Raw genomic sequence first — 115,343 nt, 5'->3', positions numbered from 1 at the left:
AACCCAATAATAAATTTTAATCAACTGACCAACATGACAACGACCATTGCCCCTCGTCTTCAGTTTACTAAAAGGCAGGTGGCTACCCTCAATGTTCGTCAGTATACAAGTGGTCGTTCGTCGACTTGGCCTACAGTTGCCACTGTCATTGGTTAAGTTACCACTTAAAAGCTTTATCCATTGATTGGTTAACAGTTAATTCATATACCAGACAAGTTGGTATGATTACTGTGACACCCAAGGCATTCCCCTCAAGTAACCCATAAAAGTTAAAACAACTGAATAGAATGACAACGTCGACAGCCTCTGCCCGTTTATCTTTCAGCAAACGTTAATTGGCTACTCTCAACGTCCGTCAACGCATTAACAGTGGTCAGCCGTCAACTTGGCTCACCATTGCTACTGTTATTGGTTAAACTTTTTGTTGTTTTGCACTTATGGTTCCAACTGTTGGTTCCCCCAAGTACCCCATTTCCACGATGCCATTGCTCGAAGCAGCATTGATGCAGGCATGGCAGGGAAGCTATGCGGCCTGGTATCAGGTACGTAAGCAAGCTATAACGGATGATTTGGGGCAAGATCCAACCAACCGGCTTTTGCTGTTGTTGGGTGAGGAAATAACCAGCACCTCCCGAATTACGCCTGAACAGCAGGCACTTGATGCTTATCTGTTCGATACGGTCCAGAGCCCTATCAGCAACAACCAATGGGCTGTTGCCGATGGTACGGCACCTTTGATTGGCCACTTCGCCAGCCGACGTACCCGGGGTCACCTCCAATATAACACCTACGAAAAGCCGCTTATCGAAGGCGCGCTTGCCTACCTCGGCACTGCCCTGGATGCCGCCACCATCGACTTGTCGCTGGCTACGGGACTGACGGGGAAGCTGCTCAGCGTTGGTAGTGTCTACGACAACGAACTATTCGACAATTTTTCGCACCCGGTCATGCCCGAAATCGACCGGCTACTGCGTCAATATATACGACTGCTTCAACAAAGCCGACTCCCGATCGATGCCAGCCTGGAGCAATTTGTTCAATTCCCTAACTTGATTTCGAAGACGGATAACCTTTGGGAAGAGCCCGAACATGGGGGCTGGGCCGAAGGCGATCTGGGTCAGGCCATGTTGTTGGCTCAATGCGGGCGCTGGCTCAACCAGCCTGATTTGATCAAGTGGGCCATTCGGGTAGCGGCCTACACAATCCACCGCCGGAAAATCGGGCAGATGCAGATCGACACGCCGGGGATTCGGTATGGTATGGCCGGCATGATGCGGCTTTATCAACGGGTATATGAACTTACCGGCGAACCCACTATCGAATTGGAAGCACAACTCTGGCGCCAACAGTTACATACGTTGTTACCGACCCTGGAAGCCGCTACCGCACCCGATTATTCATTGTTTGATGGCCTGCTAGGTCTGTACGGGTCTATGCAAACCAGATACGATGGCAGCGATTTGCCGCTTCGCAGTCTGTTGCTTTAACTGCCATACACTCCTTTTAATACACCGATCCCGAACCAGAAAATTTTCTATTATAAATCTCATCACTCACCACAAACGGCCCCGGCTACCTAGTCGGGGCCGTTTGTGGTATTACGGGCTATCAACGTAATACATCGTTAGCGTAGTTACCTTCTTCTTCGACGCCCCCTTCTGCATCGTACAACGTACCTGGACCGCTTCGCTTCCCGTTTCGGAACGTACCTACGAAGCGATCACCGTCGGAAAAGTAATACGTGCCTTTTCCATGAGGTTGATCATAGGCAAACTGGCCTGCATAGCGGTCGCCGTTTGGATAGTAATAGACGCCGTATCCCGTGCGCAGACCCATCAGCACGCCGCCTTTGTATTTCAGTTTACCGCCTGGGTACGTTTGGGTAGCCAGTGTGGGGGTTACGCCGGTCGATGCTGTCACGGGCTCGGCGGTTGGTTTCGGAGCACTAGCTACTACCGGAGCAGCCGGACGACTGGGCACTACCGATTTGGTGCGGGGATAAATCGCATCGGCTTCGGTCCAGCCTTTGGTTATCGCATCCAGCCGGGAGGTCCGACCAGGGTGTGAACTCGATGCACTGTAGCTGCCAATCGTACGAATAGCCACGGTTGCTTCATTCAACGTGGCCCCGAGCTGATGCAATACGAAACCCGAAAACCGATCAGCTTCCAATTCTTTCTGGTGCGAACTACCACCCGAATTCAACGTGTGGCCCTGTAAATGATGGCCAATCTCATGCGCCATGATACTGACCGCCGACCAGTCGGTTTCGGTTTCGTCTTCCAGTTGCTGCATAAAAACACCATCATACAATATGAACCGTTGCCCATTCATGACCGCGGCAAAACAGTTGCGCGTTTCGGGGCATTCCATAATCTTGAAATTCCGCATCAGCCCAATGGGACGCAGAATCCGATCGACAACTTTTTCAGCGTGACGGTTCGATCCGCTGGCCCGGTCGGTACAGCGAACAGTAGGGGCGGCGTTGCCTGAATAATTGCAGACAAACGCCTCAGCAGTTTGCGATTGAGCCAATGCCGGGCTAACACATAACGTAGCCACAATGAGCAGCGGCGCGATGATTTTCATGGGTAAGTGGGTTAACACACCCACTAAAACGATAAAGTAGGCCCATTCATTTTATCGCCGTTTTTCATACGCAAAAAGCCGCCGGAATTGCTCCCGGCGGCTTTTTCGTTGAGTAAATCAGCTTGTTACTTGGCCAGTTCCTGGGCGTCTTTAAGGCGAGCTCGTTGGATAGAACGCGACACCAGAATACTCACTTCATACAGCATTGCCAAAGGCAACGCCACCAATACCTGACTATAAATATCCGGTGAGGGGGTAATTACACCAGCAACAATCAGAATAACAATCCAGGCATGTTTGCGGTATTCGCGCATAAAGCCGGGCGTCAACACACCTACTTTGGATAGCACAAACGCCACGATTGGCATCTGAAACATCAAGGCACAGCCCAGAGACAGCATAGCCAGAACACCTATGTAAGAGGTTATGTCATACTGGTTCTTGATGTCCGGCGACAGCTGATAGTTGGCCAGGAAGTTGATGGCTAGTGGCGACACAATGAAGTAGCCAAAGAAGAGCCCCATAAAAAACAGTAGCGACACATAGAAGACAGCACCACGAGCAGCACGTCGCTCACTGGCACGCAGACCGGGAGCAATAAAACGCCAGACTTCCCAAAACGTATAAGGAAACGCGAAACTCAGCCCCACTATAAACGAGATGGTCAGCGACATAGTGAAGTTGTCCGCCATACCTAAAGCCTGTAGCTCAAAGTTGAGTTTATCAACACACAAATCGCGATATCCCGTTATGTCGGCCAGCTTACAAAGCTGCCGGTATGTCCAGAAACTGGGGTCTTTGGGCGCAATAATGACGTACTGAAAAATGTCCTTGATAAAAACGAAGGCAATAAGGGCGAATACAAAGATCGACGCAAAAGCCCGCAACAAGTGCCACCGAAGCTCTTCCAGGTGTTCGAGGAAGCTCATTTCGGTGCCATCACTGTCAGGATCAGGCAGTGCGCTCTCGCTGTCTTCGTCGTAATTGTAAAATTTGTCGTCAAACGACTGATCTAAGGCCATACATATCCGTTTACTCTTTACTGTTCACTGTTCTCAGTTTGGCTATTCAGGCACCTTAGTTTCCTCAGCGAAGCAACAGAAGACAGTGGACAGTAGACAGTAAACTATTAAGAGTTATGCGTATAACGGAAACGCCTTCATCCAGGCGTTAATTTTCTCCCGAACGGCACTGATTTTAGCATCATTGTCGTGGTTCATCAATACTTCGTCGATGTAATCCACGATCAATTCCATATCCGCTTCTTTCAGACCGCGCGTTGTCATGGCCGCTGTTCCAACACGCATCCCCGACGTTACCATCGGCGACTTGTCATCAAACGGAACCATGTTCTTGTTAATCGTAATGTCAGCCTTAATCAGGGTGTTTTCGGCCAGTTTGCCCGTCAGGCTTGTAGCCGCCCCCCCTTTCGTGCGCAAATCGATCAGCATCAGGTGGTTGTCTGTACCACCCGAAATGATACGATAGCCTTTCTCAGTAAAGGCCTTTGCCATAGCCAGCGCGTTGGCACGTACCTGAACCGCGTAATCATAAAAATCGTCGGTGAGGGCTTCACCAAAAGCAACGGCTTTCGCCGCAATAATATGCTCCAGCGGCCCGCCCTGCGTACCCGGAAACACACCCGAATCGAGCAACGACGACATCATGCGCAACTCACCTTTCGGCGTCTTCAATCCAAACGGATTCTCGAAGTCGTTCCGCATCATGATCATGCCCCCCCGGGTGCCGCGCAGCGTCTTGTGCGTGGTAGTTGTTACGATGTGCGCATGTTCGAGTGGGTCGTTCAGCAGCCCCTTGGCAATCAGCCCGGCCGGGTGCGATACGTCGGCCAGCATCAGCGCGCCTACCGAATCGGCAATGGCCCGCAGGCGAGCGTAGTCCCAGTCGCGGCTATAGGCCGAGGCACCGCAGATAAGCATTTTGGGCTTCTCGCGCTGAGCGGTTTCTTCGACTACATCGTAGTTAATCACCCCCGTTTCCTGCTCAACGCCATAGAACGTCGGGCGGAAGTATTTACCAGAAATATTGACCGGTGAGCCGTGGGTGAGGTGGCCGCCGTGGCTAAGGTCGAAACCCAGAATGGTATCGCCGGGTTTCAGCGTAGCCAGAAACACAGCCGTATTGGCCTGTGCACCAGAATGCGGCTGTACGTTAGCCCAGGTGGCACCAAATAATTCTTTCGCCCGGTCGATGGCAATCTGCTCAACCTGATCAACCACTTCGCAACCACCATAATACCGTTTGCCGGGCAGGCCTTCAGCATATTTGTTGGTCAAAACGCTACCGGCGGCTTCCATCACCTGTGGCGATACGAAATTCTCAGAAGCAATCAGTTCAATGCCTGACTCCTGACGGTGTTGTTCTTTGGCAATCAGATCGAAAATCTGCGCGTCACGTGTGCGGGTGGTTGTCGTTGCAGTCATAAAAAGGGAAGTTCTCTGTCTTCTGGTTACGGTTTTCCGCTATGCCGGTTCGGCAACTGATCGCTTAGGCCACAACGTACCTGAAAACCGTAGACAGAAGACTGTAAACCGATTGTCAAAGGTACGGCGTTTCAGGCAGATGCGATTGACAGCGCATTAAAAAAGCCCCCTGCTTTGGGCGGGGGGCTTTTCCTTGTCAAACCTATAAGGTTTTCAAAACCTTGTAGATTTATAAGCGGTCTGTGTTAGAACCGGAAGTGTGAGAACGCCTTGTTGGCTTCAGCCATGCGGTGCGTATCATCTTTCTTTTTAACGGCAGCACCTTCACCTTTTGAGGCAGCGATGATTTCGGCCGCTAACCGGTCTACCATGGTTTTCTCGCCGCGTGAACGAGCATACCGGATCAGCCATTTCATGCCTACCGAGACCTTCCGGTCTGCGCGTACTTCGGTCGGCACCTGGAAGGTGGCCCCACCGACGCGGCGGCTTTTCACTTCAACTGAAGGCATTACGTTGTTCAACGCTTTCCGCCATACATCCAGGCCGCTTTCGCTCGTGCGCTTAGCCACGATATCGAGGGCATCATAGAAGATGGAGTACGACAACGACTTCTTGCCTTCGTACATCAAATTGTTTACAAACTTGGTTACCAGCACCTCCTTGTATTTGGGGTCGGGCAACACATACCGCTTGGGGGGTTTCGACTTTCTCATTATGTCTTCAGATTTCTCTTACTCTGCCGTAGTCTTTCAACGGGCAGTGTTGGAAATGAATAATGTAGAATGATTGATGTATAATGACTTCCAGAAGGGCTCATTATACAGTAGGCACTCTTCATTATTCATTAATTATTTTTTCTTGCCTTTTTGCGGAGCACCTTTACCAGCAGCTGGAGCCTGACCTGGTTTCGGACGTTTAGCACCGTATTTAGACCGGCTTTGCAGACGGCCGCTTACACCAGCCGTATCGAGCGCACCGCGCACGATGTGGTAACGTACACCCGGCAGGTCTTTCACCCGGCCACCGCGAATCAGCACGATTGAGTGCTCTTGCAGGTTGTGGCCTTCGCCCGGAATGTAGGCGTTGACTTCTTTCCCGTTCGACAAACGAACACGGGCAACTTTACGAAGCGCCGAGTTTGGCTTCTTCGGAGTGGTCGTATATACACGAGTACATACACCACGACGCTGCGGGCAAGCGTCCAAAGCCGGAGACTTCGACTTAAACTCCAGCTTTTCGCGGCCCTTGCGGACTAATTGTTGTATGGTAGGCATTAATTAATTGGTTGTTTGCTATGCAATCTGAGCCGTCTAAGCACGTCTCCCCGAAATTCGGAGTGCAAAGGTATGAAAATGAGTTTAAAGTTCAAGGTTTAAGGGGCAAAGTTGCTTCGCCAATCCACAGTTGAGGCCATCGACCGGACAACCTTGAAATCTGGCCTTTGGTCGTTAAGCTCCCTTAGGCTTCCCCTACCGGTCCACCGAAGCCGCCGGTTGGAAAACGGAAGGTATCGTCGGGTTGGTTAATGGCCCCGAAGTTGTCTTCGAACTTGCGGATATTCTCTTTCAGCGCCACCAACAACCGCTTGGCGTGTTCGGGCGTCAGGATAATCCGCGACTTTACTTTGGCTTTCGGAATGCCGGGCATCAGCCGGATGAAATCGACAATAAACTCGCTGTTCGAGTGGGCAATCATCGCCAAATTGGCGTAAACCCCCTCTGCTACCTCCTCACTCAGTTCGACATCGATCGACCCGTCGTTATTGAAATTCTGCTGTTCCATGTAGTCAAAAATACGGGTTTGGCGTCGACAATAAAAAACCCCGGCACCGAAGGTACCGAGGTCTTCCTCTACAAGTGGAAAGGTTGAAGCTATAAACAAGCCCAGCTTGAGCCGGGGCCTCGTTTGCTTAACTTATACACACCCGGTTGATTGGCGTGTTTACAAAAATAAAAAATCGTTAAAGAATGACCAAACCCCTCTTCGGCCCTTTGAGTGAACGGCTACGCCTGTCTGACCTTCTAATGTATGCCGCTCTACTGCCATTCAGGTACGTTCCTTACTGCTCAACGGGCAGTAAAATGTAAACGCCGCGCCCTTATTCAGCTGACTTTCAGCAGCAATGCATCCCTGATGATTCTCAACGACGCACCGACAGATGGCCAGGCCAATCCCTGTTCCAGAGAATTCGCCTTTGCTGTTTAGCCGCTGAAACGTACCCAAAATTTTGTCGGTACATTTCATATCGAAGCCAATTCCATTGTCTGGTACCCTGATTATGATATAAGCTCTCGAGTCGAGCAGGTTGAACAGTGCCCGCACTCTGCTGGTGACCGGGCAGTTCTGAACCGTCCTCGGTGAGGGGACCAATCAGGACTAAATTTTAAGGCATTACTAATCAGATTCTGGGACAACTGACGCATCTGACCCCGTACAGCCTGAATAACCGGCAAGGTATCGAGTTCTACCTGAGCATTCCGTTCCTTAATGCGACCAACGAGACCGTCCAGAATCAAGCTTCGTACGGGGCAAATTTATTACCCAGTTCATACTATCGTAAATACATCCGGACACTCAGGTACGTCCTGACCGACTTCTATCTTCTTCTAGGTTGCGTTATTTTTGAGAGGCGATACCAAAAGCCTGGCAACTAAAAAAGCCGTCCGGGCTAATGCTCCGGACGGCTTTTTTCTGTCAACAGACGGTTTAGGCTTCAACCACGACCACCTTCTCCGACGGGTTGTTAGGCGTCGGGTTAGTAGCCAGTTCAATCTCCTCGCCGTGTTTGTTGAGGAATCGGAAATCAGTGATACCCAGCGAACTGTCTTTGGTCAGCTTCACCCAGGTTTTATACTTCAAAAACCACTTGTGTTGTGGCGAAGGAAAACCCTTCGTGAAATAAGCGTACAGGAATGGGTGTAAGACGATCTGAATACCACGCTCGTTCTGCTTTGTCAGGATATAATCGACGTTGCCCTCGATAATGTCCGTGATCAGCACGCTCGCCTGAATGGTACCCGTACCGCCGCAGGTGGGACATACCTCCCGCGTTACGATGTTCAATTCAGGACGTACCCGCTGCCGGGTAATCTGCATCAGGCCGAATTTGGTGAGGGGCAGGATCGTGAACTTCGACCGGTCGCCCTTCATTTCGTCGCGCATGATGTCGAAGATCAGCTTCTTGTTGTCGGCCTTCTTCATGTCGATAAAATCGACAACGATGATGCCGCCCATATCCCGAAGCCGCAGTTGCCGGGCAATCTCGCGGGCCGCTTCGCGGTTGACGCTGATCGCTGTAGCTTCCTGATCTTCTTCTGAATTCGACTTATTCCCGCTGTTTACGTCAATGACGTGCAGGGCTTCGGTATGCTCGATGATGAGATACCCACCACCCGGCAAGCTCACCGACCGCCCAAACAGCGACTTGATTTGCTTTTCTAATCCCAGCGACTCAAACAACTTGGCCTTGCCGCTGTACAGTTTTACAATCTTCTCTTTCTCCGGGGCAATCGTATGGATGAACTCCCGTATTTGATCGAAGCCTTCTTTGGTATCGACCGTAATGCTGTCAAACGACTCGTTGAGCATGTCGCGCAGAATAGACGAGGCGCGGTTCATTTCGCTCAGGACACGGTCGCGGGGTTTGGCATCGCGTAGATTTTGCAGGGCGCGGTCCCATTTATCAATGGAATTTTGCAGATCGCGGTCGAGTTCTTCGACCTCTTTACCCTGCGCCACCGTACGAACGATGACCCCAAAGTTTTTGGGTTTAATAGCCGACATCAACTTAATCAGCCGATTGCGTTCGGTCCGATCGGTGATTTTCTTCGACAGATTAACCCCGTTGGAGAAAGGTACGAGCACGAGATAGCGGCCCGCAATGGAAATGTCACAGGAAAGGCGCGGCCCTTTGGTTGAGATGGGTTCTTTCACCACCTGTACCAGAATGGACTGCCCTTTGGTCAGCACCTTGTCGATTTTACCAATTTTCTCGATGGCCGGCTCCATCTCGAAATCAGATAATCGGCCCGTGTTGACACGCTTGGCGATTACTTCTTTAGTTAACTTGTTTAGGGAGTTGATGTGCTGGCCGAGGTCCTGATAATGCAGGAATCCGTCTTTTTCGTGGCCCACGTCGACAAACGCCGCGTTGAGGCCCGACGACAACTTCTTAACGGTACCTAAATACAAATCGCCAACCGTAAAGCTGCTTTCCGACTCATCGAGGTGGTACTCAAGCAGGCGTTTATCCTGCAGGAGTGCAATCCGATCCCCTTTCTGAGTGGAACTGATTACAATTTCGTTGCTCACAAGCGATTAGCACGGTTAAAATGGCGTGTAGGATATAAACAAAGAAGCCACGCACGCGGAAAACGGCGAGGCCTCTCAAAATAAGTTTGACGTTTAGAGTTTGGAGTTGCTTCGCTAAAAGTTAATCAGGTACGTTAGCAGAGCGACTCCAAGCTCCAAACTCTAAACTATTTTTTCTTGTGCCGATTCTTTCTGAGCCGTTTTTTCCGCTTGTGAGTGGCGATTTTGTGCCGCTTCCGTTTTTTACCGCAAGGCATAGTGCGTAAGGTTTTATGTGTGTTACAAATGTCGGCCACCACCTGGTAAGCCCTATTTTTTGCAGAAACGCAATAGCTCGCGTCTCTACTTTACTCGCTCTTCCAACTCCCGAATTGCCGCCTGAATCTGCGGGTCTTTTTCGTTGGCTTTCAAGTCTGTCAGCAATTTGCCAGCCTCCGCTTTCTGATTTGTCTCAACCAGACAAACCGCCAGGTAAAACTTCGCCTTGCGGTTGGCCGGGTCGTTGGTCAGAATCTGTTGGAAACGACCAACGGCTTTGTTGTACTGACCCGACCGCATCGATAGCATCCCGAGGTTAAACAGGGCTAGCTCGTTGGTAGGGTCTTGCTCCAACACCTCCCGCAAAAGCATAATTCCCTGCATCGGTGTTTGCGTACTCACGTACGTCATAGCCATATTGGCTTTGGCGGCCAGCAGATTTGGGTTCTGCACAAGCGCTTTCTGGTAGAAAACCCGCGACTGCTCACCCAAATAAGCTGCTTTTTGTTCAGCTACAGCAAAACCATACGCCTCAAAATACTGATCACCGGCGCGAAGGTTAGCCTGTACCGTGGGATCAATCTTAGCGATTTCACCTGCGTAGTGGGCAGCACTATCGAACCGATTGGCTGATCGAAAAAACGCAATCAGCTTCTCGGCAGCCGGTTTGCGGGCGGCGGGCGTAGCAGCGGCATACGCCTTTTGCAACCCTTCGACCTGTTTCTGCTGATCGGGCGTGAGCGGCTGATTATGCTGAACGTCGGCCTCCGACTTGGCACCGGTGTTGGCAACAACATTCAGCGAATCGGCTACCGGCGTGTTGGTCGAACGCCCACCGGGTGCATTACCCAACTGCTTTGTTTGGTTCTGCACCACCACCTTAGGCAGGCTGTACAGTCCCGCACTCAAGGCAGCTGTGGCAACAACAACAAGTATGGTCGATACTTTCATACAGAACCGGAACATAGCAAACAGCCTTGCGTTTGGCCCAAGAGGCGAGACGCAAGGCTGATTACTGAGGCTTACTCGGCCGAAACTTTGGCTTTGTCGCTGGTTTTAACTTGCTCAACGAAGACCTTAGCCGGCTTAAAGCTGGGGATGAAATGCTCATCGATCACCATAGCCGTGTTCTTCGAGATATTACGAGCCACTTTCTTGGCGCGTTTCTTATTAATGAAGCTACCGAACCCTCTTACATAGATGTTTTCTCCTTCGGCCAATGAATCTTTAACGACCGAAAAGAACTTCTCTAAGGTAACGGTCACATCTGCTTTATCGATTCCGGTCTTATCCGAGATCTCAGCGATTACGTCTGCTTTCGTCACGACTTACTAAACTTTAGCGATTACTTGGTTGTTGATTTTAAGGTACTGAAAAAGGAGTACAAAGGTAGGTCTTTTCGGTTGATAATGAAACCCCTTGCTCCTTTATTACCAGTCAACGGCGAAAATCTTACGATTATTTTGAACTGGCAATCAGCGGGTAACGCAGCTGAGGAAGCGCCCGAAGTTACCCACTTTGGCCCTACCCTCGAACGGTGGTATGAACGCCACCGGCGCGACTTACCCTGGCGACATACAACCGACCCTTACCGCATCTGGCTGTCGGAGGTAATCCTTCAGCAAACGCGTGTGGCACAGGGGCTTCCCTATTATCTCCGTTTTATCGAGACGTACCCGACACTGGTTGATCTGGCTCGGGCCGATGAGCGCGAATTGCTCCGGCTTTGGCAGGGGCTGGGCTATTATTCACGGGCTCGAAATCTGCACCAAACGGCCAAGCTTATTGCCGATACCCGGCAGGGACAATTTCCGGATACGTATCATGAATTATTGACGCTCAAGGGCATCGGCACCTACACGGCAGCCGCCGTAGCCTCCTTTGCCTTCGGCGAACGGGTGCCGGTTGTGGATGGCAACGTGTATCGCGTATTGGCCCGCGTGTTTGGTATTGAAGAAGATATCACGACTACGCAGGCCAAGAAAACCTTTGCCGCGCTGGCCACCCGCCTGATGGCGCATGCCGTCGACCCGGCTACGTATAATCAGGCCATTATGGAGTTTGGGGCCATTCAGTGCACACCCGTTGCGCCTGACTGCCTCCTGTGCCCCGTTCAGCAGCAATGCCGGGCCTACCTGACCGGGCGGCAGCACAAACTACCCGTTAAGAAAAAGAAGGCCCCCGTGCGCGAGCGTTTCTTCACCTACTTCGTGTTTCGGGGGGGCGAAGGCGAGACAGCCCAGTTTGCCCTGCGGGAACGTACCCAGCGCGACATCTGGCAGAATCTGTACGAATTCTATGGCACTGAAACCGACGAACCCGCCCCCGACTGGCGCTCGGTCGACGTACCTGATGAGGCGAACAAGTTGGTAGAAGCGGGCGTTTTGGTGGGCCCGGCCGTGGCCGAACAGCAACTTCTGTCGCACCAGCGGGTGAAGGCCTTTTTCTACGAAATTGCGCTGCCCGAGGCCGACAAAACGCTGCTGCCGGAAGGCCTCCGCTGGTTCTCCAGCGCCGAGGTAGAGCAGCTGCCGAAGCCCGTTTTGATCACCGCTTATTTTGAGAAACAGTTTGGATAAGTCGGTAGATTTCAGTAACTTTAATTATTCTGCGCCGGGTGCCTAAACCGCCGTAAAGACCGATTTTTAAACACAGTTAACACATGGCAAGCTTAAACAAAGTAACGTTGATTGGGAATCTGGGGGCCGACCCCGAAGTTCGTTATTTAGACGGTGGTGGCGTAGTGGCCCAGTTCAATGTGGCCACGACGGAGAAGTTCACCAACCGCAATGGCGAGCGCGTCGAGCAAACCGAATGGTTCCGCGTTGAGCTTTGGAATGAACAGGCCAAGGTAGCCGAGCAATACCTGCGCAAAGGCAATCCCGTATACATCGAAGGGCGCCTCCGCACCGAAACCTGGGTCGATAAAGAAGGCAAAGAACGCTTCTCGTTGCGCGTGCGGGCCACGACTATGCAATTGCTGGGTAGCCGTAACGACGATGGCGGTGGGCAGTATGAATCAGCGCCCGCGCCGCGTCAGCAGCAGCAGGCCGCCCCCCAGCCTGCACCGGCTCCAGCCCCGCGTCAGCAGGCGGCTCCCCAGCCGGCGCCGGCCCCGGCTCGTCAGCCCAAACCAGCCCCGGCTCCGGCCGCTTTCGATAACAGCGGCGACGACGATTTACCTTTTTAAGATAAGTTCAATGTGTGAAGTCCAACGTTCAAGGCAAGATATGTTAGTTTGGACGTTGAACTTTACACATTGAACACTTCCCCTATGGATCCAGGAGACCCTTCTTCCACACAGGTGCTTCCCGTCGGTAGCGATTGGAGCACCTATCTTCGTTTTTACGGCCCTTACTTCGCCGTTGTGTTGCTTTTGCTTTTGGGTGCCGCTATGGCCTCTGCCGCAGAAGCGTCTTTTTTTGCGCTTACCCCGCAGGACCGCGCGCGCTATCGGGAGAGCAACGAGCCCGCCCAACGCCGCATCGCCACCCTGCTCGACCGGCCTAAACGGCTACTGGCCTCGCTGGTCATCCTTAATAATCTCCTCAACATTGCCATTGTCCTCATCATCACCTACGTGACCTGGGTGGCTACGGCGTTGTCGCACACCTCGGGTTGGGTGCTGGCCGCCGTTACCTTCACAACTACCGTTGGTATCGTGGTCTTCGGCGAAATGGTGCCTAAAATTTACGCCGCCCAGTACGCCCCAGCCGTGGCCGGACGTACCTACTGGCTTGCGCGCACAGCCCTGTTTGTCTTTGCGCCGATAGCTAAACTGCTTGTGAATCTTAGCAATCAGATCGACAAGCGTATTCAGCGCAAAGGCTATAAGCTCTCGGCCGAAGAACTCAGCGAAGCCGTTGAACTAACCGGCTCCGACGCCAGCGAAGAAGAACGGGAACTGCTGAAGGGTATCGTCAATTTCAGTAACCTCACGGCCAGGCAGGTGATGCGGGCTCGCATGGATATCACAGCTTTCCCCGACGATCTGCCCTTTCCGCAGTTGCTGGCCCAACTCAACGATGCAGGTTATTCGCGAGTGCCGATTTACAACGAGACCATCGATCAGATCGACGGCATTCTGTACCTCAAAGACCTGTTACCACACCTTCAGGCCGATGCTTCCTTCGACTGGAAATCGCTGTTACGGCCCGCGTTTTACATTCCTGAGACGAAAATGGTCGACGACCTGATGCAGGATTTTCAACGTAAACGCGTCCATATGGCCATTGTGATCGACGAATACGGCGGAACGCGGGGGCTGGTAACGCTGGAAGATATTATCGAGGAAATCTTTGGCGACATCAACGACGAATTTGACGACGAAACGCCCACAGGCTACCGCCGGGTCGATGAGCAGACGGTCATTTTTGAAGGACGTACCCCGCTCACCGACGTTTGTCGCGTGCTCGACGTAGACCCCACGGCCTTTGATGCTGTCCGGGGCGATAGCGAGTCGTTGGGTGGGTTGCTGCTCGAATTGTTTAGTCGGCTACCGCAGGCAGGTGATGAGATTACGTTCGACGATTTCACCTTCCATGTTTTGCTGGCCGACGACAAACGCATTCGGGAAGTGCGCGTTACGCAGCAAAATTTGACGGAGAAGTAGCGTCACGACGTAGCTTTACGTCGGATTTGGAAACAACAGCTTTACAGCGCATGAATATTGCCATTTGGCATAATCTACCCAGTGGCGGAGCCAGCCGGGCACTACACCAACACATTAAAGGCCTGGCCGAGCGGGGGCACCAACTGACGGTGTACACAACCTCGCTAGCCGACAGCGATTACCTCGACGTGAATCAGTATGCGGGTGCGCCAAAGGTGGTCCCGCTGGATATGACCATCCGCATCCGGCATAAATACCGCGATCGGCTGCGGTCCATTGCCTACCTGCCCGATACCCAGGTTGAGCGTATGCTGGAAGCCTGTCGGCAATCGGCGGCGCAGATTGAAGCGGGCGGTCATGATGTGTTGTTTGCCAATTCCTGCCAGACGTTCATGATGCCTTACATCGGACGTTTTGTGAAGCTTCCGAAGGTACTTTATCTGGGCGAACCGAACCGGTCGTTGTTCGAAGCATTCCCCACGCAACGTTGGTCGGCGCTACCGCCCGCCGAAGGTCGCTGGCTGGATGCCGCCTACCGACAGGCATTCTGGCGCGATCTGTTCGAGCAACGGCAGGCACGGGTGCGCGTACGTGAAGAATTACTGAATTACGAGTCGTTCGATAAGGTACTGGTCAATTCCTATTTCTCGAACGAAAGCGTCATAAGGGCCTATGGCGCCGATCACCAGGGCGGTACTCAGCGCAGCGAGGTTTGTTATCTGGGCATCGATACGCACCTATTTCCGTATCATGATCTGCCCCGTCAACCCTTCGTGCTGGGCCTCGGTGCCTTTTTCCCCCATAAACGACCCGACACCGCCATCCGCGCGTTGGCTCAACTGCCCGCCGAACGCCGCCCGCCGCTAGTCTGGGTTGGCAACATGGGGAACAGCCTGTACGTAAACGAGGTCGTTCAGCTCAGCCAGCAATTGGGTGTCGATTTCCAGCCCCGCGAACGCGTAACGCAGGACGAGCTGACTCACTTGCTCAACACGGCGACCTGCCTGCTTTATACCTCCGAACTAGAGCCTTTTGGGTTTGCGCCGCTGGAAGCCAACGCCTGCGGCCTACCGGTCGTTGCTGTAGCCGAAGGGGGTATCCGCGAAACAGTCATCGATGGGCAAAACGGTCTGCTTTTCCCGCGAGATCCAGCCCAATTGGCAATGGGTGTAGATCGACTGCTGCACGATTCGGTGCTGCACCGGCGATTATCGGAGCAGGGGCGCGCGATGGTTGCCGACAAATGGGACACGGCCTCAGCGATCGACCGACTCGAAAACGCCCTGCTGAGCGTTGGCGTTGGGCAGTCGATGGCCCACGCCTAGCCACTAGGTAGCCCGAACCAAGGCAATCCCAATCTGGCAATTCAGGCAACGTTTTGGCAGGCAAAAACCGTTGTACAACTCCAGCGCCGCCTGCGAATCGAAGGCCGACCGGATATGCAGGCCAAGGTCATCCCACAGGCGTGTGATGCGGTTATCTTCGGCGGGCAGTTGCTCGAGCAGCGATACGGCCCGGTCGAGTAGATCAGGCAACTCTTTGTGCTGCGCATAGGCGGCCAACAGGGGGGCTACCGTGTTGATGAGCAAGCCCTGCGCCGTCGACGTACCCAGCATAGCCGACGCTTTTTTGCCCACCTTACCAAACTGAAAATGCGTTTGCCAATAGGCCGACGGACGTACCTGAAGTGCATTTAGCAGCGCAGGTACGTCGTTTGCGCCATCGATCAGCAACGAAAACAGGCTTCCATGCTGCTGAACCAGTGCAGCCAGTTGAGCCAGTCGCATCGTGGGAAAACCAGCCGGTCGTAGCTTTCCCCACTTCCAGATATGAGCAGGCAACTGCCGGTCGGCCAGGTTGTATTTGGCTACCAGGAACTGATACTCACGCCGTAGCACGACCGTAAAATCGTCGTTTTCGTCATCCGGAGCCGGGATGAGCCCCGACGTACCCAACAACAGGGCTTCGATCTGCAACAGGCTGTTGCGGTGCTTTTGCAACACGCGCAACGGCACGGCCCGGACCAGTTGCTCCATCGGTTCCGCGTTGACTTTGCTACCCAGGTACGTTGCCAGTAACCGGTAGGCCGTTTCCTCCCAGTCGTGGCCTGTTGCATCATACAGTTCGCGAACCGCCTCGGCTTTGTGCTCAAGGCGCTGGAGCAAGGCCTTGTCGAGCATGGCGGTCTGGCGCAGCGGTTTTACCATCCGAAACTGACCGGCGCAGGGAATTGGGTCACGAGTATCGATCAGCCGTTGGTAGTTGGTCAGCAACAGATTGGGCGGCGAGCCATCCAGCACCAATGGAGCCAGTTCGAGCGTGGGCAGCGCCGTGCCATCGGGGCGCGGAACGGGACTATCAGCGGTGCGGTCGTGTTGCCAGACGATGTGCAGAATCACGTTGTCATAAGCCCGATCGTTCTGATGCCGGTGGGCCAGCCAATCCGAGGTTTTCACATGGGCTTCGACGGTGCCAACCCATTCAACACCGTCGATGCGCAGGCGGGCATTCAGGAAATCGGGGCCGGCATTGCCGTTGCGGTGTCCCGGATGGATGACTTCCACCGATTCGCCATCGGTGGTTCTCAGCGGTTGGGTAGCGAAGTACTGAAACTGCCAAAGAAAATACAGCATCTCTTCGGATACTGTCTGGTTAGGCTGACGTGCGGGAGACGCGGGGAATTGCTGACGCAGGGGAGACGCAAGGGGTTGCTGACGCACGGGAGACGCAAGGGATTGCGTCTCTACGGGTATGTACAATTTATCAGTTAACCAGTTGGTTGGATTGGCGGCGATGTAGGTACGTATGCGTTGTAGTTCGTCGTCGTTTCGTATTACCCGGTCGTGATAACGGGCTTGCCAGCCAAACTCCATTTTATTTCGGGTCGCAAAATCCGTGACGCCGGCTTTGAAACCACGGATAACGGAAGCTAAATTCTGCCGTTGTGGCCCAAAACGATTCGGTTGTTCAACGCCTTGTTCTATTTTTTTGAACCGCAGAATGCCGTGCAAATGATTGGGCATTAACTGGAACGCATCCAGCTCTACGAACGGAGAAAACTGCGGAATGGCAAGCCAGCCGTCAATCACTCGCTGACCGATTGGTGTTGGTACAAGTTGCGGGCTTCCATCTCGGTCAACAACTTCACCAAAGTAACAGGCGCGCTGCTGTGTACATATCGTTACGAAATAGGCGCCATTCAATCCGTAATCATAACCGATCAGCCGAGCCGAATCGATCCGGTACTTTCCTGAAAATTTATCATCTGACATGGTGGGGCACCGTAGAGACGCAGCGGCGGACCGTGCAATCCCTTGCGTCTCCTGTGCGTCAGCAATATACAAACCACAAATAAACCAATATAAAAAAATGGCTATTTATCGCTGACGCACGGCAGACGCAAGGGGTTAGTGTCGCGGGGAGACGCAAAGGGTTGCACGGTCCGCCGCTGCGGTCTCTACGCTACGGCTTTCGCCGTTTCAGGGCCAGGTCGTGGGCCGTGTCATAGTAGGAACGGAGGTTGGTCCAGTCGAATACGTCGGAGATGCTTTCAACGCGGTTTCGTTGCTGAATCCGGTCGCGCATACTCATTCTGACAAACCGGTACAGAATGTCGGCCAGTTGGTTGGCGGCTTCGTCGAAATTCTGCGTCTTGCGATTCACCACGTAGATGCCCCGGTTTTCGTAGTCGCGCATAATCTGCATGATGAAATCGCCGAAGCCCGACTGATCGCTCGTAACGGTCGGGATACCGCGCACTACGCATTCGAGTGGCGTATAGCCCCAGGGCTCGTAATAGCTCGGGAAAATGCCCAAGTGGCACCCGCGCACAAACTGGCTGTAATCCAGCCCAAAGAGCGGATTGGTCGATGCAATGAAATCGGGGTGATACACGATTTTCACCCGGTCGTATTCATTATTGACGAGGTTGGCCTGCCGGATAAAACGAGTCATGTCGTCTTCCTGCAAGAGATCGTGCGTAACAAAGCGGGGGAGCTGCTTCGTTTTCCAGCTCTGCACCGTCCGACGTAGCCGCAGCCGCCAGTATTCGTCCACAAACTTGTTAAGATCGGGCAGGCTGGTTTCGCTGCCCGAGGCCGAGGCCAGGAAAAGGCGCTCGCCCACCTGCTTTTCAATCGCCTGACTCGTCTCCCGGATTTCGTCAAGCAGGGCGCGGGTGTGCAGCACTTCGGGGTTGATCGATCGGTAGGGCTGTTTCGTCACCATGAACATCACCACTGTGGTATCCATGTTGGCTTCGCGCATCCGCCAGTTGAGCCGGGCCAGCGCTTCGAGCGTCAGGTCGTAGCCTTTGTTGCTGAACTCAAACCGCCCAGACGTGAAGAAGTACAGCGTCTTGTCGAGGTCGAACGAGTAGTTCTGGAAGAAGTGGCCCATCACAAACTCGTGGATGCGCTCTTTGTACCGAACGTGTAGATTCTGAAATTCGTGTGCGGCGGCAAAGCGCGTCACGTTCAGACCGTTGGGCAAAATCAGGTCGGGGTTGCGCCCCAGAAAAACCTCACATTCGCGGGCAGTCACGTCGCTGACAGTGGTGAACACGTGGCTCTGCAAAGCGGCCAGCCGCTCAATGGTGGCCTGCGCTTCGATGCCGTAATGACGAGCCTCCTTCTGCCAGTCGAACGAATCCAGCCGACCGTAAAAATTGGTTTCGTTCTGCGCCAGGTAACGGCCCAGCATCGTCGCGTGCGTGGTGAACACGGTGGCAACTTTCACGTTTTCGCGGCGCAGTTCGGGCAGGCCCGATGCCGCCATCCACTCGTGAAAATGCGCGGCCATGTCTACGCGGCGGGCGTGGTCGTCGGCCAGCAGTTTGATGAACACCCGCACCATTTCGCCGAAAGCCAGCGTCTGATTGACGAGATCTTCCACCCCCAGCGTTGGCAGCTTATGCCGTTCCCAGAGGCCGGCCTTGAGCGCGTCGAGCTGGTTGGCCATGCTTTGCAGGTTGAACAACACCACCCGCGGGCGGCCCGTCACGAGCCAATAGCCGTACTCGACTTCGTAGCCGAGTTGGCGCATTTTCCTTACGGTCTGCCCAATTTCGGTTTCGTCGGGTTCCGTAATGGGTTCGTACTCGGCGGCGGCTTTCTGCGGAAAGTAAGGTCCCAGCAACACATAGTTGTCGTCCCACTTCTCAACCATAGCGGGTACTTTCGAGCGAATAACGGTGTAAATGCCGCCAACCTGATTACAAACCTCCCAGGCTACTTCGAGCAGGAGTTTTCGCTTCGATGTCGAGAAGAGTGCTTCCACGATGGATATAATGAATTAGTCAAGGGTCAATTGCCATCGGTCGGTTGGTGTGGAGCAAGCAATAGCGTCGGCAAAGCCGCTCAGGAAGCTAGACCAGTAACGAATGGCAGTTATGACCGCTAAGTAAGTAGATTCGTTCGTATCAAAATGGTCTTTAGCATAAGATTTACTGCAATCCGCCTATCTTGCCCGCCATCTTGTTGCCGCTAGTGATGACCAAACATATTCTGCTGATGGACGGCCCCGACATGCCGGGCCTGATTTACCACGTAACGGGCGTGTTATTTCGCCACAACCTCAACATCATCCGAAACGACGAATACGTGAGCCCCGACGGGCAGTTTTTTATGCGGACGGAGTTTGAAGTCGGGTCAGGTCCAGCCGGTGCCGGCACCGACGAGCTGAACCCGCAGCAGATTCTGAACGAGTTGCGTGAAACGCTGCCCGAGGGCGTCAACCTGCGGCTCAATCCGAAAGCCAAGAAGAACATCGTCGTGTTCGTGACCAAAGAGCACCATTGCTTGGGCGAACTGCTTATCCGCTACAGTTTCGACGAACTGGATGCCGATATTCTGGCGGTGGTGAGTAACTACAATACCCTGCAACCGCTGGTGAGCCGGTTTGGCATTCCGTTTCATTATGTCTCGCACGAAAACCGCAGCCGTGAAGAACACGAGGCGGCCATTCTGCGTACACTGGCCATTTACCAGCCCGATTACCTGGTGCTCGCCAAATACATGCGCGTGCTCACGCCCGACTTTGTGGGTCACTACAATAACCGCATTGTCAATATTCACCATTCGTTTCTACCCGCCTTTATCGGCGCTAGTCCCTACCGGCAGGCCTACGAGCGGGGCGTCAAGATCATCGGCGCGACGGCCCATTTCGTGAATAACAACCTGGACGAAGGCCCAATTATCGCGCAGAATGTACAAGAAGTCGACCACCGCCACACCGCCACCGATATGGCCACGATGGGCCGCGATGTGGAGAAAATCGTGCTCTCGCAAGCCCTAAAGCTGGTCTTCAACGACCGCGTCTTCATCCATCAGAACCGGACGATTATCTTATAATCCGTTTAAAGTTTGGTGTTTAGCGTTTAAAGTTGGCTGACGCATCTTACTCAGGCGTCAGCCAACTTTAAACGCTAAACACCAAACTTTAAACTTCTTTTCATGGCACAGCACAACGACACGGGCAAGCAGGGCGAAGAAGCCGCTATGCAATATTTGCAGGATAAAGGCTATCAGCTGCTGGAAACAAACTATCGGCATCAGCACGCCGAAATCGACCTGGTTGTGCAGCGGGGGAAACTGCTGATTTTCGTGGAGGTAAAAACGCGCTCCAACCTGAGCTTTGGCGAGCCCGAAACCTTCGTCTCCTATGCCAAGGCCCAGCTCGTGATGCGCGCCGCCGAACACTACATCTACGCCCGCGACTGGCAACACGACATCCGTTTCGACGTGGTCGCCGTCACAATCACACCCCGCGGCGAGGTCAAGATCAAGCACATCGAAGACGCCTTCTGTTAATTCTTTGGTAGAGACGCAATCCCTTGCGTCTCCTGTCCGTCAGCAATACATCGTACCGATTCGACCAACATGAACTTTGCTGACGCGTAATTAGACGCAAGGGATTGCGTCTCTACGGTTCGTGGGTTAATCTTGAGGTATGAAACGAATTGCCTCCGTTATGCTCGGTCTGGGACTAGTCTCAACGGCCTTTGCACAACAGAACCTCGTCCCCTACGTCCATCCGCTGATTGGCACTGAGAAAATGGGGCATACGTACCCAGGTGCCACCGTTCCGTTCGGATCGGTACAACTCAGCCCCGACACCGACACGCTTTCTTATGAGTTCAACGGCAAGTACAACGGCGACGTATATCGCTATTGCGCGGGGTACAAATACGAAGACAAAACGATCGTCGGGTTCAGCCATACGCACTTCAGCGGCACCGGCCACTCCGACCTCGGCGACTTCCTCGTCATGCCCACGCAGGGGCCATTGCAACTCAACCCCGGTACGGCGGCTAATCCTCAAAGTGGCTACCGATCGGCGTTTTCACATGCGAACGAGGTAGCCGAGGCGGGGTATTACAAGGTTAAACTCGACGACCATAACATCACCGCCGAACTGACCGCCACCGAGCGCGTAGGCCTGCACCGATACACCTTCCCCAAATCCGATCAGTCGCATATTCTGCTCGACCTGATGGCCGGGATTTATAATTACGACGACAAAGTAGTCTGGACCTACGTGCGGGTCGTGAACGACACACTCGTGACGGGTTATCGCCAAACCAACGGCTGGGCACGTACCCGGACGGTCTATTTCGCGCTTTCGTTCTCCAAACCGTTCAAATCATACGGGCAGAAGAATTTAGATAAGCCGCAGGTGTACCGGGGCTTCTGGCGAAAATTCGATCAGGCACACAATTTCCCCGAAATCGCGGGCAAGAAGATTCGGATGTATTTCGATTTCGACACCAACGAGGGCGAAGCCATACAGGTCAAGATGGCGCTCTCGCCGGTGAGCCAGGAAAATGCGCTGGCCAACATGCGGGCCGAACTGCCCCACTGGAATTTTGAGCAAGCCAAAACCAATGCACAAACTGCCTGGAACAAGGAACTGAACAAAATTCAGATCGACGCCGCCGAGCCCGACAAGATCAATTTCTACACGGCGATGTACCACGCCTTTGTGAACCCGACGCTGTACATGGACGTAAACGGGCAGTATAAGGGGTTGGATCAGGGCGTACATCAGGCCAAAGGTGCCAACTACACCACGTTTTCGCTCTGGGATACGTACCGGGCCCTGCACCCCTTTTTCAACCTCATGCAGCCGGGCCGTAACAACGATATGGTAGCCTCCATGCTCGCCCATTACGACCAAAGCCCGCTGAAGATGCTGCCCGTCTGGTCGCACTATGCCAACGATAACTGGTGCATGAGCGGTTACCACAGCGTATCGGTACTGGCCGACGCCGTCATCAAAGGCACCTACACCGGCGACCCGCAGGCCGTACTCGACGCCTGCATTGCCACCTCGAACCACCGCTCCTATGAAGGTATCGGCGAGTACATCGACCGTGGGTACGTACCATCAACGGCCAATGGCACGTCGGTGTCCAACACGCTGGAATATGCCTACGACGACTGGTGCATTGCCCAACTAGCCAAAAAGCTGAACCGCGCCGACGTGTATGCCACGTACCTGAAACGCTCCGAAAACTGGCGTAATGTGTGGGACGCTTCCATTGGCTTCATGCGCCCGCGCCTCGCCGACGGTACGTTTAAAAAAAACTTCGACGTGTATGCCACAGACGGGCAGGGTTTTATCGAAGGCAATTCCTGGAACTTCAGCTTTTTTGTACCGCAAAATCCGACAGCGCTGGTTGAGACGATGGGCGGCGCGACGAAGTTTGCGGCCCGCCTCGATACGCTGTTTAGCATGCACTTGCCCGACAAGTTTTTTGCCGAAACAGAAGACATCACCCGCGAAGGCATCATCGGCGGCTACATCCACGGCAACGAACCGGCCCACCACATTGCCTACCTCTACAACTGGGCCGGGCAACCCTGGCGCACACAAGAACGCATCCGGCAGATTCTGCGGATGCAGTACAAACCCACGCCCGACGGCCTCGGCGGCAACGATGATTGTGGTCAGATGAGCGCGTGGTACCTGTTTTCAGCGATGGGTTTCTACCCCGTCGCGCCTGGCTCGGCCGAGTATTCGCTGGGTAGCCCGCTGGTCAAAAACGCCCGACTGACGCTGGAAAACGGCAAAACCTTCACCGTCGAAACCGTAAATCAAAGCGACAAAAACGTGTATGTCTCAAAGGCGCTGCTCAACGGCACGCCCCTTTCCCAACGCACGCTGAACCACGCCGACATCGTAAAAGGCGGGACACTCACATTCTACATGAGCGCCAAACCCACCAAAAAATAAACGCATGACTCAGCCCGACCAACACAAAGCCAACGCCATCGCTTTCTACGACCTGATGTTCAACCAGTGTCGGCCCGCCGAGGCGATCGACAGGTACGTTGGCGACGTCTACATTCAGCATAATCCGCAAGTAGGCGATGGCAAAGCGGCCTTCATCGCCTACTTTGAGCAGATGGCGCGGGAATACCCCGGTAAGCGAGTAGCGGTACAACGGGCCGTGGCCGAAGAGAATCTGGTCGTGCTACATTGCCGCCAATTTTGGCCCACCGCCGACGGCACCGGCACCGAGGAATGGGCCGGCATGGATATTTTTCGCTTCGACGACAACGGCAAAATCGTAGAGCATTGGGATGTGCTCCAACTCGTTCCCGCCTCGTCGGCGAATAGCAATACGATGTTTTAAGGCTAGTTAGTTACTGACGCCTGGCCCTTCGCTCAAGCGTCAGTAACTAACTAGCGAAGCCGCCTGCGTTACGCCTGCCCCAGATAGGCAACCAGTTTGGCTAGTGCCCGGGCGCGGTGACTGATTTTGTTTTTCTCGGCCAACGGCATCTCAGCAAAGGTCTGCTCGTAGCCATCGGGAACGAACAGCGGGTCGTAGCCAAAGCCGCCGTCGCCGCGCTCCACGTCGATGATCACGCCCGTCACGATGCCTTCGAACTGATGCTCGATGGGCTCACCATTTGGCCCCGGTTCTACCAGCGTAAACACCGATCGAAACTGCGCCCGGCGGTTGGATTGCCCTTGTAAATTCTTGAGCAGCAACGCCCGGTTGCGTGCATTGTCGCGAGGTTCACCGGCATAGTAGGCCGAGTCGACGCCCGGCTCTCCATCCAGCGCCTCTACTTCCAGTCCCGTATCGTCGGCAAAGCAGGCGACGTTGAAATGATCGAACACATACCTGGCTTTCTGGCGGGAATTGCCGGGAATGGTGCCGGTCGTTTCGGGCAGTTCATCGGTGCAGCCAATCTCGCGGAGCGTGCGCAGCACGAACAGCTTGCCCTGCTGTGGCGGGGTACCTGAACCCGACAGAGCAGCCTGTACTTCTTCCAGTTTGTGCGCGTTGTTCGTCGCGAAGCAAAGCATTCGTTCCATAGCTATTGGGCGAAAAAAAGCCGTTCAGGTATGTACCCAAACGGCTTTGCAAACTTACATGATTACTGGGGAGCTTACTTCACCCGCAGAATTTCCATCTCAAACGCCAGCGGCTTAAAGGGGCCAATTACCGTTGAGTTAGGCGCCCCCGTAGAGCCATATCCCTGCGACGACGGGAAGATCAGTAAGAACTTCTCACCCCGGCGGACCTGCTGCAATCCTGTTGTCCAGCCAGCCACAACAGCCGTCTGTCCAACCGTTACGTCATAGCCAGCCGTAACACTTGACGGATCACTGGCGATGGCCGCGGCCGTGGGTACGTTCGTATCAAACTGAGTACCATTGAGTAACCGGCCGGTATACCGTATGGTTGCGGTTTCGCCTGCTTTGATCAGCGCCGAGTCAGGGCGGGCCAGCGTCTTGGCTATCCGAATACCACCGGCAGCCGTGTCTGTTACCATAATCTTGTTGGCAGCAATATAATCCCGAATCTGCTCGTCTTCCGTCCGAACGGATACGATCCGCATGTCGTACAAAATGGGCGAATACTGCGGCAACAGTAGCGATCCATACCGGCCCGTGTCGTAATACGACGGGACAAGCAGCGTGAGCCGCTCGCCTTCCCGACCAACAATAATCCCCGCAAGCATGCCCTGAGTAATGCTGGTGTAGAGATACGAACCATTGACAACCGACCGACTACGGTTAATGTTGGTGCCGAAGGTATACGCAATCGGATTGATGCCGTCAGTGCTGTCAATGACGGTGCCGTCCAGCCGTTTCGAGGTCACAAAGAAGCGTACTTCATCGCCCGTCACGGCCGACTGGTTACCCGGCGCCGTTACGGTTTTGATGTAGTACAGCCCCGTCGATTCCAATTGCTGGACCTGCAGGTTATTGGCCGTGATGTACTGCTGAATTTCTTCCGCGTTTTCGCGCTGTTTCCGGTCGGCCAAGGCCTCACTAGTTGGGGTACAGCTCGTTAGCCAGACGCCAATTATCGCCAGCAGGCCAATTCCAAAAAGACTAAGTTGTAAGCGCATCGTATGTGTTAAGTCCAAAATGTAAAGCGATACACCGCGTGACCCGACCGGGCCACGCGGCGCGCTGCAATTCAATGTATTAGGGTGATCGGCCATCGCTACTACAGTAACGGAGTCTCTTTACACCTTAAACGTTGAACGTTGAACTTAATTTTTTAACGCCCGCCCGCTGGGCCACCCTGCGGCATACCCGGCATGGCAGGAGCCTGTCCTTTGCTGATGTCAACCAGTTCAACGTCAAATACCAGTGGTGAGTTGGCCGGAATAGTCGGCGGTGCACCCTGCGCGCCATAAGCCATACCCGACGGGATGTAGAGCGTAGCTTTGCTGCCTTTAGTCAGTTGCAGGATACCTTCATCCCAACCCGGAATGACCATACCCGTGCCAACCTGGAACTGAAGCGGCTGACCGCCCGTCTGCTGGTTGCCGATCGAGCTATCAAACACTTTCCCGTTCATCAGCTTGCCCGTGTAGTGCACTTTCACGTTATCGCCCCGGTTAGGTTTCGCGCCGGCACCCGGTTGTGTAACAACATAGTACACACCGTTGGCGGTCTTCTGGGCGTTGGCGGCCTGTCCGTTTTTCGCCAGGAAGTCGCCAATGGCTTTATCGTCGATGCCTTTTTGCTTATCGCGCGACAGGGTTTGTGCCTTCTGGAACTCCTGTTCGTTCTGTACGTCGAGCAGTTTTACGTTAAAGACGATGTCAGAGCCCTTCGTGATGCCCGGAGGAAACGGCTGGTTGGCCCGCGCAAACAGGGAGTCGGCTTTCACGTAGAACGTGGCGCTATCCCCTTTGGCCAGCATCGCCAGCCCTTCTTCAAATGCCCCTTTGAACGGCGGCACCTGCAGCATCAGTTGGAGGGGCGCCCCTTCTTTGTGCGTATCGCGCAGCACCGAATCTTTGCTGTTTTTCAGCGCGAGGTGAAGCGTCAGGATATCCCCAATTTTGGCTTTGCGAGCGTCTTCGTTCTGCTCGTGAAGCTGGTATTTCAGGCCGCTTTCAGAGGTCTGAAGGCGATCTTTGCCACAGGCCATCAGAACGGCTGCGAGCAGGGCGGCATTGCCAAGCGTTTTAATCTGCATTGTCTTGTAATCGGTTTATCGGTTTTGGCGCGGCTTGATCCGTCAGGTACGTACCTACACGCCAGCTAATTCAGTTTGGTACTCGGGTAAAATGGTCAGCAGTTTGGCCTCAGTATCGGCCAGCGAGAGGCGGGAACGCCCACCAGCAGCGTTTTTATGGCCACCTCCGTTAAAGTGCGCGTGCACCAGATCGCGCACCGAGAAATCACCTACCGATCGGAACGACAGCCGAATTTCTTCGCCCCGATCGATCAGGATGGCCGCGGCCACCACGCCTTCCACCGACAGTGCGTAATTGACGATGCCTTCGGTATCGCCCGTTTTTGACCGAAACCGGCGCAATTCGTCGACCGAGAGCGTGATGTAGGCAAACTTGTATTGGGGCAACACGCGCAGTTTCTCGTTCAGGATGTAGCCGAGCAGCCGGAGTTTATCGAGCGAGACGCCGTCGAAGATCAGCCGGTGAATCTGGCTCACATCGATACCCCGTTCGAGCAAGGCGGCGGCAATCCGGTGCACCTCGGGGGTGGTATTGGAGTGCCGGAACGAGCCGGTATCCGTCATCAGACCGGCATACAGGCAGGCAGCAATGTCGGCGTCGATGAGCGATCCGTCGCCCAGTTGCTCAATCAGGGTAAAGATCAGTTGGGCAGTGGCGGCGGCTTTGGTATCCCAATAAGCCAGATCGGCAAAATTTTCGGGTTCCAGGTGGTGGTCGATCATCACCTTGCGGGCGCGGGCCTGCCGCACCATCGGGCCCAGGTCGCGGATGCGGTCGAGGGCCGAAAAATCGAGGCAGAAAATCGTGTCGGCTTCAGCCATCAGCGCTTCAACCTGGGTACGTTGCTTTTCGTCGAACGCCAGCACCTCGTCGTTACCAGGCATCCAGGCCAGATTCTGCGGGTAATCGGTCGGGGTGACCACCGTTACCGAGTGCCCCTTCTGCCGCAGATAGCCCGCCAACCCCAGCGACGACCCCATGGCATCGGCATCCGGGTTTTGGTGGGTGGTGATCAGGATGCGGTGAGGATGCCGCAGCAATTCGCCAATGGCTTGGATATCAAACATAGACACTAAAAACACCAGCTAGGCAAACTGCTTGGGTCTGCCTGGCTGGCGCAATCGAACGGCGAATTTACAAATTTAGTTTGAGGTTTAACGTGTCGTGTTTGACGTTTTACCTTAGGTTGGTGTTACGTCTTTGTCTGTAACACAACGTCAAACCGCAACCAACAAACGCTAAACGCTTCATGAAAGGCTTTAACTTCTCTCAGTTTGTGCCACCCGAGCAAAAGGGCGGCAGCAAATTTGATCAGTTGCTCAACATTTTTCAGCAGTTGCTGCTCATTACGTCGGGCGATGTGGAGCAGGCGATGGCCTGGATGAATCAGCTCGACCGGCAGTATAACCTCACCGACGATCAGTATGGGATGGGGAATTTTTTCGATGAGTTGAAAGAAAAAGGCTACCTGACGGAAGAAAATCAGGAAGGTAAAATTTCGATTACGCCCAAAACCGAACAAACGATTCGGCGCTCGGCCCTCGACGAAATCTTTGGCAAGCTGAAACGCTCAAAATCAGGCGGTAACCACAACACCCCCTACACCGGTTCCGGCGACGAACTGAGCAGCGACCTACGTACTTATCAGTTTGGCGACACGCTCGAACAGATTTCGATGACTGAGTCGATCAAGAATGCGCAGATCAACAGCGGCGTGGAGGAATTCACACTGATGGAACGCGATCTGGAGGTAACCGAAAAAGAGCAGAAAACCCAGACGAGCACGGTGCTGATGATCGACATCAGCCACTCGATGATTCTGTACGGCGAAGACCGCATCACGCCCGCCAAGAAAGTGGCGCTGGCACTGGTGGAGCTGATCAAACAGAAATACCCCAAAGACACGCTCGATATTGTGGTGTTTGGCAACGACGCCTGGCAGATTCAGGCCAAAGACCTGCCGTATCTGGAAGTGGGTCCGTACCACACCAACACCGTAGCGGGACTCGAACTGGCGATGGATTTGCTGCGCCGCCGGAAGAACAAAAACAAGCAGATTTTCATGATTACCGATGGCAAACCGACCTGCCTGAAGGAAGGCATCCGGTACTATAAAAACTCGTTTGGTCTCGACCGGAAAGTAGTGAGCAAAACCCTCACGCTGGCCGCCCAGTGCCGACGCCTCGACATTCCCGTGACGACGTTCATGATTGCGACGGACCCGTATCTGAAGCAGTTTGTGCAGGAGTTTACGAAGGTCAACAACGGCCGCGCTTATTACAGCGGCCTCCAGGGACTCGGCAACATGATGTTCGAAGATTTCCAGCGCAACCGCCGGAAGAACATTAAATGAATGAATAATGTACAATGCACGATGTACAATGGGCTGGCGCTAGAGTAAACGTCCTACAGCCCATTGTACATTGTGTATTATACATTATACATTATTCATTCCACCAACCCCCGACAGATCTTGCTGGCCAGAGCGGGGCCTTCGTAGATGAAGCCGGTGTAGACCTGCACGAGCGAAGCCCCGGCATCAAGTTTCTCTTTGGCATCGGCGGCAGTTTGGATACCCCCCACCCCAATGATTGGGAACGCTCCGCCCGACTTTGTGTGCAGGTAGCGGATCACCTCCGTGGAACGTACCTGAACGGGTTTGCCACTGACGCCACCCGCTCCCATCTTCGCTACAGCCTCGGCTGGGGTACGTAGCCCGTCGCGGCTGATCGTCGTGTTCGTAGCGATAACGCCCGCGATACCCGTTTCCTGTACAATCTCAATGATGTCGTCGAGCTGACTGTCGGTTAAGTCAGGGGCGATTTTCAGCAGAATCGGCTTCGGCTTATTTTTCAGGCTGTTTTCACCCTGTAACCGGCCCAGAATCGCTTTCAATGGCTCTTTCTCCTGCAACGCCCGCAAACCCGGCGTATTTGGCGACGACACGTTGACCACGAAATAATCGACCGTATCAAACAGGTCGCGGAAACAGAGCAGGTAATCGGTGAGCGCGTCTTCGTTGGGCGTGTCTTTGTTCTTGCCGATGTTACCACCCAGCAACACGCGCGGGTTCTGGGTACGTTGCCGGTGAAACTGCAACCGACCCGCCGCCGGGCCTGCCCCTTTGTTATTGAAGCCCATCCGGTTGATGAGCCCGCTGTCGGCCTTAAGGCGGAACAGCCGGGGCTTGTCGTTGCCGGGTTGCGGGCGGGGAGTTACGGTCCCGATTTCGATGAATCCGAAGCCCAGATTGCTCAGTTCTTCGACCCACTCGCCATTCTTGTCGAAGCCCGCCGCCAGCCCTACCGGGTTCGGAAAGGTCAGGCCGAATACTGTGCGTTCGAGGCTGGGGTGTTGATAAGTAAACAGCCAGCGGAGCAACGCCGCCATGCCAGGAATCTTATGCGCAATCTGAAGCGTCGACGTCGCGAAATAGTGGACCTTCTCGGCATCAAACCGAAACAGGAGCGGCAACAACAAGCGTTTGTACATGGGCACAAAGGTACAACCCGTAGAGACGCAATCCCTTGCGTCTCCTCACGCGTCAGCAATAATCAACACCGAGACGAAAGGGATTTATTACGCAAAAATGGCTGACGCGTGAGGAGACGCAAGGGATTGCGTCTCTACGGTTACGCAAACAGCCCCGACGACAGGTAGCGGTCGCCGCGATCACAGAGGATGCAGACGATGGTGGCTTGTTCGATGCCTTGCTCCTGCAATTGCTCGATGAGGCGCAGGGCCGCGTGAACACCGCCCCCACTGCTCATACCGGCAAAAACGCCTTCCACCCGCGCCAGTTGGCGGGTCATCTGCGTGGCGTTGTCCTGCGATACTTCGATAATCTGATCGACGCGGCTGGGATCAAAAATCTTGGGTAAATACTCCACCGGCCATTTGCGAATACCGGGGATCGACGAGCCATCGGTGGGCTGGCAACCCACAATCTGCACGTCGGGGTTCTGCTCTTTCAGGTAGCGCGACGTACCCATGATCGTGCCCGTTGTGCCCATCGACGATACGAAATGCGTGATTTGCCCCGCCGTGTCGCGCCAGATTTCAGGGCCGGTCGTGCGGTAATGCGCCAGGTAATTGTCGGGGTTGGCAAACTGATTCACCAGCAGGTACTCGCCTGTCGCGGCTTTGGCCTCAACATAATCGCGTCCCGCTTCGATAGTCTCCGTCAGCGTGACTTTGGCCCCAAACGCCTCCATCGTCTGCACCCGTTCTTTGGTTGAATTGGCGGGCAAGGCCAGTTCAATCTCGATGTTGAAGAGGCGGGCAATCATCGCCAGGGCAATACCCGTGTTACCGCTGGTTGCCTCGATCAGTTTCATACCGGGCTGCCACTCACCCCGGTCGATGTAGCCACGGATCATGCTGTAGGCGGCGCGGTCTTTCACGCTCCCACCGGGGTTGTTGCCTTCAAGTTTGCCATAAAGCTTATAAGCTGGGTTTGTATTGAGCCGGTTCAATTCGACCAGCGGCGTGTTGCCAACGAGATCAAGCAGAGTTGCCATAGGAATGTACAATGGATAATGAACGATGTACGATGTACAATGCACGATGTACAATGCACGATGTACAATGCACGATGTACGATGCACAATGGGTGCGGGCGGCGTATCACTTGCCCAGGCCTGCTAACGCTCTGCGCCCCATTGTACATCGTACATTATCCATTGTGCATTAATTCCCTTTAACACACCTTAACAAGCCTTAACCACTTTTAACAACGCGTGTACGCAACGGCCTGTCACCTTTGTGCATCTGCTCCGTAACCGGACACAGCCTGTCCAGAAACGGACGTCGTGTCCTGGCAAAACCTGGACACAGAAGCTAAAAAGGGGCTTTTTCAGAACTGGCACACAATTACCTATATACTCGTTATGAATCTTCTTTACGGCGCTTTCCTCTTCTTCCTCACCACGACAGTTGCCTTCGGGCAGACGGGCCGCATCACCGGCACCCTGACCGATTCCACCACGCATAAACCCGTTCCGTACGCTACCGTTGCGCTGATGGGACCCACCGATCAAGTGATTACCGGCGTGGCCACCTCCGACTCAGGTACGTTCACGCTCGACAAAGTCGGCTTTGGTACTTACAAACTCGTTGTCTCGTTTGTGGGCTACCGAACGAAACGCATCGACGCCGTCACGCTCTCGGCCGACAAACCAACGGTAAACCTGGGCACGGTGTCGATCAGCACAAGCACCAACGCCCTGGCCGAAGTAACGGTAACGGCGGTGAAACCGATGGTCGAAGACAAGGGCGACCGGCTCGTCTATAATGCTGAGCAGGACATCGCTAACGTGGGCGGCACGGCTGTCGACGTGATGCGTAAAGTGCCAATGCTGACCGTCGACCTGGATGGGAACCTGAAAATGCGGGGTAGCAGCAACATCAAGGTGCTCGTTAACGGGAAACCATCGAGCATCATGGCGCGCAACCTTGCCGAGGCTTTGAAGCAGATGCCCGCCAACACGATCAAGTCCATAGAAGTGATCACCAGCCCCGGCGCCAAATACGACGCCGAAGGATCGGCGGGGGTGATTAACATCATCACGAAAAAGGCGCTGAAAGGGTCCAACGGCTCGGTAAACGCGACGGCGGGTAATTTCAACTCGTCGGTTGGCATAAAATGGGGCGTGAAAGGCGAAAAGCTGGGGCTATCGGTGTCGGCCAATACGTATACGTACCGCAACATCGGCTGGAGCGAAGCCACCCGCACGGCCCTCGACCCGGAGAGCAAGCAGCCGCTGAGCGTGCTGTTTACCCGCAGCGACCGCGACAATAGCGGCGTAGGTGGCTACGGCGAAATGAGCCTCGACTACGACCCCGACACCCTCAACCGGATCAATTTCGCCGCTAATGTGTGGGGTGGTAATTACCCCATGAACAGCACCTTACAGAACCGGCTGACGGTTGGCAGCGCGGTTACGCAGGACTTTGTGCGCGATGTGCGCTTCCGGAACCCATATGGCAATGGTGAGTTCAACCTGGGCTGGACGAAAACCATCAAAAGGCCGGGCTCAAACGCCACACCAGCGGAGTTTTCGATCCTGACCCAATACAGCCGGATGCCCGACAATTATTACTACGACATCACGCAGCGCAACCGGGGCAGCGAGGCACCAACGTACCTGGAGCGGAGCAACAACCTGAGCCGCAATAACGAATACACCGTTCAGACAGACTACTCGCTTCCCCTTGAGCACAAAGGCCGCCGCGATACCCTGACCTACAAACTGGAGATGGGCGCGAAAGGCATCGTGCGCCGCATCGGCAGCGAATTCTCGGTCGATCAGTCCCTAACCGGTGTTCCTGCGGACTTCCAGCTCGACCCCAGCCGCACCAACGATTTTGCCTACACGCAGCGAGTTGCCGCCGGGTACGTGTCGATGCGGCTGGAGTCGAAGAAAAAATGGAACCTCACAGGCGGTCTGCGCTACGAATACACCGGCATCGACGGCGATTTCATCACGACCAAAACCCAGTTTACCAGCCAGTATGGCAATGTTGTGCCCAGCCTGACCGTGTCGAAGTCGTGGGGTAAACACACCTACAAAGCCAGCTACACCCAGCGCATTTCGCGCCCGCTGGTGTGGTACCTGAACCCCTTCGTGAATGCCAGCGACTCGAAAAACCTGCAAACTGGCAACCCGTATCTGGCCCCCGAGCTGACGCACGCGACCGAACTGGCCTACAGCACCTACAATGACAAAGGCATGTCGTTCAACGCAACGGCCTACTGGCGGCAAACCAACAACAGCATCGAGTGGCTACAGACCGTGGGTGCCGATGGCGTCGCGCTGACCCGTCCCGAAAATATTGGTCGCAACGCCAGCTATGGCCTGAACACCAACCTGACCCTTCAGCCCACTAAGGAATTGAATTTTAGCGTGGGTGCCGACCTAACGTACCTGGACCTGGTGAGTGTGGCGCTGCGCCAAAGCAACGCCGGTTGGGTCTGGTCTACGAATGCCAACGCCTCCTACAAACTGCCCAAAGACGTCACGCTTCAGGTCAACGGCAATTTTGGCTCAGGCTGGGTGTCGTTGCAGGGAAATTATGGCGGTTACTATTGGTATTCGCTGGCTGCCAAGAAGGAACTGATGAAGAAAAAAGCTGACCTGACGCTCGCGTTGAACAACCCCTTCAACCAGGGCGTGTACCAGACGGGCTTTCAGAACGCCAGCACTTTTACGACCGACATGCGGTCGTTCTGGGTGAGCCGGAGCGTACGCCTGACATTTGCTTACCGCTTCGGGCAGATGAGCAACGGCGGCAAGCAAAGCAAGAAAATCCAGAACGACGACAGCAAGGGCGGCGGGCGCTAGGTACGTTGCCGCTCGGCAATTCTCAACGTGTGGGTTCAACCGGCCCTTTATCAAGCAGTGTTAGCCGGTCGCCCCGGGCCGAGATGCGGTCGATCTCCCACAGATGCCCACCCACTACGAAGGCATAGCCCGGTTGGTAACTACCCTGGATCGGCAATTTTGTGACTGGCTGATCGGCCTCACGCACTTCTACCTGGGCTGCTCCTGTATTATACGGCAGACCCGGAATCGTTGTAATCACCAGTTCCACAGGTTGCCCAAGTAGCCTTGTAGTAGCCTGCCGGTATTCGTGCGTCAGCAGCGACAGATGAAAGCGGGCGGCATCCGGGTCGGGGTACGTCCATCCGTTATTGTAGGGAATGGGCTTCACCGATACCGTCCGCTGGATGATTCGCCGCCCATCGAATGACTCGACCATTACCGATACCGCAGGTAGTGTATCCACCACGGCACGAATGCCATTGCTATAAAAGCCCGCTTCGGTCTTAGGGATCTGCGGTAGGGTCATGGCATAGGTCAACACCTTGTCGTCGCTGAAATCGCGGTTGTTATTGGCATCGACCACGACTACGCGCTGCCCCGCTACATTGGTACCAACCAGCGCATTGATCCGATGACGCAGTGGTTTAGGGCTCAAGTAGGCGGTATCGCGGCCCAGCATCCGCTTTGTTTCTTCCCAACTAGCCGGCGTGATTTCGCCACGCTGGAAAGCCTCGTAACTCGTCTGTCCCCTGATTGTGTTGTGTGTACGTAGCACTTTCTCAGTCAGCCCCGCCGGTACCCCGCTAAATCCAGTCAGATCCGTGGTTTGGCCGGTACCCACCTGGTTATTATGACGAGGTGGCTTTGTGTTTAATATGTCAAGCGTTACGTTGACAGACTTCTGAGCCAGCACAGGCCCAGCTAACAGCAGGAGTAATAACAGCATTCCTTTCATGGTCCAACGTCTTTTAACTGAGCAGATGCGTTTGTAACCCCAATTACAAAAACATCACCCTGAAAAACAAGTCGATTAGCACCTATCGCCAGTTACTTATTAGCCGATTGGCCTATTTAATTGCGATTACTCTCTACGCTGAATAGCGCCAAAGCAGCCGATTACGCATTCCTGCTTTTCTCACTCAACCAGGAAGTATACGATTAGTTACCGTTCGCACAATCCCCTAATTTGGGTATTGACAACCAGCGCGTTTTAGGTCAACTTGCACGACTCTACTATCTATCCACAATTAACATCCATGTACCATGAAACCCTACGCGTTTGCGTCTGCCTGCTCCGGCCTTGCTCCGGAGGACCTTACCCGTCTCTTTAACCTGTCCGACCTGACTCTCCCCTTCTGGGGCTACCGCAAAGCGATGCCCATGCACAAGATTGTGCGCCTCGAAGGCGAAGGCAATTACACCCTGTTCCATTTTGCCGACGGTACGCGCCTGATGGTGTCGCTGACGCTGAAGAAAATGGAAAGCCGCCTGTCGCCGGGTCTGTTTGCCCGCCCGCACAAGAAGAACATTGTGAACCTGCTGTATCTGGAAGAGAATAGTGTCAACCGCCATCAGCACACGGTGCAACTAGCCAACGGCGACCGCATCGAGGTGTCGCGCCGCAAAGCCAGTAACTTTTTCCGGCAGGTCGAAGGCTTCCAGCAGAAAGTGCAGGAACTGGTGAATTAAAGCGTCTCAAAAGCAAAAGCGCTGCTTGTTCACAAGCAGCGCTTTTGCTTTTGAGACGTACCCTACTGTCGGTTACGCCAGCAGGCTCTCGCCCGTCATTTCGGCGGGTTGGGGAATACCCATCAGCGCCAGAACGGTCGGGGCGATATCACCCAGTTTGCCGTTTTTGAGGGCAGGCTGGAACTCGTTATCCACCAGAATACACGGCACGAGGCTCGTCGTGTGGGCCGTGTTGGGCGTACCGTCGTCGTTAATCATGTAATCGGCATTGCCGTGGTCGGCGATGATGATCGACGTGTAGCCATGTTCGAGACCGGTCGTTACGACATCGCGCGTGGTTGCGTCGACGGTTTCGGCGGCTTTCACAACCGCGTCAAACACGCCCGTGTGGCCCACCATGTCGGTATTGGCGAAGTTGAGGCACACAAAATCGACTTCGCCTTTCGTCAGTTCAGCCACGATGGCGTCGCGGATACCCTGGGCCGACATCTCCGGTTTCTGATCGTACGTTTTCACCGGAATCGTAACGGGCTGCCCTTCTTCGTTGATGATAGTCGTTTCTTTCGGCGATGGAATCAGGATGCGGGCTTCGCCGATGAACGGCTCTTCGCGCCCACCCGAGAAGAAGAACGTCACGTGCGGGTATTTCTCGGTTTCGGCAATACGTATCTGCTTTCGACCCGCCGCTGCCACCACTTCACCCAGCGTTTTTTCCAGGTTGTCTTTTTCGTAAATGACCTTCACACCCTTGAAATCGGAGTCGTAATTGGTCATCGTGATGTAGTCGAGGTCGAGCTTGTGCATCTGCTGCTCGGGGAAATCTTTTTGCGTGAGCGCAATCGTGATTTCGCGGCCCCGGTCGGTGCGGAAGTTGAAACAGATCACAATATCGCCGTCTTTGATCTGGGCAACGGGCGTCTGATCGGCGTTTTCGAGCACAAGTGGGGTGATGAACTCATCCGTGGTACCGGTGTCGTAGGAGTCGCGAATGGCCTGAAACACACCATCGCCCTGTACCCGGTCGCCCACGGCGTTGACCATGGCGTCGTAAGCCACCTTCACGCGCTCCCAGCGGTTATCGCGATCCATGGCATAGAACCGGCCGATAACTGTGGCCAGTTGGCCCGTCGTGGCGTCCATGTGCGCTTTCAGGTCGGTCAGGAAACCGAGACCGCTTTTCGGGTCGGTGTCGCGGCCATCGGTGAAGGCGTGGACAAACACGTTGGTCAGGCCCTGTTCATGCGCAATACTCAGCAACCCTTTGAGGTGGTCGATGTGGGCGTGTACGCCACCATCCGACACCAGCCCGATCAGGTGCACGTTTTTGCCGGTCGCTTTAGCGGTGGCAAGCGCGTCGGCCAGAACGGGCTCGTGGGCCAGGGTTCGTTCTTCAACGGCAAGGTTGATTTTCACCAGATCCTGGTAGACGATCCGGCCCGCGCCGAGGTTCATGTGCCCCACTTCCGAGTTGCCCATCTGCCCCACCGGCAGCCCTACTTTCAGGCCTGATGCCTCCAGCGTACTGTGCGTATAGCGGTTCCAGGCGTCGGTTACAAACGGCGTTTTCGCCGCCGCCAGCGCCGACCGGTCGTTCTGGGTGGTCATGCCCCACCCGTCCATAATGACGAGGATGACTTTCTTGTTCATAAAGAGTGGCAGTAATGGATAATGTATGATGGGCTTGATCGTCTGACCATTGTACATTGTTCATCGTACATTATCCATTGTACATTGCCTTTCTACAGGTTGTGTCGCTTCCGCAGGTACGTTAGCAGTTCGCCGCAGCAGCGATGCGTGATTTGGTAAACTTCCTCGAAGACCTCGGGGCCTTCGTAATACGGATCAGGTACGTTGGGTTGGTCACTAACGGCGGGGTCAAATTCCCGCAGCAAAAAGATGGTATCGTCGTGGGTCAGGCCAATACTTCGCTGCGTCAGTTTCATGACGGCTTCGTAGTTGGCCTCGTCCATTGTGATGATGTAGGTAAAGCGGGCGAGGTCTTCGCCGATCATGCGGCGAGCGCGGTGCGTGAGCGTCAGGTCGTGGGTCAGGGCGTTTTGCCGGGTACGTATGTCGGGCAGCTGCCCGATGTGGTACGACGACGTACCTGCCGAATCGCACTCGATCTGGCCCGTCAAACCCGCCTCGGCAACCTGTTGGCGAAACACGCCTTCCGCCACCGGCGACCGACAGATATTTCCCAGACAGACAAAGAGGATGGAGATCATGCTGAATGTAAAATGGGCAATGCACAATGTACAATGGAGCGACACGACTCAATAGACCAACACGGCCATTGTGCATTGTTCATTATACATTATTCATTTCTCAATCGGTTTGCCTGCCTCGTCGACCAGGACGTAGACGTCTTCGGTGCGTTTCTTCATCAGGTACTTCTCGCGAGCATACTTGACGCGCAGGCGCTGACTGCCCAGCACTTCGCGGCGCTCGGCTTTGACGGCCTCGATCTGTTCCTGGTAAAACGTCTTTTCGCCTTCCAACTCGCGCAGCTTCCACCAGTTACGCAGTTGCGAGCGCAGGTCGTTGGCGTCGAAAAACAGCATCCAGCCCACAAAGCCGAGGCCCGTGAACCAGTAAAAGCGATGGCGACGAGGGAGGTTCATGGAGTAGGGAATGGACAATGAACGATGTACAATGCACAATGTACGATGGAGGTTGAAGCCAAGCCAACGCAGTCATTGTACATTGTGCATCGTTCATTGTCCATTAAAATTTAAGCCCCGGGAAGTAAGCCATTTCGCCGAGTTCTTCTTCGATACGGAGCAGTTGGTTGTACTTCGCCATCCGGTCTGAACGCGAGGCCGAACCCGTCTTGATCTGGCCGGTGTTGAGGGCCACGGCGAGGTCAGCGATGGTCGAATCTTCGGTTTCGCCCGAACGGTGCGACATGATGTTTTTGTAGCTGTTGCGCTTGGCCAGATTCACCGTGTCGATGGTCTCAGTCAGCGAACCGATCTGGTTTACCTTCACCAGTACGGCGTTGGCAATACCCTTTTCGATACCCTCCTGCAGGCGCGTTACGTTGGTAACGAACAGGTCGTCGCCCACGAGTTGAATCTTCTTGCCAACCAGTTCGGTTTGGCGTTTCCAGCCGCTCCAGTCGTCTTCGGCCATGCCGTCTTCGATCGACAGGATGGGGTATTTGTTCACCCAATCGGCCCAGTAATCAGCCATCTGATCCGACGTCAGTTTGTCGCCGGTCGATTTTTTGAAGTGGTACTCACCCGTTTCGGCGTTGTAGAACTCCGACGCAGCGGCGTCCATCGCGATCCAGACGTCTTCGCCGGGGCGGTAGCCTGCTTTCTCGATCGCTTCGATCACGATCTGGATGGCCTCTTCGTTGGATTTGATGTTGGGAGCAAAGCCGCCTTCATCACCCACGTTGGTGCTCATGCCTTTGCCTTTCAGCACTTTCTTCAGCGTGTGGAAGATCTCGGTACCCATCCGCAGCGCTTCGGCGAAGCTGGGCGCATTGGCGGGCATCACCATGAACTCCTGGAAGTCGATTGAGTTATCGGCGTGTGAACCCCCGTTCAGGATGTTCATCATCGGTACGGGCAGCGTGTTGGCGTTGACACCACCGATGTAGCGGTAGAGCGGCAGGCCGGCGTCGATTGCAGCGGCTTTAGCAGCAGCCAGCGATACGCCCAGAATGGCGTTGGCACCCAGCTTGCCTTTGTTGGGCGTGCCGTCGAGTTCCAGCATGATTTTGTCGATCATGCCCTGTTCAAAGACCGAAATGCCCACCAACTCGGGGTAGATCAGCTCGTTGACGTTTTCAACGGCTTTCAGTACGCCTTTGCCAACATACACCTTGGCGTCGTCGTCGCGGAGTTCAACGGCTTCGTGTGTGCCGGTCGAGGCGCCCGATGGAACGGCAGCGCGGCCCAGTGCACCGGTTTCGGTGCGAACATCTACTTCCACTGTCGGGTTGCCGCGCGAGTCGAGGATCTGGCGGGCATGGATGCTTTGAATGGTACTCATTGTGCTTTGCAAACAAAAATTTGGATTATAAAGGACTCAACAACTGAATCGATGGCTATCGCCCATTTCGTCGGTGCAAATAAACGGAAAAGGCGGGGAAAGAGGATGTTAGCTTTCTGTTGCGGCTACCAACGGACCTTATTTGTATTTTTTGTAACTTGATGCTGTATGATACAGCAAAAGAATGTTGTCAATGGGACGATCATTGCGACCGGCAATGTCCATATCGGCGACAACATTACCTACACCATTCAGGATCGGTTTCATGATAGCCACAGTGTTCTTTTCCTGCGCCTCGACCCCGCCGAGGACGGAGGCTACCGGGCCATGCTATCAGCCAAAAATGCACAGACCGGTACGATAGATCATCTCGAACAGCCCGTTACGGTCGACATTCCCGCATCGCTGTTTCAGCAGGCGGAGGCATTTCAGGCAATGCGGCGGCAGATTGGCGGCACGACCCGCTTCGGCACTGCTCTGTCGATGGCACCCGAACAGGCCGAAGCCACGCTAGCCGACCTACTATACGAGACGTTTTTTACCGGCGAAATCGGTACGCTGACGGGGCAATTTATCACCTTGTTGCAACAGCGTAAACTCACTGAACTGCTACTCGTGATCTCGACAGACGATGATGCGTTGTTGCAACTGCCCTGGGAAATGCTGCTACCCCGCCTAAGTGGTATCGATGCCCTGCCACCCGACGGGTTCGGGCTGATCAGAAGCCACCTAACCACGCTCGATGCCTTTAACGCGCAAGGTACAACCGACCGGGCGGCTCCGCTAAAGGTACTGTTTGTGTCGGCGCTACCCGAAAACATGCCCGAGGCGGACAAGCAACTGCTGCTGGAAACCGAACTAAAAGAGCTAATCGCGGTGTCGCAGCACCCAACCAACCGTCTACAACCGCCGCTCGTGGTCGAAATTCTCGACTGCGCAAACTTAACTGAACTGACCGAAGCGCTCCAGAAACGCAGCCACGACATTGTGCACATCAGTGGCCACGGCGCGTACCTGACTGACCAACAGCAGGGCGTGTTGCTGATGGAAAACGAAGATGGCGACCAACAACTAGTGACAGGCCGCGAACTGGGCAAGGCGCTGCGCCCCTTTGGCTCGGTGAAACTGGTTGTAGTGAGTGCATGCGAGTCGGCGGCGGGTAACGCACTTGGCAACGTAGCCCGGCAATTGGCCGATGTGGGTTTACGTGCCGTGCTGGCCATGCGCTTCTCAGTAACCGACGAAGCGGCCCGGCTGCTAACGCGGCAGTTTTACGGCAGACTGGCAGCGGGCGACTCCCTCACCAAAGCACTGCACGACACCAGGCAGCACCTTTGGCAGCAAACCGAGACACGACGCCAACACAACCCGGATGCGGCAATTGCGGCGGAGTGGTTTACGCCCGTTTTGTTCCAGAATCAGGGGATTGGCCCACTCATCGACCGGCAACGTACCTACGACACTGGCACGCATGGTCTGTTTTACCCGCCGCTGACCTTTACCCGCAGCCAGCATACCCGGCTGATTGGTGAAGATTTTATTGGCCGCAAACGCATCCTGATTCAGTTGCGGAAAGGGTTTCGGCAGGGGCAGGCGCTGTGTCTGCACGGCATGGGCGGCTTGGGCAAAACCACCACAGCCGAAGCCTTCACCAACCACTACCGCACCTACCACGGCAACCCACCCGTGCTGCTGTTTCGGAAAGGAGGACACGCCATTGAGGAGCTGAGTATCCTGACCCGGCTGGTAGCAACCTGGAAGGCACGTACTCAACCCGACGCACTGGTAGCCGATGACCTAGCAGCACTTCTGGACAGCCCTGACGTACCCACGCAGAAAAAGCTACAGGCCGTAATTGATAATTGCTTAACGGTATGCCCGATGATTCTGCTCTTCGACAATACCGAAGATACACACGACGCAGATGGCCGATTCGATGCGGAGGGGCTGCGCGACTTTCTGCGCCAACTGATTAGCAACGTACCCAAGCATTGCCACATCCTGTTTACGACCCGCTACGCAATAAACGACTTAGCCGACTGCCTGACCCACCTGCCGCTGGGTAAGATGACCTACGCGGAGCAGTACCGCTATGTACAATCGTCGGACGTCCTGCGGTCACTAACTCCCGCTGAGCAGGCATTGCTTTACGAGCGATTCGATGGTCTGCCCCGAGCTTTTACCTTTTTGGTGGGTATTCTGGCCAACGGCGTAGCCTTCAACATGAACAAGGTGGCAAAGGTGGAAAGCCAATTGATGGAAAACCTGCTGTTAGGTACGCTCTACCAAAGCCTAACAGATACCGAGCAGACGGTCTTTGCCCAATCCTCGGTGCTATTGGGCCGCACCCACGTTGCCGTCTTCGCCCATGTCTCAGAACAGCCTGAAGTAGTTCTCACACCTATTTTACGCATACTGAAGCGAAAAGCCCTCTGCTTCGGCTACGACGATGACACCTTCGAGATACACCCTCTGACGAGGGCATGGCTGTGGCAGCAAAACTGTATTTCACAAGTAGCAGTCAAAGACCTTTCATATAAAGCCGCTAACTTTTACAATGAACTAACTGATTTTTTGAACCAAGATTTGTCATTGCTATACTTTTTACAAGCAGAGGCATGGAATGATTTTGCTGATTTAGCAATGGCTAAAGCAGATCTACTTCGAAGGCTGAGTTACAACCAACAAGCCCTGCATCTTTGCAACACTGTCAAACAGAAGCCAGTACACTACAGCTACAAAATAAATGCAATAAATACCATTGCATCTTGTTACGTGTCATTGAATCTATACGACGAAGCTTTGCAACTACTTGAGGATTCTCAAAACATTGCATTACGAGAGAAAGACAAAAATGCCCAAGCTGAAATTTATAATACCATAGGTGGTGTTTATAATGAAGTAGGAAAACATAACCAGGCTTTAGATTATTTTCAAAGGTCATTAGACATAAAAAAAAGCCTCGGTATAACATTTGGTCTAGGCCCCATTTACAATAACATAGGACTTATTCATATTACCAATAAAAAATATAAAGAAGCCCTTGATTACTTGCAAAAATCTCTCAAGTGTAAAGAAAATGAATTTGACAGGATTGGGATTCCTACTACACTCTATAACATTGCATCAACTTATTGGCTAATGAATAGAATCGATAAAGCGAAACGGTTAGCAAAAAATGCTTTAGATAAAGCAAAAGGTGTTTCTAGCTTAAAGACTGAAATGAATGCAAACAGCTTACTAGGCAACATTTTTTTAAAGACTAAACAATACGACCTATCTTACAGCCATCTTCAAGAATCGCTAAGAATATCTCAAGCGATTAGAAACAGAAGCAGTGAAGCTTCAATTTTCAACTTATTAAGTGACCTACACTTAGCTTTAAATCAATTTGAAATTGCTTTATCCTATTGCCAATCAAGCTTATTCATACTGGAAAACCTTGCAAGACAGAAACTATTTGATCAAAGAACGATTTTAGAAACTTTAAATAAAAGAGATCATCTTGTCCGAATAATTCAAGGTTTAAACCTCAACAGATAATACAAACTATGACACTACTCGAAACACTTATTCCCGTTGCCACCAAGTATGTAACCGACCTGCTGCTGGAAAACGAAGAGGTCAAGAAGTTTCCCAAGGATTTCGTCACCGAGGGGATGAAGTGGGTACGTTCGTGGTTCATCCGCGATGAAGACCCCGTCACCAAAACCATCGTCGAGTCGGCGCAACCGGCGGCGGTCAAAGAGGCCGTCGTTGAGGCCAAGCTAAAAGACCTACTCAACAACCCGCAGTTTGTCGAGGAACTCAAAGCGCAGTTGGCTACCTACGCGCAACACAACCCCACCGCCAAGAACATCTTCGAGGGTCAGTCGCTCGACATCACCGGCAACATCCATATCGGCGATGAAGGCAATGCCGACACGACAACCTACGACCGCAAAAACATCGTTGGGCAAGGAGCAACCATCAAAGGCGGTGGCGATTTCCACCTGGGCGATAAGCGGTAACCATCAACGAATCGAGGCCGATAAAATACTGCCATTTGGCCAGGCATAGTGACGGGCGGCAGCCAGTGCCCCTCCGGGTACGCCGTGCGTAGTGTGAGCAACACAGACGCCACCCATCCGCTCGTAGAACTGAATGGCGGGCCGGTTCTGCTCAAAGACAGTCAGGTAAAAGCCGGGCGAGGTTGCTTCGGGCAGGATAGACCGGGCGGCTTCGCGGAGCAACCCCGAACCGATGCCCTGCCCTTTGCGGGCGGGGTCGGCGTGGAGGTTGTCGACCAACGTACCCAGCTCGGGGTGTTCGTCGAGAAAGAGCGCGATGAACCCCACCAACGTACCGGCCTCTTCGGCTAACAGTACCCGCTGATTAGGAGCCGGGTTGGTAAAGCGCTCGCGCCACGTACCCAGCCGCTCGGCCGGGGCTTCGTGGTCCAGGTACGTGTCGGGCAGGATACCCCGGTAGGCGGTTTGCCAGCTTCGGGTGTGCAGATCGGCAATCCGGGCGGCATCGGTGGGTCGGGCAAGGCGATAGGCGATCATTCAGTCATTTCTATGCATGCAAAGTAGCTGACAGGCGCCTGAATAGCGGCTAATCGAGGCCACCAAATCATTAGCAAGCCTCGTAACCGTTGAGATCAACCGCCGCTTCTGCGCAAAATACGCATTAACCGCAACGACCACCGCAAGGCGAAACGTCTGGTTTGGTCGTCTGTTCCTTTTGCAAGTTCAACTTCCAAATCGTACGATTCAGGGTGCTAGTCGTTGATCAAACTTATCGGCTTAACTTACTTTGTATGACCTCATTCCCACCCTACGATGAACTACAAGCTGGTTATTTTCGATTTTGACGGTACCCTGGCCGATTCCTTCCCCTTCTTTCTGCGCTCGATAAATACGCTGGCGGCGGCTTATAACTTTCGCCCTATCCAGCCTGAACATGTCGATCGGATGCGGACCATGAACGCGCGCGAGCTGATGAAAAAGGCTCAACTGCCCAGTTGGAAGATCCCACTCGTTGCCCGGGCGTTTATTCACCTGATGGCCAATGATATTGAGCAAATTCAGCTCTTCGACCGCGTGCCTGAGTTATTAGCGCAGTTAGCCAGTCAGGGGGTTCAACTGGCCATCGTCAGCTCTAATTCCGAAGCGAATATTCGTCGGATACTGGGCCCCCAAGCCGCCACGTTGATCACCCACTACAGCTGTGGCTCATCGCTGTTTGGGAAACAGCGCAAATTCAGACAAGTCATAGGCAGCAGCGGGGTTACGCCCGATCAAGTCCTTTGCGTGGGCGATGAACTGCGCGACCTGGATGCGGCTAAAGAAGCCGGTCTGGCCTTTGGCGCTGTTGCCTGGGGGTATACCCGTACCGATGTACTGGCCGCGCAACCAGCTATTTATCTGTTCCATTCCGTCGATGATATTATGCGTACAGTGGTGCCATCAAACTAGCGTTCAACTGGTGTGCCTCGCAATCGGAACAGGGTCTTGCGGCGCCTCCTGGTCGTTCAGCATTTGTGCCACAATCGGTTACTGCCTTTGGGCTGTGTCGAGAAATGAATAAGTTGACAGCGCGTTTCTTTTGACGTTTTTACTATGGCCATTCAGCCCAAACCGGCAGTCGTCTATTTCCTGCTTGGCTACCTCTCCATCAGCCAAGTGGCGCTGGGTCAGTCGATGGCTGTCGACACGCTGGCCTTATTCGACACGACCCGGCACCGGGCAGTCCCGGTGGTGCTTTACCAGCCGGCCAAGCTCCCCAAACGACCTAAAATCGCCGTAATCAGTCATGGGTATGGCGGCCACTCGACAGACTACAGCTTCATTGCCCACGACCTCGTGGCGCAGGGGTACGTGGTGGCGGGTGTGCAACACGAATTGCCCGGCGACGACCCCATACCCACCACCGGCAATCCGCGTGTGGTGCGCCGCCCCAACTGGGAGCGTGGGGTACAGAACATCCGGTTTGTCTTGGCGAGTTTGAATCGCCGCCTGCCCCTGCTCGACAGGAGTCGTCTCTTGTTGGTGGGACATTCCAACGGGGGCGATCAGTCGATGCTCTACGCCCATACGTACCCAGCCGAGGTAGCCGCAGTCATCACGTTCGACAACCGCCGTATGCCGTTGCTTCGCGCCCGGCAGCCCCGCATCCTCTCCATCCGTTCCAGCGATCAGCCAGCCGACGAGGGGGTGTTACCTACAACCGATGAGCAACGTACCTACGGCATCATGATCGAGCCGCAGGCCATTCTGCACAACGACATGTGGGACGGGGCTACCGAGGCGCAGAAAGCCCGGATACTGGCCGCCATCAGGCGTTTTTTACGGCGTCGATAAACACCCGTACGTGGTGGGGGTTGGTATCGGGGTAAACGCCGTGCCCCAGGTTGGCAATATGGCGTTGGGGGCCAAACGCCGCCAGCATCTGCGCCACTTCGGCCCGAATCTGCGCCGGTTCGGCATAGAGCACGCAGGGATCGAGGTTGCCTTGCAGGGTCTTTTTAGGCACCAAGAGGCGCGATTCGGCGGCGTCCATGTTCCAGTCGAGTCCTACCACGTCGCAGTTGAGCTGCCCGATCGCCTGCCGGGCAAAAAAGGCCCCTTTGGCAAACACCGTGATGGGCGTGTGCCCCACAGCCGGATCAGCTTTCAGTGCGTCGCAAATCTGCCGGATGTAGGGCAGCGAAAAGGTGTTGTACTGCTCGGGCGACAGAATGCCCGCCCACGAATCGAATAGTTGAACGAGATCGGCCCCCGCTCCTACCTGCGCTTTCAGGTACGCGATTGTGCTGTCGGTGATGCGTTGGAGCAGCGCGTGCGCAAAGGTCGGGTCGGTATAAAGCAGCTTTTTGGCGACCGAGAAGGTTTTCGATCCCCGGCCCTCGGTCATGTAGCAGAAAATGGTAAACGGCGCACCAGCAAACCCCAGCAGCGGCACGCGGCCCGCCAGCAATTGTTTTGTAATCCGCAGGGCTTCCAGCACGTACCCAAGGTGCTCCTCCGGGTCGGCGATGTGCAGGCTATCGAGGTCGGCCATTGTCCGGACGGTGCGCGGAAAAACCGGCCCCCGCTGCTCGATCATCTCATAAGGCAGGCCCATCGCCTCGGGCACGACCAGAATATCCGAAAAAATAATAGCGGCATCCACGCCGAGCAGATCAACGGGCTGCACCGTCACTTCGGCCGCCAGTTCGGGGGTAGTCGCCAGCTTGATAAAACTGCCTGCTTTTTCGCGTACGGCCCGGTATTCGGCCAGAATTCGGCCCGCCTGCCGCATCAGCCACACGGGGGTACGTTCGACGGTCTCGCCGCGTGCCGCCCGCAGTACTAGGTCATTCTGTAACTTCATGGGGCAAATATCGGGTACGCAGCGCGAAACCGGCAGACAGCTCCGAAGATTGGTGCCGTAAAATAGGGGTAGGCCGCTGCGATCATCGTAAAGCCAGTTGGCTACTGCCGCCGTGAATTCAGGCCCTTGCCGTATTTTTGTTAAAATTACCTCACCCCCAACCCCTCTCTTTTGCCTAAACTAGAGACGTTGGGAGTGAGGTTTCACCGTCTTATGAAACCATATATCGTTGGCATTACCGGGGGTAGTGCGTCAGGAAAAACATCCTTTCTGAAGGGCATCCTCAACGCCTTCGCACCCGACGAAATCTGCCTGATTTCGCAGGATAATTACTACTTATCGCTTGATCAGATCGCTGTCGACGATCAGGGCATCCATAATTTCGACGTACCCGAAACAATCGATCACCACCTGTATGCCCAGCATATCGAGCAGCTACGTCAGGGGCTGACAGTGCAACAGCGTGAATACACATTCAATAATCCCGACATAGTACCGCAGTTGCTGACGTTTACCCCTGCGCCCATCATTGTGGTTGAGGGTATTTTTGTGTTCCATTTCCGCGAATTGGCCGACCAGATGGACCTCAAGATTTTCATCGACGCCAAGAACAGCATTAAGCTGGAACGCCGGGTGAAGCGCGACGCCGAAGAGCGTGGCTATGATCTCGACGACGTGATGTACCGCTGGAAATATCACGTGAAACCCACCTACAAGCAATTTATCAAGCCCTATCGCGCCGAAGCTGACATCGTGATTCCCAACAATATCCATTATCAGAAGGGCCTCGACGTGGTTATTTCATTCCTGAAAGCCAAAGTAGCTAACCAGCAGACCACCCCCAGCCCCCTCCTCGGTAAGGAGGGGGCTTGACCACAGCCTGGTTAGTGAAACTAAGCCCTCTCCTTACCGAGGAGGGGGTTGGGGGTGGTCAACGCCTCGAACAGCACTTCGGCGGGGTGCAGGGCTTTGCGACCGGTGCCGTCTTTGATCTGATGGCGGCACGACGTACCTGGCGCAGCCACGATAACCTCGCTGGCCGCAGCGCGCACGGCGGGGAACAGTACCAGTTCGCCAATCTGCATGGAAAGGTCGTAGTGCTCGGTTTCGTAGCCAAATGAGCCCGCCATGCCGCAACAGCCCGACGGAATCACGTCGACCGTATAGTGTTGGGGCAAACTCAGGGCTTTGGTCGGCGCCGCCATACCCGACAAGGCCTTCTGATGGCAGTGCCCGTGGACTTTTACCGTGCGGGCCTCGGTCGTGAACGCATCGGCGGTGATCCGTCCGGCGTCGGCTTCGCGGGCGATCCATTCCTCGAACAGGTACGTATGCTGAGCAATGCGGCGGGCATCGGCCTTTAGGTCGGCGGGGACCAGATCGGGGTATTCGTCGCGGAAGGTCAGGATGGCCGAGGGTTCCAGCCCGATCAGCGGGGCGTCGGCCGTAACGCGGTCGCGCAGGTACGTTACGTTACGAATCGCCAGTTTACGAGCCTCATCGACCAACCCTTTCGACAGGTACGTCCGGCCGCTTTCAGCGTGCTCCGGGATAACCATCGTATAACCCAGCCGGTCGAGCAATTTGGCGGTCGCTTCGGCGACATGCCCGTCGTTATAGCGCGTGAATTCGTCCAGAAACAGTTGAACAGTCCGCTGTCCACTGTCGGCTGTTTTGCCGTAGCGAGTGGTAGTCGGCTTTCCCGACCCAACAGACGACAGCGAACTGGGAACAGTGAACTTAGTCAGCCTGGGCATGGTGCGGTCGGGGTGGAAACCAACTAGGCGGTTGGCGATCCGGCGCAGGGCGGGCGTGTCGTAGATGGCGTTGTAGGCCCAGGGGGCCAGGCTGGCCAGGTTCATCAGGCGGGAGAAATTACCCACCAGCCGCGCCCGCAATGGCACCGAGCGTTCGTCGTAGAGGCGTTGCGTAAACTCAGCCTTCATGCGGGTCATGTCCACGCTGCTGGGGCACTCGGTCTGGCAGGCTTTGCACGACAAGCACAGGTCGAGCACATCCTTCACCTCGTCCATCGTGACCGTGGGCTGGTCGCCGCCGGTAAAATAATGCCGGAGCATGTTGGCGCGGGCACGAGTGGTGTCGTGTTCGCGGCGGGTGGCCATGTAGCTGGGGCACATCGTTCCGCCCGACAAATGCGTTTTGCGGCAATCGCCTGACCCCGAGCATTTTTCGGCCAGTTCGAGCAGTCCGCCGTCTTTCGAAAAATCGAAACGGGTATGCGGCTGTGGAATCACTGCATCGGCCACATACCGGAGGTGCTCGTTCATCGGCGGCGTGTCGACCACCTTACCGGGGTTGAACAGGTTATCGGGGTCCCAAAGAGCCTTTACCGCCTTGCACAGTTCATAGTTTTCCGGCCCGAGCATAAACGCAATGAACTCGCCCCGCAGCCGCCCGTCGCCGTGCTCGCCCGACAGCGCCCCGCCGTATTTTTTCACCAGCGTGGCCGTGTCCATTAGCAACGCCCGGAAGGTCTCGCGGCCGGGCGTAGTTTTCAGGTTGATCAAGGGCAGCACGTGCAGTTCACCGGCCCCGGCATGCGCCGAATATTCCAGATCGAGCCCATGATTTTCCTTCGCCATCCGGGTCAACTCGTCGATATAGTCGGGCAGGTCCTGCGGCGCAACGGCGCAATCCTCGATCACGTTGGCCGGTTTTTCGTCGCCGGGAATATTGTACATGATACTGAGTCCCGCCTTACGCAATGCCCAGGGTTTCTTGGTCTCGTCGCCGTGAAGGATGGGATAGGCATACCCGAGTTGAGCCTCCTGCAAGGCCGCTACGAACGCCTCGGCTTTCGCCCGAACGCCCGCCTCGGTGTCGTCGAAAAACTCGACCATCAGCACCGCTTTGGGATCACCCGTTTCGGGGTGGTCGACCACAAACGTCCGGTTACGGAGTTGCTCGGCGTTGGTTTTGGTCAGTTGCAGAATGTAATCATCAACTAACTCCGACGCCCAGCATTTATGATCCAGCGCCACCAGATTGGCCTCCAGCGACTGCCGAAGCGTCTGAAAATGGGCACAAACCAGCGCCACGTGCGCAGGCGGCAGCGGCAGCAGGTTCAGTTTGGCTTCTGTGATGAAACAGAGCGTCCCCTCCGACCCGGCAATCAGCGCGGCGAGGTTGACCCCACCCGGACGCGGGACCGCCCCGACCCCTCCCCTTAAAAAAGGGGAGGGGAGCCGCTCTATAGCATTTTCGTTGCAGAAGGTACCCCCCTCCCCTTTTTTAAGGGGAGGGGCTGGGGCGGTCCCGCGTCCGGGTGGGGTCAAAAGCGCATCCAGTGCGTAGCCGGTGTTGCGGCGGGTGACGTTGGCGTTGGGGTAACCGTCGCGGATTTGCTGGCAAAGTTGGGGGTCGCTAAGCCAGGTTTGGAATTGCTGGTAGATGCGCTGTTCGAGCGGACTGACCACATTTTCGCCCCGGCATTTGGCGGCCCATTCGTCGGGGGTCAGGTTTCGGAACGTTACCTCGGCGCCATCGGCCAGCACAGCCCGCACTTCGAGCAGGTGATCGCGGGTAGTACCCCACACGATGGAGTGCAGCCCACACGAGTTGTTGCCGATCATCCCGCCGATCATGGCGCGGCTGGCGGTGCTGGTTTCTGGCCCAAACTGCAACCCGTGCGGGCGCAGCGCCACGTTCAGGTCATCGCGGATAACGCCCGGCTGCACCCGTACCCAACGCTCGGCGGCGTTGACTTCCAGAATCTGATTGAAATGGGTCGAAATATCGACGACGATGCCACTACCCACCACCTGCCCGGCCAGCGACGTACCGGCCGCGCGCGGAATCAGGCTGGCCTGTGCGCCGGCGCTTTTGTTGGCTTTGGCAAAGCGTATAAGCCGTTTGATATCTTCCACCGTGCGCGGAATCGCAACGGCCAACGGAACTTCCTGATACACCGACGCATCGGTCGCGTAGAGCAACCGCTGGGCGGCATGTTCGGTCGAGTTGTCGAAATACAGCTCGCCTTCAAACGACGGCTGAAGGGCAGCAAAAGGCAATTGAGGAGCAGCGGCAATCATAAAGTAAAGGTAGCGCTCATCACTCAGCGTTCATCATTATACCTACAGCTTCTGGTAGGTCATCACGACGGACTTAGCCTTGTTGGGGTTGGGTACGTTAGGCTGATCGGCGTAGGTAAACGTCATCGTCAGGGTGTTGCCTTGCACCGCGTAGGTCTGTGTCATCGTCGGCGACAGCTGGGGTTCGGGCGACTCAACCGTGATTTTGTTGCCGCTGATGGTGTAGCGCGTATCAGCGCTGATTTTGGCCATCGGCCCCAGCAACTGTTTACAATCATCGGGTATGTGGGTTTTTAGCATGCCGTTGCTCGTAAACTCATACGTAATCCTGGCGGTACAGGGTACGCTTTTGACCATCATCGGCTGCACGTCCTCCGTTTTGCCACTCTGGTACGTAATCGTCGTGCCTGTCCGTTTCCAGGTCCCTACGATCGCCTGACTTAGTGCGGGCAACGTACCCAACAAACAGACCAACAACAGTGTCGTTTTCATAACGCATGCACATCGTCCGGGTTTAGTTGGCAGCGGAACGACTGGGGTTGAATGTACAATGCACGATGAAGAATGCACAATGGGTATTCGTAAACGGCTTGCTACCTGCCCGCCCCATTGTGCATTGTACATCATTCATTATGCATTATCCATTCATTACCCCCACAGGCTATCCGGGTATTTGCCGTCGGCGTGCAGGCGTTTGAACGACTTCATCACGGTCGGTTTGTCTTCCGGGTACGTGACACCAAACCACTCCGACTGGCTGCGGAACACCCGGCAGGTGCCCTCGCCCGTCTGGATGAGCTGCGTCACGATCGTGGGGATATAAAACTCGGCCTTGGGTACGTCGAAATTGGCGCGGGCGTAGGTTTCAAACTGCGCCTGCACGCTGGGAAATACGCTTGGTTTGAAGCCCCAGAAGTTCATCGATACCGGTGTTTCGGGCGACAGTGGCGTGAGGCCGTCCGCTTCTTCGTAGACGATAGTCCGAGTCGTCGGACCGTCCGCTTTCTCGTAAATCTTCGTTCGCTCAATCACCGACGTCAGGTTGTTGTGCTCGTCGGTGGTGCAAACGCCGCGCGATACCGAGCCAAACTCCGACAGTGTGTTTTTTACTTCATATCCCACCATCGCGTGGCGTGTATCGTCGGTGTCGGTAGTCAGAAAATCGGCCATCACCTGGAAGGCCTCCTGCCCGTAAAAATCGTCGGCGTTGATGACGGCAAACGGGGTTTGTGTCTGTTTCTGCGCACACAGCATGGCGTGGCCCGTGCCCCAGGGTTTGGTACGCTGCACCGAACCGAGGTCGGCAGGTACGTAGGAGAACAACGCCTGAATGGCAAAATCAACGTCGATCTTCCCTTTCAGTTTGGGCAGGAAGATCGCTTCAAAATCGGCCTGAAGTTCCTGCCGGATGATAAACACCACCTTGCCGAAGCCGGCCCGGATCGCGTCGAAAAGCGAATAATCGATAATGGTTTCGCCGTGTGGCCCAAACTGGTCGAGTTGCTTAATGCCCCCGTAGCGGCTGCCCATGCCAGCGGCCAGGATCAAGAGAGTAGGTTTCATGCAGTCGTATCAAGTTGCGGGTGCGGGTTTCGTGAAAACCAGCCCTTCGCGGCAAAAGTACAGCGTTTAGCCGACGTATCGGTTCCTGCCTATACAACGGTCTGGCCAGTCACCGGCAGCCGAAACCAGAAAGCCGCGCCGTCGGTCACGGTAGTATCAAGCCCCACTTGCCCGTTCATGGTTTGAATAAATTCTTTGGAAATCGCCAGGCCCAGCCCCGTCCCGCTACTGGTGGGGTTTGCTACGGCACTGGCCGGATAGCCGTTGCTGCCCGAAAACGGCACGGTGGCCGCCCGGAAGTAACGATCAAACACGCGGTCGCGGTGCTCGGGGCGGATGCCGGGGCCGTGGTCGCGCACCCGAAACTCCACCTGCCGGTCGATGGCCGTGACGCTGATGTCGACGCGGCCGTTGTCGGGGCTGTGCCTGATCGCGTTCGACAGAAAATTGACCAGCACCCACGACGTCTTGTCGGGGTCGGCTTCCACGAGCGGGAGGTTATCAGGTACGTTGCTCATAAGGTCAACGGCTTTCTGTTCGGCCTGGGTACGTAGCGCCTGCGTAGCGTAACGGACCAGATCGGCCGGAGCCACAGGACGGATGTTCAACTGAATCTGCCCCGACTCTACCTGCGCCATATTCAGCAGCTCGCCAGTCAGTTTCAGCAGCCGGTCGGCATCATCGCGCACATTCCCGACCAGTTGCCGCTGCTCGTCGTTCAGCTCGCCAATCCGCTGATCGTCGAGCAGTTTCAGGCTCATTTTGATGCTCGACAGCGGCGTTTTCAGTTCGTGCGACACCGTAGCGATGAAATTGGTTTTAGCCAGATCGAGCTCTTTGTACGACGTTACGTTTTTCAGCACGATCACGTACCCGGCCCGCACAGCCTGCTCATCGCCCGTCCGCGACACATCAACGACCTGCGTTTGCCGGATGAAATAACTCTCTTTGCCTTCATCGAAAATTTTGAGCAGGTTCGAGTCGCCGGCATTGGTCGGCGGGCTATTCTGCATCACGTCCTGAATCAGGCTGCGCATTAGGTCGTTGCGGGCCGCCACGTCGGGGGCATACCGGCCCAGCAACTCCGCTTCGCCCAGACCCAGCAACCGGCTCGCCACGCGGTTAACAAACAGGATATACCGGTTCTGATCGAGCCCGATGATGCCGTCCGACATCACCTGAATCAGGGTGTCGATGCGTTTTTTCTCGAACAGAATCCGGGCCAGGTTCGAGTGTTCGTATTCATCAAGTTTCTGCGCCATGCCGTTGAACGACCGGGCCAGTTCGCCAAACTCATCGCTCGATTTAAAGTGCAGGCGCTCTTCAAAATTGCGGCTCGCCACCTGCCGAATACCCTGCGTAAGCTCGTGCAGGGGGTTGGCGATGTAACCGGGAAAACTGAACAACATCGAGAATACCACCAGAAACGACAACGTACCCACCACAGCCAGCCACACCAGCGCGTCGCGGGCCGTTTGCTTGGCTACGTCGTTTTTGCGAATGATCGCCTGCCGGTTTACGTCGTCGATGCGGAACAGGCCCGCCCACAACCGGCTCACTATGAACGAGTCCTGGGGTGTTTTTTGAAGTTGCGTAAATGCTCGCCGCACCGCCTGCGTGGCTTCGCCTTCACCTACCTCGGTCACGTTGGCTTCCTGTAGTTTCAAATTTCCCTCGAACGTACCCAGCGTTTCGGTATCGGGTTTGGCACTCAGCCCGATCAGCGCCTTCTGCATGTTGCTGGTATATTCGAGTGATTCGTAGTTGTCGGTCAGGATCGCCTGCGAGTCGGCAGCCAGGCGGTTGAGGTAATAGGCACCCACCCCACCCAGCAGCAGCATGATGGCAAACAGGAAGGCCAGTGCGAGCGTTATTTTGGCTTTGATGGTCATGGTAGTGCAGGTTACGACAAAATAATCAGGTCGACGTCGGAGGCCGATAGCTTATTCAGTAGCCGATTGAAGGCGTTGGTCTGGATGATGATCTGAACGAGGTTGATGTGCGGTTTGCCGATACAGACGGTGGTGATGTGGCGGCGTTCTACCTCATCCATAATGCCATCGACAATGTTGCTGCCTTTGACCTGAATCACCTCGGCCCCCAACTCGGTGGCTAATTTAAGGTTATTGATCAGGTGCCGCTGCACGTCGAGGCGGATTCGGTCGGGGGCCTCGGCGGGCGTCTGCACGTAGAGTACGTACCAGCGCGAGTTGTAATAGCTCGCCAGCCGGGCTGTTTTTCGGATCACCCGGCGGGCCACATCGGCGTTGGTACTGATCGCCACCAGAAACCGCTCGTGGCGCGAAATGGAGGCCGGCGGCAGGGTCAGATCCACTTTGCGCTCCACCTGCCCGGCCACTTCTTTCAGCGCCAGTTCGCGCAGTTGCAGGATCTTCTCCGACTGAAAAAAGTTGGCCAGCGCCGTCTGCACCTTCGCCTGATCGTAGATTTTGCCGTCGCGGAGGCGCGTAATGAGCTCGTCGGCGGTCAGGTCGATGTTCACCACCTCATCGGCCAGTTGCAGCACCCGGTCGGGCACCCGCTCGGTTACGTCGATGCCCGTAATGGCCCGCACCTCGTCGTAGAGGCTTTCGATGTGCTGAATATTGACCGCCGAGATCACGTTGATGCCCGCATCGAGAATATCGACCACGTCCTGCCAGCGTTTGTCGTTTTTCGAGCCGGGAATGTTGGTGTGTGCCAGTTCGTCGACAATCACCAGCTCGGGGTGCGTGTTGATAATCGTCTGCACGTCCATCTCCTCCAGTTGACGGCCCTTGTAGAACAGCGTGCGGCGGGGGATGATGGGCAGCCCGTCGACCAGTGCCACCGTTTCGGCCCGGTTGTGGGTCTCGATGAACCCGATGCGCACATCGACGCCGCTACGCAACAGGCTATGGGCTTCCTGCAACATCCGGTACGACTTGCCGACCCCCGCGCTCATGCCAATGTAAATCTTGAACTTCCCCCGGCGCGACTCGCGGATGAGGTTCAGAAATCGTTCGGCAGTTTGGTCGTTGGGCGTCATGACGAGTGAAGAAGAAAAGAAACGGAGTCAAACACAAAAACGGCGCTAGCCCGACCGACGGCGGTTCACCTCGGCCAGGATCATCAGGGCTGAGTAAGCGAGCAGGTTGGCCAGCAACCCGAGCTGCCACCGATCGTGTCGGCCCACAAAAAGCATCAGGACGGCGGCGGCCAGATTTACCCGGACCACGATCCAATGAGAGAGCGACCGAAATTGCTGCATAGCCACCAGCCGACGAAGCTGCGGCGGCGTTAACTGGTCGGTATTCAGCAGGGAAACGGGCAGATGAGGCGACACCGATACGTACAGCACCCCGCTGCCCGACAGAAAAAACCAGACGGGAAACCAGTCGGCGAAGAGCGGCTTGCCCAGCCCCCCTTCAAGCGCCAGCAGCGAGACAATACCCGCCACCGACACGGCCGTGAGCAGGTAGAGCGCTTCCAGTTGAGCCCGCTGGCAGGTACGTTGCCGTTCCACCACCCGCATCAGCACCGATCGGCCAATATTCAGCAGGAACATGGTGATTATAAGGCGGCTCATCCACTGCGACCGGTTGTTGAATAGATCGGGCTGATCGTCGGCGTCGAAATGAACGGGGAGCCGGAGTGGTAATCGGTCATAAACCAGCGCAACCGATACCAGTGGTAGGCTAAGCAGCATGACACTGAGTAATCGGTAGGCTGGTTTCATGACGATGGTTAAGGCTTAGGAAGCTATCAATCGTTAAAAGCTTACCGCCAGACTCGTGGTGAGCGAGGTGTTGGTGCGGCTGGTGCTGGTTTTTCCCTCAAAAATTGGGTCTTTGCTGTCGTACACCTTGCCTTCGATGCGGAACAGGGCGTTGGGCAGAATAGCGTAATCGTAGCCGAGCGAGTAGCCGAGTGTTTTGAATCCGTTGGCCGTGCCCGTGGCGATGATCACGCCGTTCGGGTCGGCGTAGTACTCGACGCGGCCATTCAGGTAGCTTTTGTCCGACGTTTTGTAGCGGGCAATCACGACGGGCGAATACCAGACGTAGCTGCCACTACCCACGCGCACATCCGACCCGTTACGCATAACCGGTTTACGATCCGCCCCGATGTCGAAGCCAAGGATCACCCCGAAGCGGCCCTGTGGATTCACGATCGCGTAGAAGTTATTGAAGAAGCGCGTCTGCCGGAGCGAATCGGGCCGGTCGGCGCCCACAAAGCTGCTCCAGTTGAGCGTCAGGTTCGCCGAGGGCCGGTACTGCACCTGCGTGGTTACGGCCGGGCCACTGTAGCCGTCGAGTTTTTTCACCCGCTGCCAGCCGTTGGTCACCATGCCCAGCACCGTCCACTTGCCATTAGGCGTGTTGTAGGTCAGCTTGGCTCCCGAGAGGTAATAGGGCGAGTTTTCGGCCAGCAGGCTGCGGGTCAGCGTCCAGCAATCTTTCGAAATCGCGCTTTCAAAACCGATGTGCGAGGCAAATAGCCCCGCATCGAGCCAGAGGTCGCGGTTTTTAGCCAGCTTCACCCCGGCGTTGGCTTCGAAGATGTTCTTTGTTAGCTCCTGTTCGGCGGCATAGTTGTACTGGGCGTAGTTACCCACCTGAAGCGCCAGATTACCACGTACCCGGTCGCTGGTGTAGGCCGCTTTCACAAACGCCAGATTGATGTTGACCTCCCGGTTGCGCCGGTGGTTGTACAAAAAGCCGGGCCGTTCCTGGCTTGTTTTGGGAGCGGTGAAATCGTGGCTGTAATAGGCTTCTACGTACCCGGTCACGGTCAGGCCGGCATTGGGCGCTGCCTGATTAGCCGCCTGCGTAGGCGCCGAAGTTGCTGTGGTATCGGTGGTTTGCGCCATTACGCGTGGGTACGTCATGGCCAGCACGACGGCTGTTACTGTTGAGCAAATTGCACTTGTTTTCATGGTGTTGGCCGCACAGGGCGACCGGTGTTTTGTTGTACTAAAAAGAAGGTCGGGCTACTGAGTCAGGAACTCGTTGATTGGCCCGATGGCCGCTGCGGGAAACAGACACAGCGCCCCAATGATGATAATAACGGCCGTTAGCAACACGCCAAACGTCCAGGATTCGGTGGGCAACACGCCAGCCGTTGGGGGTACGTAGCGTTTGGCCAGCAGTAGCCCACCGATAGCCAGCGGAGCCAGCAGCGGGATAAATCGCCCCCCCAGCATCACGACGGCCGTCGACAGGTTCCAGAAGGGTGTGTTGTCAACCAGGCCTTCAAACCCGGATCCGTTGCCCGCCGCCGATGATACGTATTCGTAGAGCATGGTCGTGAATCCATGTGCCCCCCCATTGCTCAGCCAGCCTATGTCGGGTCGGGCGTTTTGCACGGCTACGGCAATGGCCGTGGCTCCCATGTAAAGCAGGGGCAATACCACGATCACAAACGAGGCCAGCTGAATTTCAGGGATGCCTACCTTTTTACCAAGCAGTTCCGGGGTGCGGCCGATCATCAGGCTACCGATAAAGATGGCCAGAATGATGTAGAGAAACATGTACAGAAAACCCGACCCCACGCCCCCGTAGAAGGCATCGACCTGCATGCCCAGCAACATAAACAGCCCCGACAACGGCGTGTAGCTATCGTGCATGCTGGTGAGCGTACCGGCCGGAATGACGCTGTTCACCCCGGCATAAAAGGCACTTGCCACCACGCCAAACCGCATTTCTTTGCCTTCCAGGCTGCCCGCCCCCTGATCGATACCCAGTTGACTAATGGCCACGTTGCCGCCCAGTTCCTGCTGTATGATCGGGATGGTAATCGCCAGCCAGCAGCCGGTCATGATCGTGAACAGGATGACTCCCAGCTTCCGGCGGTTCAGAAAATACCCCACAAAGCAGATAAACGCCATCGGCAGTAGCCACACATCGAGCAGATGAACACAATAGCTGCTCATCGACGGATTCTCGAAGGGATGGGCGGTGTTGGTGCCCATAAATCCGCCGCCGTTCGACCCCAGGTGCTTGATGGGCAGCATGGCCGCCACTGGCCCGGTCGCCACCGTTTGTTCGATGCCTTCCAGGGTTTTGAGCACCGTACAGGGGGCAAACGTCATTGGTACACCTGTCGCGATCAGCAGCACTGCCGCCACAAACGAGAGCGGCAGCAACACCCGCGTAATCGACCGTACCAGATCCTGGTAGACGTTACCCACGTAGGCGCTGGATTCGCTTTTCAACGAGCGTACCACCGCCACGCCCACTGACAGGCTCGTTGCCGCCGACACAAATTGCAGGAACGTCAGCACCAGCAGTTGGGTCAGGTACGTAGCTCCGCTTTCGCCCGAATAATGTTGCAGGTTGGTGCTGGTCAGAAAACTAATGGCCGTATTGAGCGCCAGCGTCCAGTCCATCTGACCAATGTTCCCCTGATTCCAGATCGGGATGGCGGTTTGTACCATCAGCAACCCGAAGGCGTAGACCAGCCAGACGCTGTTGATGACGAGCAGTGCCACGCCATACTGCCGCCAGGTCATGGGTACGTTCGGGTCGACGCCACCAAGTCGGTACAGCAGCCGATCGAGCGCGCTCAGGATACCGTGGTCTTCAGCCAGCCTGGTACCAAATAGCCGACTCATGTATCGGCCAACCAGTATGGCCAGCCCAATCGCCACGGCAAACAGCAGGGCGAGCCCTATGAGTTGATTAATCATTAGCTTGATTATCAAACTGGTGCAATGCACTGCCGGTCAGCCGCAACCCCCGTTGTTCCGACCGGCAGCCAGTGCCGTAGCTATCGACTATTTCTGTGCGTCGAGCGCCACGTTGAGGGCCAGCACATTCACCGTCGATGGCCCAAACAAGCCCAACAGCGGGCCTTTGGTATGCTCATCGACCAGTTGATTCAGCTGGCCGGTGGCGATACCCCGTACTTTAGCAATGCGGGCCACCTGAATTTTGGCCGCAGCCGGCGAGAGGTCAGGGTCGAGGCCAGAGCCCGAAGCCGTCACTAGTTCGGCCGGAATGTCGGCTTTCTGCACGCCGGGGTTGTGTACCAGAAAGGTGTCGATGCGTGCCTGTACCGTTTTGAGGTAATCGGGGTTGGATGGGCCTTTGTTCGACCCGGCCGACCCCGCCGCGTTATAATCGACGGCCGACGGACGTGAGTTGAAATAGCGATCCTGGGTGAACTTTTGACCGATGCGGGCGTAGCCTACCACTTTGCCATTGACAACGACCTGTTCGCCAGCCCCGCCACCCGGAGCCAGTTTGGCAATGCCGGCCACCACAAGGGGATACACAACAGCCGTCAGGATAATGAGGGCGACCGTAAGCCGGATCGCCGGAGAAATATGAGTTTTCATGAGAGACGTGTCATTCGCTTTAAGATCATTGGTGCGGTCCGCCGCCGCGGGTCATTACTTGTCATTTATCGTGGAAGCGACGAATGACGCAAAGCAAATGACCACTTGATGACAATAAATGACTACTTAATGACGCGAAGCGAATGACGATTAATGACTTTTTATACAAATAATCCCACGACCAGGTCGATCAATTTGATGCCGACGAACGGGGCCACCAGGCCACCGAACCCGTAAATGAACAGGTTGCGCCGGAGCAAGGCCGACGCGCCGATGGGTTTGTAATCGACCCCGCGCAGGGCCAGCGGAATCAGCATCGGAATGATGATCGCGTTGAAGATCACCGCCGACAGAATAGCCGATTCGGGGCTGTGCAGGTTCATGACGTTGATGCGTTGCAGCGCCGGAATACTGGCCACGAACAGGGCCGGAACGATGGCGAAATACTTGGCGACGTCGTTGGCGATCGAGAAAGTCGTCAGTGTGCCCCGCGTGATGAGCAGTTGCTTGCCGATTTCGACCACCTCAATCAGTTTGGTGGGGTCGTTGTCGAGGTCGACCATGTTGCCAGCCTCTTTGGCTGCCTGCGTACCCGAGTTCATCGCTACGCCTACATCGGCCTGCGCCAGCGCGGGGGCATCGTTGGTGCCGTCGCCCATCATGGCCACCAGCTTACCGCCGGTTTGTTCGGTGCGGATGTACTGCATCTTGTCTTCCGGCTTGGCTTCGGCGATGAAGTCATCGACCCCGGCTTTCTCGGCAATGAACTTGGCTGTGAGCGGGTTGTCGCCCGTTACCATCACCGTTTTCACACCCATCTTCCGTAGCCGGTCGAAGCGTTCCGAGATACCCGGTTTGATAATGTCCTGTAGCTCGACCACGCCCATCACGCGCTCATTCTCGGTCACCACCAGCGGTGTCCCGCCGTTGGCCGCAATCTCCTTCGCTTTGGCATCGGTTTCCGATGGAAACGGATTACCCGCCTTGGTCACGATGGTACGGATCGAATCGACGGCCCCTTTGCGGATGCGCAGGTACGTACCTGACGAGCCATTGACGGGCAAATCGATACCCGACGAGCGCGTTTCGGCCGTGAATTTGATCAGCGTGGCGCCGGTCGTGCTCAGGCTGCGCGTTACGTCGGGACCGGCCAATTCGACAATCGACTTACCCTCGGGGGTTTCGTCGGCCAGCGAACTCAGCGCCGAAGCCCGCACCATGTCGGGTTGGGCGATACCCGGTGCAGCGTAAAAGTGCGTGGCTTTCCGGTTACCGATGGTGATGGTGCCTGTTTTGTCGAGCAGCAGCGTATCGATATCGCCCGCCGTTTCCACCGCCCGGCCCGATTTGGCGATCACGTTGGCCCGCAGCGCCCGGTCCATGCCCGCGATACCGATGGCCGACAGCAGGCCGCCGATGGTAGTCGGGATGAGGCAGACGAACAGCGAAATCAGGGCGGCGATGGTAATGGGCGTGTTGGCGTACTCGGCAAAGGGTTGCAGCGTCACGCAGACGATGATAAACACCAGCGTAAAGCCCGCCAGCAGAATCGTCAGGGCGATTTCGTTGGGCGTTTTCTGCCGCGAAGCCCCTTCCACCAGCGCGATCATTTTGTCGAGAAACGATTCGCCCGGCTGGGTCGTCACCACTACCTTAATCTTGTCGGACAGCACTTTGGTACCACCCGTCACCGACGACTTATCACCGCCCGCTTCCCGGATTACCGGGGCCGATTCGCCCGTGATGGCCGATTCGTCGATGGTCGCCAGCCCTTCGATGATCTCCCCGTCCGACGGGATGATGTCGCCGGGTTCGCAGATGAACACATCGCCTTTGCGCAGTTGCGCCGACGAGATTACCTGCACTTCGTTGAGAGTCATTTGACCCACCTCCCGGATAACCTTGGCGGGGGTTTCCTGCCGGGTTTTCCGCAGCGATTCGGCCTGGGCTTTGCCCCGCGCTTCGGCAATCGCCTCGGCGAAGTTGGCAAACAGCAGCGTCAGCAGCAGAATGGCCGTGATCGTGAGGTTATAGCCAAACGTACCCTGGGCCGTATCGCCCGATAAGGCGATGTAGATCGTGACGATCAGCATGATGAGCGTACCCACACCCACCGTAAACATCACCGGGTTCTTGATCAGAACAGCCGGGTTCAGTTTAATGAACGAGTCCTTGATCGCCGTCCCAATCAGCGCGGGCTGGAAGAGGGAAGCACTACGATTGGACGAAGCTTCTTGAGTTGCCATACGATTGACCCCTCCCCCGGCCCCTCCCCTCAAATAGAGGGGAGGGGGGAACTCGGCCTACAGTAGCTATAGACCTGTCGGCGGTACCTAAATCCCTTTTTCTTAAAATAAAGGGAAGAGGGCTCGGCCGCCAATAGATATAAATCTATCGTGGCGTCTTGCCCCCCTCCCCTTGTTTAAGGGGAGGGGCCGGGGGTGGGGTGTATTATTTAAGTGAGAAATATTCGGCCAGCGGACCCAGCGCGAGGGCCGGGAAGAACGACAGCGCGGCGATGATCCAGATAACGGCGAAAGTCATCAGCCCGAACGTACCGGTGTCGGTGGGCAACGTACCTGCGCTTTCCGGCACAAACTTTTTCTGCGTCAGCAAACCGGCAATGGCCAGCGGCCCGACGATCGGCAGAAACCGACCCAGCAGCAGCAGGAAGCCCGTCGAGACGTTCCAGAAGAGGTTGTTATCGCCCAGCCCCTCGAAGCCCGACCCGTTGTTGGCCGCCGATGAGGTGTATTCGTAGAGCATCTCCGAGAAGCCGTGGAAGCCGGGGTTGTTGAGCCAGTTGGCGGGTTGCACCGCCCAGTCGCCGCCGATGCCGTTCTTGACGATGTAGCTCGACAGCGCCGTACCGACCAGAATCAGGAACGGGTGCAGAATTGCGATCAACGAGGCAATCTTCATTTCGCGCGCTTCGACCTTCCGCCCGAAAAACTCCGGCGTGCGGCCCACCATCAGCCCCGAGATAAAGACGGCGACGATCAGGAAGACGTAGTAGTTGAGGAAGCCCACGCCACACCCGCCGTAGAAGGCGTTGGTCATCATACCCAGCAGTTCCATCGCGCCCGACAAGGCCATCGACGAGTCGTGCATGGAGTTGACCGATCCGGTCGAGATAATCGTGGTGACGATGCTCCAGTAGGCCGAGGCCGTGGGACCAAAGCGCACCTCCTTCCCTTCCATCGCGCCCGTTGGCTGCCCGACGCCCAGTTGGGCGATGGCCGGGTTACCGTGGATCTCGGTCATAATGGTGGGCACCAGCAGCACCAGCAGCCCCACCGTCATGACGCCGTAAACAACCCAGGCAAATTTCCGACGTTGGATAAAGAAGCCCAGCGCAAACAGCATGGCTACCGGAATGAGCACCTGACTCACCATCTCGACCATGTTGGTGAGGTAGTTGGGGTTTTCGAGCGGGTGCGCCGAGTTGACCCCAAACCAGCCCCCGCCGTTGGTACCGAGGTGCTTGATGGCGATCATGCCCGCCGCCGGGCCGCGCGACACATTGACGGTATCACCCTGCATCGAGACAAATTGATCTTTACCGTCGAAACTCGCCGGAGTGCCATTGAACGCCAGCACGAGCGCTATCAGCAGACAGAGCGGCAGCAGAATCCGGGTGAGCGACTTGATAAAGAAGGTGTAGAAGTTACCCGACCGGTCGGTCGTGGCAGGCAGAAACGACCGGAAAATCAACACCAGCGCAGCGATACCCGTGGCCGCCGACACAAATTGCAGGAACGTGATCACGCCCAGCTGCGTCAGGTACGTCAGGCCGCTTTCGCCCGAGTAGTGTTGCAGGTTACAGTTGACCAGAAAGCTGATGGCCGTGTTGAACGCCAGATCGGGCGTCATCGACGGGTTTCCATCGGGGTTTAGGGGCAGCCCGCCCTGCGTCAGCAGCAGCACAAAGGCATACACCAGCCACACCAGGTTGATCGTCAGCAGCGCGACCAGGTTCTCTTTCCAGGTCATGTCGCGGTTGGGGTCGATGCCGCCAACGCGATACAGCAGCCGCTCCAGCGGCGCCATGAAGTCGAGTGCATTGGGCTTGTCGGCAAATACCTTCGCGTAGAGTTTGCCCAGCGGAATCGCCAGCAAAATCGTGATCAGGTACGTGGCAACAATGCCCAGTAGTTCAGTTGTCATAAAAAGGCGACAATAGACCTGTAAGGCTTTTGAAACCTTGTCGGTCTGGTACGGATTATTAAAATTTCTCTGGTCGGATCAGCACGTATAGCATGTAGGCGAAGACCAGAATGGAGACGATAAGCAGGAGCGTAAGCATGGTTATATGTGTTCAAACCATTCGATGGCTTTGTAGAAGACGGCGAAGCAGAGCAGGGCCGAGAGGAGCAGAAGCAGGGCAATACCCATGAGTGTGATATACTGGTTGATTTGGTTGCGAACACCTTATGCCAAAAAGGGGTCCATCTTTTCAAGAAACCGCCAGCCATCAGAACAATCCACTAATTATCAATTACTTAACTCGCACACTTTCAACCGGACGGGCTGGGTACGTTGCTTCCTTTTTTCAAAATGAAAAAGCTGTTTTTCCATTTTGGTAGAACAGTCAGGGCAAAACCGGTTTATTAGCAGTCAAGTGGCAGCCGCCACGGCTTTCTGTTTACATTCCTCCGAATGAGTAACCACTCTCACCACAACATTGACCGCATGACGGCGGCAGGCCTGCTGGTCGCCGTCGGGATTGTTTTTGGCGATATCGGCACGTCGCCGCTGTATACCTACCGGGCCATCATCGAAGAGCGCGTGGTTGATGAAACGCTGGCACTCGGTGGCGTATCGGCCATTTTCTGGACGCTGACCTTTCAGACCACGCTCAAATACGTGCTGCTTACACTGCGCGCCGACAACAACGGCGAGGGCGGCATTTTCTCCCTGTATACACTCATCCGGCGTTATGCCAAATGGCTCCTATTCCCGGCCATCGCGGGCGGTAGTTTTCTGATCGCCGACAGCATCATTACCCCGCCCATCTCGGTGTCGTCGGCCATCGAGGGCCTGCTGCCGCTGTATCCCGACCTGCCCACGGTGCCGATTGTCATCACCATCATCGTGATTCTCTTTGTGGCACAACAGGCCGGCACCGACAAGCTAGGCAAAGCCTTTGGCCCCATTATGGCCATCTGGTTTACGATGATCGGGCTGATGGGCGCCGTGCAGGTGGTGCAGCACCCCGACGTGGTGCGGGCGCTCAACCCGGTTTATGCCTACAACATGATCGTCAACTACCCCGAAGGCTTCTGGCTGCTGGGGGGCGTGTTCCTCTGCTCGACCGGGGCCGAGGCGCTCTACTCCGACATGGGGCATGTGGGGCGGCGCAACGTGCAGGTGTCGTGGTTTTACGTCAAAATCTGTCTTATCCTCTGCTATCTCGGTCAGGCGGCCTGGCTGCTCAACCATTTGGGTAAGCCGCTGGGTACGTTGAATTCGTTTTTCGGGCTGGTACCCGACTGGTTCATGCTGCCCAGTATCGGTATCGCCACGCTGGCGACCATCATCGCGTCGCAGGCGCTCATCAGCGGTACGTTTACGCTCGTGTCTGAGGCGTTCCGGCTCACGCTGCTGCCCAAAATGCGGATTGTCTTTCCCTCCAATGCGCGGGGACAGGTCTATATTCCGGCGTTCAACTGGCTGCTAATGGCGGGCTGTATCACCGTGGTGCTTTACTTCCGCGAATCGAAAAACATGGAGGCGGCGTTTGGCCTGTCGGTAAACCTGACTATGCTGACCACGACGGTATTGCTGGGCATGTACCTGTACGCCAAAAAGCGGGTAAATGGTCTGATTGTCGTGGCGTTACTGTTGATCTACTTCTTCATCGAAGGCGGTTTTCTGGTGGCCAACCTGCGGAAATTCACGCATGGCGGTTGGGTATCGCTGTTGCTGGGCTCGATTATGCTGACCGTGATGCTGGTCTGGTACAACGGCAGCCGCATTAAACGTCGCCTCACGCAGTTTGTAAGCCTGCGCGATCACCTGCCCATCCTGCGGCAACTGAGCAACGATGCCGACGTACCCAAATATGCCACCAACCTGGTGTACCTGACCGCCTCACCGCAGCATCAGCTCGTTGAGGAGCATATCCTCGATTCGATTCTGGAAGGCATGCCCAAACGCGCCGACGTGTACTGGCTTATCCACATCGAGCTGGTTGACGAGCCCTACACGACTGAGTACGTGGTCGATATTCTGGAACCCGAAGACGTGGTGCGTATCACCTTCAAGCTGGGCTTCCGGGTGCAGCCGCGCATCAATTTGCTGTTCCGGAAAGTGGTGGAAGAGATGGTGCGCTGCCACGAGGTCACGATTAAGCCCAAGTACCGGCCACTAAAACCAAACCCCAACGCAATCGGCGATTTCCGGTTCATCGTCATCAACCGGTTCCTGTCGTACGAAAACGATCTGAGCCTGCTCGAAACGTTCATCATGAACGGCTATTTCGCCCTGAAACGCATCAGCCTCGCCGACGAACGAGCCTACGGCCTCGACAGCCAGAACGTGGCCACTGAACAAATTCCGCTGGTTGTGAACCCCGCCAACTCCATCCGGCTACGGCGCGTAAAAGGCAAGGGCGAAGTAGACGAACCCCTGGATGGCCTGAACATGGTGACGAGTGTTTAACCGTCTACTGACGCTTTTTCGTGTTCAGGCAGTACACCTTTTGAGTCAACGCTTATCCAATCCCATACTCCGCCATTTTGCGGTAGAGGGTGGTCAGGCCGATGCCGAGGAGGCGGGCGGCTTCGGGTTTGTGGCCGTTGACATGGCGCAGCACCCGCCCGATATGCCCTTTCTCAACCGAGGCCAGGTCCATCGCCGCCGCATCGAACGTACCTGACTGCATGTCGGCGGGGAGTACGTCGGCGTCCAGCACATTGGTGTCCGAGAGGATTACGGCGCGCTCAATCACGTTCTTCAGTTCGCGGATATTGCCTTTCCAACTATGCTGTTGCAGTTTCTGCACAAAGGCGTCGCCCAACCGAATGTCGCGTTTGCCCAGCTTGGCGGCCGACTCTTGTGCGAAACGCAGCGCCAGATCGGGAATGTCGGCGGGGCGGTCGCGGAGGGGCGGCAGGTCGATTCTGAACACCGACAGCCGGTAATAGAGATCGAGCCGGAAGTGGCCCGCGTTGGCTTCCTGTTCCAGTCCCCGGTTGGTGGCCGCAATCACGCGCACATCGACCTTAGTAGGTTTGGTATCGCCCACCCGCAGAAACTCGTGCGTTTCGAGCACACGGAGCAATTTGGCCTGTAGGTCGAGGGGCATCTCGCCGATTTCGTCGAGAAACAGCGTGCCTTTATGCGCCTCGGCAAACAAGCCTTTCTGGTCGCGACTGGCCCCGGTGAACGCCCCGGCGCGGTGGCCAAAGAGTTCACTTTCGAGAATGTCTTTGCTCAGCGCGCCGCAATTGATCGCCACGAACGTACCTGACGCCCGCCGACTGGCCTGATGAATCGCCTGCGCAAAGACTTCTTTGCCCGTACCGGTTTCACCCATCAACAGCACCGTCGTGTCGGTTACGGCCACTTTGCGGGCCAGCTCGATCGCCTGCCGAATGGCTCGGGACGTACCCACGATGCGCTCGAAGCCGTACCGCTGCGCCACTTTCTCTTCCAGCTCCCGAATCCGGAATTGCAACTGCGCTTTCTCGACCGCCCGACTCACTAGGGGCAGAATACGGTCGTTGTCGTCGCCTTTCGTGATATAGTCAAACGCACCGTTTTTGATGGCCGTCACGCCGTCGGCAATGGTGCCGTAGGCCGTCAGCACGATCACCTCGGTGGCCGGGTACGTTTGTTTGATCTGCTCGGTGAAGGCAATACCGCTACCATCGGGCAGTTTCACATCGCAAAGCACAGCGTGCACGGGTTCCCGTTCGAGAATGTGTAACCCCGCGCGGCCTGTTTCGGCCTCCAGCACGGTGTAACCTTCCAGTTGCAGCATGCGGGCCAACAACTGGCGCAGGCGGGGTTCGTCGTCGATAAGCAGAAGGGTTGGCAACATAGAGGCGCAAAGGTATAGACAAAGGTGGTGTACGGTCGGTCAGGCATTGTTACCGATTCGGGTTTCGCCAGAATATCAAGTTCAAATCGCCAATATGACCCTGAAAAAGGGGCCTTGTTTTACCAGCTATGACCATTTGTTCAACTAAGTATTTTTCCGAAAACTAGTAAGAGGCATTTCATCAAAAATAACTCATAATCAGCCCGTTATTTAACCAAAAAGTGGCTCAAATAAGTTATTTCGAGTGACAAAATACATACATGTGTATTTAACGGTGACCATCTTTCGTTACGTCGGTCTATCCAGAATAGTACCCAAAAAAGCCTCATTAGCTCGCTGTTGTGCGCTAATTCTGAAACACGTATCACCATGAACCGCATTGTCAGCTACCAGCCTCTTCACAAAGCTGATTTTAAGCGCATCAACGCTGAAGCCATATCGGAAACGTTTCCGCTGGAAGCGCACGATCTGGAACAATTGGAGCAACCCGAAACCTATATCCTCGCCAACGGCGGCACCATTCTGCTGGCCGAATATGAGGGCTTGATTGTGGGGACGGTAGGCCTCGTCTACTCAGGACCGGGTGAGTATGAACTCGTTAAACTGGCGGTCTCTCAATCGTGGCGGGCAATCGGCATGGGGCGGCGCCTGTGCGAAGCCGCCATCGAACACGCCCGGCGGCAGGGGGCACGCCGTCTCTGGCTCGAAGCCAACACGGCGCTCAAATCGGCCATCCACATTTATGAAAGCCTGGGCTTCGTACATATTCCGCTCGCGCCCAGCCCCTATTCGCGTGCCAACGTGCGGATGGAGCTTCGTTTGGCCGACTCGGGCCGCTGGATGCCCTACACTGCCAACCGCCGCTGGTCAGTCAACCGCAAATTTAAGTAGCCATTGGGCCACCGCGGCGTGGCTCAACGAGAACACCCAGTTCGGAAACAACCCCAGTAGCAGCGCCAGAGCCCCCAACGGAATGAGCATCAGCCGTTCGCGCGAGTCCAGGTCGGCCAGGATGTGCGGGCTGTTTTCGGGTACGTCGGCGCTGTGGGCACGTACCCAGACCGGCCCGAAAAACATACGCTGCAACGTCCAGAGGAAATACGCCGCCGCCAGCACGATACCGAGCGTCGACAGGGCCGTGATCCAGCCCGGTATGTAGGGCGACTGATAGCTGCCCATGAGCGTAAACAGTTCGCCCACAAACCCCGAGAAGCCCGGCAACCCCAGCGACGCAAAGAAGGCAACAGCCGTGAGGGTGGCATATTGCGGCATGGGCGTCATTAGTCCGCGATACGAGTCGATGCGTCGGTCGTGCGTCCGGTCGTATAGAACGCCCGTCAGCAAAAAGAGCATGGCCGACAGCACGCCGTGGCTGACCATCTGGTAAACGGCTCCGTTGACTCCCTCGCCGGTAGTCGAGGCAATCCCCAGCAGCACAAAGCCCATGTGCGATACCGACGAATAGGCAATCATTTTCTTCAGATCATATTGCGCCAGTGCGTTGAGGCCACCGTATACAATGCTAAGCGCACCGAGGCCCGCCAGCACCACCGTATGTTGTGAGGCAGCATCCGGGAAAAAGCCCCACACCACTCGAATCAGGCCGTAACCACCAATTTTGAGCAATACCCCCGCCAGCACCACCGATACCGGCGTGGGCGCTTCGACGTGCGCATCGGGCAACCAGGTGTGCACCGGCACGATGGGTAATTTGATGGCAAAGCCCAGGAAAACAGCCCAGAAGGCCCAGGTACGTACGGGTACGTTGCCGACGAACACGTCGTTCAGTCCACTGAGCAAGGCATTAGGCAGGTAATTGCGGCCGTCGGCCATATACCGCCAGTCGAACGTGTGGACGAGTTGAGCCGGGTCGAGTTGTCCCGTTGCCAGTTGCTGCTGAATCAGAGCCAGCACATCGGCGGTCATGTCGGCCGGGCTGTCGATCAGGCCAGCTGCCAGCGCTGTCGCTACGGGGTCGATCACCGACAGCGACAGCCCGATCATCACCAGCAGAATCAGCACGGACCCGGCCAGCGTATACAGGAAAAATTTGATGGAGGCGTATTCGCGCCGGGGACCTCCCCACAAGCCGATGAGGAAGTACATCGGCAGGAGCATGAACTCGAAAAAGAGGAAGAACAGAAAGAAATCGAGCGCCACAAAGCAGCCCATAATGGTGCCCGTCAGCAGCAGATAGAGCGAAAAGTAAGCGTTGGGCCGTTTGGTAATCTGCCACGACGAAATGACCCCCACCAGCATGATGATGGCCGTCAGCAGCACCAGCGGCAGGCTTATGCCGTCAATACCGATGAGGTAGTCGATCGAGATACTGCCCAGATTGCCCAGCGGCAGGGTGATCCAGTCGGCTTGTTCCAGTTGCTGATAGGCCGGGTTGGTGGCATCGAACTGGGCGTAGACCAGGCCCGCCAGCAGCACCTCAACCGCCAGCACAGCCACCGTCAGCCAACGCAGGAACGGGAGGCGTTCGGGAACCAGCGCGGCTACCAGCGCCGCCGCAATCGGCAAAAAGATCAGTAGAGAAAGTAACATAACCGGATGAGTGTGAAGCGGAAAGGTCGTCGGTCGGGGAATCGCTGCGGAAGCGGTTACAGCGACCAGGCTTTTCGCTTGTGCACTCGTTTCATATCATCCACAAAAGTAGCAGTACCACCACGGCAACAGCCGTCGCGATGTAGGTTTGCACGCGTCCGCTCTGCATGGAACGGGTGAGGCCGCCGAGGTTCTGCGCCAGCCGACCCGCGCCGTTGACCAGCCCGTCGATACCAAATCGGTCGAAAAAACGCGCCAGATGCGCCAGCAGTACGGTGCCGATTCCCACGCCATTGACAACGCCATCGACCACGCGCTGATCGGTGCGGTAGAGCAGCGAAGCCAACCACTGAACCGGGCCAATCACCCACCGATCGTACAGCTGATCGAGGTAACCATAGTATACCGATGCCTGCACCAGCGCATGCGTCGGCGCCGGGTCGCGCAACCGGAACCCCAGCCAGCCTCCCAGTCCAACCAGCCCGGCCGACAGCCAGCCGAGCCAGGCGGGGCCTTCGGGCAGCGTAGGTACCCCGCCCGCGCGGGGCAGGCTGTTCAGGCTGGCGAGCAACCAGCTGTGATGCGCGGCGATCGGGTTGAGCGAAAACCAGAACCCCACCGACAGCACAACCAGCAGTAAAACCGGCCCGCGCATGAGCCAGCCCGGTTCGTGCGGGGTTTGATGCGGATCAACCGACGTTTCGCCGAAGAAGATGAGCCGCACCTGACGAGCCATATATAGGGCCGTTAGCGCCGATGAAGCCAGCAGCGCCACCGGAACGATACTAGCCGCTCCGCCGCGCTCGGCCGCCCAGCCAACCGCCCCGCCCAGAATGACTTCTTTCGATAGAAAACCCGACAGCAGCGGTACACCAGCCAATGCCGCCGCCGCCAGCAGGTACGTTATGAAGGTAAATGGCAAGGCGCGCCGCAGTCCGCCCATCTGGCGCATATCCTGCGTGTGTACGGCATGAATCACGCTGCCCGCCGCCAAAAACAGCGCCGCTTTGAAAAAGGCGTGGGTCAGCAGGTGGAACAGCGCCCCGCCCACGTTGCCCGTGCCCATCGCCGCCACCATCAGGCCTAGCTGCGAGACCGTCGAGAAGGCCAGCACGCGTTTGATGTCGGTCTGGTACAAGGCCGAAAAGCCCGCCCACAATGTCGTCAACGTACCCACGATCGTCACTACCAGCAGGGCGTCGGGTGAAAGCATGGGGTGGATACGGGCGAGCAGGAATATGCCCGCCGCAACCATCGTGGCGGCGTGTAACAGGGCCGACACGGGCGTGGGGCCTTCCATGGCGTCGGGGAGCCAGGTCAGGAGCGGAAATTGCGCCGATTTAGCCACGCAGCCCATAAACAGGCAGATACCCGCCCCGGTGGTCAATGGCGCGTCGGCAAAGGCAAACGAATCCGTTTGCCGATACGTCATCAGGATACCGAGCAGAAAGGCAGCGTCGCCCACCCGGTTCGTCAGAAAGGCTTTTTTCGCCGCTGCGGCAGCCGCAGGTCGGTCATACCAGAAGCCGATCAGCAGGAACGAAGCCAGGCCCACCAATTCCCAGAAGCCGTACAGAATCAGCAGGTTACCAGCCAGAATAATCCCCAGCATGGCCCCCACAAAGAGTTGTAGATACGCAAAATAGCGACCGAGCCGGGGTTCGTCGTGCAGGTATTCGAGGGAGTACAGTTGCACGAGCAGCGCCACCAGGTGCACGAGCACGAGCATCAGCCGGCCGAGGCTATCGAGTTGAAATTTTAGGGGAATGGCTTTATCGGCGAGGTGTACCCAATCGGTCTGCCAGGCCAGCGGCTGCGTAACCGTCAGAGTCAGGTACGTTGCCATCAGCAACCCTATACTGGTCAGCCCGGCAGCGACCCACCCCGCCCAACGCGACGCACCCACCCGGAACAGGGCGACAAAACCCAGCAGGGGTAAGCTCAAGAGGCTAATCAATAACGCGGTGGGTAAGCGATCGGGCACAGCAGGCGGTACGTCAAGTTGGCCGCAAATATCCGGCTAAGCGGGGCGTAAAACAAACCGGGATTTCCTATCCGTTTTGCTTTCGTGTAGTGGGTTGACGAACGTTCGGGCGGCTCTTTTTTACGTTCGTTTACGTCGACAAGCCTACCCATCGGCACCGGATCAAGCCGTTCTCAGCCAACCGGTTATGCTTAGCCGGTCGCGGGTGGCGGGCAGCACTTCATGTTCGAGCAGGCCGCTGTCGAAGCAGACAAGGCGACCTCCAACGGGGTCGATCGATACAGTTTGCTCGGTGCCGCGTTCGGGTTGTGGTACGTATACGGCGAGTTGACCGCCGTCGGTGGGTTGCCAGTTATCGTTCAGGTACGTGATCACCGACAGCTTGCGCTTCGAGTCGGTGCGGAACCGGTCGAGGTGGCGGCGGTAGAACGTACCCACCGGATAGCGGGCGTAGTGGAGTTCATAATCGCGGAGGCCGAGGTAGCAGGTCTGATTCAGGTAGTCGATAAATTGCTGCATCCGGTTCAGAAAGGCCGCTTCTTCGGGTGTAGCCGTCGCCAGATCGAGCCAGACAATTTCGTCGCCCCGAATTTGCTTTTCGACCGTGGCCTGTCCGTTCTTTTCCGCCGCCCGGCCAATGCCCGCCTCGCGAAACTCGCCCGCCCGATGCCGTTCGTGCAGCCGCTGCCGCAGGTACGTTACTTCGTCGGGCGTCAGAAACTCATCGACCACGCCATATCCTTTTTCCAGAATACCGTCAATCAGCGGTTCAAATAGATGGGTCATTGGTAATGGTCATTAGGCTTCGCCGTCATTGATGGTCATTCGTAGGCATTCATCGTAAAAAGCAATCAATGACAACCAATGACAGTGAAGCCTAATGACAATGAATGACTAATTCTTCAATTCATTCAGTTCATCGAGTTGAACGGTGCGAGCGTGGCGGTACACCTGGATGATGAGCGCCAGCGCCACGGCCGCTTCGGCCGCCGCGACTACCATCACAAACAGCGAGAACAGCTGCCCCTGAAGCCGGTCGGGGTCGTATTGACTAAACGCGACGAGGTTTAGGTTGACGGCGTTGAGCATCAGCTCAATCCCCATGAGCACGACCACCGCGTGCCGTTTGGTCAGCACGACGGCCAGCCCCATGCTAAACAGAGCCGCCGCCGTAAGAATCAGATAACCAGCGTAGTGAGGTTGCATCGTTTACCGTTTTTTCGCCAGAAAACCGGCCCCCACCAGCGCCACCAGCAACAGGATGCTGATGATTTCGAAGGGCAGCAGGTATTCGGTCATAAGTTGCCGCCCGATGGTGTCGATACTGGTCGTAGCGGCGGGCAGTGGTCGCTCGAACATGACAAAATGGGCACTGGCCAGCAGGCGAAACAGCCCCCAGAATAACCCACTCGCCAGCGCCAGCGCCAGCCAGGGTTGCCGAATTTCGGTGAGGATGGAATTGGGCCGTTCGCTGGGCGCGTCGGTCTCCGCCGACGAGGACCGCACGGGTTTGTTGGTCAGCATGACGCCAAACAGCACCAGCACGAGCACGCCACCCACGTAGATCACCAGTTGCGACACGGCCAGAAAATCGGCACTGGCAAACACGAACAGACCGGCGACGCCGATCAGCGCCAGTAACAGTGAATAGGCGGCGTACAGAACGTTGCGCGTGAGCAGCACCGTGGCGGCACCACCGAGGGTGAGGGCGATAAACAGAAAAAAGACGATAGCCGTTAGGTCCATGCGGGTATTACTGCTTTGGCTTCATGGTGGGCCGAAACGCAGGCTTTGGTTTAGGCGTCGGGGAGTCGGTCGATGGCGCTTCGGCGGCGGGCGAGGCCGGGGGTGTGGGGTCAGCAGGGGGCGTGACGTCCGCGTCGGGTTTCGGAGCCGCGGGCTTCATCGTCGGCCGGAAGGCGGGTTTCGGCTTTGCAGGTACGTCGGTCGATGGCACTGCGCCCGGTGTGTCGGCAGCCGGCTCAGGCGTAGGCGCAGCCGGTTGCGGTGTAGCTGGCTCTGCCGTAACCGATTTAGCGGCGGGTTTCATCGTTGGCTTGAACGCCGGGCGCGGCTTGGGTGCGGGGAGTGCTTCAGCTTCGGCGATGGGTTCCGTTACGCCCGGCTGCTCGGCTACGTCCTGCATGGCGATGGCTTCCGCTTCGGCCGGTGTGGCATCGGCCACGGGCGTTTCGTCAACCGGCGCCGGTTTGACAACCGGAGGTTTCATAGTGGGCCGGAAGGCAGGCTTCGGTTTCGGAGCTCCTTCAGTAGCGGGCGCGGGCGTTTCAGCCACCGGATCGACAGGCACAGGAGCCGGCGTAGCTGCCTCAGCGGCGGGCTTCGGCTTCATGCCGGGCCGGAAAACAGGCCGTGGTTTTGCCGGAGTATCGGCCGTTGGCGGAGTGGCGGGTTCAACCGGTTGGCTGGTCGCCTCAGGTACGTTGGGCACGTCGGCAACGGGAGCCGGTGTGGGCGTTTCGGCAGCGGGTTTGGGAGCCGGTTTCATACCAGGCCGGAACGCTGGTCTGGCGGCGGGTTTGGCCGGGGTCTCTGCCGTTGGCTCGGCTACGGGCGCCACGGGTTTCACCGCCTTGGCAGCCTCTTTTTCCTGCATGTACTGCTCATACAGCGCCCGTTTTTCGTCGGCCTGTTCGGGTGTCAGGTTGGCGAAGGCGTAGTTGAGCTGCGAGAGTTCGTAGGTACTGTAGTCGAAGGTTTTCTCCATCGTCAGGCACTCCGTCGGGCAGACTACTGTACACAGGCCGCAGTAGCAGCACTTGGCCATATCGATGTCGAATTTGGCCGCGTAGAGCCGGATGGGTGATCCGTCGGAGGCCCGGCCCACTTCCCCGGTTGCTTTGATGGGGTCGATGGTGATGCAGTCGACGGGACAGATTTTGGCGCATTTGTCGCAGACAATGCAATCATCCATCTCGTTGTGCAGCCGGTAGCGTCCATTATCGGGAATGGGTAGCTTTTCGTGCGGGTATTGTACCGTCACGAGGCCGGTTGCCTGCTCAAAATAGTTGTTCCCCTCAACGCCCAGGGGTTGCCGACGGCGGGTAGCGGCGCGCAGGTGACGCAGCGTCAGACTCAGGCCTTTCCAGGTCGTTTTGATGCCGTCGCGTATGTCCTCGAAGTAAGCCATGTGCTTTAGAAACCGCAAAGGCGCTAAGTTTATCGCAAAGGACGTAAAGAAATAGCGGAAAAAGGAAGCCGCGCGTCAGACAGCAGCCGTTGGGCAACGGCGCTCGATCACATCCCTACCCACGCTTGATCAGCACCCGCACCTTGCTCACCCGGCCTTTGTCGTCGGCACAGGAGACAACTAACGTACCTGGCGTAGGTCGGAAGAAGATTGTTTCGGTGGGTTTGGCGGCGCGCAGCAATCGGTCATTCAGATACCAATACACTTGCTGCACGTCGTTGGCCGTCTGGCAGGTCAGCGCCAGATCCGCGGGGCTCTTCGGGTCGATAAAGTACTCGCTCCCCGCGTTGAGGCTGGTGATGCTAGGCGGTGCACCCTGCCCAAATACCCGCGTACAGGCCGGATTATGTGGCGGAATAGCTGCGTAGGGCCGGTGGCTAGCCGCGTACCAGGCCAATACCTCCGGTGCCAGATTGGGGTACAACCGCGCCACAGTCCGGCTAAGCGAGTCGCCACCTGTAGGTCGGCAATACGTACAATATGAAACCGTTCCGGCGGCGTTGGTCCAGACCACCGTCTGATGCTGACACGGGCTCGACCGCGATACGCCCATGATGTAATAATCGACCGCCCGCCCCACGCAGGTACGTTCGGGCGCATCCACACGGGGAATATCGCCGCTTTCAGGGCATACCTGCCGCAGGGCCAGTTTACCACCAACGGGTGGCCGAAACCAGCCCGCTGGGGCGTTGTAGTCGATGGCATTGAACACCTGAAACAGCAAGGGCGTAGCGGTGTTGGCCCCACTCAGTTCGGGCACCCCCACACCCGAAAAATTACCGACCCAAACACCGACGGTATAACGACGGTTATAGCCGATACTCCAGGCATCGCGCCGCCCATACGACGTACCCGTTTTCCAGGCGATGCGCGGCAGGCGGTAGCTGTTATCGAAATTATTGGGCAGGTCGGGGCGGGTGAGCTGCGTCAGCGTGTTGGTGACTAGAAAAGCCGCTTCGGGCGAAAAGAGCCGTTCTGTTACCGGCGTGTCATCCTCTTCAGCCTTGTCCTGTGTCGATTGACTGGTGTACCGCAAGCGGCGCAACGAGCCGTTGGTTGTTTGGGGAGCTGCGAAGGCCGTGTACGCGCTGGTTAGCTCTTCGAGCGTTACGCCACAGCCGCCCAGAATCATCGACAGCCCCAGGTCGTCGGCCTGCTTCTGTACCGTTCGGAAACCAGCCTCGCGCAGCTTGGCCACAAACACCGGCGTCGACACATCGCGGAGTAATTTGACGGCGGGAATATTAAGCGAGTTGGCCAGCGCGAACTCCGCCGTGACGGGGCCGTTGAAATGCCGGTCGTAGTTGTCGGGCTCGTAGCTACCAAAATTGGTCGGCACGTCGGCCAGCTTGGCTTTGGGCGTAATCAGCCCTTTATCGAAGGCCAGCGCATAGAGCAGCGGTTTTAGCGCGCTTCCCGGCGACCGCACTGCCCGCACGCCATCGACCTGCCCCCCATCGAACGTGTTTCCGAAATCGGCCGACCCGACATAGGCTTCTACCGCGCCCGTCTGATTATTGATCACCAGCACCGCCGCGTTGTGGATGTTCTGCCCTTTGACGCGGTCGACATATTGACGAACCAGCCGTTCCGCCGCCGTTTGCACCGCCGGTTTTATCGTTGACCGTATGATGGGCACGTGGGGCTGTTCGGCGCGTAGGCGCAGGCTCAGGTGCGGGGCCAGATTGGGGGCGGGCTGGCGATGGGCTCTCAGTGGTTCAGCCAGCGCATCGTTGATTACCGACGGCTCGAACGTACCTGCCTTCGCAAACCGGCGCAACCAACTATTGCGGGCCTGCACGATCGCCGCGTTTTGCTCGCCGAGTCGCAAACTCGACGGCCGGTTGGGAATGATCGCCAGCGTAGTAATTTCGGCCAGGCTCAGCAGCTGCGGCGGTTTGCCGAAGTACAGCAGCGACGCCGATTTGATCCCCTCCACGTTGCCGCCATAGGGCACCAGATTCAGGTACAGTTGCAGGATTTCGTCTTTCGACAGATGCGCCTCCAGTTGCAGCGCCCGCCCGATTTCAATGAGCTTGCTCCCATACGTTCGGGGGCGGGGTTCCAGCAATCGTACCACCTGCATGGTGATCGTCGACGCGCCCGACGTGCGTTTGCCCGACAGCAGGTTACGCCCGGCCGCCCGCACCATCGACACCGGATTGACGCCCCAATGCCAGCGAAACCAGCGATCTTCTTTTTGCAGAATCGTCTGTTGCATCCGGGGCGTAATCTCGTCGAGCGTGGCATACAGTCGCCATTTATCGTCGCGGCTCAGAAACGCGTGGAGCGGCGTACCGTCGGCCGCCGTCACGATCGTCGAGTAAGGCAACTGAAGGGGCGGCGGAAAAACCCGGTCCAGCAGCCACAAAAAAAGCAACGTACCCAGCGCGATCGTCGGCCAGCGATGCGTGCGTAGGTACGTTGCCAGTTTGTTCACAACCGATGTCGTAGTGAGATTCGCTAGTACGCCAGTTTCTTATACTTGATGCGCTTGGATTATACCGTCAATAAGCCAACAAACTCTCGGCGGGTATGTGTAACTGCTGGTACAGTTTTTTGATCATATCCAACGTCAGTGGCTGTACCCGGCTCAGCACAGCCCTGGTTGTTTTGATATCGCCCAAGTACGCAGCAATTTCTGTTTCTGACATTCCTGTCTGCTCCATCCGAAACTGGATTGCGTCGATGGGATCAGGTGGAGCAATCGGATAATGTTCATTCTCATAGTTCTCTACCAGAATCGACAATACTTCCAACTCGTCGGCCTGCTCGCTACCATCCGGGCAATCAATAAGCTTATCGATCCGGCTCAATGCCTCTCTGTAATCAGCCTCATTCTTTATTGGCTTGATGCTCATGAGTGTCAGATGGTTGAAATATCTTCTATGGCGTCATACGCTTTGTGCGTACCGACAAACCGAATATACACCCGCTTCAACTTATAGCGAAACACAACTACCAACCGGTACTTGTTATGGCAGATGTTAAAGACAATACGATTGTTTTTAACCGTATCTGCAGATGGGTAATCTCGAATTACTTCATTCGGCGTCTGATAAGTTGCCTTTTTCAGTTCGCTATGCCATGCCCGCAAAGCCGCTTCGGCGTCTGGGTATTCCTCCCAGAACGCCTTCAACGTGCTTACCGATATAATGTGCATTGCCATTACTACGCCAACTTCTTATACTTGATGCGCTTGGGCGTGGCATCGGTGCCGAGGCGTTTGCGGCGGTTCTCTTCGTAGTCGGAGAAGTTGCCCTCAAACCAGTACACCTGACTGTCGCCTTCAAAGGCCAGAATGTGCGTCGCTACCCGGTCGAGAAACCACCGGTCGTGGCTGATGATCACGGCGCAACCGGCGAAGTTTTCCAACCCTTCCTCCAGCGCCCGCAACGTGTTTACGTCGAGGTCGTTGGTCGGTTCATCCATCAGCAGCAGGTTGGCCCCTTCTTTCAGCGTCATCGCCAGGTGTACGCGATTTCGCTCTCCACCCGACAACGTACCTATCTTCTTTTCCTGATCGGCCCCGGCAAAGTTGAACCGGCTCACATAGGCGCGGGCGTTGGCCTGCTTGCCGCCCAGCATGATCCAGTCGTTGCCGTCGGCGATGGTCTGATACACGGTTTTCTCCGGGTCCAGGCCGTCGTGTTCCTGATCCACGTAGGCGACCTTCACCGTCTCGCCCACGTCGAACGTACCCGCATCGGGTTTGTATTTCTCCGTAATGAGTTTGAACAGCGTGGTCTTGCCCGCGCCGTTGGGGCCGATAATCCCGACAATGCCCGCCTGTGGCAGTTGGAAATCGAGGTGTTCAAACAACAGTCGGTCGCCGAATGCCTTGGCCACGTCGTGCGCTTCGATCACCTTGCTGCCGAGCCGCGGCCCCGCCGGAATGAAGATTTCGAGCTTGTCTTCGCGTTGTTTGATGTCTTCGCTCAACAGCTTTTCGTAAGCACCCAACCGCGCTTTCGATTTGGCCTGACGAGCCTTGGGGGCCATCCGAACCCATTCCAGTTCGCGCTGAAGGGTTTTCTGCCGCTTCGATTCGGTCTTTTCTTCTTTCGCCAGTCGTTGTTGTTTCTGATCGAGCCACGAGCTGTAGTTACCTTTCCAGGGAATCCCCTCGCCCCGGTCGAGTTCCAGAATCCAGCCGGCTACGTTGTCGAGGAAGTACCGGTCGTGCGTGACGGCGATGACCGTGCCTTTGTATTGCCGCAGGTGTTCCTCCAGCCACAGCACCGACTCCGCGTCGAGGTGGTTGGTCGGTTCGTCGAGCAGCAGCACGTCGGGTTCCTGAAGCAGCAGGCGGCACAGCGCCACGCGGCGTTTTTCGCCACCCGACAACGTACCCACGAGGGCGTCGGCCGGGGGCGTGCGCAGGGCGTCCATGGCCCGTTCGAGTTTGGTATCGAGTTCCCAGGCGTTGTGCTGATCGAGTTTTTCCTGCACCTCGGCCTGTCGGGCAATGAGCTTGTCGAAATCGGCATCGGGGTCGCCAAAGGCCTCGTTGATCTGATCGAATTCTTTCAGCAGATCGACCACTTCCTGCGTGCCTTCTTCCACCACTTCCCGGACCGTTTTGTTGGGGTCGAGCTGCGGCTCCTGCTCAAGCATTCCCACTGAGTAACCCGGCGAAAAAACGACTTCGCCGTTATAGCTTTTGTCAATACCGGCGATGATGCGCAACAGTGTTGACTTACCTGAACCATTGAGCCCCAAAACCCCGATTTTAGCGCCGTAAAAGAAGGAAAGGTAGATGTTCTTTAGGATTTGTCGGTTGGGGGGAATAATTTTACTCACACCCGCCATTGAAAAGATTATAGTTTCCTGGCTCATTTTTTGCCTATGTTTGTGGTGGGGCAAATATCGACAATTCACCCCGAAACGACCCTTCAGTAAGGAAAAATGGAACAAGCTTCTTTGGTAGACGAATACGGTTACGTCGTAGACGGGCAGGTATTTTTAAAAGGCTACCTTGACTATCCTGATCGCCGGATCGGCGAAGTGAAACGCACCGAGCAGGAAGCACTCGATTATTTCAAGAATCGGTTTATTATTGCTCAAAACAAGGTAGCTCAGCTGGAAGATGAGGTTGAGCAGGCGCAGAACAAAGGGTCTTACCTGACGAAGCTGCTTCAACTGCGCAAGAAGCTACTGAGCTTTGATGCCATCGGTGATTTCCCGCCCCTACTCGACCGCCTCGATCAACTCGAAGACGTGCTGTCGGGGCTGATCCATACCAACCAGCTCAAGAACCTGGAAATTAAGCGGGCGCTCATTGGTGAAGCCGAAGCCATCGCCAGCAGCGACGACTGGAAACCGGTTGCCGATGCCCTCCAGGAAATCAAGACGAAGTGGATCAAAACCGGCCCTGTCGATAAGGCCATTGAGGCCGAAGTCGAAGAGCAGTTCCAAAATTTACTAGACGGCTTTTTCCAGCGTCGGCGCGAGTTCTTCAACGAACAGAACAAAGTCATTCAGGAACGCCTCGATCAGTACGACGAGCTCATCCGACTGGCCGAACGCGCCGCCCGCAACTCCGATATCGACGCGTCGTATCAGGAGATTCGGAAGCTGAACAACGCCTGGAAAAACGTGGGCGAAGTGCCTATCAAGAAAGGCGGCAAACTGCAAAAGCGCTTCAAGCGCGTGGTGCAGAATGTGTTCAATAAGTACAACGAGGTAAAAGGGATTGTGATCCAGAAGCGCGTTGACCCGCGTGTGGAGCAGCAAACCCGCATGGCCGAAGAAGCCGAGAAACTCGCCAAAGTACCCGACAAAGAGATTTTCAACTCGGCCAGCCGCGCCAAAGAGTTGCTTAATGCCTGGAAGGAAATCAAGGTGCCGTTCAAGATGCAGGACAAGATCGTGAACGAGCGGTTCCGCGGTGCCTGCGATAAAATCTTCGAACTCAGCTACCTGATTCGGGTGCTCGACCGGAAATACCCCGCGTTCAGCGTGAAAAGCACCGCCGAGCAGCTACGGACCAAAATTCGGGAGATGGAATACCTGGTCAAACGGGAGAAAAGCGACCTGCAATTTGCCATGCAGGATATCGACAGCCTAGACCCGGAGAATCCCGAAGACAAGCAGGTCCTCAATAAGATCAACACGCAAAAGCGGAAGATCGCCATGAAAGAACAACTCCTGCGCGAGTTCACGCGGGACTTGAGCCGGGCGGAATAGAAAAGGAGGTCATTCATGGTCATTTGCCGTCAGTAAGTAGTCATTTTTTGCTCGCAGTTTGTTATAGCAATGAATGACTATTAATGACAACAACATGACTACGAATGACCTTTCTGACTTTAAAACCCTCATCGAACCGCGCAAATTCGTTCGGCTGGAATACCTGACCGACTTGAACGAGTTTATCAAAACCGACGCGCTCGTACTAGGCGTTGGTGCTCAAAACGGCACCGATACGCTCGACCTCGCCGACGGGCAACACATCCCGCTCGACCGGGTCATCAGCGTTGCCGGACGCCTGTCGCCCTTGTATCCGGGCTACGCTAACTACTCCTGTGATTGTTAAATAAATAAGCAATTGGTGAACTGAGGCCCCGGCTATCTTTGCGGGCAATCCTCTTTACACCTTCTGCTTATGCATACACAGCTACTCCGAGCTGGCAGCGCCGGTATTGGCTTGCTCCTGCTGGTTTACGGGCCATCGATGGCCCAGAAAGTCGACCTCGACAAGTTCAGCTACGACGTCAGTTACATTCAACTTCCGCGCGAGTACGTTGCTCCCGATCAACGTACCTACGGCGTGCGGGTGGAAGCCTCGCCCATGATCGCCGACAGCTATCCGTCGGATGCCGTTTACCAGAAAATCGGTCTATCAGGCTACGAAAAAGTCGAGCGAGACCCCACCGTCGGGGTGACCATCAAACTGTCCGATCTGCGCTTTCTGAAATCCGAAATCGAAACCCGCACCGAGCAGGTGAAGGACCGGGACGGTAAGGTGACGGGTACCAATTATTACTACCGGCAGGTGGCCACCTACGCCGGGCAGGGTGAGTTTCAGATTAGAGGCCCCAAAGCAGGCGAGAAGCCCAAAGCCACGGCCGACGCCGCACCGGCCAACCGATTTCTGGCCAAAGCCACGTCGAATACCGACGTACCCACAATCACGACCGTAGCCGACAATAACCTCTATCGTATGTTCACGTATCGGTCGGGCGAGTACCGGTCGGTGGTCGACGCGTCACGGGCTTACCGGGATGCGCAGGAGGTGATTCGGCGCAATTTCATCAATGATTTTGTCAACCTCAGCGTCGATCAGGTCAATGGCAAACTAGCCGATCTGTATGGGTACGTTCCCACCAGCGACAAGCAGTTTCTCTGGATTCTCGATTCCGACAATCACCCGGAGTATGCGGTGCAACAGGAGGCGATCAAAGCCGTACAGACGTTGTCGAAAACGATGAGAGCGACCGAACCCTTAACGGCCCTAACCAACGACCTGCAACCGCTGATTGACTACTTCGAGTCGCTGAAAACGAAGTACACCAAATCAGACAAACCCGACCGGAAGATGCGCTATTCGGCTTTCTTCAACCTGGGTCGGCTCTACCTGCTGCTCGATCAGCCCGACAAAGCGATTGCCGAAGGGAAAGGCCTGATTCTGAACGATTACGACACCGGCGACGGCAAACGAATCATCGAAGAAGCCGAAGAGCTAAAGCAACGCCTGGCTTTCCACCACATGGCCGAGCGGCATATGAAACTGTAAGCAATCAAAAAGTCCAATGGCCAAGGTCCAAGGTGGCTGGCGCGTTGGCAATTTGCTTGCGCCAGCCACCTTGGACCTTGGCCATTGGACTTTGAACGTCAATTTTAATCGATTACCTCGAACCCACAATACGGTACCAGTACCTTCGGGATACGGATGCCTTCGGGAGACTGGTTATTTTCGAGCAGAGCAGCTACGATGCGGGGCAGGGCCAGCGCCGAGCCGTTAAGCGTATGCAGCAGGGTGGGTTTGCCGCCCCCGCTTTCGAGCTTAGCCCGTAGCTTGAGCCGGTTGGCCTGGAACGACTCAAAGTTGCTGACCGAGCTTACTTCCAGCCAGCGGCTTTGTGCCGCCGACCACACTTCCATGTCGTAGGTGAGCGCCGACGTGAAGCCCATGTCGCCTCCACACAGGCGCAGCACCCGGTAAGGCAGTTCCAGCTGTTGCAGCAGCCCCTGCACATAGGCGCTCATCCCTTCGAGCGCGACATACGAGTTCTCGGGCTTTTCGATCCGTACAATCTCGACCTTATCGAACTGATGGAGGCGGTTCAGCCCGCGCACGTGAGCACCCCACGAGCCCGCCTCGCGCCGGAAACAGGGCGTATACCCCACATGCTGAATGGGCAGATCGCTTTCGGCCACCATCACATCGCGGTAGAGGTTGGTGATGGGCACCTCGGCGGTCGGTATCAGGTACAGCCCATCGGCGGGAGCGTAGTACATCTGCCCTTCCTTGTCGGGCAATTGGCCCGTCCCGAAGCCCGAATCTTCATTGATGACAATGGGCGGCTGCACTTCAACGTACCCAGCCGCCATCGCCTTATCGAGGAAGAAGTTGATCAATGCGCGTTGCAGCCGGGCGGCTTTGCCCTTGTAGACAGGAAAGCCCGCGCCCGAAATCTTGTTGCCCAGTTCAAAGTCGATCATCGGGCCGCCGTTCGGGCCAAAACGTTTGATCAACTCCCAGTGAGGCTGAGCACCTTCATGCAGAGTGGGTTTCTCGCCCCATTCCAGTACCACTTCGTTGTCGTCGGCCGAGCGGCCTTCAGGAACACTGCTGTGGGGTAAGTTGGGCAGCGTCACGAGCAACGACTGCACCTGCTGTTCCAGATCGGCTAGTTGATCACCCAGTTCTTTCGACTGCGTTTTGAGCGTTGCGGTCTCTGCCTTGGCGGCGTCAGCGGCTTCTTTTTGCCCGCTCTTCATTAGTTGGCCGATCTCTTTAGCCAGCGCATTTTGCCGGGCCAGCGTATCGTCGAGCGTCTTCTGCGTGTCGCGCCGTTGCTGATCGAGCGTCAGCAATTGCTCCACAAGGGCCTCGGCGTTGGGAAAGTTGCGTTTTCGTAACCCCGCCAGTGTTACGTCTTTGTTGTCGCGGATGAAGGGTATTTGTAGCATTAGTTCTCTTGAATCAGGGCCTTGATCAGCCCGATAAATTCGTCGGTTTCCGGAATCAGCGGCACGACATCGTCAGCAGTGAATACCGCAAAGTCTTCGTAATCGCTATCGTTTCTGTCGTGAAATAAAGAGGCATAGAATTTCCCCCATTTGACAGCCATCAATCCAGTTTTTACGAAGTGAAGTTCAAACATAGTTTTGGCTCCGCTATGTGCCTTATGCTTAATATCCTGTTTGAAAAGAAGCGCAGAAACCGCATGAAAAGCAGCATAATAGAGCCTGTTCATTGCCGCATCATAGTGCCCTAAAGTACTTAAAGCACGAGCTGCTTCTAAGTCATTAGCCGCTTTCTGAAGCCTGAAGCCAATTATCTCCTCTCCGTTTCCGTTCATAATCGCTTTCCTTCCAACTTAATATTCTGGTATAGATGGGTAGCAGAAAGCCGTTGCCAGTCAGCTCGATTCTGAATGGTCGTACTAATCGTTTCGCCTGTTTCCATACCCAAATAGAATACCTGATCACGTACCTGGCGCTTAAACCGCCGATCGACCGGCAGATCCGTCAGCATCAGGAAATCCCAGTCGGAGTCGGGGCGGGCGTCGCCTCGGGCCTGTGAGCCAAACAGCCATACCTCGGCCTGCGGATCGATCTGTTGGATCGTCTGCTTGACCGCTTGTATGAATGCCTGCCTGTTCATCATGATCAATTTTTAAACCTTATAGGTTTTGAAAACCTATAAGGTTTGTCGGTTTGCGTGTTTACAGCCCGAACAGCCCGGTATTCAGGGCGTTGAGTGCGTCGTTTTTGTAGCGGCCGTGCAGCAACAGCGAAATGTTGTGCTCGGTGCCGCCATACGAAATCATCCGAATCGGGATACCTTTCATAGCATTTAGCACTCTTGCAGCAATGTCGGGCTGATCGGAACTGAAGTTTCCCACGATGCAAACGATGGTCTGGTCATAGTCGGGTTCTTCCAGCTCACAAAATTGACCCAATTCTTCCTGAATCGCCGCCAGATTGTCGGTGTTATCGATGGTAACCGACACCGATACTTCCGAGGTCGCAATCAGGTCGATGGGTGTTTTGTATTTCTCGAATATCTCAAAAATACGACGCAGGAACCCATAGGCATTTAGCATCCGGGTTGAGTGGATATACAGTGCCGTGATCCCGTCTTTCGCCGCGATCGCCTTGAACACCTGATCGCTATCCGCCGCTACTGAACTGGTGCGGTCGGCAATCAACGTACCTGGTGCATCCGGGTCCATCGTGTTTTTCAACCGCACAGGTACCCCGCGCAGTTTAGCCGGCGTGATGGTGCTGGGGTGCAGAATTTTGGCCCCGAAATACGCCAGCTCGGCCGCCTCTTCAAACGTCAGCTCGCGAATCGGGAAGGTCTTTTTCACGATGCGTGGATCATTGTTGTGCATCCCGTCGATGTCGGTCCAGATCTGGATTTCCTCGGCTCGAATGGCGCCACCAATCAGCGAAGCCGTGTAGTCAGAGCCGCCGCGTTTCAGGTTATCGACCTCGCCGCGTGGATTGCGGCAGATGAAGCCCTGCGTCACGATGATCTGCTTGTCGTCGTGGTCTTTGAGCATCTGGCGCAGGTTCTGCTCGATCAGACTTAGCTCGGGTTCATTGTCGGCGTCGATCCGCATGAACTCCAGTGCGGGCAACAACACCGACGATACGCCTTCTTCGGCCAGGTACGACGCAAACATCTGCGTGCTGAGCAGTTCGCCCTCAGCTACGAGTTCTTTCTCCTGCTTCAGCGTAAACGGCCGGATTTTGGTCAACGAACGGATAAATGAAAACTCATTTTCGACCACCCGCTGCCCCGCCGCCAGCCCGTCCGACGTCTTGAACAGGTCGCGGAGGAACGTATCGTAGTGGGCTTTGAGGTGTTCGATTTTCTCCGACGCTTCGTCGTGCTGACCGCTCTTCAGCGATTCGCCAATCGACAACAGCGCATTGGTCGTGCCCGACAGCGCCGACAAAACAATCACCTTACGGTTCGAATCAGATGTAATCAGGTTACGGATGGAATGCATCCGTTCGGGCTTCCCCACCGAGGTACCACCGAATTTCCAGACGTGCATGAAATGGGAATTTACAGTTTGCAGTTTTGGGTTTTCAGTTGCGCTACCGTTCAGGCAACTTCCCGAAAACCTTTGACCGGAAACGACTTAAACAGAAAACTTAGAAACTTCTTGTTGTAGGCCCACCATCTTGATCGCGGTGATGGCGGCTTCGTCGCCTTTATTGCCATGGATGCCACCCGCCCGGTCGAGGGCCTGCTGCTGGGTGTTTGGCGTCAGCACACCGAAGATGACGGGCTTGCCAGTTTTCAGCGAGACGTTAGTCAGGCCCTGCGCAACGGCGTGGTTGATGTAGTCGTTGTGCTTGGTTTCGCCCTGAATGACACAACCCAGGCAGATCACCGCGTCGATGTCGGCGCGTTGGGCAAACCAGAGCGCGGCAGTTGTCAGTTCGAAGCTGCCAGGTACGTTGCCTCGGATCAGGTTTTCGGGCTGAGCGCCATACGTCAACAGCGTATCGTAGGCCCCCTGAAAAAGAGCTTCCGTAACGTCGGTATTCCATTCGGCGACGATCAGCGCAAACCGATGCTGACTGATGGTGGGCAGGTTTTCGCTGTTGAAAACACTAAGGTTCTTATCGGCAGAAGACATGTGTTAGTTTGACGTTTACAGTTTAGTGTCTGACGTTTGTCGACGTACCTGAACATGCCATGAGGCAACATCAGACTTTAAACGTCAAACGTCAAACTAAAAAAGGGACGAACCCGACTTCACGGCTTCGTCCCTTTTCTCATACGTAACTACGTACTCGGTTGACTACTCGCCGCTTTGCGCTTCGAGCAGGGATTTATATTTCTTGGCGTTAGCGGCTTCGGCGGCATCGGCGTATTTGTCCAGAATCTGCTGGTACGTTTCGATGGCCTTAGCATTGTCTTTCGCCTGTTCATACGCCACGGCGAGCTTCATCAGGTAAGCCGGGGTGAAGAACTTATTAGGCTTGTAATCGGCGGCTTTTTTGTAGTAGTCGGCCGCTTCAGAAAAGCTTTTCTTTTCCATGTAGGCATCGCCGATGAGTGCATAGGCGCGCGCCTGCACCAACAGATCCGATGAGCTGAAATCTTCGAGTTGCTCGATCGCCTGATCGTACTTGCCGTCTTTCAACAGGGCAGCACCCGCATAGAAATGCGCCAGATTACCAGCATTCGTGCCGCTGTAATCATCAGCAACAGCCACCAGGCCGGGATACTGTTTGGTACCGGTCAGAGCGGCCTTCAACGAGTCCTGCTCGAACTTGTACACGGCGGCGAACAGTTTGTTCTGCCCTTCCTCATCCTGTACACTCTTGAAGTAGCGATACCCGAAGAAACCAGCCACGCCCAGCACCAACGCACCGATTACCCCGAAGATGAGGTTACGGTTTGTTTCAAAAAAATCTTCAGCCTTTTCTAGTTTACCGGCCAACGCATCCGGGTCTTCAATGAACTCTAAACCCGTGTTCTTCTTGCTCATACAAGTTGCAATTTGAGGCGCAAAAGTAGGAAAAAACGTCCAGTGTTCAAGATAAATACCAAAACTTTATCGGTATTGCCGACAATCAGGCGGGCGTGATTAACGCGGCGGGCAATCGGTTTGTTTTCGAAGCAATTATATGGATTCTCAACACCACCGCGCCCTGTTCAGTTTGCTTCACATCAAAGATTGATCATTGACTTGACAAGTCAATTCATTCCATCGTCGGTACGTTCAGGCCGTATCCCCGCATTGAGCGTGACACCAGCATGGCCACCAACCCTGTAAACTAGTCTTTTCAGCCCGACCAATGGCTTGATATCGACCACCGCAACCTTGCTGATACGGTCCAGCTGGGTACGTTGCAACTTCCACGTAAGGCTTACCCCAAAACCCCGTTTGGTGTATAAGAATTGGCCCAGGCTATCAGTTGCCGGGCCGTCTGGGCAGGATCATCGGTGGCGATAGGCATAGGCGACACGCTGGCTTTGTCTCGTTGACTGAGGCTGTACAGGTACGTTTTATCGTAATAATTGAGGGTGAGGTCGGCGACGGTGGCGTAGTCACCCCGATTCAGGGCCTCGATAGCATCTTTGTAAGCCTGTCCGCCCAGCCGCTTCCGAATCCGTTCGGTGGCTTCGACCAACAGTGCATGGTCGATACCCGTGTATTCACGCACCAATCGCTCTACCCGCACGGCTCTGGGTACGTCGATAAAGGCCACGGGGGCCGTCTGCATCTGCTGCCAGAGCGACGCCGGCACAAAGCATCTGCCCACGCTACGGCTTTCGTCTTCGACCCAGATTCGCCGGTTCGGGTCGAGATGGCGATACTGATCAAAGATCAGGTTTTCGTACTGCTCGGTCGAGGGTTGAGGCAACTGCCCGATGGCCCCATACGACGACCCCCTGTGGTGGGCCAGATCTTCCAGATCGATCACCTGTTCACCCAGCGTGGCCAGTTGCTTCAGCACATCGGTTTTGCCCGAACCCGTTTTCCCACCCAGCACCAGCACCTGCCTCGGCTGCGCCAAACCGGTCAGTACGGTATTGCGGTAGGCCTTGTAGCCACCTTCCAGTGTCTGCGCCCGAATCCCCGCGGTGTTGAGCAGCCAGGCCATCGAGCCCGAGCGCATGCCACCGCGCCAGCAATGCACGAGCACCTCGCGCCCGGCCGGGTTGAGCGCCTGCGCCTGCCGCACGAAATCGGCCATTTTAGGGCCCACCAGTTCCAGTCCGCGCAACACGGCGGCGTCGCGCCCAACCTGCTTGTAAATCGTGCCGATTTCGGCCCGTTCAGTGTTGTCAAACAGGGGCATGTTTACGGCGCCGGGGATGCGGGCATGGACAAACTCCCCCGGTGAGCGCACGTCGAGCACGGGTAGCGTCTGGCTCTGGTTCAGGAAGTCGTCGACAGAAAGCGGCATTATACCAGATTTGTTAATTCTCGGCGGTAAAGCTGAATGGTGTTTTCAAGGCCGAAGTAGAGCGCGTCGCAAATGAGCGCGTGCCCGATCGACACCTCCAACAGGCCAGGTACGTTGCTGGCGAAAAAGCGAAGGTTTTCCAGGCTCAAGTCATGGCCCGCGTTAAGGCCCAGCCCCAGTTCCTGCGCCTTCCGGGCCGCCTGCACGAAGGGCGCAACGGCCGCATCTTGATCGGTCGGGTAGTGGGTCGCGTAAGGCTCGGTGTAGAGTTCAATACGGTCGGTGCCAACAGCTTTTGCTCCTTCGACCATCCGTTCGTCGGCATCCACGAAAATTGATACCCGAATGCCATCTTCTTTGAACGTGTCGATAAGGCGACGCAAGTGATCGGCGTGGCGGATGGTGTCCCAGCCAGCGTTGGAGGTAATGGCGTCGGGTGCGTCGGGGACGAGGGTCACCTGCGCGGGTTTTACGCGTTTGACCAGTTCGATAAACCGCTCGTCGGGATTGCCTTCGATATTAAACTCTGTCGTGACGACCGCGTGCAGGTCGAGTACGTCCTGGTACCGAATGTGACGTTCGTCGGGGCGCGGGTGCACGGTGATGCCCTGCGCGCCAAACCGTTCACAATCCAGCGCGACCTGCACCAGATTGGGGTTATTGCCACCGCGGGCGTTCCGAATCGTGGCGATTTTGTTGATGTTGACGGATAAGCGGGTCATGGTATAATGCACAATGGATAATGTACAATGTACAATGAACGATGTACAATGGTTCTAAGCCATAGCCTTTACGCCATCACTCCCCCACTATACATCGTTCATTGTGCATCGCTCATTGTACATTGTGCATTCATCAGCTAATCAGCGCGCGCATTTTCTGGTAGGCGGTTTTGGCCACGACATCGGCAGGCTGCGCGTAGTAGCTTTTGTTAAAGACTTCGAGCGATAGCACCACGGGCCGGTCGGGGTTCTTGATCATCGCCAGCGCCTCACGGATGGGAGCCACGCCATCGCCGGGAAAAACGCGATCGGCGTCGGTGATCTGAGCTGGGGTAAGTGTCGCGGGGTAATCGTTGACGTGAAACACCTCGATGGCCGGTTTACCCACCAACGGCAGGGCCGTTAGGCCCGAGCCGCCTTTGTAAAGGTGGTAGATATCGAGCAGCAGCCGGGCGTCGGGATGATTGGCCTCGGCCGCCACAAACAGTACGTCGGAGAGGCGATTCAGGTTTTTGGCAAAACCCCACAGTTCGAGTTGCGGCATTACGCCCATCTGCTTGCCCAATTCGAGCAGGGCGTGGTAGCGTTCGGCCACGCGGTGCAGATCGAGCAGGGGGGCGTCGGGCGTTTGGGCACCTACGGGCGGAGCCGCCACCCGCTTGCAGCCGATCTGCGCCAGCTGTTCCATTTCCCGCTTCATCTGATCGAGACCTTTCTGGCGGGCGGCGGTGTCGTCGACAATCCAGGGCGCAAAGCCAATGGCGTTTTCGGCTTTCAGTCCCAAATCGGTAAGGCGCAGCCGGGCCTGTGCTGGCGAATTGGTCTTCAGAAATTCCTGCAAGCTGTTCACCCAGATTTCGACCGATTCAAAGCCAGCCTTGGCCGCCGTTTCGAGTTCTTTGGCAAAACCCAGCTTATGCCCCATGATGGTGCTCATGTTGAGGCAGAGCGTAAAGGGCGCTTTAGGCGCCAGAGCCGGTGTAGGCCGCGCAGCGGCCACGGCGGGCAACATACCTGAGCGGGCAAGAGCAGGGGCACCAAGGGCGGCAGCGCCAAGCGTAGCAAGCGCCTGACGGCGGGAAAAAGAGCGATGAGCCATGAGTCGAGGAGAGTAACCGGCGGCGGGGCTAGCCTAAGCGAAGCAGCCACTTCCGGCGCAAACAAGTTATACCGAAAAGCACACGTATCGACATGACTACTTTCTCGAATGCCCTGCTAAGTGGCCTGGCGGGCGCTGTGGCGCTCAACGCCCTGCACGAAACCGTCCGGCAGTTTACGCCCGAAGCGCCCCGCGTGGATAAGCTGGGCAAGCGCGGTATCATTAAATTGACCAAAGCCGCCAACGTACCTACGCCCACGGGCAATTCGCTCTACGCTGCCGCGCTGGCGGGCGATCTTACGTCCAACGCCTTGTATTACAGCCTCATTGGAACGGTGTCGCCTAAGGCCGCCCTACCAATGGGTGCTGTGCTGGGTACGTTGGCGGGGGTGGGGGCCGTTACGCTGGCCGAGCCGCTGGGCTTGGGCGATGAACCGGTTCGGCACACGGCCACCACTGCCGCGCTGACGATCACCTGGTATGCCGTAGGTGGGCTGGTTACGGCGGCCGTATTTAGCTGGTTGAGCCGGAACTGATACCTTGCACCGGATTTTCACGCCACGGTGCTTATGGACAATTCTTTTTTACTCTACGGAGCCACCGGCTACACGGCCCGCCTGATACTGGAGAAAGTGGCCCCCTTTGGCCTCAAGCCCATTCTGTGCGGGCGCGACGAGGCCAAACTACGGGCGCTGGGGAGCGAATTTGGCCTCTCCTACCGCGTGGCCGACCTGGCCAACGCCGTGGCGCTCAACAACGCCATGCGCGACGTATCGGTGGTGTTGCACTGCGCCGGTCCTTTCTCCAAAACGGCTATGCCTATGCAGCAGGCCTGCTTGCGTAACGGCGTTCACTACCTAGACATCACCGGCGAGGTAGCCGTATTTGAACAGGGAGCTGCCCTCGACGCAACCGCCAAAGCGAAAGGCGTTATGCTGATGTCGGGCGTGGGGTTTGATGTGGTCCCTACCGACTGCATGGCGCGTTTTCTGCACGATCGCCTGCCCGATGCCACGTACCTGCAACTGGCGTTTGCCAACGAGGGAGGCAGCGTGTCGCACGGTACGGCCCAAACGGCTGCCGATAACCTCGGTACGGGCGGGCTGGTGCGCGAAGGGGGCAAGCTCAAACTGGTGTCTTATGCCCATCGGGTGCTCGACGTGACGTTTGCCAATGGCCAGACCCGCCCCTGCATGAGTATCCCGTGGGGCGATGTGTCGACGGCCTATTACACCACTGGCATTCCGAACATCGAGACCTTTATGGCCGCCGATCCTAAGGCGATCCAACTGGCGCGGGCGGGCAATTACCTGGGCTGGCTGCTACGGCAGGGCTGGGTACGTCAGCTGATTCAGGGGCAGATCAAACAGCGCGTTACGGGCCCCGACGAGGCCAAACGCAGCCGGGCCAGCACGCAGGTCTGGGGCCGGGTGGGTAATGCCGCCGGGCAGACCCTTACGGCTCACCTGAGCGGCCCCGACGGTTACGAGCTGACGGCGCTCGCCGCGCTTACCATTGTGCGCAACGTATTACAGGGACAGGCCAAAGCCGGATTTCAAACCCCCGCCGGACTTTTTGGGTCTGATCTGGTGTTAGCCATTCACGGCGTTTCCGCTTTTTCGATGGCATGAATTTTTATCTGGAAGATCTCTATCGTTTGTTGCTCGCCCTTGCCGCAGGGGGGCTTATTGGTGCCGAACGCGAGTACCGTTCGAAAGCTACGGGTTTCCGCACCATGATCATGATCTGCGTGGGGGCCACGCTGTTCACCATGCTCTCGGTGCGGATCGGCGGCGACCGCATTGCGGCCAACATCGTCAATGGCATCGGTTTTTTGGGCGCTGGCATCATCTACAAAGAAGAAAGCCGCGTGAAGGGTCTTACCACCGCCGCCACCGTCTGGGCCGTATCAGCCCTTGGCATGAGCATCGGCTCCGGGCATTACGACGTTGCGCTGGCTGGCTTCGCGATCATTATGGGGTCGCTGCTGTTGCTGGCCAAACTGTCATACACCATCACGCGCCTCAACCAAACCCGCGAATACAAAGTCGTGACGACCTATCAGAACAAAACGCTGAACAAATATGAGCAGGCCTTTATTGATTGCGGCCTTTCGCCACGCCGGGGTCCTCAACAGCGTATTGGTACTGAAATGATTGGTCGCTGGAAAGTGTCGGGCCCCGAAAAAGCGCATGAGAAATGCATCAAGCGCATGCTGAACGACCCCGACGTGAAAGAGTTCGTGTTTTAAGGGGCGACTAATGCGAAAGCCGTTGTCCGTTTCGTTATTTAGACTGTTTTTTATCCGTTGCACAAATCCATGAAACATATCCATCGTTTTTTGCTCCTCTTCGCTTTATTGTCGTCTAGCGTGGCTTTCGGTCAGATCACCGAAGACCCCGAAGAACGCCGCGATCAGGGGCAGGCTCCGTTGAAATCGCAAACCCCGGAAGGCAATCCGTTGCCATTTAAAGATCGCCTGCGTTATGGGGGGGGCATTTCGGCGCTTTCGTTCAATCCGTTCAGCATCGGTGTGTCGCCGGTGGTGGCCTACCAGGTTACCGAGCATTTTGTGGCCGGTATTGGCGCGGGTTACACCTATACCAACTTCAAAAACTTTTACGGTGGCAACCTGAACCAGTACTCCGGACGCGTTTTTGGCATGTATGAGATCATCCCGAACATTCTGCCCAACCTATACGCACACGTTGAACTGGATCAACGATCGTACAGCACAACGGGGTTACTTACCGTGAATGGCTTGACAACAGGCTCGTCAACGGCTACATGGTTAGGAGCAACTTATTCTCAACCGATTGGCCGGTTGTTTGCGGCTAACCTGTCGTTCTTGTATAACGCCAGCTACTCCAACACGATCAACGATCAGGTATTGTACGGTAACAGCCCGTTCACCATCCGCATTCTGTTCTTCTAAAGCAGACTCAACTCAAAAAGCCTTCAGGTACGTAGCATCTGCTACGTACCTGAAGGCTTTTTTAATGGCTTTTAGCGCACTTCAGAATTACCCAGTCAGGACGTTCGTCTGCTGTATTTCTGGTTGATCTGCTCGTATAACTGGCTGGGTACGTTGCTGTCGATGGTTGGCACTTGGGGCTGGGGTTTTTCCCAGTCCAGATAGCCTTTCGCCCAGGCGTACACCAGCCCTATGGCCAGAATCACCACGAACAGCGCTACTTCGGTGAGCGAAAACCAGCCCCAGAGGCCGTCGGTCTCGGCAATGAGCGTAGGTTGGGCGAAGATGGTCGCCCACGGGAACAAAAAGACGAGCTCGACGTCGAACAACACAAACACCAGCGCCACCACGTAGAAACGCGGATTAAACTGAATGCCCGCGTTGCCAACCGGCTCTTCACCCGACTCGTAAGTGGTCAGCTTCTCCTCATTGGGGTGATCAGGCCGAAGCAGCTTTCCAAACAGCAAAATGCCCACGATGAACGCAAACGCGGTCAGAATGAACAGCAGCATGATACCGAAGTCGGAAAGCATAGCATTAACGATGAGCGATGAGCGGTCCGCCGCTCATCGCTCATCACTCACTTTTTGTAAAAGTTATACACAACCCCCACCTGGAAAGCGCGGTTCTGGAGGGTACTGTTGACTGTCTCGGGGATTTTGGTCAGACCGTAGACGTAGCGAACGTTCAGGCTGAATTTGTCGAGCATGTCGAGGAAATCGTAGTGGACGCCCAGCGCAATACCCGTATCGCGGTTGCTCTGCGGGCCGTTGGTCGTTTCGATACGCCAGCTAAATTCCGGCCCGGCCTGAATGGTCAGCCCTTCGACGGGGATATAACCCAGCATGATGGGCAGGCTCAGGTAGTTGAAGTTGTTCTCGATAGTCGCCCGGTTGGTCGACCCGATTTGCAGACGCTGGTAGTTCCCCCCTTTGATCTGGAAGAGCAGTTCGGGCTGAATCACGAATTTGCTGAAGCGGTAGCGGTACAGCACCCCGAAATGAAAATCCAGGTCCCGCTTTTCGATGCTCGGCGAGACGCCCGTGATGGGAGCACTGGTGAGTTGCGCCCCGGCTTTCAGGCCAAAATGGCCGCTATACAACCTGGCACTGGCGCCGTAGCCGCCGGGTGCATACTGCCCTTTGCGTTCGGGCCGGGCCTGTTTTGGGCTGGGATCGGTTTCTGAAACAGCGGCAGATGCCTGTAGCGGAATGGTGATACCGGGTTGCGCAGAAGGAGCGACGGGAAGCGAGTCGCCGGGCGTGGTCTGCGCCAACGTACCTAGCGGCAGGCACACACTCAACGCATAAATAAGTACTTGATGGATACGCATTTAAAAGAAAATTAGTTTGACGTCTAAAGTTTAACGTTTGGCGTTATAGGCTCAATCGTTACCCTTTCGCGTTCAGGCAACATCAAACGGTAGACGCTAAACATCAAACTATCTTCTGTCAGACCCTTATAGAACGCCGGACGTTGGCGAACGGTACGACAAAGTTGGTTAAAAAACCATTCACCACTTATACGTTTACAGTCCTCTGTCTTCTGTTTACGGTTAATTGCCGCTGGAATAAGCGTGCGCTGGTTACCACTAAACGGAAGACAGAGGACTGTAAACGTGTAAACGGCTTTTAGTTAAGCCGGGGGTCAACGGGGTAGTTGGAGAGTACTTTATACTGCCCGCCCATGCGTTTCAGGATACCGCGCCAGAGCTGATCGGCGGGGGTATCGAACAGGAAATTCCCGTCGGTCTGGGTGATGATCCAGGTTTTCTCGTCGAGTTCGCGGCTCAGTTGGCCCGCTTCCCAGCCCGAATACCCGATAAAAAAACGGGCATCGTTCTCGGTGAGCGTACCGATGTTGAGCGCCTGTTTCACCTGCTCGAAGTTGCCGCTCCAGTAGATACCCTCGCCCAGCGGAATCGAATTGTCGATCAAATCGGGGCGGCGATGCACATAATGCAGGGTGTCGGGCTGCACGGGGCCACCCACAAATAGGGGTATATCGGCGTAGACGTCGTCGATTACATCGCTCACATGCAGCGTGGTGCTCTGATTCAGGATCAGGCCAAAGGTGCCGTCGTGTTCGGTGTGCTCGCAGATAACCACCACACTTCGCTCGAAGTTGGCATCGCCCAGAAACGGTTCGGCGATTAACAGGCTATTGCGGGCAATGGTGGTTGTGTTCATGGTTGTCTCGGCTGGCGCTTAGCAAGAATACGGCAATCCTGATTGACGGGCTGCGTATGGCCTGAAAAATTAGCAACAGGCCTATCGAAATACAAGACCGACCCGTTTTTCGGTCAATTGGCCTAGTAGCGGGCGTAGTAACGTAACCGCGTTCTGCCGGGTTTTGTCGAGAATGCCGCTTTGCAGCGCCGAGGTTTTCACCTGCGCTTCGGCCCGGCGGTAGGCATCGCTCACCAGTTGCGCTTCGTTCAGAAACGTGTATTGCGTATCGTAGACCCGCGACCGCTGATGGTTGATTTTCCAGACGCACACCTCCGGAGCGGGCAGGCGCAGTGTCAACGAATCCCCTTGTGTGATAACGTCGTCGGGCGTGATTTTCGTGAGGTCGATGCAGCCAACGGCCTCCCCTTCGATGATGAGCACGGCCCGCGAGTTAGGCAGAATGGCATTGACCTGCTCGTGCTCCACGATGTCTTTAAAGGTGTAGCGCACCAGTTCGAGTTTGCCTAGCGCCGTGACGCGTTCGAGCACCACACTGTGCGTCGTATGGTCGGGTTGCCGGGTGAAACGAGCCATAAACGGGGCGGTACGTACCTGCTCCCAAACGGCCAGCAACCCAACAACAAGAAGCCCCCACAAACCGAGGCGAATAAGTCGATTCATGGGGGCAAGATAGCCGGTAAACGCAAATGATGCGGATTCTTGACCAACCCGATTTATGGCTCCTGTCGCAGTTGGTCGCGCACATCCATCAAGGCAAAGCCAAGCAGATTTAGTCCATTCCACTGACTGGGATTCGCGGCCCGTTCGTCTGAAGCAGCCAACCCAATACCCCAAATTAGATCAACCGGGCTCGCTTCGACTAAAACCCGATCGTTGGTATTGATCAGAAACGTTTTAAGGGCTTCGTGCTGGCTGAATTTATGTTTATTACCCTGCACGACTACCTCGTACCGACGGTCATTCCAGACCATATCGTCGAAGCCACGTACCTGCCGACCGATCTGTTTGGCTTCGCCGGGCGATTTGGCAGCGATCACTCGCTGGAAGGCTTCCGTGTCGTTGAACAGGGCCGCTTTCTGGGCCATCATCCAGTGTTCAGCCGTAGCGTACCGGATGCCCTCAACCTCGAAAGGCGATTCCCACCACTGGCTAAAGCACGATGCCGTTAGCTCGCCATTTTTCGCGGGTTGATGCCCCCAAAAGAAGAGAAACTTGAGCTTCTGCTTCCGCTGAAAATCGGCAATGAGTGAGTCGATGGTGTAAGACATAATGATCGGTTATTGCTGCTGCCAAGTTAGTTGAAAGACAGCTATCATCCCTTTTATACCAGCCTTTCTATCAGTGAGTTAAACAAACTTTTTCGTCATGCAAACCACAATAAACTGGTCTTATCCCGCCGCCAGGGTTAGCAGCGGATGCCCAGCCTTGATAGGTCGTAATCGCCCCTGTTCGTCGGTCAGGCCCATCTTAATGAGCCAGGCCTCAAACTCGGGCGCGGGACGGCGATCGAGCACTTGCCGAACATATTGCGCATCATGAAAACTGGTGCTTTGGTAGTGCAGCATCACGTCGTCGGCACCAGGCAGCCCCATCACGAAGGTTACGCCCGCCGCACCAAGCAGCGTCAGCAGCGTGTCCATATCGTCCTGATCGGCTTCGGCGTGGTTGGTATAACAGACATCGACACCCATTGGCAGACCCAGCAGTTTTCCGCAGAAATGATCTTCCAGCCCCGCCCGGATAATTTGTTTGCCATCGTAGAGGTACTCGGGCCCGATGAACCCGACGACCGAATTGACCAGCAGTGGGTCGAACGCCCGCGCGACGGCATAGGCCCGCGCCTCGCAGGTTTGCTGATCGACGCCGTGGTGCGCGTTGGCCGAGAGCGCGCTCCCCTGCCCCGTCTCGAAATACATCACGTTTTGCCCGACCGTGCCGCGCCCCAGCGACAGCGTGGCGTCGTAGCCTTCACGCAGCAGGGCAAGATCAACGCCGAACGATCGGTTGACGGCTTCGGTGCCGCCAATACTCTGAAACGCCAGATCGACCGGTGCCCCCTGCTCGATGGCCCGGAGTGTGGTGGTCAGGTGGCTCAGCACGCAGGTTTGGGTTGGGATAGCCAGCCGTTCACGTACCTGATCGAGCATTCGGAGCAGGTTGATCGTCTGAGGTACGTTGTCGGTGGCCGGGTTCACACCAATGACCGCGTCGCCGGCCCCGTAGCAAAGTCCGTCGATGAGGCTGGCCGTGATGCCGCGCAGGTCGTCGGTGGGGTGATTGGGTTGCAGGCGCGTATGAAACCGGCCCGGCCCGCCCAGTGGGGTCCCCAGTGTATTCCGAAAGCGGGTGACGATATGGCAATTCCGCGCCACGCTGATCAAATCCTGATTTCGCATCAGCTTCGATACCGCCGCGGCCATTTCGGGCGTGATGCCCCAACCCCGCCGGGTCGAGGCAAGCTGTACCTGAGCCAATTGGTCCGGCCCCGCCATCAGCAGCCAGTCGCGGAAGCCGCCGACGGTGAGGTGGCTGATAGGCGCAAACGCGGCCCGGTCGTGGCTGTCGATAATGAGCCGGGTAACCTCGTCCTGCTCGTAGGGAATGACAGCTTCGTTGAGGAACGTACCCAGGGGCAGGTCGGCCAGGGTCATCTGCGCCGCCACGCGCTCTTCGGCCGAGTGTGCCGCCAGCCCCGCCAGTTCGTCGCCCGACCGCAACGGCGACGCCCGCGCCAGCAGCGTTTTCAGGTTACTGAAGGTGTAGGTACATTGGCCGATGACGTGGCGGTACATGAATTTCGTTTGACGTTTAGTGTTTGTCGTTTTGACGTTAATTACTGTCTCAGCGAGACTAACCTCAAACTACAAACACCAAACGTCAAACTACAACTGCCAAAGCGTTATTTTTACTTTACCATTGCCCCGCTTCCAATGACTGAACGGACCACCTTTTTTGAAACCCGGCTCGAATACCTCAAAGGCATCGGCCCCCAGCGGGCTGAATTGCTGAATAAAGAACTGCACCTGTTTACCGTTGCCGACCTGATCCAGTACTTCCCGTATCGCTACGAAGACCGGACCCGGTTCTACACGATCAATGAACTGATGGAGTCGATGCCGTCGGCGCAGGTACGGGGCCGGATTCGCGACTGGCATACCGAAGGGGAAGGCCCGAAAAAACGGCTTGTCGCCTCCTTTACTGACGGTACCGGCACGATGGACCTGGTGTGGTTTCAGGGGCTGACGTGGGTGGAGAAAAACCTGCGGCGTGATGGCGAATACGTGGCGTTTGGCAAACCGCAGGAGTTCCAGAGCAAATTCAGCATTGTCCATCCCGAACTCGACGCCGTGCGCGCCGATGCCGAACCTGACGCCAGCCTGACGCCCGTTTATAACCTGACCGACAAGCTGCGCAAACGCTTCATCGACAACAAGGTGATGGCGAAAGCGATGCGCTCGCTGCTTGAAAACGCCTGGCCGCATATCCACGAAACGCTGCCCGCTTCCCTGATCGACAAGTTTCGGCTGGTGGGCAAGCGCGAGGCGATGTGGAACATTCACCTGCCCCAAAGCACCGCCTGGCTACGGCAGGCCGAACGCCGCCTGAAGTTTGAAGAGTTGTTCTATAATCAGTTGCGACTGATTTCGAACAAGCTGATCCAGAAGGAAGAGCACCCCGGCCAGATTTTCCAGAAAACGAGCCTGCTGACGCATTTCTATAAGCACCTGCTGCCGTTTCCGCTCACGGGCGCCCAACAGCGCGTGCTGCGCGAAATTCATAAGGATTGCCTCACGGGGCGGCAGATGAATCGACTGTTGCAGGGCGACGTAGGCAGCGGCAAAACGATCGTGGCCTTTATCACAATGCTGCTGGCCATCGACAACGGTGCGCAGGCGTGCCTCATGGCCCCCACCGAAATTCTGGCCGATCAGCACTACAACGGGCTAAAACCCTACGCCGACGCAATGGGACTGAACCTGGGCATTCTGACGGGCAGCACCAAAACCAAACGCCGAAAGGTGCTGCACGAAGAACTGCAATCGGGGCAGATGCACATCATTGTGGGCACCCACGCCCTGCTCGAAGACGTGGTGCAGTTCCGTAATCTGGGCCTGTGCATTATCGACGAACAGCACCGCTTCGGCGTGGCGCAACGGGCCAAAATGTGGGCTAAAAACCCGGTGGTGCCGCCGCACATTTTGGTCATGACGGCCACGCCCATCCCGCGCACGCTGGCCATGACGCTCTACGGGAACCTCGATATTTCGATTATCGACGAACTGCCCGCCGGCCGGAAGCCCATCAAAACAGTGCATAAGTTCGACAAGCACCGCGCCGAGGTCTTTGGTTTCATGCGGCAGCAGATCGAATTGGGGCGACAGGTGTATGTGGTGTATCCGTTGATCGAGGAATCGGAAACGCTCGATTATAAAGACCTCACCGATGGCCACGAGAGCATTCAGCGGGCGTTTCCGCAGCCCAAATACCAGGTGGGCATTCTGCACGGTAAGATGGACGCCTTCAGTAAAGACTACGAGATGACCCGCTTTGCCAAAGGCGAAACGCAGATTCTGGTCGCCACGACGGTGATCGAGGTGGGCGTGAACGTACCCAACGCCAGTGTGATGGTAATCGAAAGCGCCGAGCGGTTTGGCCTGTCGCAGTTGCATCAGTTGCGGGGACGCGTGGGGCGAGGTGCCGAGCAGAGCTATTGTGTGCTGATGACCGACTACAAACTCAGCAGCGATACCAAAACGCGCCTGGAAACGATGGTGCGGACCAACAATGGCTTCGAAATTGCCGACGTCGACCTGCAACTGCGCGGCCCTGGTGATCTGGCCGGTACGCAGCAAAGTGGCCTTACTGACCTGCGTCTCGCCGATCTGGCCAAAGATGGCGCCGTGCTCACCGCCGCCCGCGAATCGGCTCAGATGATCCTGGAAGCCGACCCCAATCTGGTCTTACCCGAAAACGCCCCTATCCGTAACCACGTCGACGCGGTTGGCCGCACCAAATCCGACTGGAGCCGGATTAGCTGATGGAACAGCGAGCCAGCCGTCGTTCTATCCGTCTGAAAGAGTACGATTACGCGTCCGATGGCGCTTACTTCGTCACGATCTGTACCCAGCACAAAGAAGACCGCTTCGGATACATTGCCCATGACGAAATGGTGCTCAACGAAGCTGGACGTATGATTGAAGGGCGGATTTTGGCCATCCCCTCCCAGTTTCCAGGTACGTCGATTGGGGCATACGTGGTCATGCCCAATCACGTCCATTTTATTATTGCCGTAGGGGCAGCCCATCGTGGCTGCCCGCCCCCAGAAGCCATCCCCCATTCCCACAAAGAATCCACCCAACTCGTTGACAGCCATACCGACGCCGATTGGCTACAGTATTCTGTATTCGGAAGACCCGATGAAGGGGAGATGGGTGATCATTCTGTTAATGAAGATGATGGGCTGAAGGTGGGCAGCCACGATGGGCTGCCCCTACTACCGGATATGGTGGGCTGGTTCAAGGCCAGTTCGACGAACTATTACATCAAGGGCGTCAAAGAAGGGCGATACCCAGCCTTTGACCGACGACTCTGGCAACGAAACTATTACGAGCACATCATCCGGACAGACTCTGCCTACAACAATATCTGCGAGTACATTGATACGAATCCGCAACGTTGGGAACAGGATCGGTTGCGTTGATTTTGCCTAAGCCTACACCCCCAGTCGCTGTGCCTCCTCAAGCAGGCGGTCTTTGTCGATGGGCACGACGCCGACGCTCTCGCAGACGAGTCCGCCGCCGAGGTTCGATAGGGCGGCAATGCGGCGGGGGGCTTGCTGTAGAGCTACGCAACAGGCGGCCACGCTGATGACCGTATCGCCCGCGCCCGACACATCGGCAATCTTGCGCACGTGGGCGGGGAGTTGGTCCCGCTGCCCGTCGAGATCGATATAGACGCCACGTTCAGACAAGGTAATGAGCGTACCCGCGAGCCTCATCCGGTCTTTAAGCTGTTGCACTACGCGGGCCAACTCGCCGGGCTGATCCACGTTAAAATCGACTTTGAGGCCTTCTTTCAACTCTTTCAGATTGGGCTTGAACAGCGTCACGTGCTCGTAATCGAGAAAATGGCGCTTCTTCGGATCGACCACCGTGGGTACGTTATGCGCATTGGCAAAGGCCGTAACGGCGGCGATGACGTCGCGGTTCAGCACGCCCTTGTCGTAGTCTTCAAACAGTACCACGTGGCAGGTCGGAATGAGCGCCTTTGCCGTTTCGATCAGTTGAGTACGTTCGTCGGGGGTGATGTAGGCGTCGGTTTCGGTATCGACCCGCACCACCTGCTGCGACCCGGCAATGATGCGCTCTTTAATAGTCGTGATGCGCGACGCCGACCGGATGAGCCCGTCGCAATTGAGGCCCCGTTCGGTGAGTTGCTGGTGAAGCTGATCCCCCGCCTGATCGGTACCGATCACCGAGCAAACCACGGCTTCGGCTCCCAGTGCCTGCACATTCAGGAGCACATTACCCGCCCCCCCCAGCCGCACTTCGCGGCGTTGTACGGTCACCACCGGCACCGGCGCTTCGGGCGAAATTCGGTCGACGCGGCCCCACACGTAGGCATCGAGCATCACGTCGCCAATGACCAGTACGCGCAGGCGGTTGAATTGGGTAAACAGATCGGGGAGGGGGAGTACAGATGAAAACGACATGCCGCAAAGATAAGGGCTATCGGCCGTTGCAGAACCCCGAAATGGAGGCAGGTAGACCAGGCTTCGACAGCTACCGACATACTACGCGATTGGCTACGTAGAAACCCGCATTTTTCAATATCCTCCGTTTGGTAACTTCCTGTACAGGTGCAACGATCGCTTTACTTTCCGGTAAACTGTCTGGGAATAGATCAATTTTAATCGGTAAGTAACACTCTTGAAGCAGCCTTCTACCTTACTGGTAATCAGTGGGTTTTGTGACATTTGACGGTTCAAAACCACGGGTTTATGAAGCCGCATCTGATCGTCAAACTGCACCGCCCCGTTGCGCAACGGCTGCCGCCCTGGCAAGACGCCCTGACGACGTTGGTAGGGGCGTTGCCCGATCGGCTGGTGCCCGGTATCGACGAGTTGCTGGCGGCGGCGCAGCTACCCGTGATAGTCACGAGCGAGCACCGGCCGGCCTCGGGCGGGGCGTGGTCGGACGAGGAAGTTGCCAGCGGCATCAATCGTATTTACCGGCTCATTCTGAAGCAAAACCAGGCGATCCCACCGCGGCTTATCGATCAGATTCAGCTCCTGCCCGACGTCGAATACGTGCGGCTTGGCGGTATCGGTGAAAGCCCGCTGCCCGACCGGCAGGTCACCGCCCAGAGCGTTCGACCCGAGCGAAAACCCGACCCGTTGCACATCGGCGAGGCGCAGCGTTATTCCACCGGCGACCCCACCATCCGCATTGCTATTCTCGATACGGGCATCGATACGGAGCACCCCGAAATCAAACACGCGCTGGGGCCGGGCATGGACTTCGTCAACATCATCGACGGCGCTAACGAGTTTATCGGCGATTTTCTGGACTATGACGAAGCCCCCGGCGACGAGGTAGGCCATGGCACGCACGTGGCGGGCATTGTAGCTGGCATGGGCCGACAAATGCCCGTGGGCGTGGTGCCCAACTGCAAACTGCTGCCCGTGCGGGTGCTGGGAGCCATGCGCAACGGCAACGACGTAGTGGGCGCCGGCCTGATCGACAACATCAACACGGGCATCAAATGGGCGGTCGATCAGGGCGTCGATCTGATCAACATGAGCCTGGGCATTCGGCACGATGGCGGCGGGCTACCCCACGCCGAAGTGATCGATTACGCCCTGCGCAAAGGTGTAACGGTGGTGGCCGCTTCGGGCAACGACGGCACCAAAGCCAGCTACTACCCCGGTGCCTTGCCGGGCGTGATTGCCGTGGGGGCCATCGATGAGCACGACGACATGGCCCCGTTTTCGACTTACGGCGAACAGGTGTCGTTTGTAGCACCTGGTACCAACATCTATAGCTCGTATCGGGAACATGGCTACGCCTTTGCGTCAGGTACGTCGCAGGCGGCCCCCTTCGTAACGGGCAGCATTGCGCTGCTGAAATCCTTTGCGCGAACGCGCCAACGAACGCTCACCGACCGGCAGGTAAAATACCTGCTGAAACGCACCGCCGACCGGCCCGACCAACGCCTGCGCACCGACCGCTGGGGCTACGGGCGTATTAACCTCCTCGACGCTGTGCGCCTGCTCGACTACAAACTTGGCGACTAACCACCGCCCCGATACTGGATTCTTATTCCCTTACTGACAATAAACGACATGATACACAACGGATTAAACGGAAAAACGGGCGCGTCGCTGTTCAAAAACGTTCGGCCGGCGTTCGACGGATTCGGATTTGGCGAGCAGCCCGACCCGAAGGTGCGCGAGGTGCTGGCGAACCTGGTGAAACAGCTTGCCACGGGGTTCCACGACGTACCCAGCGGCATTAACCGCGATCAGTTCGACAAGCTGAAAGACCGGCTAACGTACCTGGAAGACGAAAAGCGCAACGGTATTCAGGATGCCCAGAAGAAGCGGCGCGATGCGAGCAATGAACTGGGTAAGATCGAAAAGAAGCGAGTGGGTGTGCAGACAGAACTGGGGCGGCTGATGAAACAACTCGATCAATATGCTAAACGCCGTACCGCTGAGAAAACTGACGATGGCAGCATGGCCGTAATGGCGGCTGTTGCGGTCGATACGGAACTGGAAAAACTGAAGAAAGCCATTGCCGAAAAACAAGCTGAATCGGGCGAACTCGACCGCCAGTATATCGACGCGACCACCAGTCTCCGTAATGCCGAACAGCATTACCAGGCTCGGCTCGACAAAGTGCAGCTTGATCTGGACGAAACTCGGCGCAAACTGCAAGACGAAGAACAACGCCCCGCCGACGCCGATTACGGTAAGCGCTTTGATCTGTACCAGTTCGTGAAAGACCAGAATCCCGTAGGGCGCATCAAACTAAGCCGCAAAATCGGGAGCGACCCCAACCTGCATAGTCTGTATGTGGTGATGGAAGATCGGCTCGAAAACAGCCGGTTACCGTTCAACCCCTCACTGTTCTACGCCGAAGAAGACCTGCTGCGCTTTGCGTTTCTGCGGGCCTACTACCTCGACGGGCTGCGCGATGCCGACGCCATCGCCGAGCGCGTGGCCGACGAACGCGAGGGTGGTGCCAAACACATCTATGATTTCGTGGTCGAGCAGGTGGTTCGGCGCGTTGTGAGAGACCGTAAACTGAACTAATCACCATGAATCAGGATACCCTTAACCGCATTATCCGGGAAGCCCAGCGGGGCAACTTCTCCTTCTCAGACGCCACCTTCGCCGAAACCCTCACCGAGGTTGTCGACCGGTTTGTGTTCGATCAGGACAAATACGACCACGTCGACAAAACGTTCGACCGGTTCGGCGACAAGTTCAACCTGTCGTCCGACGAAAAAGAGGCGTTAGTCAACCTGCAAAAGGTCTCACCGTTTATCGACGACGAGGATACCGCCGAAACCTTCCTGCCCATTGCCCTCTATAACCTCCGCAACCGCAAGGTCGATCATAGAGCGCTGGCAAAGGGTGGCAAAGGCAAGCTGGGTTCGTCGGTAAAGTTTTTGTTTCAGACCTCGCGGGCGTCGCAGCAGATTAACCGGGCCAGCATCGAAAGCGCCGCCGATCTGTTCTACAGCATGGTCATCGGCGAAGAACTCGAAGTGTTCAACGCCGCCGATATGCTGCTGTCGAAACACCTCAGCTCCCGCCGGTATGCCATCCGGCTCAGTTCGCGCGAAACCATCGACGCCATCCGGCTCTATGACCGGGCGGGCCGGTTCGAAGACATCGAAACCGGCGCGCTCTACGATCGTAGCCAGGAACCCGACCGCATGCAGGACTACAAGATGCTCTTCAACTACGGACAGGTGATGGGTATCGACGAAGCCGACGTGAACACGGGCTTCCAGCCGCTCTGGGACACACTCATGATCGAGGTGGCCAAGTACATCGAGAAGGTAGAAAGCAGCACCACCTTCGAAAACGTCTCGAAAAACAACATTTTCCAGGCGATCGAAGATTTGCAGGTCAACCTGTCCGACTGGAGTTCAAGCTCGATCGAGGCGTCGGCGGGCCTGTACTACAAAGAGCTGGAGTTTATCTCGGCCCGTTTCTTCAACGACAAAGACATCCTGCAACAGGTGGGCCGCCGCGAACCGACCGACGTGGGTGTGCTGAAGCAACTCCTGGCTGACCTCAACGAAATGCGCAGTATGCCGTCGCAGCATGTGGATGGGCTGCTCAAAAAAGCCATGCTGGGTTACCAGATCATTATGGAGATTGCCCAGTACAGCCCGGCGCGTATGGACGATCACTTCGGCGAGTTCATCAGCATGGTACAGGCCTATTTCGTGGCGCAGGATCTGCTCGAACGGCAGCACAACGAAGCCATGCCAACGTACCCGGAGCCGGGCCGGATGAGTAGCCCTTATGCCCCACAGCAGGCCCCCATGCAGGACGATTTCAACTTCTAAGCCCGCCCCAGCCTTATGAACACCAGCAATCCGGCACAATACCAGCAGGCGCACTATGAACAGGCGCGGGCCAACGCCCGAACGGTGCTGGCTCTCAGCCCGTCGTTCCGCACCATGAGCCTCGACGAGCAGCGCAGCCTCTACAACAGTGTCGTCAACGACGAAATGCGCAAGCTGTCGGCCCCGCAATCGGCGTCGGTGGCGCGGGCAATGGCCGATGGCCCCGGCGCGGGCATGGGCTTCGGCGGCTACGACCCCGGTTTCGACAACAGCGTGGAAGCCTTCGATGAACTGGTCGATACGGTCAACTTCCCCAAGTTCGTGGCCGACCTGCTGAAAGGCGTTTTCGATGCCAACATGGTCGTCATGGACAAGCAGACGAAGGCCTACATCAAACTGATGAAAGAAGCAACCAAGAGCGTGGCCGAATTTATCAGGAATGTGAAGCCCGAAGCCGCCTTTGTCAAACTGGCCTCGGAAAACCGCGATCAGTACAACATCATGATGGAAAAAGGGGCCGATGGCTCCTCGAAGATGGTGCTGGCCAACCCCGAAGGGCAACCCGTTGATATGGAAGACAACGAGGTGAAAGCCAAAATCATGGACGCCACCATTGCCCTCGCCAAGGAAGAACGAGCCGCCATGCGCGAAGTGCTGCTCATGGGTGTGACACGGTTGGTTGTCGAGAAAGGCGAAATTGAAGCGGGCGTCGATTTCAGCATTACGGCCAAACGCCACAGCGATAAAGGCAATTCCAACACCAACATCAACAATTTCACCATGAACGCCGAATACGGCGGAGGCATTGCCAGTTGGTTTGGGGGGCCGTCGGGGTCGATTACCGAAACGAACACGAACATCAACGTCAGCACGTCGAATAAAGCGGCCGACGACGAGATGCAAGCTAAGTTGCGCGGGAAGGTCAACATCAAGTTCAAGACCGACTATTTCAAGCTCGACAACTTTGCCAACATGTATGCCGATGGGGGTATTCAGGCGCTGAAACAGGGCTCAGCGGGCGGGACTCCGGCAGCGGCACCCGCCGCACCCGGCCGATAAGCAATTCGCGCGATGGCACTAGCCTTTCTGACGTTCGACGGCTGCGACGACACGACCTGCCGGTTCCGGGCCGACATCGGCACGAATCGGCTGCATCGCTACGTAATCGGGCAGCAAAAGTCGATGCAGCATGGTATTGAACGGGTCGACGCGGTGGTGTATGAATCGCCACTGATCGAAGCCCCCGATGCCAATCCGCTACGGCCCGAATTCACGTTCGAGGTCGACGCTGCTCGGTTTACCGACGAAAATGGCCGCCGGGCGCGCTACCTGCAACTGTTCAGCTATGCCGATCAAACTGGCCGCGCCGAAGCCATCTCCGACGTAGTCACGGTCGAAACTCTGTTTCGGCTTCCCGATTCGCTGCGTTTACCCCGTCAACCGCAACCCCTGACAACCATGCAATCGACCTGTAACTGCCGCCAGACTACCGCCACACGCCCCATGACGTACCCGATGTCGTTGCTGGAATCGGCGATTCGGCCCGACGTACCTGACGACGCCACGTACCCAGCTTACACCAGCGGGCAGTCGTTGTCGCACGACGGCGTCCGGCGGATAGCCTGTGCTTATCAGGTAGCGCCGGTAAGCCGGGCTATGTTCTGGGATGCTCTGCTCGAAGCCGCCAAACTGCTGGTACCGGCGGTGGTCGGGGCGGTCAGTGGCGGGTCGGGGGCTGGCGGTGCCGGGCTGGGTAACGTATCGGGCCAGGATATTCTCCAGACCGTCACCCAAATTCTGAACGCCCTGGCGCCTACAACGCCCGCTTCGCCGGCCGCCATACCGGTGCCTGCTACGCCGACAACACCCGCAACCGGGACCACGCCCGCCGTAGCTCCACCAACTCCGGCCCCAACGGCGGCAGTAGCCCCGGCGCGGGCTGCCTCACTCAGCACGACGGGCCGGGCAACGTACCTGGGCGGCGCCTACGGCAGGCAGCTACCCCGTGCCCTGCGCGCCCAGCCCCGCGCAACCCGCGCTCGCTACGGGTCGGCCATGATCATCGACGGGGGGATACTGACCGGGCCATTGCTGGCGTCGCTGCTGGGGCCGGTGTTGCAACAGGCACCGCAGTTGTTGCAAACGGTGCTGGATAGCCCGTTGAAGCTGTTCAACGCCATTACGGCTCGAAAACTGGGTCAACAGCAGCTGGAACAGAATTACCTGACGGGGCTACTGGCTAACATCAGTCAGCGCGATCTGATGAACCGGTTGGTGGCCAGTGGCTTGCTGAGTCAACAACCCGCTACGGCGTTGTCGATGAGTGCTGCCGCGAGCCGGTCGCTGCAACTCGATTTCGCACTGACCAATCCCATTCAAGTCGCTGGCAAACCTCGCTTTGTCTTCATGGCGAACGGGGGCATTACGCTGCCACTGCAACTCATCAGTACGGGCGCGCCGCCCGCTTTTCCAAAACTGATCGTACAACTGCAACTAAAGGACAGCCGGACGCTGACTGTGCTGGCCGAAAAACGGTATCGCCTGAAAGACGTACCTACCAACGGTCTGCTACCGCTATCCCTTTCGCCCGACGAATTGCGGACTGTACCACGTAATCAGGACGTGCTGGTAGGAGCCAGCCTGATCTGGCAAACGCAAAGCGGCACCCGCACGGCCGGTACGTATAGCAACCAGTTTATCTACCTCTCCGATGGGTACATGCTCGATCGGGTTGGCGAGGAACTGGCTGCGCCGAAGCCCCTTAACAACCCCGTGGCGCACCGCGTGTTCTGGCATAAAGTCTGGGAAGGCGGGGGCGACAACCGGCGCTGGCAACTGGCCCTTACCGGTAAGTACCTGTACGTCTACGCCCCCACAGCCGATACCAACGGGCGGATGGAAACCAAATTCCAACTGAGCGACGAAGCCGTGAATGATACCGACCGGCTGACACTGGCTGGGAAACTGAAAACGGGCCTGGAAGTGTCGCCCAACGCCCTGAACGAACTGCTGCCCTCGCTGGGTGCCTATCCCTCGCTAACGTCTGGCCAACTCGCGGCCCTGCGCACCGACGACCTCGACCCGCAGATGAATCAGGAGGCGACCGCCCGGCTGGAACTGAAAGGCAAACGCGACGAGCGGGGCGTGCTGTGGGTGTATCCCGACGTAGTGGTGCATAGCGTTACCCTCGCCCGAATCAACCAGACCGATGCCAACGGGCAAGCCACGCAGACGCAGGCCGAAACGGTGGCATTTCCGCGTATACAAGCCTGCCATTTTGTGGGGGCTAAAACCGAATCCAACGGCTACTGACCAACCCGACCGATGACCTACTACCGCGCTTTTACAGACGACGAAACGACCGACGACTCGATTGACAAAACAGAGCCGACGCCCGTGCAGATCGATGGCTATCAGGTTGAGTTTGACCTGAAGGTGGCCCTGATGCCCGTTGAGGTAATTGCCTCGCCGCCAACCCCGCCCGCCCATGGAAACGCCCGTTATTGACGAAGCGCTGGTACCGCTGGGTAGCCTGGTCGACCTGCTGAGCGACTTACCCACCGACGGCTTCCGCGACGAGGCAGCTGGTGTGCACCTGCGCCCCACCTCGCTGACCGTCGAGATGCCGCTTGAATTGCAAATCCTGACCAACGCCGACGGCCGGGTTGTGCTGGGGAGTGCCCCACCCCTGTATGCGGTGGCCACGACACTGCTGCCGGTGTTTCACAACCTCCGGCTCACCATTGCCTTTGATGACCCTCAACAGCCGTAACCGATGGCAACCGACAATCAGGCCTGGAATCTTGAGTCCTTTCTCGACTCGCTGGTCGTGGAACTCGACAAAGCCCGCGAAACGCTGGCTGTGAAAGCCATTAACCGACCGCTGACCTACACGGTAAAGGATATGGCAATGGACCTGCACATCTTCCCGACCTACGATGGCGAGGAGGTGCGGTTCATTACGGCGCAGCCGGGGCAGGAAGGAGCGTCCAAACTGTCGGTGCAACTAGCCTCCATCACCGATCAGCAGGTACGTGCCACGTCGAAGAAGCCCGCTACGAAGGATGATGTCTCTATCGACATTGTCGACATGGATGCCGATACGAAGAAAACACTGCGGAAGATCGGTGTCACGTCGGTAAATGACCTTAAAGAGATCGAGCAGAAAAACGTCGATCTCGACAAAGTGTCGCCACAGAAAAAACTGAATTACAGTGATTTGCTGAATCGAATCGAAAAGGCGAAACGCGATAAGCTGGCCCGACCACGGGTGCAGTCGATCAGTCAGCAGCAGGTAGATGGACAGCCGGTACTTGTGCTGACGGGTGAGCATCTGGCCGTAAACCGGCAGTTTCCACCTGTAGCAGCCATCAACAACCGGCTTGTTAGCGTGGCCACGTCAACGCCCCGCGAGCTGCACCTGACCCTCGACCGCCAGACGTTGCGCGCGGGCGCCAACGACGTGGTGGTAACGCTCGATCCGTATTCGATCATCCGGTTAACCCTCAACCAGCCATGACCTTATCTCGCCGCCCCCCCCGCCCCAGTCGTCGCCAAAGCCTGCACGACGAGTACCGCCGATACATTGCGGGCCATTACGCCGCTACGCCCAAGGCTGTTCCGGTGATCAGCCGGGTAGAATCAGGGCATTTCGACACCGGCGTAAACGTGATGCTGTCGTACCGGCACGAGGTAACGTACCCAGCGCACGACGAATACACCGTCGCTACGGCCGCCGAACCGCCTTTTGTCGAATATGAAGTTGTGGGTGCTGCCGAACGCTACGGATCGATGCCGACTGCCAACGCTACCGGGTTTTACACCGCCGATTTATCAGGTCTGGCCGAAGTAGAAGCCTTCGAGGCAATCGCACCGACGCCGGTCGCCAAACCAGCGCATGCCCACGACGGCAGTTGCTGTCAGGAATGCGCCGATGCTGCACGGAACCAGCCGCCGCATCAGCAACCGGCTCCCCAGGCTGCCCCGCCAACGCCCGCTGTCCAGAGCAACAAACCGGGCGACGTACTGGCGGCGCTGTCTGACATGGCGCAGGCAGCCAGCCAAACAGGCGACGATGCCGATCAGCAATTCTTTGCCGATATGCAGGCCATCCTGTCGGGCGCGGCGCAACCCGAAAAAACGACCACGTCGAGCCGAACGGCCTCAACGGCAACGTACCCAGCCCAAGCAACAACACCCCCACAACCGCTCCCCACCGAGGCCGACAATCCGCACGCTATTTTCGACCGGATTGCCCAAAGCATGACCTATGCCAATGCCTACAACCTCGGTTCGTTTGACCTGGCCCAGCGGTTCGATGCCTTCGACCGGGAAGCCAGCGTGCCACCACCCGCCCAACCTGTTGCCAGAGCAACACCCACGCCCCCTACCCCACGCCCTCAACCCACCAACTGGGTCGAACCCAGCCCCACCGATTTCCTGCGCGACCTCGATCTGATGACGGTGGCCGTTCCGCCCGTCAGCAAGGCCACGTCGGAGCCTATCCCGCTCGACCCGGGCGTGGGTGGGCGATCCATTGCTCCGTCGGCGCTCAACCCCGGCGATCTGATTATTTCCACTACCCGCGACGACCGCATTTCGCGAGCGATCCGATCTGTGACGGGGTCGGAGGTGAGCCACGTGTCGATCTATGTAGGCGATGGCCCCGGCGGCATTCCCCAGATAATTCATGCCACCGAAGCGGGTGTGGAGCAATGGCCGCTCAGCGACCTGCTCGACGGCTCGACGCTGGCCGTGGCCTACCGCCATCCGCAGATGACTGCCGTCAATGCCGCCAAGGTGATCACGTTCCTGAACAGTGCGCTACGGACGCCCCACGCCTTCGATTATTGGGGCATGATTCAGGCGGCACCTTCGCAACTGCTGGCTACCTACTGCGATTCACTCCCCGGCCCACTTCGTACGGCCTGTCTGCAACACGCCCGGCAACTGCGGCCCGGCACCGACGAGAATAACCAGTTTTTCTGTTCGGAACTGGTCTTCAAAGCCCTACAGGCTGCCCAACTCAGCATCAGTACCGTACAGCCTTCGTGGAGTTCGCCGCAGGAGGTTGTCCGGCTGTTCTTCGACGGAATGCTCAACTACGTGGGGCACCTCAAAACGTTCTAAACTCCTGATCGCCATGACCATGCAAAGCCGCTTTCAACAAACCAACCGGCGACTGGCCACCAGCCAGAGCCGCTTCATTACCAGCCGCCAGCCTTATTCGACCGCCAAATTCATTGCCGGTTGTGCCCACACCCGACCCTATACACCGCCGCCCCGCAACCCCGCCGATGAACAGCAGAAAATCCAGTACCGGCTCTATGTGGCCAACCGCCTGGCAAGTGTGCTGTTTCAGGAATGCGTAGCGCCCGAGGCCGTTGTTCGTGCCTATAACGTACTGGCTGAAGCGGCCTATTACACCCTGCAGCAGATTGGCGCGGCAGGCAACGTACCCGCACCTTCGGGTGATGGTGCCGCCTGGTTCGATGCCTACGGGCAGGTGGCCGACCAGCTAATCGTGGGTAACAACGAGGTCGACGGCCGGATTCCGGCTTCCGTACGGCAGGCAGTCGATACGGCCTTCCGCGACCGCTACGTGCAGGCTAAGCAAGGACAGACCGCAGCCCAATCGCTCTGGCGCGACATCTCGCCGGTGGGCTATAACCGTGCCTTTAGCGTCAATAATCTGAGCGTTTCGTCGGCCGGTGTCGACTTTGTGAAGCAGTTTGAAGGGTTCAGTTCATCGCTGTATAACGACCCCGCTGGTCACTGCACCATCGGCTACGGGCATCTGGTACACCGGGGCAATTGCAACGGCAGCGAGTCGGCCGAATTCCGGGCGGGCATCACCGAAGCCCGCGGGACCGAACTCCTCCGCGATTCGCTTCGCAGCTTTGAAACATCGGTGAACACCAACGTAAAAGTGACGCTCAATCAGGCGCAGTTCGATTCGCTGGTGAGCTTCAGCTACAACGTAGGGACTGGTGCTTTCCAAAGCTCGACGCTGCTGAAAAAACTGAATACGGGCGACTACGCGGCTGTTCCTACCGAAATGAAACGGTGGGTCAATGGCGGCGGCAAAGTGCTGCCCGGTCTGGTGCGTCGGCGCGAAGCCGAGGGTAATCTGTTCTCGTCGGGGAGCTACAGCACCACAAACAGCTGGCGCATGAATGGCTACGGCGGGGCGTTCGGCGATGCTGTGCTCGACGATATCGAAAGCGGCGAGCGCGAAGATGGCGGCATGTCGTTTTCGGCGTCGGCGACCGTACCGGCCTATTGCCCCATCAACACGGCGTCGTCGGCCAGTTCGGCGCATTTCAGTCAGGGTGAGTTCGAGTCGCACGACGGCGTAGCTATCCCCACCAGTATTCTGGGCAACGTGCAAAACCTGATGAATCAACTGGAAGTGCTACGGGCCGAAGTGGGCGTACCTATCAAGGTGGTGTCGGGGTACCGGTCGCCGGGGCAAAACGCCAGCGTGGGCGGCAAGAGCCAAAGTCGCCACATGTGCGGGCAGGCCGCCGACATTCAGGTACGTGACATGACACCCCCCGACGTACACGCGACGATCGAACGCCTCATCGCCGCCGGTAAAATGCAACAGGGCGGCCTGGGCCTTTACAACACCTTTGTCCACTACGACACCCGAGGCACCAAAGCCCGGTGGAATGGGTAGGAAATCAGTTCAAGGTTCAAGTAGTTCAAAGTCCAAGGTTGGCTCACGCGTCTTACTCAAGTGTGAGCCAACCTTGGACTTTGAACTACTTGAACCTTGAACTGATTTCAAATTCGCTGAATGAGCTCGTTGACTTTGTGAATTTCTTCGCGGCCAGCGATGTGGTCGATGATGGCGATGGCGTGTTCGCGGCCGTTTTCG

General features: G+C 56.3%; 103 protein-coding genes (1 of these 103 cut by a window edge). 38 read left to right on the top strand and 65 right to left on the bottom strand.

The window, feature by feature from the left end; genetic code table 11:
* Positions 1-437: 437 nt before the first annotated feature.
* Positions 438-1,487, top strand: a complete 1,050-nt coding sequence (locus tag ACAW74_RS14375; protein WP_370698899.1) for a lanthionine synthetase LanC family protein — start codon at positions 438-440, stop codon at positions 1,485-1,487.
* Between the two features lie 121 nt (positions 1,488-1,608).
* Here the strand turns inward: ACAW74_RS14375 and ACAW74_RS14370 are convergent, their stop codons facing one another.
* From ACAW74_RS14370 to ACAW74_RS14325, 10 genes are all read right to left on the bottom strand, one after another.
* Complete coding sequence (locus ACAW74_RS14370; protein WP_370698898.1) at positions 1,609-2,589, bottom strand: M48 family metalloprotease; 981 nt, start codon at positions 2,587-2,589, stop codon at positions 1,609-1,611.
* Positions 2,590-2,714: 125 nt separating this feature from the next.
* Entirely contained in the window at positions 2,715-3,611 is an 897-nt protein-coding gene (gene tatC / locus ACAW74_RS14365; RefSeq protein WP_370698897.1) for a twin-arginine translocase subunit TatC, read from the bottom strand.
* Between the two features lie 114 nt (positions 3,612-3,725).
* A complete protein-coding gene (gene glyA, locus ACAW74_RS14360; protein ID WP_370698896.1) occupies positions 3,726-5,033 on the bottom strand; it encodes a serine hydroxymethyltransferase in 1,308 nt (435 codons plus the stop codon).
* A gap of 245 nt (positions 5,034-5,278) precedes the next feature.
* A complete protein-coding gene (gene rpsG / locus ACAW74_RS14355; protein WP_015330349.1) occupies positions 5,279-5,746 on the bottom strand; it encodes a 30S ribosomal protein S7 in 468 nt (155 codons plus the stop codon).
* Between the two features lie 135 nt (positions 5,747-5,881).
* Positions 5,882-6,307, bottom strand: a complete 426-nt coding sequence (gene rpsL, locus ACAW74_RS14350) for a 30S ribosomal protein S12 (RefSeq protein ID WP_370698894.1) — start codon at positions 6,305-6,307, stop codon at positions 5,882-5,884.
* 184 nt (positions 6,308-6,491) lie between these two features.
* Positions 6,492-6,815, bottom strand: a complete 324-nt coding sequence (locus tag ACAW74_RS14345) for a DUF3467 domain-containing protein (protein ID WP_015330347.1) — start codon at positions 6,813-6,815, stop codon at positions 6,492-6,494.
* 264 nt (positions 6,816-7,079) lie between these two features.
* Positions 7,080-7,355, bottom strand: a complete 276-nt coding sequence (locus ACAW74_RS14340) for a sensor histidine kinase (protein WP_441656238.1) — start codon at positions 7,353-7,355, stop codon at positions 7,080-7,082.
* A 384-nt stretch (positions 7,356-7,739) separates the two neighbouring features.
* On the bottom strand, positions 7,740-9,344 hold the full coding sequence (locus ACAW74_RS14335; protein WP_015330345.1) for an Rne/Rng family ribonuclease: 1,605 nt from the start codon (positions 9,342-9,344) through the stop codon (positions 7,740-7,742).
* Between the two features lie 342 nt (positions 9,345-9,686).
* The gene (locus ACAW74_RS14330; protein ID WP_370698891.1) at positions 9,687-10,553 is read right to left on the bottom strand and encodes a tetratricopeptide repeat protein; all 867 of its coding nucleotides are present in this window, start codon (positions 10,551-10,553) and stop codon (positions 9,687-9,689) included.
* A 71-nt stretch (positions 10,554-10,624) separates the two neighbouring features.
* Complete coding sequence (locus tag ACAW74_RS14325; protein WP_015330343.1) at positions 10,625-10,927, bottom strand: HU family DNA-binding protein; 303 nt, start codon at positions 10,925-10,927, stop codon at positions 10,625-10,627.
* Between the two features lie 138 nt (positions 10,928-11,065).
* On the opposite strand from ACAW74_RS14325, the gene mutY reads away from it, so the two are divergent.
* The 4 genes from mutY (at position 11,066) to ACAW74_RS14305 (ending at position 15,539) form a co-directional block, all read left to right on the top strand.
* Entirely contained in the window at positions 11,066-12,181 is a 1,116-nt protein-coding gene (gene mutY / locus ACAW74_RS14320; protein ID WP_370698890.1) for an A/G-specific adenine glycosylase, read from the top strand.
* An 83-nt stretch (positions 12,182-12,264) separates the two neighbouring features.
* Positions 12,265-12,792 carry a single-stranded DNA-binding protein gene (locus tag ACAW74_RS14315; protein ID WP_370698889.1) on the top strand — a complete coding sequence of 176 codons (528 nt, stop codon included), beginning with the start codon at positions 12,265-12,267 and terminating at the stop codon, positions 12,790-12,792.
* An 84-nt stretch (positions 12,793-12,876) separates the two neighbouring features.
* The gene (gene gldE / locus ACAW74_RS14310; RefSeq protein WP_370698888.1) at positions 12,877-14,214 is read left to right on the top strand and encodes a gliding motility-associated protein GldE; all 1,338 of its coding nucleotides are present in this window, start codon (positions 12,877-12,879) and stop codon (positions 14,212-14,214) included.
* Positions 14,215-14,264: 50 nt separating this feature from the next.
* Complete coding sequence (locus tag ACAW74_RS14305) at positions 14,265-15,539, top strand: glycosyltransferase family 4 protein (protein WP_370698887.1); 1,275 nt, start codon at positions 14,265-14,267, stop codon at positions 15,537-15,539.
* Positions 15,540-15,542: 3 nt separating this feature from the next.
* On the opposite strand, the gene ACAW74_RS14300 is transcribed toward ACAW74_RS14305, so the two are convergent.
* Positions 15,543-17,303, bottom strand: coding sequence for a DUF2851 family protein (locus ACAW74_RS14300; RefSeq protein WP_370698886.1), 1,761 nt, complete (start codon positions 17,301-17,303; stop codon positions 15,543-15,545).
* A gap of 373 nt (positions 17,304-17,676) precedes the next feature.
* A complete protein-coding gene (locus tag ACAW74_RS14295) occupies positions 17,677-19,491 on the bottom strand; it encodes a glycosyltransferase (protein ID WP_370698885.1) in 1,815 nt (604 codons plus the stop codon).
* Positions 19,492-19,703: 212 nt separating this feature from the next.
* On the opposite strand from ACAW74_RS14295, the gene purU reads away from it, so the two are divergent.
* The 4 genes from purU (at position 19,704) to ACAW74_RS14275 (ending at position 23,851) form a co-directional block, all read left to right on the top strand.
* A complete protein-coding gene (purU, locus tag ACAW74_RS14290; RefSeq protein WP_370698884.1) occupies positions 19,704-20,564 on the top strand; it encodes a formyltetrahydrofolate deformylase in 861 nt (286 codons plus the stop codon).
* Between the two features lie 102 nt (positions 20,565-20,666).
* The gene (locus ACAW74_RS14285) at positions 20,667-21,023 is read left to right on the top strand and encodes a YraN family protein (protein WP_370698883.1); all 357 of its coding nucleotides are present in this window, start codon (positions 20,667-20,669) and stop codon (positions 21,021-21,023) included.
* A gap of 139 nt (positions 21,024-21,162) precedes the next feature.
* Positions 21,163-23,448: a GH92 family glycosyl hydrolase gene (locus ACAW74_RS14280; protein WP_370698882.1), complete on the top strand. Its 2,286-nt coding sequence runs from the start codon at positions 21,163-21,165 to the stop codon at positions 23,446-23,448.
* A 4-nt stretch (positions 23,449-23,452) separates the two neighbouring features.
* Positions 23,453-23,851: a nuclear transport factor 2 family protein gene (locus ACAW74_RS14275; RefSeq protein ID WP_370698881.1), complete on the top strand. Its 399-nt coding sequence runs from the start codon at positions 23,453-23,455 to the stop codon at positions 23,849-23,851.
* 68 nt (positions 23,852-23,919) lie between these two features.
* Here ACAW74_RS14275 and rdgB read toward each other — a convergent pair whose 3' ends face one another.
* The 4 genes from rdgB to ACAW74_RS14255 all read right to left on the bottom strand — a co-directional run bounded on the left by rdgB (position 23,920) and on the right by ACAW74_RS14255 (position 27,739).
* Positions 23,920-24,543 (bottom strand): RdgB/HAM1 family non-canonical purine NTP pyrophosphatase, encoded by a 624-nt coding sequence (gene rdgB / locus ACAW74_RS14270; RefSeq protein ID WP_370698880.1) that lies wholly within the window; start codon positions 24,541-24,543, stop codon positions 23,920-23,922.
* Between the two features lie 74 nt (positions 24,544-24,617).
* On the bottom strand, positions 24,618-25,586 hold the full coding sequence (locus ACAW74_RS14265; RefSeq protein WP_370698879.1) for an FKBP-type peptidyl-prolyl cis-trans isomerase: 969 nt from the start codon (positions 25,584-25,586) through the stop codon (positions 24,618-24,620).
* A gap of 155 nt (positions 25,587-25,741) precedes the next feature.
* Positions 25,742-26,671 (bottom strand): FKBP-type peptidyl-prolyl cis-trans isomerase, encoded by a 930-nt coding sequence (locus ACAW74_RS14260; protein WP_370698878.1) that lies wholly within the window; start codon positions 26,669-26,671, stop codon positions 25,742-25,744.
* A gap of 54 nt (positions 26,672-26,725) precedes the next feature.
* Positions 26,726-27,739 carry a DHH family phosphoesterase gene (locus tag ACAW74_RS14255; protein ID WP_370698877.1) on the bottom strand — a complete coding sequence of 338 codons (1,014 nt, stop codon included), beginning with the start codon at positions 27,737-27,739 and terminating at the stop codon, positions 26,726-26,728.
* 182 nt (positions 27,740-27,921) lie between these two features.
* Between ACAW74_RS14255 and ACAW74_RS14250 the strand changes: the two genes are divergently transcribed.
* Positions 27,922-29,025 carry a vWA domain-containing protein gene (locus ACAW74_RS14250; RefSeq protein WP_370698876.1) on the top strand — a complete coding sequence of 368 codons (1,104 nt, stop codon included), beginning with the start codon at positions 27,922-27,924 and terminating at the stop codon, positions 29,023-29,025.
* A 95-nt stretch (positions 29,026-29,120) separates the two neighbouring features.
* Here ACAW74_RS14250 and ACAW74_RS14245 read toward each other — a convergent pair whose 3' ends face one another.
* Positions 29,121-30,164, bottom strand: coding sequence for a quinone-dependent dihydroorotate dehydrogenase (locus ACAW74_RS14245; RefSeq protein WP_370698875.1), 1,044 nt, complete (start codon positions 30,162-30,164; stop codon positions 29,121-29,123).
* A 140-nt stretch (positions 30,165-30,304) separates the two neighbouring features.
* Complete coding sequence (gene cysM, locus ACAW74_RS14240; RefSeq protein WP_370698874.1) at positions 30,305-31,192, bottom strand: cysteine synthase CysM; 888 nt, start codon at positions 31,190-31,192, stop codon at positions 30,305-30,307.
* Between the two features lie 369 nt (positions 31,193-31,561).
* On the opposite strand from cysM, the gene ACAW74_RS14235 reads away from it, so the two are divergent.
* Positions 31,562-34,015 carry a TonB-dependent receptor gene (locus ACAW74_RS14235; protein WP_370698873.1) on the top strand — a complete coding sequence of 818 codons (2,454 nt, stop codon included), beginning with the start codon at positions 31,562-31,564 and terminating at the stop codon, positions 34,013-34,015.
* Positions 34,016-34,037: 22 nt separating this feature from the next.
* On the opposite strand, the gene ACAW74_RS14230 is transcribed toward ACAW74_RS14235, so the two are convergent.
* Positions 34,038-34,943 carry a hypothetical protein gene (locus tag ACAW74_RS14230; RefSeq protein WP_370698872.1) on the bottom strand — a complete coding sequence of 302 codons (906 nt, stop codon included), beginning with the start codon at positions 34,941-34,943 and terminating at the stop codon, positions 34,038-34,040.
* Between the two features lie 317 nt (positions 34,944-35,260).
* Here ACAW74_RS14230 and ACAW74_RS14225 point away from each other — a divergent pair, with 317 nt between their 5' ends.
* Positions 35,261-35,686: a LytR/AlgR family response regulator transcription factor gene (locus ACAW74_RS14225; RefSeq protein ID WP_370698871.1), complete on the top strand. Its 426-nt coding sequence runs from the start codon at positions 35,261-35,263 to the stop codon at positions 35,684-35,686.
* 72 nt (positions 35,687-35,758) lie between these two features.
* Here the strand turns inward: ACAW74_RS14225 and gpmI are convergent, their stop codons facing one another.
* From gpmI to eno, 4 genes are all read right to left on the bottom strand, one after another.
* On the bottom strand, positions 35,759-37,333 hold the full coding sequence (gpmI, locus tag ACAW74_RS14220; RefSeq protein ID WP_370698870.1) for a 2,3-bisphosphoglycerate-independent phosphoglycerate mutase: 1,575 nt from the start codon (positions 37,331-37,333) through the stop codon (positions 35,759-35,761).
* A gap of 92 nt (positions 37,334-37,425) precedes the next feature.
* On the bottom strand, positions 37,426-37,914 hold the full coding sequence (locus ACAW74_RS14215; protein ID WP_370698869.1) for a low molecular weight protein-tyrosine-phosphatase: 489 nt from the start codon (positions 37,912-37,914) through the stop codon (positions 37,426-37,428).
* Positions 37,915-38,007: 93 nt separating this feature from the next.
* Complete coding sequence (locus ACAW74_RS14210; protein WP_370698868.1) at positions 38,008-38,310, bottom strand: septum formation initiator family protein; 303 nt, start codon at positions 38,308-38,310, stop codon at positions 38,008-38,010.
* Between the two features lie 103 nt (positions 38,311-38,413).
* Positions 38,414-39,691 carry a phosphopyruvate hydratase gene (gene eno / locus ACAW74_RS14205; protein WP_370698867.1) on the bottom strand — a complete coding sequence of 426 codons (1,278 nt, stop codon included), beginning with the start codon at positions 39,689-39,691 and terminating at the stop codon, positions 38,414-38,416.
* Positions 39,692-39,859: 168 nt separating this feature from the next.
* Here eno and ACAW74_RS14200 point away from each other — a divergent pair, with 168 nt between their 5' ends.
* Both ACAW74_RS14200 and ACAW74_RS14195 read left to right on the top strand, forming a co-directional pair.
* A complete protein-coding gene (locus ACAW74_RS14200; protein WP_370698866.1) occupies positions 39,860-43,234 on the top strand; it encodes a tetratricopeptide repeat protein in 3,375 nt (1,124 codons plus the stop codon).
* A gap of 8 nt (positions 43,235-43,242) precedes the next feature.
* Positions 43,243-43,701, top strand: coding sequence for a hypothetical protein (locus ACAW74_RS14195; RefSeq protein ID WP_370698865.1), 459 nt, complete (start codon positions 43,243-43,245; stop codon positions 43,699-43,701).
* Positions 43,702-43,704: 3 nt separating this feature from the next.
* Here ACAW74_RS14195 and ACAW74_RS14190 read toward each other — a convergent pair whose 3' ends face one another.
* A complete protein-coding gene (locus tag ACAW74_RS14190; protein ID WP_370698864.1) occupies positions 43,705-44,238 on the bottom strand; it encodes a GNAT family N-acetyltransferase in 534 nt (177 codons plus the stop codon).
* Positions 44,239-44,514: 276 nt separating this feature from the next.
* On the opposite strand from ACAW74_RS14190, the gene ACAW74_RS14185 reads away from it, so the two are divergent.
* Together ACAW74_RS14185 and ACAW74_RS14180 are read left to right on the top strand one after the other, a co-directional pair.
* Positions 44,515-45,150 carry an HAD hydrolase-like protein gene (locus ACAW74_RS14185; protein WP_370698863.1) on the top strand — a complete coding sequence of 212 codons (636 nt, stop codon included), beginning with the start codon at positions 44,515-44,517 and terminating at the stop codon, positions 45,148-45,150.
* Positions 45,151-45,294: 144 nt separating this feature from the next.
* Positions 45,295-46,035 (top strand): serine aminopeptidase domain-containing protein, encoded by a 741-nt coding sequence (locus ACAW74_RS14180; protein WP_370698862.1) that lies wholly within the window; start codon positions 45,295-45,297, stop codon positions 46,033-46,035.
* On the opposite strand, the gene hemE is transcribed toward ACAW74_RS14180, so the two are convergent.
* Complete coding sequence (hemE, locus tag ACAW74_RS14175) at positions 46,010-47,047, bottom strand: uroporphyrinogen decarboxylase (protein ID WP_370698861.1); 1,038 nt, start codon at positions 47,045-47,047, stop codon at positions 46,010-46,012. The two genes, ACAW74_RS14180 and hemE, sit on opposite strands and share 26 nt — an antisense overlap.
* Before the next feature lie 213 nt (positions 47,048-47,260).
* Between hemE and udk the strand changes: the two genes are divergently transcribed.
* Positions 47,261-47,920 carry a uridine kinase gene (gene udk, locus ACAW74_RS14170; RefSeq protein ID WP_370698860.1) on the top strand — a complete coding sequence of 220 codons (660 nt, stop codon included), beginning with the start codon at positions 47,261-47,263 and terminating at the stop codon, positions 47,918-47,920.
* Between the two features lie 20 nt (positions 47,921-47,940).
* Here the strand turns inward: udk and ACAW74_RS14165 are convergent, their stop codons facing one another.
* From ACAW74_RS14165 to kdpF, 12 genes are all read right to left on the bottom strand, one after another.
* Positions 47,941-51,099: an FAD-binding and (Fe-S)-binding domain-containing protein gene (locus tag ACAW74_RS14165; protein ID WP_370698859.1), complete on the bottom strand. Its 3,159-nt coding sequence runs from the start codon at positions 51,097-51,099 to the stop codon at positions 47,941-47,943.
* A gap of 42 nt (positions 51,100-51,141) precedes the next feature.
* Complete coding sequence (locus tag ACAW74_RS14160; RefSeq protein ID WP_370698858.1) at positions 51,142-51,591, bottom strand: lipocalin family protein; 450 nt, start codon at positions 51,589-51,591, stop codon at positions 51,142-51,144.
* A 156-nt stretch (positions 51,592-51,747) separates the two neighbouring features.
* On the bottom strand, positions 51,748-52,662 hold the full coding sequence (locus ACAW74_RS14155) for a nucleotidyltransferase family protein (protein ID WP_370698857.1): 915 nt from the start codon (positions 52,660-52,662) through the stop codon (positions 51,748-51,750).
* A gap of 89 nt (positions 52,663-52,751) precedes the next feature.
* On the bottom strand, positions 52,752-54,554 hold the full coding sequence (locus ACAW74_RS14150) for a HAMP domain-containing sensor histidine kinase (RefSeq protein ID WP_370698856.1): 1,803 nt from the start codon (positions 54,552-54,554) through the stop codon (positions 52,752-52,754).
* 11 nt (positions 54,555-54,565) lie between these two features.
* Entirely contained in the window at positions 54,566-55,690 is a 1,125-nt protein-coding gene (locus ACAW74_RS14145) for a sensor protein KdpD (RefSeq protein ID WP_370698855.1), read from the bottom strand.
* 45 nt (positions 55,691-55,735) lie between these two features.
* Positions 55,736-56,380 carry an SdpI family protein gene (locus tag ACAW74_RS14140; protein ID WP_370698854.1) on the bottom strand — a complete coding sequence of 215 codons (645 nt, stop codon included), beginning with the start codon at positions 56,378-56,380 and terminating at the stop codon, positions 55,736-55,738.
* Positions 56,381-56,413: 33 nt separating this feature from the next.
* On the bottom strand, positions 56,414-57,580 hold the full coding sequence (locus ACAW74_RS14135) for a porin (protein WP_370698853.1): 1,167 nt from the start codon (positions 57,578-57,580) through the stop codon (positions 56,414-56,416).
* A gap of 54 nt (positions 57,581-57,634) precedes the next feature.
* Positions 57,635-59,332 (bottom strand): potassium-transporting ATPase subunit KdpA, encoded by a 1,698-nt coding sequence (kdpA, locus tag ACAW74_RS14130; RefSeq protein WP_370698852.1) that lies wholly within the window; start codon positions 59,330-59,332, stop codon positions 57,635-57,637.
* A gap of 87 nt (positions 59,333-59,419) precedes the next feature.
* A complete protein-coding gene (locus tag ACAW74_RS14125; RefSeq protein ID WP_370698851.1) occupies positions 59,420-59,983 on the bottom strand; it encodes a K(+)-transporting ATPase subunit C in 564 nt (187 codons plus the stop codon).
* A gap of 161 nt (positions 59,984-60,144) precedes the next feature.
* Complete coding sequence (gene kdpB / locus ACAW74_RS14120; protein ID WP_370698850.1) at positions 60,145-62,229, bottom strand: potassium-transporting ATPase subunit KdpB; 2,085 nt, start codon at positions 62,227-62,229, stop codon at positions 60,145-60,147.
* A gap of 205 nt (positions 62,230-62,434) precedes the next feature.
* A complete protein-coding gene (gene kdpA / locus ACAW74_RS14115; RefSeq protein WP_370698849.1) occupies positions 62,435-64,150 on the bottom strand; it encodes a potassium-transporting ATPase subunit KdpA in 1,716 nt (571 codons plus the stop codon).
* Between the two features lie 58 nt (positions 64,151-64,208).
* Positions 64,209-64,289, bottom strand: a complete 81-nt coding sequence (gene kdpF, locus ACAW74_RS14110) for a K(+)-transporting ATPase subunit F (protein WP_370699282.1) — start codon at positions 64,287-64,289, stop codon at positions 64,209-64,211.
* 353 nt (positions 64,290-64,642) lie between these two features.
* Here kdpF and ACAW74_RS14105 point away from each other — a divergent pair, with 353 nt between their 5' ends.
* The gene (locus tag ACAW74_RS14105; RefSeq protein ID WP_370698848.1) at positions 64,643-66,646 is read left to right on the top strand and encodes a KUP/HAK/KT family potassium transporter; all 2,004 of its coding nucleotides are present in this window, start codon (positions 64,643-64,645) and stop codon (positions 66,644-66,646) included.
* Positions 66,647-66,698: 52 nt separating this feature from the next.
* On the opposite strand, the gene ACAW74_RS14100 is transcribed toward ACAW74_RS14105, so the two are convergent.
* Positions 66,699-68,030: a sigma-54-dependent transcriptional regulator gene (locus tag ACAW74_RS14100; RefSeq protein ID WP_370698847.1), complete on the bottom strand. Its 1,332-nt coding sequence runs from the start codon at positions 68,028-68,030 to the stop codon at positions 66,699-66,701.
* Positions 68,031-68,399: 369 nt separating this feature from the next.
* On the opposite strand from ACAW74_RS14100, the gene ACAW74_RS14095 reads away from it, so the two are divergent.
* Positions 68,400-68,921: a GNAT family N-acetyltransferase gene (locus ACAW74_RS14095; protein ID WP_370698846.1), complete on the top strand. Its 522-nt coding sequence runs from the start codon at positions 68,400-68,402 to the stop codon at positions 68,919-68,921.
* On the opposite strand, the gene ACAW74_RS14090 is transcribed toward ACAW74_RS14095, so the two are convergent.
* The 10 genes from ACAW74_RS14090 to ettA all read right to left on the bottom strand — a co-directional run bounded on the left by ACAW74_RS14090 (position 68,898) and on the right by ettA (position 80,614).
* Positions 68,898-70,580, bottom strand: coding sequence for a complex I subunit 4 family protein (locus ACAW74_RS14090; protein WP_370698845.1), 1,683 nt, complete (start codon positions 70,578-70,580; stop codon positions 68,898-68,900). The two genes, ACAW74_RS14095 and ACAW74_RS14090, sit on opposite strands and share 24 nt — an antisense overlap.
* Before the next feature lie 91 nt (positions 70,581-70,671).
* On the bottom strand, positions 70,672-72,564 hold the full coding sequence (locus ACAW74_RS14085; protein ID WP_370698844.1) for an NADH-quinone oxidoreductase subunit 5 family protein: 1,893 nt from the start codon (positions 72,562-72,564) through the stop codon (positions 70,672-70,674).
* A 162-nt stretch (positions 72,565-72,726) separates the two neighbouring features.
* Positions 72,727-73,350 carry a 2OG-Fe(II) oxygenase gene (locus ACAW74_RS14080; RefSeq protein WP_370698843.1) on the bottom strand — a complete coding sequence of 208 codons (624 nt, stop codon included), beginning with the start codon at positions 73,348-73,350 and terminating at the stop codon, positions 72,727-72,729.
* Between the two features lie 108 nt (positions 73,351-73,458).
* Positions 73,459-73,770 (bottom strand): NADH-quinone oxidoreductase subunit NuoK, encoded by a 312-nt coding sequence (gene nuoK / locus ACAW74_RS14075; protein ID WP_370698842.1) that lies wholly within the window; start codon positions 73,768-73,770, stop codon positions 73,459-73,461.
* Between the two features lie 3 nt (positions 73,771-73,773).
* Positions 73,774-74,310 (bottom strand): NADH-quinone oxidoreductase subunit J family protein, encoded by a 537-nt coding sequence (locus ACAW74_RS14070; protein ID WP_370698841.1) that lies wholly within the window; start codon positions 74,308-74,310, stop codon positions 73,774-73,776.
* Positions 74,311-74,317: 7 nt separating this feature from the next.
* Positions 74,318-75,715 carry a 4Fe-4S dicluster domain-containing protein gene (locus ACAW74_RS14065; RefSeq protein ID WP_370698840.1) on the bottom strand — a complete coding sequence of 466 codons (1,398 nt, stop codon included), beginning with the start codon at positions 75,713-75,715 and terminating at the stop codon, positions 74,318-74,320.
* A gap of 115 nt (positions 75,716-75,830) precedes the next feature.
* Positions 75,831-78,215: a penicillin-binding protein 1C gene (gene pbpC, locus ACAW74_RS14060; RefSeq protein ID WP_502918612.1), complete on the bottom strand. Its 2,385-nt coding sequence runs from the start codon at positions 78,213-78,215 to the stop codon at positions 75,831-75,833.
* 67 nt (positions 78,216-78,282) lie between these two features.
* Positions 78,283-78,636: a helix-turn-helix domain-containing protein gene (locus tag ACAW74_RS14055; RefSeq protein ID WP_370698839.1), complete on the bottom strand. Its 354-nt coding sequence runs from the start codon at positions 78,634-78,636 to the stop codon at positions 78,283-78,285.
* A gap of 5 nt (positions 78,637-78,641) precedes the next feature.
* On the bottom strand, positions 78,642-78,944 hold the full coding sequence (locus ACAW74_RS14050; protein WP_370698838.1) for a type II toxin-antitoxin system HigB family toxin: 303 nt from the start codon (positions 78,942-78,944) through the stop codon (positions 78,642-78,644).
* Positions 78,945-78,946: 2 nt separating this feature from the next.
* Positions 78,947-80,614, bottom strand: coding sequence for an energy-dependent translational throttle protein EttA (ettA, locus tag ACAW74_RS14045; RefSeq protein ID WP_370698837.1), 1,668 nt, complete (start codon positions 80,612-80,614; stop codon positions 78,947-78,949).
* Between the two features lie 69 nt (positions 80,615-80,683).
* On the opposite strand from ettA, the gene ACAW74_RS14040 reads away from it, so the two are divergent.
* The 3 genes from ACAW74_RS14040 to ACAW74_RS14030 all read left to right on the top strand — a co-directional run bounded on the left by ACAW74_RS14040 (position 80,684) and on the right by ACAW74_RS14030 (position 83,510).
* Positions 80,684-81,964: a DUF349 domain-containing protein gene (locus ACAW74_RS14040; RefSeq protein ID WP_015330295.1), complete on the top strand. Its 1,281-nt coding sequence runs from the start codon at positions 80,684-80,686 to the stop codon at positions 81,962-81,964.
* A gap of 94 nt (positions 81,965-82,058) precedes the next feature.
* Positions 82,059-82,310, top strand: coding sequence for a hypothetical protein (locus ACAW74_RS14035; protein ID WP_370698836.1), 252 nt, complete (start codon positions 82,059-82,061; stop codon positions 82,308-82,310).
* A 69-nt stretch (positions 82,311-82,379) separates the two neighbouring features.
* Positions 82,380-83,510: a hypothetical protein gene (locus tag ACAW74_RS14030; protein WP_370698835.1), complete on the top strand. Its 1,131-nt coding sequence runs from the start codon at positions 82,380-82,382 to the stop codon at positions 83,508-83,510.
* A gap of 104 nt (positions 83,511-83,614) precedes the next feature.
* Here ACAW74_RS14030 and serS read toward each other — a convergent pair whose 3' ends face one another.
* From serS to ACAW74_RS13985, 9 genes are all read right to left on the bottom strand, one after another.
* Entirely contained in the window at positions 83,615-84,910 is a 1,296-nt protein-coding gene (serS, locus tag ACAW74_RS14025; protein ID WP_370698834.1) for a serine--tRNA ligase, read from the bottom strand.
* Positions 84,910-85,302, bottom strand: a complete 393-nt coding sequence (locus tag ACAW74_RS14020) for a HEPN domain-containing protein (RefSeq protein WP_370698833.1) — start codon at positions 85,300-85,302, stop codon at positions 84,910-84,912. Before ACAW74_RS14020 ends, serS begins: the two co-directional genes overlap by 1 nt.
* Complete coding sequence (locus ACAW74_RS14015) at positions 85,299-85,610, bottom strand: nucleotidyltransferase domain-containing protein (protein WP_370698832.1); 312 nt, start codon at positions 85,608-85,610, stop codon at positions 85,299-85,301. The genes ACAW74_RS14020 and ACAW74_RS14015 overlap by 4 nt, the downstream gene beginning before the upstream one ends.
* A gap of 58 nt (positions 85,611-85,668) precedes the next feature.
* Positions 85,669-87,012 (bottom strand): aspartate kinase, encoded by a 1,344-nt coding sequence (locus tag ACAW74_RS14010; protein WP_370698831.1) that lies wholly within the window; start codon positions 87,010-87,012, stop codon positions 85,669-85,671.
* Positions 87,013-87,099: 87 nt separating this feature from the next.
* Entirely contained in the window at positions 87,100-87,603 is a 504-nt protein-coding gene (ribH, locus tag ACAW74_RS14005; protein WP_370698830.1) for a 6,7-dimethyl-8-ribityllumazine synthase, read from the bottom strand.
* 165 nt (positions 87,604-87,768) lie between these two features.
* The gene (locus ACAW74_RS14000) at positions 87,769-88,461 is read right to left on the bottom strand and encodes a tetratricopeptide repeat protein (protein WP_370698829.1); all 693 of its coding nucleotides are present in this window, start codon (positions 88,459-88,461) and stop codon (positions 87,769-87,771) included.
* A gap of 382 nt (positions 88,462-88,843) precedes the next feature.
* Entirely contained in the window at positions 88,844-89,887 is a 1,044-nt protein-coding gene (gene mnmH / locus ACAW74_RS13995) for a tRNA 2-selenouridine(34) synthase MnmH (protein ID WP_370698828.1), read from the bottom strand.
* On the bottom strand, positions 89,887-90,609 hold the full coding sequence (locus tag ACAW74_RS13990; RefSeq protein ID WP_370698827.1) for a pyridoxine 5'-phosphate synthase: 723 nt from the start codon (positions 90,607-90,609) through the stop codon (positions 89,887-89,889). Before ACAW74_RS13990 ends, mnmH begins: the two co-directional genes overlap by 1 nt.
* Positions 90,610-90,742: 133 nt before the next feature.
* A complete protein-coding gene (locus ACAW74_RS13985; protein WP_370698826.1) occupies positions 90,743-91,708 on the bottom strand; it encodes a sugar phosphate isomerase/epimerase family protein in 966 nt (321 codons plus the stop codon).
* A gap of 92 nt (positions 91,709-91,800) precedes the next feature.
* Between ACAW74_RS13985 and ACAW74_RS13980 the strand changes: the two genes are divergently transcribed.
* The 4 genes from ACAW74_RS13980 to ACAW74_RS13965 all read left to right on the top strand — a co-directional run bounded on the left by ACAW74_RS13980 (position 91,801) and on the right by ACAW74_RS13965 (position 94,643).
* Positions 91,801-92,244 (top strand): hypothetical protein, encoded by a 444-nt coding sequence (locus ACAW74_RS13980; protein WP_370698825.1) that lies wholly within the window; start codon positions 91,801-91,803, stop codon positions 92,242-92,244.
* 33 nt (positions 92,245-92,277) lie between these two features.
* Complete coding sequence (locus tag ACAW74_RS13975; RefSeq protein WP_370698824.1) at positions 92,278-93,339, top strand: saccharopine dehydrogenase family protein; 1,062 nt, start codon at positions 92,278-92,280, stop codon at positions 93,337-93,339.
* On the top strand, positions 93,336-93,959 hold the full coding sequence (locus ACAW74_RS13970) for an MgtC/SapB family protein (RefSeq protein WP_370698823.1): 624 nt from the start codon (positions 93,336-93,338) through the stop codon (positions 93,957-93,959). The genes ACAW74_RS13975 and ACAW74_RS13970 overlap by 4 nt, the downstream gene beginning before the upstream one ends.
* Before the next feature lie 69 nt (positions 93,960-94,028).
* Positions 94,029-94,643: a hypothetical protein gene (locus ACAW74_RS13965; protein ID WP_370698822.1), complete on the top strand. Its 615-nt coding sequence runs from the start codon at positions 94,029-94,031 to the stop codon at positions 94,641-94,643.
* A gap of 95 nt (positions 94,644-94,738) precedes the next feature.
* Here ACAW74_RS13965 and ACAW74_RS13960 read toward each other — a convergent pair whose 3' ends face one another.
* The 6 genes from ACAW74_RS13960 to ACAW74_RS13935 all read right to left on the bottom strand — a co-directional run bounded on the left by ACAW74_RS13960 (position 94,739) and on the right by ACAW74_RS13935 (position 99,666).
* Positions 94,739-95,215: an NADH-quinone oxidoreductase subunit A gene (locus ACAW74_RS13960; protein WP_370698821.1), complete on the bottom strand. Its 477-nt coding sequence runs from the start codon at positions 95,213-95,215 to the stop codon at positions 94,739-94,741.
* Between the two features lie 47 nt (positions 95,216-95,262).
* Positions 95,263-96,015 (bottom strand): porin family protein, encoded by a 753-nt coding sequence (locus ACAW74_RS13955; protein WP_370698820.1) that lies wholly within the window; start codon positions 96,013-96,015, stop codon positions 95,263-95,265.
* 298 nt (positions 96,016-96,313) lie between these two features.
* Positions 96,314-96,871 (bottom strand): YqgE/AlgH family protein, encoded by a 558-nt coding sequence (locus tag ACAW74_RS13950; protein WP_015330274.1) that lies wholly within the window; start codon positions 96,869-96,871, stop codon positions 96,314-96,316.
* A gap of 81 nt (positions 96,872-96,952) precedes the next feature.
* On the bottom strand, positions 96,953-97,534 hold the full coding sequence (locus ACAW74_RS13945) for a DUF4230 domain-containing protein (RefSeq protein WP_370698819.1): 582 nt from the start codon (positions 97,532-97,534) through the stop codon (positions 96,953-96,955).
* Between the two features lie 53 nt (positions 97,535-97,587).
* Positions 97,588-98,142: a riboflavin biosynthesis intermediates N-glycosidase gene (ybiA, locus tag ACAW74_RS13940; RefSeq protein ID WP_370698818.1), complete on the bottom strand. Its 555-nt coding sequence runs from the start codon at positions 98,140-98,142 to the stop codon at positions 97,588-97,590.
* 120 nt (positions 98,143-98,262) lie between these two features.
* Positions 98,263-99,666 (bottom strand): ethanolamine ammonia-lyase subunit EutB, encoded by a 1,404-nt coding sequence (locus ACAW74_RS13935; RefSeq protein WP_370698817.1) that lies wholly within the window; start codon positions 99,664-99,666, stop codon positions 98,263-98,265.
* Positions 99,667-99,804: 138 nt separating this feature from the next.
* On the opposite strand from ACAW74_RS13935, the gene recG reads away from it, so the two are divergent.
* Positions 99,805-101,913 (top strand): ATP-dependent DNA helicase RecG, encoded by a 2,109-nt coding sequence (gene recG / locus ACAW74_RS13930; protein ID WP_370698816.1) that lies wholly within the window; start codon positions 99,805-99,807, stop codon positions 101,911-101,913.
* Complete coding sequence (locus ACAW74_RS13925; RefSeq protein ID WP_370698815.1) at positions 101,913-102,575, top strand: transposase; 663 nt, start codon at positions 101,913-101,915, stop codon at positions 102,573-102,575. Before recG ends, ACAW74_RS13925 begins: the two co-directional genes overlap by 1 nt.
* 12 nt (positions 102,576-102,587) lie before the next feature.
* Here ACAW74_RS13925 and ACAW74_RS13920 read toward each other — a convergent pair whose 3' ends face one another.
* A complete protein-coding gene (locus tag ACAW74_RS13920; RefSeq protein WP_370698814.1) occupies positions 102,588-103,586 on the bottom strand; it encodes a bifunctional heptose 7-phosphate kinase/heptose 1-phosphate adenyltransferase in 999 nt (332 codons plus the stop codon).
* Between the two features lie 288 nt (positions 103,587-103,874).
* Between ACAW74_RS13920 and ACAW74_RS13915 the strand changes: the two genes are divergently transcribed.
* Genes ACAW74_RS13915 through ACAW74_RS13870 form a run of 10 tightly spaced genes read left to right on the top strand, consistent with a single transcriptional unit; the run spans position 103,875 to position 115,142 of the window.
* Positions 103,875-105,170: a S8 family peptidase gene (locus tag ACAW74_RS13915; RefSeq protein ID WP_370698813.1), complete on the top strand. Its 1,296-nt coding sequence runs from the start codon at positions 103,875-103,877 to the stop codon at positions 105,168-105,170.
* A gap of 48 nt (positions 105,171-105,218) precedes the next feature.
* The gene (locus ACAW74_RS13910; RefSeq protein WP_370698812.1) at positions 105,219-106,190 is read left to right on the top strand and encodes a GumC domain-containing protein; all 972 of its coding nucleotides are present in this window, start codon (positions 105,219-105,221) and stop codon (positions 106,188-106,190) included.
* A gap of 5 nt (positions 106,191-106,195) precedes the next feature.
* Positions 106,196-107,461, top strand: a complete 1,266-nt coding sequence (locus ACAW74_RS13905) for a hypothetical protein (protein WP_370698811.1) — start codon at positions 106,196-106,198, stop codon at positions 107,459-107,461.
* A 15-nt stretch (positions 107,462-107,476) separates the two neighbouring features.
* Positions 107,477-108,520 (top strand): hypothetical protein, encoded by a 1,044-nt coding sequence (locus tag ACAW74_RS13900; RefSeq protein WP_370698810.1) that lies wholly within the window; start codon positions 107,477-107,479, stop codon positions 108,518-108,520.
* Positions 108,521-108,532: 12 nt separating this feature from the next.
* A complete protein-coding gene (locus ACAW74_RS13895) occupies positions 108,533-110,773 on the top strand; it encodes a hypothetical protein (protein ID WP_370698809.1) in 2,241 nt (746 codons plus the stop codon).
* Positions 110,774-110,785: 12 nt separating this feature from the next.
* A complete protein-coding gene (locus tag ACAW74_RS13890) occupies positions 110,786-110,968 on the top strand; it encodes a hypothetical protein (RefSeq protein ID WP_370698808.1) in 183 nt (60 codons plus the stop codon).
* Complete coding sequence (locus ACAW74_RS13885) at positions 110,949-111,233, top strand: hypothetical protein (protein WP_370698807.1); 285 nt, start codon at positions 110,949-110,951, stop codon at positions 111,231-111,233. The genes ACAW74_RS13890 and ACAW74_RS13885 overlap by 20 nt, the downstream gene beginning before the upstream one ends.
* Positions 111,234-111,236: 3 nt before the next feature.
* On the top strand, positions 111,237-111,980 hold the full coding sequence (locus ACAW74_RS13880; RefSeq protein ID WP_370698806.1) for a hypothetical protein: 744 nt from the start codon (positions 111,237-111,239) through the stop codon (positions 111,978-111,980).
* Complete coding sequence (locus tag ACAW74_RS13875) at positions 111,977-113,590, top strand: YiiX/YebB-like N1pC/P60 family cysteine hydrolase (protein WP_370698805.1); 1,614 nt, start codon at positions 111,977-111,979, stop codon at positions 113,588-113,590. Before ACAW74_RS13880 ends, ACAW74_RS13875 begins: the two co-directional genes overlap by 4 nt.
* 19 nt (positions 113,591-113,609) lie before the next feature.
* Positions 113,610-115,142, top strand: coding sequence for a glycoside hydrolase family protein (locus ACAW74_RS13870; RefSeq protein WP_370698804.1), 1,533 nt, complete (start codon positions 113,610-113,612; stop codon positions 115,140-115,142).
* Between the two features lie 107 nt (positions 115,143-115,249).
* Here the strand turns inward: ACAW74_RS13870 and ACAW74_RS13865 are convergent, their stop codons facing one another.
* Positions 115,250-115,343, bottom strand: partial view of a YpdA family putative bacillithiol disulfide reductase gene (locus tag ACAW74_RS13865; RefSeq protein ID WP_370698803.1) — the end only. The gene runs 926 nt beyond the window's last position; the window shows 94 of its 1,020 coding nt (coding positions 927-1,020); its start codon lies off the right edge, out of view; the stop codon is at positions 115,250-115,252.

This window comes from Fibrella musci (genome assembly GCF_041321105.1).
In the GTDB taxonomy this organism is placed as follows: Bacteria; Bacteroidota; Bacteroidia; order Cytophagales; family Spirosomataceae; genus Fibrella; species Fibrella musci.
Note: the sequence above shows the minus strand (reverse complement) of the source record. Positions and strands in the feature narration are given on the sequence as shown.

What these genes read in the sequence shown, in the direction of transcription:
- ACAW74_RS14070 (WP_370698841.1), bottom strand. Translation starts at nt 74,310, where the DNA reads ATGGACCTAACGGCTATCGTCTTTTTTCTGTTTATCGCCCTCACCCTC.
- ACAW74_RS14090 (WP_370698845.1), bottom strand. Translation starts at nt 70,580, where the DNA reads ATGTTACTTTCTCTACTGATCTTTTTGCCGATTGCGGCGGCGCTGGTA.
- ribH (WP_370698830.1), bottom strand. Translation starts at nt 87,603, where the DNA reads ATGTCTTCTGCCGATAAGAACCTTAGTGTTTTCAACAGCGAAAACCTG.
- ACAW74_RS14370 (WP_370698898.1), bottom strand. Translation starts at nt 2,589, where the DNA reads ATGAAAATCATCGCGCCGCTGCTCATTGTGGCTACGTTATGTGTTAGC.
- ACAW74_RS14095 (WP_370698846.1), top strand. Translation starts at nt 68,400, where the DNA reads ATGAACCGCATTGTCAGCTACCAGCCTCTTCACAAAGCTGATTTTAAG.
- ACAW74_RS13970 (WP_370698823.1), top strand. Translation starts at nt 93,336, where the DNA reads ATGAATTTTTATCTGGAAGATCTCTATCGTTTGTTGCTCGCCCTTGCC.
- ACAW74_RS14180 (WP_370698862.1), top strand. Translation starts at nt 45,295, where the DNA reads ATGGCCATTCAGCCCAAACCGGCAGTCGTCTATTTCCTGCTTGGCTAC.
- ACAW74_RS14050 (WP_370698838.1), bottom strand. Translation starts at nt 78,944, where the DNA reads ATGGCAATGCACATTATATCGGTAAGCACGTTGAAGGCGTTCTGGGAG.
- ACAW74_RS14285 (WP_370698883.1), top strand. Translation starts at nt 20,667, where the DNA reads ATGGCACAGCACAACGACACGGGCAAGCAGGGCGAAGAAGCCGCTATG.
- ACAW74_RS13965 (WP_370698822.1), top strand. Translation starts at nt 94,029, where the DNA reads ATGAAACATATCCATCGTTTTTTGCTCCTCTTCGCTTTATTGTCGTCT.
- ACAW74_RS13925 (WP_370698815.1), top strand. Translation starts at nt 101,913, where the DNA reads ATGGAACAGCGAGCCAGCCGTCGTTCTATCCGTCTGAAAGAGTACGAT.
- ACAW74_RS14215 (WP_370698869.1), bottom strand. Translation starts at nt 37,914, where the DNA reads ATGATCTCCATCCTCTTTGTCTGTCTGGGAAATATCTGTCGGTCGCCG.
- ACAW74_RS14160 (WP_370698858.1), bottom strand. Translation starts at nt 51,591, where the DNA reads ATGAAAACGACACTGTTGTTGGTCTGTTTGTTGGGTACGTTGCCCGCA.
- ACAW74_RS14225 (WP_370698871.1), top strand. Translation starts at nt 35,261, where the DNA reads ATGAAACCCTACGCGTTTGCGTCTGCCTGCTCCGGCCTTGCTCCGGAG.
- ACAW74_RS14145 (WP_370698855.1), bottom strand. Translation starts at nt 55,690, where the DNA reads ATGACGCCCAACGACCAAACTGCCGAACGATTTCTGAACCTCATCCGC.
- ACAW74_RS14000 (WP_370698829.1), bottom strand. Translation starts at nt 88,461, where the DNA reads ATGAGCAAGAAGAACACGGGTTTAGAGTTCATTGAAGACCCGGATGCG.
- ACAW74_RS14150 (WP_370698856.1), bottom strand. Translation starts at nt 54,554, where the DNA reads ATGACCATCAAAGCCAAAATAACGCTCGCACTGGCCTTCCTGTTTGCC.
- ACAW74_RS14230 (WP_370698872.1), bottom strand. Translation starts at nt 34,943, where the DNA reads ATGCTGTTATTACTCCTGCTGTTAGCTGGGCCTGTGCTGGCTCAGAAG.
- ACAW74_RS13905 (WP_370698811.1), top strand. Translation starts at nt 106,196, where the DNA reads ATGAATCAGGATACCCTTAACCGCATTATCCGGGAAGCCCAGCGGGGC.
- ACAW74_RS13895 (WP_370698809.1), top strand. Translation starts at nt 108,533, where the DNA reads ATGGCACTAGCCTTTCTGACGTTCGACGGCTGCGACGACACGACCTGC.
- ACAW74_RS14140 (WP_370698854.1), bottom strand. Translation starts at nt 56,380, where the DNA reads ATGAAACCAGCCTACCGATTACTCAGTGTCATGCTGCTTAGCCTACCA.
- ACAW74_RS14055 (WP_370698839.1), bottom strand. Translation starts at nt 78,636, where the DNA reads ATGAGCATCAAGCCAATAAAGAATGAGGCTGATTACAGAGAGGCATTG.
- ACAW74_RS13875 (WP_370698805.1), top strand. Translation starts at nt 111,977, where the DNA reads ATGACCTTATCTCGCCGCCCCCCCCGCCCCAGTCGTCGCCAAAGCCTG.
- ACAW74_RS14080 (WP_370698843.1), bottom strand. Translation starts at nt 73,350, where the DNA reads ATGACCCATCTATTTGAACCGCTGATTGACGGTATTCTGGAAAAAGGA.
- ACAW74_RS14275 (WP_370698881.1), top strand. Translation starts at nt 23,453, where the DNA reads ATGACTCAGCCCGACCAACACAAAGCCAACGCCATCGCTTTCTACGAC.
- ACAW74_RS13880 (WP_370698806.1), top strand. Translation starts at nt 111,237, where the DNA reads ATGGCAACCGACAATCAGGCCTGGAATCTTGAGTCCTTTCTCGACTCG.
- ACAW74_RS14030 (WP_370698835.1), top strand. Translation starts at nt 82,380, where the DNA reads ATGCATACACAGCTACTCCGAGCTGGCAGCGCCGGTATTGGCTTGCTC.
- ACAW74_RS14190 (WP_370698864.1), bottom strand. Translation starts at nt 44,238, where the DNA reads ATGATCGCCTATCGCCTTGCCCGACCCACCGATGCCGCCCGGATTGCC.
- ACAW74_RS13975 (WP_370698824.1), top strand. Translation starts at nt 92,278, where the DNA reads ATGGACAATTCTTTTTTACTCTACGGAGCCACCGGCTACACGGCCCGC.
- rdgB (WP_370698880.1), bottom strand. Translation starts at nt 24,543, where the DNA reads ATGGAACGAATGCTTTGCTTCGCGACGAACAACGCGCACAAACTGGAA.
- ACAW74_RS14135 (WP_370698853.1), bottom strand. Translation starts at nt 57,580, where the DNA reads ATGAAAACAAGTGCAATTTGCTCAACAGTAACAGCCGTCGTGCTGGCC.
- ACAW74_RS14125 (WP_370698851.1), bottom strand. Translation starts at nt 59,983, where the DNA reads ATGAAAACTCATATTTCTCCGGCGATCCGGCTTACGGTCGCCCTCATT.
- ACAW74_RS14155 (WP_370698857.1), bottom strand. Translation starts at nt 52,662, where the DNA reads ATGAAACCTACTCTCTTGATCCTGGCCGCTGGCATGGGCAGCCGCTAC.
- eno (WP_370698867.1), bottom strand. Translation starts at nt 39,691, where the DNA reads ATGAGTACCATTCAAAGCATCCATGCCCGCCAGATCCTCGACTCGCGC.
- purU (WP_370698884.1), top strand. Translation starts at nt 19,704, where the DNA reads ATGACCAAACATATTCTGCTGATGGACGGCCCCGACATGCCGGGCCTG.
- ACAW74_RS14105 (WP_370698848.1), top strand. Translation starts at nt 64,643, where the DNA reads ATGAGTAACCACTCTCACCACAACATTGACCGCATGACGGCGGCAGGC.
- ACAW74_RS13870 (WP_370698804.1), top strand. Translation starts at nt 113,610, where the DNA reads ATGCAAAGCCGCTTTCAACAAACCAACCGGCGACTGGCCACCAGCCAG.
- cysM (WP_370698874.1), bottom strand. Translation starts at nt 31,192, where the DNA reads ATGGCAACTCTGCTTGATCTCGTTGGCAACACGCCGCTGGTCGAATTG.
- ACAW74_RS14035 (WP_370698836.1), top strand. Translation starts at nt 82,059, where the DNA reads ATGACTACGAATGACCTTTCTGACTTTAAAACCCTCATCGAACCGCGC.
- hemE (WP_370698861.1), bottom strand. Translation starts at nt 47,047, where the DNA reads ATGAAGTTACAGAATGACCTAGTACTGCGGGCGGCACGCGGCGAGACC.
- kdpF (WP_370699282.1), bottom strand. Translation starts at nt 64,289, where the DNA reads ATGCTTACGCTCCTGCTTATCGTCTCCATTCTGGTCTTCGCCTACATG.
- glyA (WP_370698896.1), bottom strand. Translation starts at nt 5,033, where the DNA reads ATGACTGCAACGACAACCACCCGCACACGTGACGCGCAGATTTTCGAT.
- ACAW74_RS14330 (WP_370698891.1), bottom strand. Translation starts at nt 10,553, where the DNA reads ATGAAAGTATCGACCATACTTGTTGTTGTTGCCACAGCTGCCTTGAGT.
- ACAW74_RS14250 (WP_370698876.1), top strand. Translation starts at nt 27,922, where the DNA reads ATGAAAGGCTTTAACTTCTCTCAGTTTGTGCCACCCGAGCAAAAGGGC.
- serS (WP_370698834.1), bottom strand. Translation starts at nt 84,910, where the DNA reads ATGCTACAAATACCCTTCATCCGCGACAACAAAGACGTAACACTGGCG.
- ACAW74_RS13920 (WP_370698814.1), bottom strand. Translation starts at nt 103,586, where the DNA reads ATGTCGTTTTCATCTGTACTCCCCCTCCCCGATCTGTTTACCCAATTC.
- ACAW74_RS14065 (WP_370698840.1), bottom strand. Translation starts at nt 75,715, where the DNA reads ATGGCTTACTTCGAGGACATACGCGACGGCATCAAAACGACCTGGAAA.
- ACAW74_RS14280 (WP_370698882.1), top strand. Translation starts at nt 21,163, where the DNA reads ATGAAACGAATTGCCTCCGTTATGCTCGGTCTGGGACTAGTCTCAACG.
- ACAW74_RS14260 (WP_370698878.1), bottom strand. Translation starts at nt 26,671, where the DNA reads ATGCAGATTAAAACGCTTGGCAATGCCGCCCTGCTCGCAGCCGTTCTG.
- ACAW74_RS13885 (WP_370698807.1), top strand. Translation starts at nt 110,949, where the DNA reads ATGGAAACGCCCGTTATTGACGAAGCGCTGGTACCGCTGGGTAGCCTG.
- mnmH (WP_370698828.1), bottom strand. Translation starts at nt 89,887, where the DNA reads ATGCCGCTTTCTGTCGACGACTTCCTGAACCAGAGCCAGACGCTACCC.
- kdpA (WP_370698849.1), bottom strand. Translation starts at nt 64,150, where the DNA reads ATGACAACTGAACTACTGGGCATTGTTGCCACGTACCTGATCACGATT.
- ACAW74_RS13980 (WP_370698825.1), top strand. Translation starts at nt 91,801, where the DNA reads ATGACTACTTTCTCGAATGCCCTGCTAAGTGGCCTGGCGGGCGCTGTG.
- ACAW74_RS14235 (WP_370698873.1), top strand. Translation starts at nt 31,562, where the DNA reads ATGAATCTTCTTTACGGCGCTTTCCTCTTCTTCCTCACCACGACAGTT.
- ACAW74_RS13900 (WP_370698810.1), top strand. Translation starts at nt 107,477, where the DNA reads ATGAACACCAGCAATCCGGCACAATACCAGCAGGCGCACTATGAACAG.
- ACAW74_RS13985 (WP_370698826.1), bottom strand. Translation starts at nt 91,708, where the DNA reads ATGGCTCATCGCTCTTTTTCCCGCCGTCAGGCGCTTGCTACGCTTGGC.
- ACAW74_RS13950 (WP_015330274.1), bottom strand. Translation starts at nt 96,871, where the DNA reads ATGAACACAACCACCATTGCCCGCAATAGCCTGTTAATCGCCGAACCG.
- nuoK (WP_370698842.1), bottom strand. Translation starts at nt 73,770, where the DNA reads ATGCAACCTCACTACGCTGGTTATCTGATTCTTACGGCGGCGGCTCTG.
- ACAW74_RS14195 (WP_370698865.1), top strand. Translation starts at nt 43,243, where the DNA reads ATGACACTACTCGAAACACTTATTCCCGTTGCCACCAAGTATGTAACC.
- ACAW74_RS14315 (WP_370698889.1), top strand. Translation starts at nt 12,265, where the DNA reads ATGGCAAGCTTAAACAAAGTAACGTTGATTGGGAATCTGGGGGCCGAC.
- kdpB (WP_370698850.1), bottom strand. Translation starts at nt 62,229, where the DNA reads ATGGCAACTCAAGAAGCTTCGTCCAATCGTAGTGCTTCCCTCTTCCAG.
- tatC (WP_370698897.1), bottom strand. Translation starts at nt 3,611, where the DNA reads ATGGCCTTAGATCAGTCGTTTGACGACAAATTTTACAATTACGACGAA.
- ACAW74_RS14265 (WP_370698879.1), bottom strand. Translation starts at nt 25,586, where the DNA reads ATGCGCTTACAACTTAGTCTTTTTGGAATTGGCCTGCTGGCGATAATT.
- ACAW74_RS14200 (WP_370698866.1), top strand. Translation starts at nt 39,860, where the DNA reads ATGATACAGCAAAAGAATGTTGTCAATGGGACGATCATTGCGACCGGC.
- ACAW74_RS14015 (WP_370698832.1), bottom strand. Translation starts at nt 85,610, where the DNA reads ATGATGAACAGGCAGGCATTCATACAAGCGGTCAAGCAGACGATCCAA.
- ACAW74_RS13990 (WP_370698827.1), bottom strand. Translation starts at nt 90,609, where the DNA reads ATGACCCGCTTATCCGTCAACATCAACAAAATCGCCACGATTCGGAAC.
- gldE (WP_370698888.1), top strand. Translation starts at nt 12,877, where the DNA reads ATGGATCCAGGAGACCCTTCTTCCACACAGGTGCTTCCCGTCGGTAGC.
- ACAW74_RS13955 (WP_370698820.1), bottom strand. Translation starts at nt 96,015, where the DNA reads ATGCGTATCCATCAAGTACTTATTTATGCGTTGAGTGTGTGCCTGCCG.
- recG (WP_370698816.1), top strand. Translation starts at nt 99,805, where the DNA reads ATGACTGAACGGACCACCTTTTTTGAAACCCGGCTCGAATACCTCAAA.
- ACAW74_RS14375 (WP_370698899.1), top strand. Translation starts at nt 438, where the DNA reads ATGGTTCCAACTGTTGGTTCCCCCAAGTACCCCATTTCCACGATGCCA.
- ACAW74_RS14165 (WP_370698859.1), bottom strand. Translation starts at nt 51,099, where the DNA reads ATGATTGCCGCTGCTCCTCAATTGCCTTTTGCTGCCCTTCAGCCGTCG.
- ACAW74_RS14010 (WP_370698831.1), bottom strand. Translation starts at nt 87,012, where the DNA reads ATGCACGTCTGGAAATTCGGTGGTACCTCGGTGGGGAAGCCCGAACGG.
- ACAW74_RS13890 (WP_370698808.1), top strand. Translation starts at nt 110,786, where the DNA reads ATGACCTACTACCGCGCTTTTACAGACGACGAAACGACCGACGACTCG.
- ettA (WP_370698837.1), bottom strand. Translation starts at nt 80,614, where the DNA reads ATGAGCCAGGAAACTATAATCTTTTCAATGGCGGGTGTGAGTAAAATT.
- ACAW74_RS14100 (WP_370698847.1), bottom strand. Translation starts at nt 68,030, where the DNA reads ATGTTGCCAACCCTTCTGCTTATCGACGACGAACCCCGCCTGCGCCAG.
- ACAW74_RS13915 (WP_370698813.1), top strand. Translation starts at nt 103,875, where the DNA reads ATGAAGCCGCATCTGATCGTCAAACTGCACCGCCCCGTTGCGCAACGG.
- ACAW74_RS13910 (WP_370698812.1), top strand. Translation starts at nt 105,219, where the DNA reads ATGATACACAACGGATTAAACGGAAAAACGGGCGCGTCGCTGTTCAAA.
- rpsL (WP_370698894.1), bottom strand. Translation starts at nt 6,307, where the DNA reads ATGCCTACCATACAACAATTAGTCCGCAAGGGCCGCGAAAAGCTGGAG.
- ACAW74_RS14040 (WP_015330295.1), top strand. Translation starts at nt 80,684, where the DNA reads ATGGAACAAGCTTCTTTGGTAGACGAATACGGTTACGTCGTAGACGGG.
- gpmI (WP_370698870.1), bottom strand. Translation starts at nt 37,333, where the DNA reads ATGAACAAGAAAGTCATCCTCGTCATTATGGACGGGTGGGGCATGACC.
- ACAW74_RS14185 (WP_370698863.1), top strand. Translation starts at nt 44,515, where the DNA reads ATGAACTACAAGCTGGTTATTTTCGATTTTGACGGTACCCTGGCCGAT.
- kdpA (WP_370698852.1), bottom strand. Translation starts at nt 59,332, where the DNA reads ATGATTAATCAACTCATAGGGCTCGCCCTGCTGTTTGCCGTGGCGATT.
- ACAW74_RS14255 (WP_370698877.1), bottom strand. Translation starts at nt 27,739, where the DNA reads ATGTTTGATATCCAAGCCATTGGCGAATTGCTGCGGCATCCTCACCGC.
- ACAW74_RS13945 (WP_370698819.1), bottom strand. Translation starts at nt 97,534, where the DNA reads ATGAATCGACTTATTCGCCTCGGTTTGTGGGGGCTTCTTGTTGTTGGG.
- ACAW74_RS14245 (WP_370698875.1), bottom strand. Translation starts at nt 30,164, where the DNA reads ATGTACAAACGCTTGTTGTTGCCGCTCCTGTTTCGGTTTGATGCCGAG.
- ACAW74_RS14305 (WP_370698887.1), top strand. Translation starts at nt 14,265, where the DNA reads ATGAATATTGCCATTTGGCATAATCTACCCAGTGGCGGAGCCAGCCGG.
- rpsG (WP_015330349.1), bottom strand. Translation starts at nt 5,746, where the DNA reads ATGAGAAAGTCGAAACCCCCCAAGCGGTATGTGTTGCCCGACCCCAAA.
- ACAW74_RS14020 (WP_370698833.1), bottom strand. Translation starts at nt 85,302, where the DNA reads ATGAACGGAAACGGAGAGGAGATAATTGGCTTCAGGCTTCAGAAAGCG.
- ACAW74_RS14210 (WP_370698868.1), bottom strand. Translation starts at nt 38,310, where the DNA reads ATGAACCTCCCTCGTCGCCATCGCTTTTACTGGTTCACGGGCCTCGGC.
- ACAW74_RS13960 (WP_370698821.1), bottom strand. Translation starts at nt 95,215, where the DNA reads ATGCTTTCCGACTTCGGTATCATGCTGCTGTTCATTCTGACCGCGTTT.
- ACAW74_RS13935 (WP_370698817.1), bottom strand. Translation starts at nt 99,666, where the DNA reads ATGTACCGCCACGTCATCGGCCAATGTACCTACACCTTCAGTAACCTG.
- ybiA (WP_370698818.1), bottom strand. Translation starts at nt 98,142, where the DNA reads ATGTCTTACACCATCGACTCACTCATTGCCGATTTTCAGCGGAAGCAG.
- ACAW74_RS14345 (WP_015330347.1), bottom strand. Translation starts at nt 6,815, where the DNA reads ATGGAACAGCAGAATTTCAATAACGACGGGTCGATCGATGTCGAACTG.
- udk (WP_370698860.1), top strand. Translation starts at nt 47,261, where the DNA reads ATGAAACCATATATCGTTGGCATTACCGGGGGTAGTGCGTCAGGAAAA.